Here is a 115,343-nt window from a genome sequence, read left to right as displayed (position 1 = left end):
GATGGATACCAAATTGCGTAAATTAGTAGATCCCGTTCCGGAAATAGCTGTTAATGCGTTACAGAGTATCCCAAAAAGCGAAGATTTTATAACATCTTAAGTATTGGTAGAATTCAATAATAATGGTAATAACAACAGACTTTCAACCTCAAACTGTAAACCATAAACAGCAAAATGAAAACTAAAATTGGGATTGTATTTTCAGGTGGTGGCGCCCGAGGCATAGCGCACTTAGGATTACTAAAAGCCTTAGAAGAATTAGGTATCCAAGCCACACATGTTTCTGGAACAAGTGCAGGCGCTATTGCAGGTGCTTTTTATGCTGCGGGTTATTCGGCAACAGAAATCTTAAACATTTTAAAAAAAGGCCATATTTTTAGCTTCTCCAATCTTTTAATAAAAAGACAAGGCTTATTTGCTATGAAAGGATTTCATGATATTTATATCGAATGTTTCCCTAATAACTCCTTCGAAGATTTACAAATTCCATTATACATTACCGCTACTGATATTTTAAGAGGTGAATTGGTCTATTTTTCCTCTGGTAATTTATCTCAAGCCATTATGGCTTCCTCTTGCCTCCCCTTGTTGTTCCAACCCATAAATTATAACGGTACGCTGTATGTAGATGGAGGTGTTATGAATAATTTTCCCATTGAACCGCTTATGGGGCAATGTGATCTAATTATTGGTAGTTATGTCAACTCAATCAAAAAAGAAGTCAACAAAGTCAATATGAACAACATTCTGGACCGTTGTTTCCATTTGGCTATGAAAAGTTCTGTAGAACAAAAAACCCATAGCTGCAATTTCTATTTTGAACCACCAAACATGAGTCAATTTAGCCTTTACAATCTTAAAAATGCAGATGAAATTTTTGAATATAGCTATCAGTATGCCCTAACCCTAGAAGACCAAATCAAAGCGCTCGATATTCAGTTTTGAGTTTATAGTTGTTAGTTTATGGAAGCTAAGTAATACACATTGCTATTAACTTTCTAAATTCTATATCTTTATTCTCTGCCTCCTAAAGTATAACTCATAACTTCCATCTCCCAACTTCTTTTCCTATCTTTGCAAGCAATAAAAAAGAACCTTTTTAATGACTACTGCTACCCATTGGAACATTTTATTATCCAATCAAATCAATAAAAAAGAATTTATAGAAACCATCCTTTCTGGAAATGCTACTGCCGAATTAGCTCCTTTTAATACTTTGAAAGGAATACTTTATTCTGATTTAGCCATTGATCATTTTATCCAAAAAGAATTTCAATACCTTGAATTGACCGCAGTAGATACTAACCGAAAACTCAGTACCTTTTCTTCAGGCCAACGCAAAAAAAAATTCTTGCAATATTGTATCGATCAAAAACCGGATTTCATCATTTTTGACAATCCGATGGACCATCTCGACCAAGCTTCCCGTGTGGAACTATCAAAATCATTGGAAGAAATGGCCACTCATATTACAATCATCCAACTTATCAACCGTGCTGCCGATTTGTTGCCCTTTATCTCGAATAACCGCCAAATCAATTCGGATGATTTTGTGTTAGAAACAATTTCACCTGAAGCACATCAAACCAAAATTATCAGTCAATCTGGAATTCCACAGCCGGCGCATACAATTGAAAACCAGCAAAACATTTTGGTTCAAATGAACAATGTTTCGGTAAGTTATCAGGAACGCCCAATTGTAAAAAACATCAACTGGACCATTCAACAGGGTGAGTTTTGGCAATTGATTGGCCCTAATGGTTCCGGAAAAAGTACTCTTTTATCCTTAATCAATGGCGACAGTCCTAAAGGTTATGGTCAGGATTTACATCTTTTTGGGCATAAAAAAGGAAGTGGTGAAAGCGTGTGGGACATCAAAAAAAACATCGGTTATTTTGCCACCAATATGACTAGTTTATTTACTAGAAATCATACCCTAGAACAAATGATTCTTTCTGGATTTTTTGATTCTATTGGCTTGTATGACCTACCTACCACCCTACAAAAAAACATTGCCGACCAATGGCTTGACTTAATAGGAATGAAACACCTTAAAAGTAAAATGTTCAAACGCCTATCTGTTGGGCAACAACGCCTAGCTATGATTGTGCGTTCGGTACTCAAACATCCACCTTTAGTGATTCTAGACGAACCCGTAGAAGGTTTAGACGATGAAAATGTAGCTCTGGTGTGCCAATTGATTAATTTACTCAAACAAGAATCCAATATGACCATTGTGTATGTTTCACACCGCATTGAACCCAGCCTAGCTCCTAATGCTATTTTTGAATTGATTCCTTCCGAGGAAGGTTCAATTGGAATTATTAAATAAAAAAACAGTCCAAATAACAGAAATATTGATATTGATATATTTAATTAAAAAAGTTATTCATCTATCCACAATACAGCATTGCCATTGGCTTCCAGATTGATTTTACTTTCTATTGCTTTTACACTCACACGATGTGCTCCCGGGAGCAAATCAAGAGGTTTTTCAATTCGCCATAAATGCTGGCTAATGACTGTAGGTTTAGGAAACTTAGCCATAGACTCATTATCAAATTTCCCTAGTGATTGCAAATGATATAATTTTTGTATTGCTGGAGCAATGCCTTCATATTTACGCATTGCAATCCAGTTTCCATTATCAAAACGGATATAAACCTGAGTTGTTTCATCGGCTGCAAAAACATTGGCATAAATAAAATTATCATTAAAAATATTCAAACTCTTATCCCATTCTTTGGTATTAGCAACAGTAATATTCATTTGTTTATCCGGAGCTGCTCCTGAAACCTTGTATTTGAAATCATATTGCTGATTATCAAAAGCAAGCTGCCAATAGCCTTTAGGTGTGCCATCATACATCATTGCAAAGGGAATTTGATCGATATCATGCGGTCCCTGCCACCAGGAACCACAAACTGCGCCCGCCACGAGTTGGTGTATTGGCTTTTGATTTTCCCTTTCAAAATATTTGTGGTATTGCGTATGCGTATGCCCTGCAGCTACAAAAACATTTTCGAATGGTTGTACTAAAGTGATCAATTCCTCTTTATCTTTCATTTCTTCCAAAGGAATATGCATGTATACAGCAACCGATTCAAACTTCTCTTTCTCTAATGCAATTAGATTTTTTACAAATGCTACTTGCATCGCATCTAATCTTCCCTCATAACCTTTTCCTTCTAAAGGATAAATATTATTCAGAACAATATTTAGTTGTTTTCCATATTCAAAAGCATAATAGGAAGGTCCAAATATGGCTTCAAAGCTTTTATCCCTGTCGATAAAAGCTTTTTCTTTAAAATTTAAATCGTGATTACCTATCGTATAAAATACAGGCGCACCAATGAGTCCCAAGGTTTGCGACAAAGGATCAAAAATGGATAAATTATCAAACGAAAGGTCTCCCAGAGGAACTATAAAATCAATCTCTTTATCCATTAATTCTTCCGTAACTAATTTCCCTACATGATGCACATCGTCTATGACATCCACCTGTGTATCGCCTAACAGAACAATCTTAGTAGGTTTGTTTTCCTGATGTGGATACAAAGCAAAATCATATTTTTCGACCGCCTGAATCGTATCAAAAGGAACAAAAAACTGAACCGTATTTTGTTTATTCAGCCTGAACATATACGATTCCGGTTTGATAACAAAAACCGTATTCCCTTCTATCTTAGCTATTTTGTAATGCCCTTTTGCATCTGTTTTAACAATATCTTTTCCGTTAGAAACCATGATATTAGCTAGACCAACCTCATCAGTATCTTTATTATTATTTTGATTAATATCAATATAAATGGTACCCGAAATTGTTTTTGACGATTGACTAAAAGCGATCAACGTACAAAATGAAACGGCAATGATTAAAACTGTTTTTTGCATTTTATTTTCTCTGATTTAAAACTTCCAGCATTTTATGAAACAACATATTGTTTTCATAAACTCCTGTAAATTTATTCGATTGTGGACCATAAGCAAAAACCGGAATCATAGTTCCCGTATGGTCGTGTGTGATAAAATCACCTTCTATTTCATGTTTTTTTACATTTCCCTGAGGAATGGCAAATCCGGAAGTTTCATGATCGGCTGTGATGATAACCAAAGTTCCTTCGTTATTATCTGCAAAAACTAAGGCTTCGGTAATGGCTTTATCAAAATCTAAAGTTTCAGCCACAATTCCGGCCACATTATTGGCATGACCAAAACTGTCTATCTGAGCACCTTCAACCATTAGAAAAAAGGGGGTGTTTTTCTTTTTCAGAAAGGCCAAACTATTTCTGGTAGCATCAGCTAAGAAATCGTCACGACCATCTAAAACGGATGGCACTCCTTTTTCGGAAACTAAAACACCAATTGCAGGACTTGTTGTTTGAGCGATTTCAGAGATGGAGGACAGCATAGAAAATTGGGAATCAATATTTTTATTTTTAAAGTAAGAAGCTCCCCCTCCTACAAATAAATTCAATTTACTCTTTACTAAATCTGCCGAAATTCCTGCTACATCTCCCCTGTCATTTCTATGCGCAAAAAAAGCCGCTGGTGTGGCACCGGTAATCTCATCGGTTGTAATACATGCTGTTGCGAAGTTTTTCTTTTGCAATATTTCCAAAATATTCTCAATAGGTTTTCCCAGACTGTCTACTCCTATTGCTCTGTTATTGGTTTTTTCTCCTGTTGCTAAAGCAGTTCCTGCAGCTGCAGAATCTGTTGTAAAATCATCCGCCGATTGTGTTTTCAATAAACCAATACTTTTTAATTGGGTCAGAGTCAAAGCACCGTTATTGGCTAAAACTGCCGAAGAAATCTGCGACAAACCATTACCATCACCAATAAGTAAAATGATATTTTTTACTGGCATTTGTTTTTGATCTGTTTTAAATGTAGGGGTATAAACTTTTGAAAAATTAGAAGCAGTAATATATCTTTTTGGTAATGAGCCAACATACTTCACACAATCATAAGGCGTATCCGTATTGATGATATCTACTCCTAAATCCAATAAAGCTTTCCAGGAACTATTGGTATCAGGTGAAGCCCAAAAACGAAATGGCTTATGAAATGATTTTCCCTGAGCAATCACATTTTTGACACGGTTATAATCCTCGTGGGTAAACCTTCCTTTTCCATTCCAAACCGAAAATTTTTTAAAATCGGCACTCACCATTGCTACTCTTTCCAAGTTTTCGGCTGATAGTGGTATATCTAATTCCTGATGATCAAAATAAATATAATCCGGATATTTAGAATAAGTTGCCGAATTGGGTCTATTTCCTGAAATAATGATTTTGATATGCTTATCAGTAATTAAAGTTTGATAATTGTCTAAAATCTTTATCAGACGATTAAGAGTTGATACTGCTTCAGTCTTTAAGTCTATCAGTAAAAAAAGTTCTTTGTCTTTTTTGAATCCTAATTCCAAAGCTTTTGTCAATGGTTTCAGGTATAAATCTTCGAGAGTTCGCTTTGGGTCAATATCTGCCTGATTATGCGCCACGAACAACTTATTGTCTTTTAAAAAAATATCTGCTTCGATTGAAGTCGCTCCATTTGCGTAAGCATCCCAAAAAGGAACAACCTGATTGTAATCGTTATGAGAATGTACTTTAATAGAATTTTGAGCGTAAAGTATAAAGTTTGCTCCTCCAAAAAGAAAAAACAAGATGTAAATAAAGTTGAAAAAATATTTCATTGAAAATAGTTGATGTATTATTTAAGCCTATAAAATTGTATTAAATCCCTAAGCTAATTAAAAAGTCTAAAAAATTAAAGGCTGAAATTAGTATTCGCTTTTGCAAAAACTAGCCAGCCTTTAACCAAAAAATAAAAATCAAATTATACTAGTATCCTTTATTTTGATTTAAATATCCGGGAGTATTAGAAGCCCCATCGATAGCTACCTGTGGTATTGGAAATAATCTGTGATTTACATCAGTATCCGTTTTCTCTGTCCAGGCATCTTCATAATGACCAAAACGAATTTGATTGGTTCTTCTTAAACCTTCCCAGTAAAATTCAAAACCTAATTCTCTATATAAAATATCCAAAGTAATAGTAGGCAAAGCAGCAGGAATTGGAGCACGGGCTGTTCTGGAAGTTCTTACTTTATTCATATCGGCCAAAGCTCCGGCTGTATCACCACTTCTCAATTTTGCTTCAGCACGCATCAAATAAATTTCAGCATATCTCAGTAACACAATATCAACGCTACTGTAATTATTACCGTCTGGTGAAGTATGGCTAAACTGATATTTAGACACTCTGTAACCTGCATGATGCAATCGGCCTTCATTAGAAAAATCAACCTGTAAAGTCAAATCTACATAACCTACATTTTTATCCGGTCCATTACCTTTAATTTGTTTAACCGGATAAATCCTGTACCCATTATCACATTTGTAAAAGGCACCATTCGCATCTTTTCTGGCTGCCCATGGAATTCCTCTTAAAATCCCTCTGTCAATTTCAAATTCTTCCGCTTTAACACAATAATAATGGTTTTCATCATTTAATGGTGATAATCCTGTCAAATCTTTTAAATTCTCAGGGACATGTGCATTATCCTGATAAAATCTGGAATCAGCTTTTGCAGGATCTACACTACCATAAGCATCCACCCATGTTTGATAAAAATCAGATGTAATAGCAGGACCATCCGTTCCATCGGCTTCAATTTTCTCAGGTCTTGGGAACATGGAACCTGGAATTGACCAATAAGCCCAGCGGTTATTTTCATTTTTCAAAACACCTCTCTGATCCAGAGCAAATATTAATTCTTTATTAGAATTATTATCATCATTGAACAAATCAAAATATTCCGGTGAAAGTACAAATTTGCCCGAATTAATGATTTTATCCGTATACTGAATTACTTTATTCATGTCTTCTGTGGTAAACTGAGGCGTTCCATACGGATCTCTGTACACTGCCGCATTCAGGTTTAATCTGGCTAAAAATCCCCAAACAGCTGCCTGCGTCATTCTACCCGGACCTTTATCTGTATTAATGACATCAACAACTGATAATAATTCACTTTCGATATAATCAATAGCGTCCTGACCTCTAAGGACTTCAGAAGTAGCAGCCGATGATTCTTTTTTGAACACCAATCCCCAGCTGTCTAAAGACAACATATTCAAATAAGCTCTCAAAGCTTTCATTTCATAAAGTGCCCCTTCAGCTTCTTTATTTCCACTTTCTGCCAAAGGAGTCAGTACTTCAATAGCTGATAATGTTCTCGAGATATTTTTAGTCAATTCGTTCCAGGAACTAGTAACCAAATCATTTGTAGATGTAATCATGTGCGTATGTGTTGCCAGAAACTTTCCACCATCATACCAGTCTGTACCTCCACGATAAGGCAAAATAGCTTCATCACTCGCAATTAACTGTAATCCAAAATAATTGGTATGCAACCAGGTGGATGAAATTTGACCATAAGCCGGAGCAATTGCTCCACTAATTGCTTCAGCCTGACCACTTCCGGTTAACGATTCATCTAATACTTCTTCATTTAAATTGGTACAACTCCAGTTGAATAATAAACTCGCTGAAAGAGCTGCTAATAATATTTTATTTTTCATTTTGATCCTTTTTTTATTAAAATGCTACATTTAATCCAAATAAAACAGTTCTGCTTTTTGGATAACTGAAATAATCAATTCCAAACGTTTGAATACCTCCAACAGGACTTCCGGTATTGATTTCAGGGTCATAACCACTGTATTTGGTCAACACAAACAAATTTTGTCCAGTAACTGATAAACGAATGTTTTGCATTACATTATCCAATCCTATCCATTTAGGATTTAAGTTGTAGCCTAATGTTGCATTGTTTAATCTCAGGTAACTTCCATTTTCTAAATATCTGGTAGAAACTAAGTTTGAATTAGTTGCCGCTTCATTAGAAAATTCAGAAGCTCTGGCTGTAGTATTAAAAGAGTTAACTAAGTTTCCTTTGTTGAAAGAAGTCATAGCCACGTGATTGTAAATCTTATTTCCTCCTGCTCCATTAAAATTCAATCCTAAATCAAAACTTTTATAATTAAAATTAAAGTGGAAAGCATAAATGTAATCAGGCGTAGCACTTCCGGCTACAATTCGATCATTATCAAGGATTTCTCCATCGTTATTTTGATCCGCAAATTGATTCAAACCATCAGTTCCAATTCCTGTAAACTCCAGTAAATAAAACGATCCTATCGATTCTCCATTAAGTACTCCATTGATAGTAGCCCCTGTTTGACCTGAACCCTGAGCTCCTCCTGTAGTCAAAATTTTATAAGGAGAGTTCACCACTTTATTTTTAGTCAAAGAAATATTTCCTCCGATATTATAACTAAAATCAACCTTTTTATCACTGTTATAATCTAAAGCAAGCTCGATACCATTGTTTTTAATTTCCATATTTGGAATATTAGTCCAATATTTATCTGTAGGCTGGATAGGATCTACCGGTGCAACTTCCAATAAGATATTACTTGAAACTTTATTAAAATAATCAATCGTTCCAGTTAAACGATTATTGAATAAACCAAAATCCAAACCTACATTCGTTTGTGTAGAAACTTCCCATTGAATATTAGGATTCGCTAAACGGGTATAGATGGAACCATAAGGATAACCACTCAAATCAGTCGCTGAAGCATCTAACGGATAGGTATCATTTCCTGTATTACTTTCAGTATAACTAGCTTTAGTTATTTTAGATGGGATTTCCTGGCTACCTGTTTGTCCCCAGCTTGCTCTTAGTTTTAGATTATTAATAACTTCTGAATCCTGTAAAAAGTCTTCTTTACTCAAATTCCATCCTAAAGCTACCGAAGGGAAATATCCGTATTTATTATTCTTTCCAAATTTAGAAGAACCATCGGCTCTCATTGTTCCGGTAAACAAATATTTGTTGTCATAAGCATAATTAACTCTACCAAAGAAAGACTGCAATTCATTTTTAGTTGCATAAGCCGATTGTGTAGTTGGCTCACTGGCTGTTTCAATTTGGTGTCTAGGCTCTACTCCATTATCAGGAAAACCAGATAAGCTAAAACTCTTTTGACTTACAAATGTTTTTTGATACGTATGACCTACCAAAAAGGTAAAATTGTTCACTCCTTGATTTAAATTATAAGTCAATGTATTCTCAAACAATGAGTTATTGTTAGTTGTAAATGTTGAATTCAATGACCCTAAAGAAGTGTTAGTTTCAGTTGTATAAGGTCTATTTTGAATATCTCTGTCTGTCAAAGAATAATCAACACCTAAATTCAACTTATACGTTAATCCTTTTATGATTTCGTAAGAAGGTGAAATATTAGCTAAAATTCGATTGTTATTGGTAAAATCACCATATATTTTTTCACTAATCAAAGGATTAAGTACATCATTGCTCAACCCGGTTGTAGGAACTCCGTTAGTATAAGCAGAATCAGTAGGATTCATCGTAAGCATGTTACCAACAATTGATCGGGCATCCGGACGGGTATTATCCAGTTTAGTAGCCGTCATGTTGAACGTAACATTAAACTTATCATTAAGTGCCTTCTGGCTTAAATTCAAACGTCCTGAATATCGTTTTAAATTACTGTTTCGCAAAATCCCTTCCTGATCGTCATAACCAACAGAAGCTGCATACGATGAAGTTTCTGTTCCACCACTCATAGAAAAGTTAACATTTTTGGAAATTCCAGTTCTGGTTAACACATCCTGCCAATCTGTATTAGCACCTCCATCATTTAAAGTTCCTCCTACAGCAACAACCTGCTTTCTGAATTCATCTGCTCCAAAAACATCCACTTTATTTGCCAAATTTGAAAAGGCAGTAGACATTGATAAATTAATCTGAGTCTTTCCTTTCTTTCCTTTTTTGGTAGTAATAACAATTACCCCATTAGCAGCTCTGGAACCATAAATTGCTGTAGCCGAAGCATCTTTTAAAACTTCAATACTCTCAATATCCTGAGGATTGATAAAGTTTAAAGGATTACTTGCAACTCCATTGGAAGTATTATCTAAGGCAAATCCATCTACTACATAAAGTGGTGTAGTCCCGGAACGTAAACTTCCTACTCCACGAATTATAATGTCCTGTGAAGCACCTGGTTCACCACTGGCAGTTGTAATATTTACACCTGCTACTTTTCCTTGCAACAATTGTCCAGCATTAGCAACAACTCCTTTATTAAAGTTCTCACTTTTTACAGAAGCAATAGAACCTGTTACATCGGATCTTTTTTGAGAACCGTAACCAATTACCACAACTTCATTCAAAGAACTCGTTTCCTCGCTTAAGGAAACCTTTAAAGTTTGATTTCCTGAAAAAGAAACTTCCTTTGTTTGATAACCTATATAAGAAAAAACAAGGACACCGCTTTTTTCTTTGAATTGAATTTTGAAATTCCCATCAAAATCAGTGGAAGTTCCTACTGACGATTGTCCTTTTAAATAAACTGAAACTCCGGGTATGGGAGCTTTTTCAGGGTTAGAAACCACATTACCTGTTACTGTAACCTGCGCATAGGAAAAAGACACAAAGCCTAAAGCAAGTAGTAACATTACATACATTTTTTTCATTTAATTAGTATTTTAGTTTCGCCAAAAGTATTTTAAGACTCAGGTAAAAAGGATGATTTTTGTATCTGAAAAGTGGACAAATCATTCAAATTAGCATCATTTAAGCTCCAAAAAAGAGTGATTTTGCACACTAACATTAAGCTAACACTAAGCAAATACAGGGTTAACCACTCTTTTATACGGATTGGGACTTAAATGCTTTGGGACTTTTACCAAAATACTTCTTAAAAGAGCGTCCAAAGTATTTAGGATCATTATAACCGCATTCAAAACTAACTTCTGAAATATTCAGATTTCTTGTTTTCAACAATAATTCGGCTTTTTGGAGTCGCAAAGATGTCAGTATATCTGAAGGCGATTGTTTTAAGCTTTCTTTAAAAAGGCGGTAGCATTTTACTCTGGATATCCCCAATCGGTTTGCTAAAATTTCGACATTAAAATCAGGTTCCGGAAGTTCTTCTTTGATAATTTCCAGTGCTTTTTTTAATAATTTATCATTAGGAGTTTCGATCGTTTCTTCTGCGGTTAAAATCTGGAAAATCTTCTTTTGAATGTTATTCTCTCCTGCATTTTTTTGTTTTTGATCAACTAATGATTTTATCTTTTTTTGAACAAAAGAAGTACTGGCAGGCAACTGAATTAAAGTATCAATACCGTATTCCAGCAACTGTTCGTTCAATTCATAATTGATATCTTCGGATATATAGAGAATCGGAATATTGAAATGATCCGAATCTTTATTAGAATTTAAAAAATGGATTAACTCCTTAGTAAAAGTCGTTTGGTACAATACAATAACTGCAACATTAATTTGTTTTAAAATCGCATTCAAATGAGTTTCTGAACTTTCAAAAATCAAATGACAATCCGGATGTTCCAGCACTTGGTGAGCAACCGAAAAATTAGATGGATCGCCAAAAACCAAGATTGGCGTATCCTCTAAAGAAAGTTTGTCATCGCTATTGAAATGTTTCCAGGAAATCGTCTCTTTCATTTGCATTTCCTGATGGACATGCTCTAACGGAATTTGTAAAACTGCTTTAAAAACATCTTCCGATTCATTCAGAAAATTTCCTTTTAAATCCTGTAATAAAACCTGAACTGCTTTGAAATACGGACTGTAATGCAGTATGTTATTCCAATTATTTTTTAAAATTTCACTCGTAGAAATAACAACTATTTTCAACGATTGATTTTCATGCTCAATTTTGATATCCAAACTACTTTCGGCATCCGAATATTTACTGATATCATTAAAGAAATATTGGAGTAATAATTTTAAACGAAGCTCATCGATTTCTACAAAACAATCCGAATTAATCATTTCGCAATTAAAACTGACCTGATTGTGCTGTAATTCCTTTTCTATTTTTAGCATACCGTTTTTTAAAACCGGAAATAAATCAATCACTGATTTTTTAACTGCACCAAGTTCTTTAACATGATCCAGATAATTCCAACCGGAAATAAGATTGACTAATTGATTGGACTGATTAATTAATTCCCGATGTTCGGGTGTATTCTTTTTTAAAGTCGCAACATTCTTGATTATCTTAGAAATAGGCTCCTGAAATTCGGATAACATAAAAGATTTGAACTTTTCTATTTCAAAATTTTCTCTTTTAAGATTAGTGTGCAACATCAAAAGTTTTTCTTTTTGAGCCAGGATTTTTTTATTCTTTTTGTCTAATTTTTCATTGATATTTTGTAAATCTCTTTTTTGATTTTCAATCACTTTTGTTCGTTCCTGAATCTGTTGTTCTAAATATTTTTGTTGGGCAATTACTTTTTTATCCATAAAATAAAAGAATAATACCGAAGCAACTAAAATGAAAATGATAATCAGAATGTAAAACAAAATGGTTTCATAAAAAGCTTTGGTGATATGCAAAGAAAAATATACAGGTTTGACTGTTCCTTTTTCACCAACTTTGACTAAAAACTGATAGTTTCCGGAACTCAAATTAGTATACTTTATCTTGCTGTTATTTTCAAGTAAAATCCAGTTGTCCTCTCTGCCTTCCAATTTATAATACACTTTAAGCTTATCATTTACCGGAAACTGAATAGGAATCAGCTCAATTTCTAATTGATTATCGCTGAAACTTTTTTCTATTTCAGCAGTATAATTCTCGTTCCCGTCAACAATTAATTTAATTTTAGGACTTACTTTATTTTCCCGAAGCATATTGGGGTTGAAATAATTCAGGCCGTTCACTCCTCCAAAAAACAATATTCCTTTTTTATCCTGAAAATAAGCACCTTCCGAAAATTCAGCTCCCTGCCAGCCTTCGTTAGGATTAAAGCTTCTTACGCTATAGCTGTTTCTGTCTATAGCTGCTATTCCTTTGGTAGTACTAATCCAAAAAGTATTATTGTTAAGGAGTAAACCATACACCATATGACTGGGTAAACCTTCTTTTTCAGTACAATTTTTTACAATTTTATTTTTTGTTAAGTCGTAAATACTTAAACCTCCTAAGGAAGCAATCCATAAATAATTAGTTTTAGCATCTTTATACAACGAATAAATACTGTTGCCTAAAATACCGTTAGCCGTGGTAATTGTTTTTACTTTTCCGGTTTTTAAATCCAATTGTACTACACCATGATGTTCAGTTCCGGCAAAAAGTTGATTTTTGTAAACCTCAACTTTTCGAACATGTAATTTATTGAACTTCGACTGACCTATAAACGGTTCAAAAGTATTCTTCTTCAAATTAAACTTAGCTACTCCTCCCCAACAGCCAATCCACAATTGGGCATTAGTATCTTCGAAAATAGAATAGTTTCTGCCTGCGGGTAAATTTTCAGTTTTTTGAGGTTCATACAAATCGTATTTTCCATTTTTAATTCGGATTAAACCGGCATAAGTTCCTACCCACACGGAGCCATCCGAAGCAGTAAACAAACTTCTTACTCTCTTCCAGTCAGGATTAGTATTACTTTCGGCGATGGTAAATTTCTGAAACTTATTATTATTTGAATAATAAATTCCCTGATTGTAATAGCCTAACCACATGGTGTTAGTGACATCTAAATTAATTGCACGAATAGTTTCGTTAGGTAAATTCGGATTTTGAACCGGATGCGGAATGATACTTTTTATCTGATCCGAACCCGTATAAGCCATGCTTAAACCACCGTCTTTATGTCCAAGCCATACATTTCCAAAATCATCCTGAAAAAGTTTCTCTATCTCATTACTGTTAAAACTATAAGGCGCATACAAATCATAAGTATAATGCTCGATGTAATTGTTGTTAAAATTAGAAGTCGTATTCGAAATCCGATACAAACCATTACGTCGGGTAGCAAACCAAATCGATCCTTCACGGTCTTTTAAAACATCATTAATGATGACATGAGGATGTTTTGAAAGCAACAAACTCTTAAGATTATCATTCGGATTAACAGGAGCCAACGTTTTTTTAGTCTGGTAAAATTTTCCTTCTTTAAAAACGTAAAACGCTTTTTGAATCTGAATGACAATTTCACCTTGTTCCGATAAGAATAAAGCCGAAGGTGTAGTTTTAAAAAAATAATTTTTAAAATTATGATTGCCCAAATAGACATTCACTGCCCTATCCGTTAAAATCCAAATATGGTTTTGCCTGTCCTTTACAAGTTTGGAAATCATATTCCCTTTCAGGGAATTATTATTATTTAATTCTTCTTTATAAACCGTAAATTGATGTCCGTCATAATAATTTAGCCCATCCCAGCTGGCAATCCATAAACCGCCAGTTGAATCACTCACGATATCCGAAACAGAATTATTAGACAATCCATCAGCAGTAGTTAAGGTTCGGAACTTAATATGCTGACCGGAAACCATACAAGAAATAAGAAAAACGAGAACGTAATACATTCGATACATATACAAAAATTGATACCAAAATTAACTTGACTGTATTAAGCCAGTATCAATCGTATATTACGGTTCTATTAATAAGAATACTAAAGTTTTGTATTTGTGAATTATTTCCTTTCTCATGTAAGAAATAGTTTTATTTTTGTAAATAGAAACATGCGTACAATATGCCAATTAAGCTTAAAACTAGTTTAATTTATGCGCTTATAAACTAGTTAGAGGTCAGGCTAAATCAAAATCGTAAACAAAATTCTAAATTATGGATATAATTCTACCAAAAAAGGCTGGTTTAAACGAATTAATTACTCTCAAAAATGAAAAATCCATTGTTATAATTGGTGCAAATGGTGCGGGAAAAACTAGATTTGGAACTAATATAGAATTAAAATATCCTAATAAAACTCATCGAATTTCAGCTCAAAAATCTTTGACCATGCCGGAACAAGTAAGCCCTACTTCAAAAGAAAAATCAGAAACTGATTTTTTTTATGGTGATGCTAAACATGGAAAAACAAATAAAACTGGATATAGATGGGGAGGAAAACCAAATACATTCTTATTGAATGATTATCAGAAACTCATGGTTTTACTTCATACTGAAGAATACGAAGAATCAATAAAGTTTAAAGAAACTTATAATCCTGGTCAGTCAATTGAAAAACCAATCACTAAACTTGATAGAATTCAGAATATTTGGGAATATGTCTTACCTCACAGAAAATTAGTTAAAAAGGCTGGAATTATTGAAGCTTATCCGACTGGTGACATTTCTAAAATTTATAATGCTTCCGAAATGAGTGATGGCGAAAGAATTGTATTTTATCTTATTGGAGAAATATTATCTGCACCAGAAAACTCAATTATTATCATTGATGAGCCAGAAATGCATATTCATAAATCAATAACAAAAAAACTATGGGATGCGATTGAACAAGAACGACCTGATAGTTTAATAATATATTTAACTCATGATGTTGATTTTGCATCAACAAGACATGATGCCACCAAAATCTGGTTGAAATCATTTGAAAACAATCAAACTTGGGATTATGAAATTCTTGATGAAAACAATCCAATTCCAGAGCAAGTTTTACTAGAGATTCTTGGGAGCAGAAAACCTATATTATTCATAGAAGGAGATAATTCTAGCATAGATTATTATCTATTCCAACATGTTTTTACAGAGTTCACAATTGAACCTTTAGGAAATTGTAATAAAGTTTTCGAAACCACTAAAGCATTTAATGATCAAAATACATTTCATCATTTAACCGCAAAAGGTATAATTGATAGAGACAGGAGAACTATTTCAGATATTGATGCAATTAGAAAACATAACATTTTTGTCCCTGAAGTAGCTGAAGTTGAAAATCTTTTACTGATTGAAAATGTAGTGAAAGTTGTTGCAAAAAGAATGTTTAAAGACCCTGAAGATGTTTTTGAACAATTAAAAAAGAATGTTATTGAACTTTTTAAATCTGAATTGAAATTTCAGGCTATTCAACATACAATTTTTAGTATAAAAAAAATTATAGAAAGAGATTTAAATCCAAAAGTCAATGAGTTCAAACAATTAGATGAAGCAATGACCGATTTCATTAAAGGATTAGATTATTCTAAAATTTATACCGAAATAGAAAATGAATTTATAGTATTTGTTGAAAACAATGACTACTTAAGCATTTTAAAAGTTTTTAATAATAAAGGTATTATTCATACATCTGGATTAGCTCAACTATGTGGACTAGCAAATAAAAACAAAGAATATATGAATTTTGTGATTGCAGTGATGAAAGAAAAATCTAATGATAGTGATGAAATTATTAATAATATGCGTAAAATGATAGAAGTATAAAGTACGAACCGCTAACACACGTATTGCGCCATTTGCGAATTTAGTGGAATTAACGTTTTTTAATCGTATTTTCGTTCAGCCTAAAATACTCGTCTTCGTAAGTCCCAAACTGCTTGTAGCACGGGAACATTAAAATAAAACCTCCAATAATCCCAAAAAAATCAAATCTTCTTCTCCATCACATAATCTTCCATCAGATAGCCCAAACCAATTTCAATATCGATTTCCTGAATGATTTGGAAACCCATTTTTTGATAAAAACCAATGGCTTTATTGAAGCGATTCACATTTAATAAAAGACTATTATAACCTTTGTCCAGAGTCATTTTTTCAATGGTATCAATCAACAACTTGCCTACTCCTTTTCCCTGAGATTCAGGCAGCATATATATTTTATGAATTTTGGTGCTGTTTGTTCTTTGATACTGATGTTCAAAAGAAGCAAAACCTAAGGCTACGGTATTTTCAATAGCTAAAATAAATTCGTGTCCATTATCCATATTTGCCTGCAAACTTTCCTTTGAATAAAAAGCTTTCAGCATATAATCTAATTGTGCCGGAGATAAAATTTCGCCATAGGCTACTGGCCAGGTCTTAAATGCGATTTCAGCGATGGTTTGCAAATCTTGAGTTGTAGCTTTAACAATTTGTATTTTATTCATTGGTAAAAATTCGGTTTTCCTGTTCGCTTACACGAATAAAAGTGGTTCTCTTAGTTAATTCTTTCAATCTCGAAGCGCCCACATAGGTACAGCTACTTCTTAATCCGCCGAGAATATCCCAAACCGTATTGACCACATCGCCTTTAAAAGGAATCTTAACGGTTTTGCCTTCACTGGCTCTGTATTCGGCTACACCGCCAACATGTTTATTCATTGCTGTGGTAGAACTCATACCGTAAAATTGCTTGAATTTTTTGCCATTAACTTCCAATAGTTCCCCTCCGCTTTCGGTATGTCCGGCGAGCATTCCGCCCAACATTACAAAATCAGATCCGGCTCCAAAAGCTTTGGCCACATCTCCGGGTGTCGTACATCCGCCATCACTGATGATATGTCCGCCAAGACCATGTGCTGCATCGGCACATTCGATTATGGCTGATAATTGCGGATAGCCTACTCCGGTTTTAATACGGGTAGTACAAACGGAACCCGGTCCTATACCCACTTTGATGATATCGGCACCTGCCAAAAGTAATTCTTCCACCATTTCACCAGTAACCACATTCCCTGCAATGATTACCTTATCCGGAAATTGCTTGCGGGTTTGTTTTAAAAAATTGACAAAATGTTCTGAATAACCATTGGCAACATCAATACAAATAAATTTCAATTCCGGATTTGCAGTAATAATTTCGATTACTTTTTTGAAATCATTTTTTCCGGTTCCGGTGCTAACGGCTATATAGTTGTAAAAATCGGGCGAAACATTTTCAAGAAATGCATTCCATTCTGAAACCGAATAGTGTTTATGTATGGCAGTAAACAACTTGTGTTTGGCTAATTCGGCTGCCATTTCAAAGGTTCCCACCGTATCCATATTAGCTGCCATAATAGGGACACCACTCCAAGTTGCAGTACTGTGTAAAAACTTAAATTCTCTTTCTAAAGAAACTTGCGACCTGCTTTTTAACGTAGAACGTTTAGGTCTGATCATTACATCTTTAAAGCCTAATTTGAGATCGGTTTCTATTCGCATAATTATCACTTTTTAGTGGGTTATCGAAAAATATCTTTTACTTTTCTTAAAAGTAATGAATTTTATGCGAGAATTATGCAATAAAAAAAGAGACTTATCAACGATATATTAACCGTGAATAGTTTCACCTTTTCCATAATTAGCAATTACCGATTCTTCAAATGCTAACCATTCTCTCCAGCGCTTTTCAACATCAATTCCTTCACCATATTTACGTGCATAAGTAATAAAAGTGGTGTAATGTCCTGCTTCGCTTTCCATTAATTCTCTATAAAAAACAGCCAGTTCTTCATCCTGAATATTTTCAGAAAGTACTTTGAAACGCTCGCAGCTTCTGGCCTCAATCATCGCCGAAAAAAGCAAACGTTCTACCAAACCAGAAACACGACTACCATCAGCACTTCTTTTCATGTATTGGTACAATTCGTTTACATAATCATCTTTGCGTTCGCGACCTAATTTTAATCCGCGCTTGATGATTAAATTGTGTACTTGTTCAAAATGATCGATTTCTTCTTTGGCTAAAGCCAATAAATCTTTAACCAAATCCTGATGTTCCGAATTGTTGGTGATAATTGTAATAGCATTGGTAGCTGCTTTTTGCTCGCACCAAGCATGATCTGTCAAAATTTCTTCTATGTTTTTCTCTACAATATTCACCCATCTTGGGTCTGTTGGCAATTGTAATCGTAATACACCCATTTTATTAGTCTTAAGGTTAGAAATTCAAAAAGTATTAAAAAACAAAAGTCGAAAGTCAAAATTATGCTTTCGACTTTCGACTTTAAAAATTTGGTAACTTATTTAGTTAGAAAACGAAAATAGCTCTTTCGCTCATCATTTCGTTAACTTCTTCAGCTACTTCTTCGATAACATCTTCGTTAGTATGATTCATCAATACTTTATCAATCATAGCAACAATAGTTTCCATATCTTCTTCTACTAAACCACGAGTTGTGATTGCAGCAGTTCCAACACGAATACCAGAAGTTACAAATGGAGATTTGTCATCAAATGGAACCATATTTTTATTTACAGTGATTTCTGCTTTTACCAATGCATTTTCAGCATCTTTTCCAGAAATACCTTTATTTCTTAAGTCAATTAACATCATGTGGTTATCCGTACCACCTGAGATAATATCGTATCCTCTTTTTACAAAAGCATCTGCCATTGCATTAGCATTCTTTTGCAATTGACGTGCGTATGTAAAGAATTCATCCTGTAAAGCTTCACCAAAAGCTACCGCTTTAGCAGCAATAATATGCATTAATGGTCCACCTTGATTTCCAGGGAAAACCGCTAAGTCTAATAAAGAAGACATCATTCTGATTTCACCTTTTGGAGTAGTTAATCCCCATGGATTTTCAAAATCTTTCCCCATCAAAATCAAACCTCCTCTTGGTCCACGTAACGTTTTGTGAGTTGTAGTAGTTACGATATGACAGTGAGGAATTGGGTCACTTAATAAACCTTTAGCAATTAAACCTGCTGGGTGAGAAATATCAGCCATTAAAATTGCACCTACACTATCAGCAATTACTCTAAAACGCTCAAAATCCATATCACGAGAATAAGCCGAAGCTCCTGCGATGATTAATTTTGGTTGCTCTTTAGTAGCAATTTCCTGAATTTTATCGTAGTTCAAACGACCAGTTTCTTTGTCAACTCCGTAAAAAACCGGGTTATAAACACGTCCTGAGAAATTTACAGGAGAACCGTGAGTCAAGTGACCTCCATGAGATAAATCAAAACCTAAAATTTTATCACCTGGTTTCAAACAAGCGTGAAATACAGATGCATTAGCTTGAGAACCTGAGTGAGGCTGTACGTTAGCATACGCAGCTCCAAACAATTCTTTTGCTCTGTCAATAGCAATTTGCTCAACAATATCTACTACTTCACATCCTCCATAATATCTTTTACCTGGATATCCTTCAGCGTATTTGTTTGTTAAAACTGAACCAGCAGCTTCCATTACTTCATCACTTACAAAGTTCTCAGAAGCAATAAGTTCCAAGCCGTGTATTTGTCTATCTTGTTCTTCAAGAATAAGTTCAAAAATTTGTTTGTCGCGTTGCATTTTTTAGATTTTAAATAATTTAGCGCAAAAATACAAAAAAACGTTTGTTAAACTGATAGATTATGATATATTTGATATATAATTTTCAACAAAACATTAACACAATATGCCAATATCAGCCAACGACACTAAAAGAAAATCCTGGATTGAAGTTCCTGAAAATAGTGATTTCCCAATCCAGAATATTCCTTTTGGAGTTTTCTTAACAAAAGAAAATGTAGTGACGGTAGGAACTCGCATTGGGGATTCGGCAATTGACTTAGGAGCATTACAACAATTAGGATATTTTTCTGGAATAGAATTAACCGATGATATGTTCATTCAAGACACCCTGAATGATTTTATCTCTGACGGAAAAAAAACCTGGCGATTAGTACGCAATCGCATTGCTGATATTTTTGACGAAAACAATCCAAAATTGCGTGATAATGCTGCCCATAAAGACATTATTATTTTTAATATTGACGAAGTAGAAATGCAATTGCCGGTCTTAATAGGCGATTATACTGATTTTTATTCCAGTAAAATTCATGCTTCTAATGTTGGAAAAATGATCCGTAACGAAGAAAATGCCTTGTTACCTAACTGGCCTCAAATGCCGATAGGTTATCACGGCAGAAGTTCTACGATAGTTCCTTCAGGCATTCCAGTACATAGACCTATTGGGCAATCTTTGCCTTACGAAGAATCGACACCTGTTTTTGGAGCTTCGCGTTCCATAGATTTCGAATTAGAAACTGCCTTTATCACTACTGATGCAAATGTAATGGGTGAAATGATTCCTATTAACGAAGCCGAAGATTATATTTTCGGAATGGTATTACTAAACGACTGGACAGCCCGTGATATTCAAAAATGGGAATACATGCCTTTAGGACCTTTGTTATCAAAAAACTTTGCTACTTCTATTTCCCCTTGGATTGTAACTATGGATGCCTTAGAACCTTTTAGAGTTGCTAGTCCAAAGCAAAATCCCAGTCCGCTTCCTTATTTACAACAAAAAGGAAAACATTCTTTTGACATCAATCTGGAAGTGAGTATTGAACCTGAAAATGCTGAACCTACTATTGTTTCTAAATCTAATTTCAAACACATGTACTGGACAATGAATCAGCAACTAACACATCACACCTCTAATGGTTGTCGGGTAAATTCCGGTGATATGATGGGATCCGGAGCCATCTCAGGGCCTACAGAAGACAGTTACGGTTCTATGTTAGAATTGACCTGGGGAGGAGAAAAACCATTGAAACTAAATGATGGCAGTGAACGTAAATTTATCAATGATAACGATACTGTAACCATTAAAGGTTTTTGCGAAAATAGCCAAGTACGAATTGGTTTTGGAGAAGTTTCCAGTAAATTGCTTCCCCCATTTGTGAGAAAATAAAAAGAACATATTAAACCAAAAAGTCCCATTTGAAAAATATACAAAAGGGACTTTTTTTATTGGTGAAAAAAATAACTAATTATTTATTTCCTTTTTCAAAATCAGCAATAAACTGAGCTAATCCAATATCAGTTAATGGGTGTTTCAATAAACCGTAAATTGCAGACAATGGTCCTGTCATTACATCAGCACCAATTTTAGCACAGTTTACAACATGCATAGTATGACGTACAGAAGCAGCAAGAATTTGAGTTTCGTAACCGTAGTTATCATAGATATCTCTAATTTCTTGAATTAAGTTCAATCCATCAGTTGAAACATCATCTAATCTTCCTAAGAATGGAGAAACATAAGTAGCACCAGCTTTAGCAGCTAATAAAGCTTGTCCAGCAGAGAATACTAAAGTAACATTCGTTTTAATTCCTTTGTCAGAAAAATATTTAGCAGCCTGAACACCTTCTTTAGTCATAGGTAATTTCACAACAATTTGCTCATGTAATTCCGCTAACTCCTCACCTTCTCTAACCATTCCTTCAAAGTCCAAAGCGTTTACTTCAGCACTTACATCACCATCAACAAGATTACAAATGTCAACATAATGTTTTAAGATGTTATCTTTTCCAGTGATTCCTTCTTTAGCCATCAAAGATGGGTTTGTAGTTACACCATCTAAAACACCTAATGATTGTGCTTCTTTAATTTGAGCTAAATTAGCTGTGTCAATAAAAAATTTCATAATTTATATATTTAATTGTTTTTAGATTTTCTTTAAAAAGTGTTTATTTAACACTTAAAATTTATTTAATGCTCGCAAATTTACAATTTATATTACTTAGTTGAATTATTTTTATTCAATTCTTTTAATTCATCACGTATTTCTTCCAAAACGTTTAATAAATCATCTCAAAATAATTCTGCCTTATTACAATTTATAATGATTCATCAGCATTTTTTCATATACCTTATCTGGCAATACACGTTTTAATACAATGGAGAATTTTTGCAAAAATGCACCTACTTTATAATGTACTTTAGGATTTTCGGTTTGAATAATGTTATAAACCGCAACGGCCATATCATCTGGATTACTCCCACTGTCCACGTGTTCGTCCATCATTTTTAATGTAGTTCCATAAGGAATCTCATAAGCAGATCCTTTAATCAAAGGCGCATGAAAACGTCCCGACGCAATATTCGTGGCAAAATCTCCCGGAGCCACGTTTGTAATATGAATCCCGAAAGACTTTACCTCCATTCGCAAAGCTTCAGTTATTAATTCTAAAGCTCCTTTGGATGCAGAATATACACTTCGATAAGGCAACCCCATATAAGCAGCAATCGAAGTAACATTAATTATTAATCCTGATTTTTGCTCACGCATTTGTGGCAACACCGCTTTCATCATTTCAATAGGACCAAAAAAATTGGTTTCAAAATTATTCTTGATTTCTGCCGTTGGAATTTCTTCTAACGGACCTGTTATCCCTACACCTGCATTATTTATTACCACATCAATCCTTCCTGATGTAGCAATTATTTTAGCAACAGCCCCTTGAATACTTTCAACATTTCTAACATCCAGAGCTACTAAAGGAAAAACAGAATTCAAAACCTTTTCAGGATTTCTACTTGTACCATAAACCACAAAGCCTTTATGATGTAAAAATTCACCAATAGATTTTCCTATTCCCGAAGAACCTCCTGTAATCAATACGACTTTGCTCATTTTCTTAAGTTAAAAAATTATGGGTTATGAGTTAATCAATTATGGGTTATGTGCACACACCTAACTTCTAAGTTCCAACTCTTAACACTTCCCAAAAGGGTAAAAATAAAAAAATCCTCCCGAAGGAAGACTACTTTTGTTCTATTTCTGAAAAAAATCCGACTTGCATTAACAAACAGATTAAATAAAAAATGGCAAGCGACCTACATCGCACCGCTCAACCGCTTACCCTTGCTATGTTCCCATCCTGGGGGAGTCAGCAGGAGCTGGTCGTGTAGGACTTGCCGGTGCAAATATACAATCTTTTTATATTTTTGCAAGCCCTTTTGTATGCTTAAAATAACATTGTATATTAGACTTTTTAAAATTCACATCATGAAAAAACATAACTTACTATCTTTCATTTTATTAGGAACAGTACTTTCTAATTGTGGAGATACAAAAAATAGAGCAAATACTTTATTTAATTTTGATTCTTCTAAAATTTCAGCACAATATCAGCCTCAAGAGACCGCTGAATTGACTATTTTAAACCCAAAATCAAAAGCGGTTGACAGTATAGTGTACTATGTTAATGACACAAAAATTAAAACTGTAAAAGGACTTGAACCGCTTTCATTTGAATTAAAAAACCAAAAATTAGGATATCAAAACATTAAAGCCTTAGTCTATTTTGAAGGCGAAAATACCGAAACTACTACGCGAATTGAAGTCGTTTCGAATGTTACTCCTAAATTATTAAAGTACACTATTGTAAATACCTATCCGCATGATATCAAATCTTTTACTGAAGGATTCGAATTCTATAAAGATACTTTATACGAAAGCACAGGACAAAAAGGAAATTCCTATTTAAGAAAATACGATTACAAAACAGGCAAAGTATTCAAACAAATTGATTTAGATACCGCATATTTTGGAGAAGGAATCACTTTTATCAACGGAAAATTATTTCAATTGACTTGGCAGGAGAAAACAGGTTTTATCTATAATGCCAATACCTTAAAACTAGAAAAAACTTTCACTTATACCAAAGAAATTGAAGGCTGGGGAATGACAAATGATGGAAAATTCATCTACCAATCAGACGGGACAGAGAAAATTTGGAAAATGGATCCTGAAACACAAAAAATGGTCGATTACATCAATGTTTATTCCGGTAATTCTAAAATAAAATCGGTAAATGAATTGGAACTCATCAATGGTAAATTCTATGCTAATATTTGGCAAAAAGATGCTCTTGCAGTTGTTAATCCAGAAACCGGTGCGGTAGAAGGAATTATCGATTTGTCTGGTTTAAGAAAACTAATTAAAGCTTCTCCTGATGATGTGTTAAACGGAATTGCCTACAATCCAAAAAACAAAACCATTTTTGTAACAGGTAAAAATTGGGACAAAATGTTTGAAATTAAAGTTTCTGAGTAATACAGAATCAAACCTTTACATTAAAATTTACATATAAAAAAAGAGGAGCAATTGCTCCTCTTTTTTATACTATACTATATTATCTCATTGCATTATTTCAAAGAAAAACTTGATTTAGAAACCAATTCTCCTTTATCAAAAATATTGATGAAATAAGTTCCTTTTTCAAAATCTTTACCTGGTAAATTTTCAGAAACCTGAACCGTTTTATTTTCATATTTTACAGTACTTGTAAAACTATAAGTTAAACTCATATCTTCAAAACTGATTGTTTTCTTTTCACCTAAAACATTGTTTTTACTATCTATTACTTGTACATAATAGGTTTTATCACCAGATTGAGCAATCTGATTTCCTGCAATAGTAAAACTAATTTTAAGCATATTAGTTCTTCTTGCTTTTTCAGTTTCAATTTCTTTTCCTGAACTTCTTACCTTATAAGCTGAACTTTGAATATTTAAAACCGTTAGTTTTGCTCCTTTTTCAACCACTTTTGCCAATTCATCGTTTTGACCAACTAAAGCTTCGTTGTATTTTTTAGACTCTGTCAATACCACAGCTGTACTATCACGTTGTGTTTTCAAAACCACGTTTTGATTTCTCAACCCTTCATTTTCAGCCATTAAAGCTTTCATTTTGTTTTGTAAAAGATTCATTTTGGTTTTAAAAGCAGAAAGATCTCCTTTGGATTTTTTTACTTCTTCCATTAATCCAACTACTTTGTCTCTCTCTTGAATCAATTCGTCAGACATCGATGTATTTTCAGCAATTGCAGCATCGTAAGTCGTTTTTAACTCCTCTAAATCTTTCAAAACTGATTCTTTTTCACTTACAGTTGTAGTTAATACTGTTTGTACTTTCTCTGTATCTGAAGATAATTTGAAAATATAAACTAAACTCCCCACTAATAAGACTGCCAATACAGCAATAACTGCCTTTAGACTTGAACTACTTTGCTTGTTTTCCATTTTTTTAACGTTTTTTCAATTTTAATAATATCAAATTTAACAATATAATTTTAACATATAACGTCTGTAAAGAATTTATATTATTTTTGTAGAAAAAATTTTCTTCGCCCATGGACAAATTTCTACCTTTTACAATCAATGATCTTGCTAAAGTAACGAATCATCGAAGTGGCGAAATAAAATTTGGAGAAAAAATGCTAACGGTCCCTCTTGGCGCCAATCCTATATCTTACATAAAAAATACAGATGCGAAATATGTCTTATTTGGAATCCCTGAGGACATTGGTATTAGAGCTAATTTTGGAAGACCTGGAGCAGCATCAGCTTGGAATGAAGCCATAAAAAGTATTGCTAACATTCAACACAATCGTTTTTGTAAAGGAAACCAAATTATTGTTTTAGGACAAATCAATGTTTCGGAAGAAATGGCTGAAGTGGAAAATTTAGATTTTCACAATATTGATGACCGCGTAAAACTAAGCCAATTAGTAAAAAAAATTGACAAGGATGTTTCACACATTGTTTTTAGCATTATCAAATTAGGAAAAATTCCAATTATTATTGGTGGCGGACACAACAATGCCTACGGAAACATAAAAGGTACGGCACTAGCCAAAGGGAAACCAATTAACGCCATCAACTTTGATGCACATTCTGATTTTAGAATTTTAGAAGGTCGTCACAGCGGAAATGGTTTTTCTTATGCTTATGAAGAAGGTTTCCTGAAAAAATATTTTGTTTTTGGTTTACACGAAAATTACACCTCCAAAAGTGTTTTGGATATCATCAAAAAAACCGAAGACCGAGTGCGTTTTAACACCTATGACAGTATTAATATTAGAAAAGAAAAAAACTTCTCACAAGAATTAATTGAAGCACTCGAATTCATTAAAAATGATTCTTTTGGTATTGAAGTCGACTTAGATGCAATTCCTAACATTGCCAGTAGCGCCATGACTTTAAGTGGTTTTTCAGTAGAAGAATTACGTCAATTTGTTTCTTTTTTTGCAAAAAATAAAAACACAAGCTACTTGCACATTTGCGAAGGCGCACCCGATTTAGACGTAGACAAAAATAACCACTTAATAGGAAAACTAATTGGGTATCTCGTTACTGATTTTATTAAATCAAATTCGAATAAAACCATTCTATAAACAAATTTTATTGGTACTAATTCTCATTTTTCTTCACTGAATACAAGCAATAAACGAGCATCCAGAATAATAATACTATCTTTGCATCACTTATCGCTGTAAACTATTACAGGATAATTAATATCAAACTTATGTTATTCGAAGATTTATCACTTTCAAAAAGTATTCAAAAAGCCGTATTTGAAGAAGGCTATACAAACCCCACTCCTATTCAAGAACAAGCTATTCCGCTTATCCTAGCTGGAAATGACTTAATAGGTTGTGCACAAACAGGAACTGGAAAAACAGCTGCTTTTGCTATTCCAATTATTCATCAGTTGCACCGCATTGTTGGTTCATCTAAGAAACCAAAACAAATTCGCGCCCTTGTAGTTACTCCTACCAGAGAATTAGCTGTACAAATAGGACAGAGTTTTGATACGTATGCTAAATATACTAATCTTACTCAGCTTACTATTTTTGGCGGAGTATCTCAAAACCCTCAAGTTGATACCTTAAAAAATGGTGTTGACATTTTAATTGCTACCCCCGGGAGACTTTTAGACTTACACAAACAAGGATTCATTAATCTGGATCATTTGCACACTTTGGTTTTAGACGAAGCTGATCAAATGTTAGATATGGGATTTGTAAATGATGTAAAGAAAATTGTAAAGTTGACCCCTAAAAATAGGCAAACTTTATTTTTCTCGGCAACTATGCCAATTGCCATTAGAGAATTAGCCGAAATGTTCTTGACTGATCCGGAAACGGTAACTGTTTCTCCTGTATCATCAACAGCTGAAAAGGTAGAACAACGCATTTATTTTGTAGAAAAAGGCGAAAAAAGAAATTTACTTTACAGTTTGCTTCAAAATGAAAATCTTAGCGATGTATTAGTTTTTTCCAGAACCAAACATGGGGCTGACAATGTAGTGAAGGCTTTGCGTAAAAAAGGGATTGTTGCTGAGGCAATTCATGGAGATAAATCGCAAAATGCAAGACAACGGGTTTTAGATGCTTTTAAAAATAAAGAAGTTGGTGTACTTGTTGCAACAGATATTGCTGCTCGTGGTATTGATATTGACCAATTACCTTATGTTATCAATTTTGATTTACCTAATATTCCTGAAACCTATGTACACCGAATAGGAAGAACAGGACGAGCTGGAAACGGCGGTATTGCCATCTCTTTTTGTAGTAAAGACGAACATGGTTATTGGAAAGATATCCAAAAATTAATTAAGGTTGATGTAAAAACCATCTCCGACCATCCTTACCCTTGGCATGCTGGAAGTCCCGAAAAAGCAGCCGAAAAACCTAAAAATTCAAATAGAAGTGGTGGCGCTCATAAATCAAGAAAATCAAGTGCTTCTAAGCAAAATAAAAAACGTTGGTATTAATATCAAACTATTTTAAAATTATAAAAAAACGTAAACTAGTTTTGTAGAACTAGTTTACGTTTTTTTATACTAAATCAGAGTCTCTTATTACAACCTCATTTATTATTCGATGCAGTTGCCTCGAATCAAAAGGTTTGCTAAGAATATCATCAAAACCTGCTGCAATAGCTTCTTCAGTAACTTCTTCTTTATCAAAAGCCGTTAAAGCAATTATAGGACTCGTAATTCCTTTTGCACGAATAGCTCTGGTTGCTTCAAAACCATTCATATCAGGCATATTAATATCCATCAAAATCACATCAAATTTATCCGAATCAAGTATTTCAAGTGCCTCTTGTCCAGACAAAGCAACACTGCATTGATAATTAAATTTCTCAATAGTTTTTTGAGTAATTAAAAGATTTATTTTATTATCATCTACAACCAAAATTTTAAAAATTTGACTCGATGACAAATCAACATTAATGTTATTAATTATAGAATTGGTTTTTTCGATATCATTTTCAAAAGCAATTGTAAAATTAAAAGTGGTCCCCTTACCTAATTCGCTTTTTAAATAAATTGTACTATTAAACAATTGTAAAAGCTGTTTTACAATAGATAATCCAAGCCCTGTTCCCTGATAATCAATTTCTTTTCGACTAACTTGTACAAACTTATCAAAGATTTTTTCCTGATCTTCTTTAGCAATACCAGCTCCAGTATCTTCTATATTAAATTCGATAAAATGAAGTTTGTTTTTAACGTCTACTAATCTAGCCAAAATAGTTATTTCGCCGTCATGTGTAAACTTCAAAGCATTACTGACTAAGTTGATAATAATTTGAGAAAAACGTAATTTATCTCCAATTAAATATTCTGGAATTTCAGGATCAATCACAACATTAATAGTGTTATTATGTTTTTGAGCCAAATATGACATTGAATTTTTAATAAAATCTATTTCATCAGTAATATTGAAAGTCATTTTTTCCAAAACAACTCTATTTTCTTCAATTTTATTGATTTGTAAAACATCATTTACTAAAGACAATAGATATTTTGCCGAAAACTTAAGTGATTTTAAATGAGGGCTATCTGATAATTCTTTGTGTTCATCCAATATCATATTTGTAATCCCAATAACACCATACAAAGGAGTACGCAACTCATGAGTAATTGTAGATACAAATTGTGATTTTAGTTTAGATGCAACTTCGGCTTTTTCTTTTGCAACTACTAGTTCTTTATTTTTAAGAACTAGTTCAAAATTTTTCTCTTTTTTATAATTATAATTTTGATAAAGCGAATAAATTAAAAGCAATACTATTATCAAACTAATAATCAATAATACCGAAATTATTTTTGTTTTTTCTAAAACCTGACTTTGATAATCCTTTTCCAACTCAAACTGATCAATTTTTCTTTTATATTCATCAATTTCTAAATTGATACCGGCAATATTGGCTTTACTTATTTTGGCTTTATTTTCTACACCTTCTCTAATTTTGTGATATAAAGCTACATTTTCATACGCCTTTTTATAATCTTCTTTGTGAAATAAATATTGAGAATAAGCTTCAATTACGTATGAGTAATCCGATTTATTGGTTTCTAATTTCCCTAAAAGTAAGGCTTTTGAAAAATAGGATTCCGCTTTTTTAAAATCACCTAAATAATCAGAATACATTCCGTTAAGCATATTTAAAATCACCAAATTAGGTTCATTATCTAAGCCTTTTTCCTTTTCATTAATATAATCTAAATGAATTTTCCCTTTTTCAAAATCTTTAGCATCAAAATAGGCCCAAGTCATATTGAGATGTGTCATATAAATTTGCTTAAGATCTATTTGCTTCTGACTGTATATTAATGACTTTTGGTAACACGCCATTCCTCGTTTAAATTGATTGTCTTCAAAACAATATACATTAGCTAAATTGTTATACAACCAATATTTTATAGTGTCATTCTGCGTTTTGTTAGCATAAACCAATCCTTTATTATAATAAAATATTGCTTTTTTAAACTCATAAAGTTCTTCATAATTTCCTGCAATAATATTATAGGATTTGGCTACTAAAACATAATCTTCTACATTAAAAGCTTGATGCAAGGCAATACGTGCCTTGTCTAAAGAAAGTTCGTATTTACATTCACGCAAATATTGAGATGCCTGCTTGCTTAAAAGCAGTATCTCTTTAGAAGTAGCTTGTCTCTTTCCAATCGATGGTTGACTAAAAAGCGATAAGGATAATAGTAATAAAACAAACCGCATAAAACACATAGCCATAAAATTCCTACCAAAGATATAAAAACCAATTGATTATATATTATTTTGTAAGTTAAATTACAACAAAAAAATCGAATTATTTTTATTTTTTTATACAAAACAACCCAATTACTCCATAGAAGCGGTATTTAATTTCCCAACCGATTTAGCAACAATTGTTGCTACAGTAGCATCACTGGTAATATTTACAACCGTTCTACACATATCCAAAGGTCTATCAATTGCAAAAATAAGAGCCAATCCTGCTTCGGGAATTCCAGCTTGCCCAAGCACTATTACCAACATTACCATTCCGGCACTAGGAACAGCTGCTGAGCCTATAGAGGCCAATGTAGCGGTAACTACTATCATTACCTGAGTAGAAAAATCTAAGGGATAAGGAAGCATAGCCTGAGCAATAAAAATAGCGGCTACTGCCTGATACAAACTGGTACCATCCATATTCACAGTAGCACCTAATGGCAAAACAAAACTAGAAACCTCTTCGTCTACTCCAATTCCATCCGTAACACATTCCATAGTAACAGGAAGAGTAGCAGCACTGGAACTTGTAGAAAAAGCTAATAATTGGGCAGGTGCCAATGCTTTAAAAAACGGAACTGGTTTTACCTTAGCAAACAACATCAATAAAGTAGGGTAAAATAAAAAAGTCATCATTAACAACCCCAATAACACTGTTAACCCATAAATACCTAGAGCTCCCAAGGTTGAAAAACCTGGTATTTCAACCATTAAGGCTGCCATTAAAGCAAACACACCATAAGGCGAAAACAACATAATAATATCAATAATTTTCAAAATCACATCATTCATTCCCTTGAAAAAATCAACTACGGGCTTTGCTTTTTCTTCTTCAATTAAAATCAATCCAATTCCAATAAGAACCACAAAAAATATTACTTGTAACATGCTGGCATTATCACCCAATGCACTAAAAATATTATCCGGAACAATATCTATAAAAGGCTGAAGCGGTCCACTTTCTTTGGCTTTTTGAGCCAATTCTATTTTCTGAGAAGCATCTCCAGCAAAATTATTCAACAGACTCTCTCGAGCTTCCTGATTGATATAACTTCCTGGTTTTATCACATTGGCCAATATTAAACCTAAAGAAACTGCAAAAAAAGTTGTTCCCAGATAAAACAAAACGGTCCTTCCGCCCAATCTTGATAATTTAGAAATATCTTTTAAATCAGCTAGGCCTACAATTAAAGAAACCACAATTAAAGGTACTGCAATCATTTTTAGTAAATTGATAAAAACAGTTCCAAAAGGTTTTACCCAATCTACCACAATTCCTTTTTGCTCTAAATTTTTCATTACTAAACCAAAAAGCAATCCAAAAACGATTCCTAATAAAATTTTCCAATGTAAAGCCAACTTTTTTTTCATATAAATTAATTCGTTTGATGTATGGGAATAAAAAACTCCTCTAAAATTAGAGGAGTTCTAAAAAAAATTGCGTTTTTATTATCTTTAAACTATTATAAGTCTTTTAGTGAAATTCAAAAGAAATATGCAACATTTTTACCTCTATCGGGTAAAAATAACAAAAAATCATTAGAATTACTTCGTATACGTTTTATTTATCAAATAAAAATCGGCCAAAACAATCGCTGCCATTGCCTCAACAATTGGCACGGCTCTTGGTACCACACAAGGATCATGACGTCCTTTACCAGTCATCTCGGTAATATTCCCTTTATTATCTAATGAATCTTGCTTTTGCATTATAGTTGCAACAGGTTTAAAAGCCACTTTGAAATAAATATCCATTCCGTTGCTTATTCCTCCCTGAATTCCTCCTGAAAGGTTGGTTTTAGTGGTTCCATCAGGATTGTACAAATCATTGTGTGCACTTCCTTTCATTTTAGAACCTTCAAAACCGCTTCCAAATTCAAAACCTTTTACTGCATTGATAGAAAGCATTGCTTTTCCTAATTCGGCATGTAATTTGTCAAAAACAGGTTCTCCAAGTCCAATTGGTACATTTTGAATTACACAGCTAACCACACCACCTACAGTATCTCCTTCTTTACGAATTTGTTTGATATAATCTTCCATTGTGGCAGCCATCGCTTCATCTGGACAACGAACCGGATTGCTTTCTATTTTAGAAAAATCTAAATCTTGATAAGGAGTCTCTACAGTTAATGGCCCTACGGATGAAACATACGCGTTTATTTTAATATCCGATAACATTTGCTTAGCAATGGCACCTGCAACTACTCTACTTGCTGTTTCACGTGCTGAACTTCTTCCGCCACCGCGATAATCTCTAAAACCATATTTTTGATCATACACATAATCGGCATGACTAGGTCGGTAATTATCTTTTATATGTGAATAATCATCTGATTTTTGATTGGTATTTGGAATGATGAAACCAATAGGAGTTCCCGTTGTTTTTCCTTCAAAAATACCAGATAAAAATTGTACTGCATCTGGTTCTTTACGTTGGGTAACTATAGCCGATTGTCCTGGTTTTCTTCTTGACATTTCTAATTCAATTGCATCAAAATCCAATGCAATACCTGATGGACATCCATCAATTATCCCTCCTAAAGCTTCTCCGTGTGATTCTCCAAAAGTGGTTATTCTAAATAGTGTTCCGTAGCTATTTCCTGCCATTATATTTAATTTTGAACAAATGTAATATTTTAGTTTTAGCTTTAAAAATTAAAGGTTTAAAGATTTTTAATCTTAGCCTAAAAACCAAAGCTTTGGTTTGGCAATAAAAACCATTTTATTAACCTTATCTTTAAGTTAAATTTATACTGAAGGAGTTAATTTGCAAAACAACAAATTAATAAATCAATTGAAAAAAAGAAAAGTTGAAGTAGTTGTAATCTCAGATGTTCACCTTGGAACTTACGGAAGTCACGCCAAGGAACTATACAACTACCTATCGTCTGTAAAACCAGAAATATTGGTACTCAACGGCGATATAATTGATATTTGGCAATTTAGAAAATCTTATTTTCCAAAATCCCATTTAAAAGTAATTCAAAAAATAATAAGCTTTGCTTCCAAAGGAACAAAAGTTTATTACATCACTGGTAACCATGACGAAATGCTTCGCAAATTTACCGAAATGAATATGGGAAATCTAATCCTTGCTGATAAAGTGGTCTTAGAAATGGACGATAAAAAAGCTTGGATTTTTCATGGAGATGTTTTTGATGCTTCAGTAAATCATGCAAAATGGATTGCTAAATTAGGTGGTTTGGGTTACGATTATTTAATATTAATGAATCGTTTTTTTAATTGGTGTTTAAAAAAAATTGGCCAAGAGCCCTATTCTTTTTCTAAAAAAATCAAAGCCAGTGTAAAAAAAGCCGTTAAACACATTTCGGATTTTGAAGAAACGGCTACCGAATTGGCCATCGAAAACCAATATGATTATGTGATATGTGGTCATATACACGAACCAAAAGTACTTAAAAAGACCAACAAAAATGGTTCTACGCTCTATTTGAATTCGGGAGATTGGGTTGAAAACCTAACCGCATTGGAATACAACCGGAAAAAATGGAAATTATTTCGCTACGAAGAATCAAAATATTCTGAAGCTGAAAACAATATTGAAAAAGAAGAACTCACTGGAGAACAACTCATTGCCTCTATTATTCTTTCCAAATAATGATTTTTACATAATTTCCAGAATAAAAATATGGAAATTATATAAGAATATATAATTATATGATAAAGCTTTCGTTCAATATTAATTGTAGATTTGCAAGTAACAAAACATTAATTATGAAAAAAATCATTTTATCAGCTTTTATGCTAATGGGATTAGCATTTAGCACACAAGCACAAGAGATTTCAAAAAATGCTTTAGGTTTACGTTTAGGAGACAATGACGGTTTTGGGGGTGAGATATCTTACCAAAGAGGATTGTCTGACAACAATCGTTTAGAATTGGATTTAGGATGGAGAAACAACAACAATGTTGATGCCTTTAAATTAACTGGTGTTTACCAATGGGTTTGGAACATTGATGGAAACTTTAACTGGTACGCCGGTGTTGGTGGTGGTTTAGGTAACTGGAATGCTAAAAATGCTGATTACAACAAAACTTTTGTATTTGCTGCCGGAGATTTGGGTATTGAATATAGTTTTGATGAAGCACCCATTCAGCTTTCACTAGATATCAGACCTGAATTGTACTTTTCAGACAATTACAGTGGTGACAACTTTGGTCCAGACATCGCTTTAGGAATCAGATACCAATTCTAATTCTAAAAAAAATATACAAAAATGCCACTTTTCAAGTGGCATTTTTTATTGAACTAAAATCGGTTTTTTCGAATTAATTTTCACTACCGTATATGGATATGTAATTTGTTGTATCAACATCGCTCCTTCTTCGGGATTATTTTCTTTTACTTTTATTACAATGTTTTTATCAGTTTCTGTAGCACTATCCACCGTAATCGAATAACCTCCTGTAGGCTTTTCACCCATATTCAAGATGATAAAATTAGACTGTTGCACATCTGAAGCAATTATTTTTCCTTTTAACTTATCATCATTCAACAACATTTTTATTTCTTTGGATTCCGTTAAAATTTCATAGAAATTAATATTTCCACCACCATCTTGTTGCTGCAATAAAACTTCATACAAAGGTTTTTTTATTGGAATATTCACTGCTGTTTTACAGGAAACCACCGCTAAAACAAATACTAATAAGCCAATCCTTTTTTTCATTTTAAATAGGTGTTCCAAATATTAATCTTCCTGTGTTTTACTCGAATACTTACTCTTTTTAGAGTATTTTTTTATCGCTTTTTCGTAAATATCAATGTATATTGGCAATATATGTTTAATATCAAACTTCATTGCAACTTCTAAAGCATTTTTTTTGAACTCCGCCAAAGTTGTCTCGTTTTTTAAAATTTTCAAAGCATTTGTAGCCATTTCATCAACATTCCCTACCTGACTCAAATAACCGGAAACTCCTTCAAAATTAACCTCTGGCAAACCGCCGGAGTTACTGGAAATTACTGGAACTCCCCAAGCCATAGCTTCCAGAGCAGCCAATCCAAAACTTTCGGTTTCTGAAGGCAATAAAAATAAATCAGAATTACTTAAAATTTTATCAATCTCATTACTGTTTCCAAAAAAGATTACCTTATCTAATATGCCTAATTCCTGGCATAACAATTCGGCTTTTTCTTTTTCAGGTCCATCACCTACCATTAATAATTTGGCAGGAATCTGTTCTTGGATTTTGTAAAAAATTCGAATAATATCTGGGATTCGTTTTACTTTTCTAAAATTAGAAATATGCGTTATAATGCGTTCTTCTTTTTTTGCAATAAGCGAACGCTGACAAGGACCTATAAATTCTCTATTCTTATCTAATTCTATAAAATTAGGAATCACATGAATGTCTCTCTTAATATTAAATAACTTATAGGTGTCATCTTTTAAGCTTTGAGACACCGAAGTTACTACATCTGATTTATTGATACTAAAACTTACTGCTGGTTTATAATGTGGATGATTTCCCACCAGTGTAATGTCAGTTCCGTGTAGGGTAGTTATCATAGGAATTTCGATTCCTTCATTTTTTAACATTTGCTTTGCCATATACCCCGCATACGCATGAGGAATGGCATAATGTACGTGCAAAACATCAATTTTATAGAGTTTTACCATGTCCACTAATTTACTAGACAAGGCTAATTCATAAGGTTGATAATGAAATAAAGGATATTCTGGAACATTTACTTCGTGATAGTGAACATTAGGATTCAATAATGCCAAACGCACCGGTTGACTATAGGTTATAAAATGAACTTCATGACCTAAACGAGCTAACTCTAAACCTAATTCGGTAGCTACAACACCACTTCCTCCAAAGGTAGGATAACAAACTATTGCTATTTTCATCTGTAATTTTTAATACGACTAAATTAATAAAAATTAGCGTTCTATTTCTTAAAAGAAGACTAAAACTGGTTTTGTAGTAGTTGTGTTTTAGAACTATTTTTCAATTGCCTGATAAATAACCGATTGAATATCTTCTCGAATATTTTCTTTAGAAAGTTTATTTATCGATTCATTAGGATAAGTTCGGTTGGAAAGAAAAACATAAACTATTTCTTCGGTAGGATCAGCCCAAGCCATAGTTCCTGTAAAACCAGTGTGTCCAAAACTAGTCATCGATACACAACCACAGGTAGGCCCTGAATCGTCTAATTGTGGCTTATCAAAACCAATTCCTCTTCTATTTCCTTGTGGGCAATAGTAACAGCTGTTAAAATCATCAAAAGTTTTTTCTGAGAAATAACGTTTTCCGCCATAACTTCCTTTTTGCAAATATAGTTGCATCATTTTAGCCACATCCATACTATTTGAAAACAAACCTGCATGTCCACCTACTCCTCCTTGCATTGCCGCTCCCATATCATGAACGTAACCTTGAATAGTTTGATGTCTAAAATACGTATCTACTTCAGTAGGAACAATGTTATTTTTAGAAATTTTAGTTATAGGATTATACATTGTGCTACTTAAACCCAGCGGTTGAAAGAAATTTTCAGTACTCAGAACATCTAATTTCTTCCCCGTAAGATGTTCTAAATATTCTTTTAAAATCATAAATGTAAAATCACTGTATTTGTATTCTTTTTTGGGCAATAATTTACTTTTCACAATAATATTCAAAATGGTATCCTCATAATCAGATCTTAAATACAAACTATCAGCAACTTTTATCGAAAAATTAGCTTCCTTTTGTTTTCTGTAATATTGAAATAAAGGATTTCCTTTTTTATCAACGGTGTTTTTATAAAAAGGATACCAAGCTTGCAAACGGGCATAATGTGACAATAATTCTTTGAACGTGATGTCCTTTTTATTTGAATTTTCAAAAACGGGCAGCATCTTGTCCAGAGTTGTTTCCATATTCAATTTTCCAAGATCGTATTGCTGCATTACATTGGGTAAAGTCCCAATTATTTTAGTTAACGAAGCTAAATCATAAATATCAGCATTAGATACTTTTATATCTTTATTATAGGTATGATATCCAAAAGCTTTTTGATAAATCACCTTTCCTTTTCGAGCCACCAAAATTTGCATTCCGGGAGTCATTTTTCCATTGATGGCTTTTTGAGCCAGCACATCTATTTTGGACAAAACAGCAGTATTCATCCCAACATTTTCGGGTGTGGAAAAACCAAGAACTGGAACTTTTTCAGTTGTCAGACCAAAGTTTGTTTCAAAATTATTACTTATAGCAGTCGGTAATTTCCCTTTCGCATTAATAGCTCCAAAAAGTAATTCGGCCGAAACAATTTGTGCTATGTCGTTATTCTGATATGAAACCACCAAACCTTCAATAGCATTTAAATCCGAAATTGACTGTAGTATTATTGGCGAAGCAAAAACATCCAAAATCACAGTATTATTTTTGGCAATAGCCTCAATTTTAGCCAACTCCTCTTTGCTAAATGTATTTTTGGTCACAGAAGATTCAGAAGAATGATAGCCAATAATTACAGTTGTAAAAGCTTTTAATTGGAGTTGTAAACTATCCAAATTAGTTGCAGCAATTTCAGTAATAGTGGTATACTTTTTTATGGTTTCTACAAAAGCAGTACTCGATGCATTCCCCATTTTTACATAAGCAATCCTTTGATTTTCAAAATTTTTAATTGGCAAAATCGAAGTCGCATTTTTTAAAACTGTAACATAATTTTCAAAAACTGAATATTGCAAAGCTGGAGTTTTGGCTTCATTCAGCATTTGGTAAAATGATTGCAATTTTACCGAGTCTAATTCAAAACTGGAAGCATGCTGAATTTCTTTAGACAAAATTGTATTGTCTGATAAGGCTATTGCAGACTTATTCTTTTTTGGCGAACTGCATGAAGCTGCTACAAAAAAAAATAAGACATAAAGAATTAAAATCTTGATGTCTTTATTTTTCATAATATCTCTGTTATTTTTTAAAAGAAACGGCTATGCCAGCTATCTATTGCAGGCACTTCCCATACTTCATTGTATTCCTGAATGGTATTAATCAAATTATTGAAAACTACCGTGTTTTGAGTAACAGCTTTATCCTTTACCATTTTTTTAAATTCAATAAGTGGCTTATGAGCAATATGTTCTCCTAATTTAAAAGTAACATTCATTTTATCCAACAAATCAACACCGTATTTTTGTTCTAATTTTTGAATAAAAACAACGGAAGCATCTATAGAACAACCTGTTGCTGCCTGAACCTCCTGATTGACTGCAATAATAATAAATCGATTGTATTTTAATTGAAAAGAAGCTTCTAAACTGGTACCATGAGCTGACCAGCCGTTTAAAAACACTTCCAAGTCACTTGCAATTTCAGAAATTTCGGCATCCGAAAATTTTCTATTGGATTGATAGACCCAAATTCTGGAATCTTCAGGTAAATTTTCAAATGGAACGTACATAATATTTTTTTTTATTTATTTAATTTAAAAAGTAGACACAACACCAAAACCTAATTGTTTTCCATTATAATAAGGTAAAAATGCTGCTTTTCTATTTTGATGTTTTTTAGATGACAACAATTTATTTACTGAAGGATACAACCAATAAGCGGCTTTGGTACTTAAAATTCCAATACCTGCTCCTGCCAACACATCAGTAAGCCAATGACGATTATTATACATTCTAAAAGCCCCTGTTCCCGCAGCAACCACATATCCCGAAATACCATACCAAGGCGAAACCTCTTTGTATTCCTGATACATTAATTCAGCTCCCATAAAAGCAGTAGCTGTATGTCCGGATGGAAAAGAATTAAAACTAGAACCATCAGGTCTTTCAACGTGAGTAATCTTTTTTAAACTTTCAACCGTTGCCCCCATAATCAAATAAGAAGTAGCCAGAATAATTGTTTGATCTCTAAGATTATTTTTTCCGTTAATTCCCAATGCCCTTAATGCATAAATTGAAGCCGCAGGTGCATATTGTGAAAAATCGTCAATTGTAAGCTTGTGATCAATATTTTCAGTAACTTCCTCTTTTACTTCGGCATTTATTCCTTTTAAAAAATCACTTTCTAATCCTACTATTCCATAGGTAATAAGAGCTGCTGGAATAATTAGCTGTTTTTTATTGAATTTTAATTGTGAACTCGTTTTGAATGCTAAAGAATCTATTTCTTTTTCATTGCTAAGTTGAGCTTGTAAAGCAAAACTCATCAACATTAATATAAAAAAAAATGCTTTTTTTAAAATCATCTCAAAGCTACTTCAACTTAATTAAAATCACTATAAATCCTGCGCATTGGCAATCAATTCGGCAATATCCATCACCTTCACTTCTGCTTCTTTTTCTTTATGCTTTATACCATCTGTCATCATGGTATTACAAAATGGACAAGCAGTAGCTATTATTTCAGAATGACTTTCTAAAGCATCTTCTGTTCTTTCGATATTAATTTCTTTATTGCCTTTTTCGGCATCTTTAAACATCTGAGCACCTCCTGCTCCGCAACACAAACCATTCGCTTTTGAACGTTTCATTTCAACCAATTCGGCATCCAATTTTTCAATCAAATCACGCGGTGCTTCATATATTTTATTAGCTCTCCCTAAATAACAAGGATCATGAAAAGTAATTTTTTTACCTTTAAACTGACCGCCTTCAATAGATAATCTTCCATCGTTCAACAATGACTTCAGGTATTCAGTATGATGAATTACTTCAAATTTTCCACCCAATTCAGGATATTCATTTTTCAAAGTATTGAAACAATGCGGACAGGCTGTAACGATTTTTTTAGTTTCATAGCCTTTTAATACTTCGATATTCATCATCGCCTGCATTTGAAACAAAAATTCGTTACCTGCTCTTTTTGCAGGATCTCCTGTACAGCTTTCTTCTGTACCAAGAACAGCAAAAGAAACATTGGCATTATTTAAAATACGTACAAATGCTTTGGTAATTTTTTTAGCTCTATCGTCAAAACTTCCTGCACAACCTACCCAAAACAACACTTCTGGTTGCTTTCCTTGTGCCAGCATTTCTGCCATTGTAGGTACTATCAAATTTTCTGACATTTTCTATATGTTTATTGTTTGTAGTTGGTAGTTTATTGTTACTTAATTTTTACTCTCAAAATTTAATCTTCAATTCTAAATGTTTTAAGTATATCCCAACAATAAACCATTAACAATTAACCACAAACCAATTATATTTCGTTTTTCCAATTCAATCTATCTTGTTGATTGTAAGGCCAAGGAGCTCCGTTATTCTCTACATTAGTCATCATTGAATTCAACGCAGCCGGAGCAGCACTTTGCTCCATAACTAAATAACGACGCATATCCATAATAATTGATAACGGACTAATATTTACCGGACATTCTTCTACACAAGCATTACAAGAAGTACAAGCCCAAAGTTCTTCAGGAGTAATATAATCATTTAACAGTGATTTATTATCCGGAACAAAAACACCTTTATTGGCATCTATATTTCTTCCTACTTCTTCCATTCTGTCTCGTGTATCCATCATAATTTTACGGGGCGATAATTTTTTACCCGTAGTATTAGCAGGACAAACTGATGTACAACGACCACATTCGGTACAAGTGTAAGCATTCAATAACTGAACCCAATTTAAATCCTGAATATCGCTTGCTCCAAATTTTGCAGGAGTTTCTTCCTCGGCTGGAGCGGGAACTGCAAATGGATCAGCATTAGGATCCATCATTAATTTCACCTCATTGGTTACTGCTTCTAAATTATCAAATTCTCCCAGCGGATTTAAATTAGCAAAATAAGTATTTGGGAAAGCCAATAAAATATGAAGATGTTTAGAAAAATACAAGTAATTCATGAACAGCAAAATACCAACAATATGCAACCACCAAAATACTTCAGAAAGCATCGCAACCACATCATTATTCATTCCGTCAAATAAGGGTGCTACAAACTGACTGACAGGAAATGAACCTGCCTTGATAAAATGAGAATATCCTCCGGGAACATTTTGTAAATGCAAATCGGAAGCATTCATAAACAAAAACAAGAACATCAAAATAGTTTCAAAATACAAAATGTAGTTGGCATCATTTTTTGGAAAACCTTTCAATTCTGGATTGATAAACCGTTTGAGTTTAATAACATTTCTTCTAATCCAAAAAACTGTTACTGAGACAATAACTAAAAATGCTAAGATTTCGAAAGAAGCAATTAACACATTATAAAAAGAACCTAAACCAGCAAAAATTCGATGTGTTCCAAACAATCCATCAATAATGATTTCTAACAATTCTATATTGATGATAATAAATCCCGCATAAACGATTATGTGTAATATTCCGGCTACTGGTCTTTTGACCATTTTAGACTGCCCCAAAGCAATCATTGCCATATTCTTCCATCTTTCTTTAGGATTGTCTTTACGGTTTACATCAATTCCTAAATTAATATTTCTACGAATTTTTTTGATATTGGAAATAAAATAACCAAAGCCAATAATTAAAACGATAGCAAATAATATATTATCCAAATAATTCATTTTTATTAATTTTTTGCTTTAGAAATAGTATCATTTGGTCCTTTGTAAGGCTTGTTTTTCTTTCCAAAAAGAGAGACATTTATATATCGAGTTGGATACAAACGAACATCCTGCAGTAATAATTCTAACTCTTTAGAAGTCTTAGATAAATTGGAATAAAAAGTATCGTCTTTTAATAATTTCCCCATAGTTCCATCACCGGCTTCTAAACTGGCCATAATTCCATTCACTTTAGCCAAAGTACTGTTTAGGCTTTTAACAGTTTTACCCAAATCGGCTTTATTTAAAGAATCTGATATTTTAGAAAAATCACCTGAAATTTTATTAAAATTAGTAACCATCCCATTTATTTGAGCTTTATTATCGGCTACTAAAGAATTAACTCCTGCAGAAGCCTGATGAAACTGCTCCATCGTTTTACTTAACTCGGCCAAACTTTTCTTTAAATTTTCTTGGGTATTTTTATCCAATACATTATTAATTCCTGCAATTAATTTATCGGCATTCACCAATAATTTTTCAATTTTATCCTGAAGCGGAACTAACTTTTTACTTAGAGATTCTGTCATTCCCAAACGGACATTTCCTTTTAAGGTATTACCGTTTTCTATTTCAACTTTATTCGAAAAATCAGGTTCTATAGCTATTTGTTTGCCTCCAATAAATCCTGGTTCGTAAATAGTAGCTAAACTTGTATTAGAAATTGGAAAATCAGTCTTAATTTGCATCTCCACTAATAATTTTCCGTTAGTAGGATTAATGGTAATTTGCTCTATCTTACCAATAACCAAACCGTTTATTGTTACAGACGCAGAAGGAGCTAAACCTTCCACACTGTCATATTCGGCATATAATGTAGTATAAGTATTAAAAAGATCTCTACCCTTTAAAAAGCTATAACCCCAAATAAATATTAAAATAGCTGCAATTACTAAAATTGCTGTTTTGATTTCTCTTGTTAATTTCAAAATATAAGTATTTAGTGCAAATTTAATATAAATATTAAAACCAGCTGTTATTTAATTGCTTCTTGAATATCGATTTTAGTACCATTCTTGTAAGCTACTAAAAAAGCGGATTCATAACCTTTTGTTTTGGCTTCATCTAAAAGCTTTCTGGAAGCCTCATAATCAGTTGTTTCCCCATACATATATCTATAATTATCACCTACACGTTCCATAGAAATATTATTTAATCCTTTGAAATTTTTAGGTGCTAAACTCAATTTTTTACTAATAAATGCAATTTGAACTTTAAAAACAACATCTGATTTTACTTGAGTAGCAACAGGGATTTTTGACTCAGTATCATCAGAAACTGGTTTTGGTTTATCTGATGCAACGGTTTCAACCGTTGTTTCAGCCATTCTTTGAGAAGGTTGTACCGCCACATCTGATTCTTCTCCTCCAAAATATTCATTTTTATAACTAATAATAGCATTTGCAATGGCTTTTGCAATATCATTTTGTCCTTCTTCTGAATCTAAAACATTTCCTTCAACATAATTAGATACAAATCCAGTTTCAATTAAAATTCTTGGCATATAAGCTTTATGTAATACCATAAAAGGAGCTTGTTTTACTCCACCTGCTCTAATTTTTTTACCTAAAGCGGCAAAACCATTTTGTATTTTACTTGCTAAAGAAATACTATTATCCAAATATTCTTCTTGCATCAATGTAAAACCAATCATGGTTTCTGGAGAATTAGGATCAAAACCTTCGTATTTTCTTTTATAATCCTTCTCCAAAGTAATTACCGAGTTCTCCTTTTTTGCAGCCTCTAAGTTGGAAGCAATTTTACTCATCCCCATTACATAGGTCTCTGTACCATCTGCAGCTGTATTTCTATTTGCATTACAGTGAATAGATACAAAAATATTTGCATTAGCTCTATTAGCAATATTGGCTCTTTCTACTAAATCGATGAAAACATCCGTTTTTCTAGTATAAATAACTTCAATTTTAGGATGCTGTTCTAATATCTTCCCTACTTTTAGTACAATGGCTAAATTGATATTTTTTTCTACGTGTCCATTATAAGAAGCGCCAAAATCATGAGCACCATGTCCAGCATCAAGTGTCACTTTAAAAACACCCGATTGGCAATAAACAGTGCTACACGCTAATATTATTAATAATGATAATACAAAATTAGCCTTTCTAATTCTAGTTCTAAATTTCAAAATATGATTATTTTTTACTCGTTTAATTATTTAACAACCTTCAATATTACTCTTTCAGAGTTACAATATACGCCTTTAAATATCCTGCTTTTCTAGCTTCAGATTGCATTTTTTTTGCTTCTTCCATAGTGGTACATGATCCATACATATATTTATAAAGATTATTTAAAAACAGATAAGTTACATCTTTTAATCCTTTAAAATTGCTTGGTACTAATTCCAGTTTTTTTGAACTTGCTAAAAGCTGTACCTTATACGTTACCGCTGTCAAAGCATTTGTTTTCGCTGATTTTTCATCAAGCTTATTTTTATCCGAATCTTTTTCCTCTACAGCTGAATAACCGTCACCAAAATACGTTTGTTTATAATCTAAAATAGCATTGGCTATTTGTTTAGCCATTTTGGTTTGCCCTTCATCTGAATTCAAGAACCGACCTTCATTTTTATTAGATAAAAAACCTAATTCAATCAAAACACTCGGCATATAAGCAGCATCTAAAACCCATAAAGGTTGTTGTTTTACTCCTCTTGAATTTCTTTTTAAGTTTTTTGTAAAGTTACTCTGAATTCCTGAAGCCAAAGTAATACTATTATTTAGATTTTCTTCCTGAATCATCGTTAAACCTATCAATGTTTCTGGCTTTTTAGGATCAAAACCTTGATACTTTCTTTTATAATCTTTTTCCAGTAGGATAACTGAATTTTCGTTTTTAGCTACTTCCAAATTCATATCATGCCTAGACAATCCCATCACAAAAGTTTCTGTACCTTGCGGCCCTTCATTTTTAACCGAATTACAATGTATCGACACAAATAAATTTGCATTCGCTTTGTTTGCCACTTTTGGTCTATCGGCTAGTTCTATAAAAACATCCGAAGTACGCGTATAAATTACTTTTACACCATGTTCTTGTTCTAGAAATTCTCCCACTTTCAAGGTCGTTTTAAGTGCAATTTCTTTTTCTACAAAACCATGATAAGAATTCCCCGGATCTTTACCTCCGTGTCCTGCATCAAGTATAATTGTAAATTTGTTATTCTTTTGTGAAAAAACGGAACTAAATCCAAACAACATCAAAATTGCAGTTAAAATAAAGTTCTTATAATTGAATTTCATTTTTAAAAGTTAATTTAATTAAAAACACTACAGCTATAATTTGATTATTTGACTATTTTTGACGAAAAATAATCTGTAAGTTTGACACTTCAAAAAACAAGCCATAATTTTACAAAAATAGCATTTATACCTTTGCATACAAACTTATTTCATATCGTTTTATTATCATTTTTCCTAACATTTGGGGCTTCTGACATATATTCACAAGATATCTCTAAAAAAACGAAATCAATCAGCCCAAAACAACAAAAGAAAGAAAACAAAACCAATAAAGAAGTTAAAATAACTGTTAATGATACTATTAAAAAAGAAAATGACAGTATTAAAAAAGACAGTATCAAACCCAAAAAAGCTTTTTTGGAAGGAAAAGTAAAATACAAAGCTGATCAATATGCAAAAATTGATCAAAAAAATAAACTTATCACTTTGTATGATAATGCCGAACTTTACTACCAAGATATTGAATTAAAATCGGGTAAAATCATCATGGATTACGAAAAAAATGAGGTTTACGCGGGTAGAATTAAAGATTCAACTGGTAAATACACACAATACCCTAACTTTAAACAAGGGACAAATGTTATAGAACCCGACTCGATTCGTTTCAATTTCAAAACAAAAAAAGCCTTAATTTGGAATTCCCGAACCGATCAAGGAGAATTCAACGTTAAAGCTGCCATTACTAAAAAAGAAAATGATTCGGTTTACTTTTTAAAAGGCGCACGTTTTACAACTTCTACCAATAAAGAAAATCCTGAATATTATTTTAGAACATCCAAAGTAAAATTTATACCTGGAAAAAAAGTAATTACAGGATTGACAAACTTGGTTATTGCCGATGTACCTACACCTATTGCTTTGCCATTTGCTTATTTTCCAATGAGCAAAGAAACCAGTGTTTCCGGATTGATTTTACCAAGTTATAACGATTCAAACACGCGTGGATTTTCATTACAAAATGGAGGGTATTATTTTGCATTGAGCGATCATTACGATTTAACCGTATTAGGAGATTATTATACCAACGGTAGTTATGGGATGCGATTTGAATCGTCTTACGCCAAACGATACAAATTTAGAGGAAATATTAATTTCCGTTTTGAAAACCTAATTAATAGTGAAAGAGGATATCCGGACTACTCCAAACAAAATATATACAACATTCAATGGTCTCATTCCAGAGACACAAAGGCGAATCCAAACTCTAGTTTTTCGGCATCGGTAAACTTAGGTAGTAGCAAGTATTTCCAGCAATCTATCAATCAATCGAATGCGGGTTCAACATTGAACAACACCTTGAGTTCGTCTATTTCTTACTCTAAAACATTTAATATTATTCCTCAGGCACGATTATCATTAACAGCAACACATTCACAAAACACCCAATCGGAAGTTATCAATATGACGTTGCCTACTTTGCAGTTTAGCTTAGACAGAATGTATCCTTTTGTTGGAAAAGACGGGGTTAAAAAAGGTTTCTTTAAAAACATCAACTTGCAATACAACTTAAACGGACGAAACTATATTACTACAACTGATTCTTTGTTTTTCAAACCACAGATGTTTAAAGATGCTAAAGTAGGTTTTCAACATAGTATTCCTTTGAGTACTAATTTTAAATTATTTAAATACTTTAGTGCAACCACCTCTGTAAATTACGAAGAAATTTGGTACACAAAAACCATCCGAAAAGCATACGACACCGAACAAAGTACTGTTGTTACAAATACGGTAAATGGTTTTGATGCTTTTAGAACCTATAACTTTTCTGCCAGCTTAGGAACTACCGTTTACGGAACTTTTAAATTTGGAGATAACAAAAGAATTCAAGCAATAAGGCACGTTATCAGACCTTCTTTTTCTTATTCTTACACACCTAGCTTTGAAAAATACTATGACACTTATGCTTCTGATGCCAGCGGAAGAATGGATAACAAATACACCCGATTTGAAGGCGGTATCTTTGGAGCACCAGGATTAAGTAATTCAAACATCTTAGGAATTAGTATTAGCAATACATTTGAAGCAAAAGTAACCGACAGAGATTCAACCAAAACAGAACCTAAGAAAGTCATGTTGTTAAACAACTTAAACTTTTCTACCAGCTATAATTTAGATGCTGATGGTGTTACAGCTTTAGCCTGGTCTCCAGTTCGTGTAAGTACTGGAGCTCAATTTTTCCAAAACAAACTAAATGCTAACTTTGGTGCTACTCTAGACCCTTATGCCATTGACAACTCTGGACAAAGAATCAATAAATACAATATTGATAATGGAGGAAGCTTGTTTAGAATGACCAGTGCCAATATCACTTTAAACTATGCTTTATCCAGTAAAGACAAAGACGACAAGAAAAACAAAACCAAAGACAGTCAAACCACCAGAAATGGAGGCCGTGAAGACGACCTTTTTGGAACTGCAAATGACTTGAACGACAATAGAAAAAGCATGTTTGATGGTAGCGAAGAAGAAGGTGAAGATACGATTTCGGAATTCTTTAATTCAAAAATTCCATGGGACATGACCTTTGCTTATTCTTTTACTTACAGCAATAACAATCGTGAAAACAAAATCTCCGGAAACTCTTTAATGATTTCAGCCAACACCGACTTGACACCTAAATGGAAAGTAGGAGTTTCTACAGGATACGATTTTGTTCAAAAAGGAGTAACTTATACACAATTACGCTTTGAACGTGATTTATCAAGTTGGAGAATGAGTTTTAACTGGACTCCTTTTGGAACTAATGCTAACTGGAATTTCTTCATCGGAATTAAATCAGGTATCTTAAGTGATATTAAATGGGAAAAACGTAGCTATCCTAACCGTTAGTATTTCATTTTCAGAATTACTATTTATTCATTTTAAAAAAATAATATTATCATGAAAAAAATAATTTTTACAGAGAAAGCTCCTGCACCAATTGGCCCTTATAACCAAGCTGTACTAACAGGAAACACTCTTTATACCTCAGGACAAATTGCTATAAATCCTGCCGATGGAACTTTAGTAACTACTACTATAGAAGCTGAAACAATTCAGGTGATGGAAAACCTAAAAGCAGTATTAGAAGCTGCTGGAATGACTTTTGAAAACGTAGTTAAATCTACTATATTCATCATGAATATGAATGATTTTGGCGTAATAAACACGGTTTACGGTTCTTATTTTAACGAAAAAACCGCTCCAGCTCGTGAAACGGTTCAAGTGGCTTGTTTGCCAAAAAATGTAAATATTGAAATTTCAGTAATTGCTACAATCTAGTAGCAATAGCATCTAATAACAATTGTGCTGTGGCTTCATTAGTTGCCAAAGGCACATTGTGAACATCACATACACGAACTAGCATATTTACATCTGGTTCGTGTGGGTGACTTGCCAAAGGATCCTTGAAAAAGAAAACCATATTTGTTTTTCCCTCGGCAACTCTAGCCGCAATTTGCGCATCGCCACCTATTGGTCCAGAAAGCATTTTCATGACTTTGAATCCAGCTTTTTCAGCCCTTCCGCCTGTTGTACCAGTAGCAATAAGCTGAATGCTATCTTTTAATAAAATATCCTTATTTTTATTTAAAAATTGAACCATGTCAACTTTTTTTCCATCATGTGAAATAATAGCCAGTTCCATAGTTCTTATTTATTAGCAATATGATATGAAATTAAACCATCAATAGGTCTTCTCAATACATTACCCAATTGAAGGTTGTATTTATCAAATGTTTTTTGCAATTCGTCTCTTAAATAATAAGCAATCGAACCTACAAAATGTACTGGAACTTCATGGCAATTATCATATTGCATCACGTAATTTTTTACAAAAGATTTCATGCCTTTGCGAATGATTTTTTGACAAAATTCAGTATCCTTATGTTGAATTAGGAATTTAGCAAAAGTGGCTAAATAAGCATTCGGATTGGCTTCTTTATATAATTTATTTTTAATAAAATCAGGATCAACATTGAATTCTTTTTCAAATTCAACAGCTAAATCTTTAGGCATTTTATTAAAATAGTACTTTCTGATTAACTCTTTTCCATAAACATTTCCACTAGAATCATCCATGACAATATATCCTAATGATTGCACTTTTTGATGCAATTGTGTTCCATCAAAATAACTGCAATTAGAACCCGTTCCTAAAATACAAACAATTGCACTTTGCTCTTTAGGTGTAGTTGCATAAACAGCCGCATAAGTATCTTCTTCAACCACAATTTGTGCATTTGGAAAATAATCCTGAAAAACTTCTTTCAAAGCAATTTTCATTCTATCAGTTCCACATCCTGCTCCGTAAAAAAACAAATGAGTTGCTTCTTTTTTACTTTGTTGAATATCAAACCGGTCGTCTAAACGAGCTATAATTTGATCTCCTTCTAGAATTTCCGGATTCAAACCCAGAGTTTGAGTCGTAAACAATATTTTCCCCTGATCGTCTATCGCAATCCAATCGGCTTTGGTAGAACCACTATCAACTATTAATTTCATTTATTTCAGTTTTTGGATTAGTTTTTAATTAATTTAAAAATGTGTTTTTTACATTAATTAATGGTATAAAATAAGAAAATCCCGTTACTTTAAAATAACGGGATTTTCTAAAATTGTAAAATATTATTTTAATCCAGCGATATGAACTGATAAATCAATTAATTTACTAGAGTAACCATATTCGTTATCGTACCAAGATACTAATTTAAAGAAAGTAGAGTTCAAACCAATTCCGGCAGTAGCATCAACGATAGAAGTTCTTTTGTCAGAAATGAAATCTTGAGAAACAACAGCATCTTCAGTATATCCTAAGATTCCTTTCATGTTAGTTTCTGAAGCATTTTTCAATACAGACATGATTTCTTCGTAAGAAGTTTCTTTAGCTAATTTTACAGTTAAATCTACTGTAGAAACGTCAGCAGTAGGAACACGGAAAGCCATACCTGTTAATTTTCCATTCAAAGAAGGAATTACTTTTCCAACAGCTTTAGCAGCACCTGTAGAAGATGGAATGATGTTGATAGCAGCAGCACGTCCACCTCTCCAGTCTTTTCTTGAAGGACCATCAGCAGTCATTTGAGTTGAAGTTGTAGCATGAACTGTAGTCATTAAACCTTCAACAATTCCAAAATTATCATTGATAACTTTAGCTAAAGGAGCTAAACAGTTTGTAGTACAAGATGCATTAGAAACAACTAAATCAGAAGCTTTTGCAGTTTCATGGTTTACTCCCATTACAAACATTGGAGCATCAGCAGAAGGAGCAGAAATGATTACTTTTTTAGCACCACCTTTGATGTGCTCATTAGCAGTTTCAACTGTAGTAAAGATACCTGTACATTCAGCAACTACATCAACATCAACTTCGTTCCATTTCAAATCAGCTGGATTTCTTTCAGCAGTGATACGAATGTTTCTTCCGTTTACATATAATTTTCCTTCTTTTACTTCTACATCTCCATCAAAACGACCGTGAACAGAATCATATTTTAATAAGTAAGCTAAGTGATCTACATCTAATAAGTCGTTGATTGCAACTACTTCTACGTTGTCTCTGTTGAAAGACTCTCTAAAAACAATTCTTCCGATTCTTCCAAAACCGTTTATTCCTAATTTTACTTTTGACATTTCTATTTTTATTTATTGTTTATTATTCGAATGAAAAAATTTGCGCAAATTTAATAATTAATTTTGCTACAAATTTTATTAAGTTGTTATAATATCAGAAACCCTCAATAATTCTCTATCTATTTCTGATTTTCCTTTTATTGCTAATGATAAAGGAGTAAGGTTTACAGTGTCATTTTTTAATCCCACCATAAAATTAGATACACCATCTAATAATGACTCTACAGCTTTCACCCCTAAACGACTAGCAAGAACCCTATCAAAACAAGAAGGTGCTCCACCACGTTGCATGTGCCCTAACACCGATACACGAACATCATATTCAGGTAAATTAGTTTCTACATAATCTTTTAATTCGAAAACGTTTTTACCAATTTTATCCCCTTCGGCAATAACCACAATACTGGATGACTTTCCAGAAGCCTTACTTTTTTGAAGTGATTCTAACAAACGATCTAATCCTAAATCTTCTTCAGGAATCAAAATTTCTTCTGCTCCTGCTCCAATTCCGGCATTCAATGCAATATGTCCTGCATCTCTACCCATTACCTCTACAAAGAATAAACGATTGTGTGAACTGGCAGTATCTCTAATTTTATCAATACAATCCACAACTGTGTTTAGAGCAGTATCATACCCTAATGTATGACTTGTTCCATAAATATCATTATCGATAGTTCCTGGAATTCCCATTACTGGAAAATTATATTCCGAATTAAAAATTAAAGCTCCGGTAAACGTACCATCTCCACCAATAACTACTAAGGCTTCAATTCCTTCGTTTACTAAGTTATCGTATGCTTTCTTTCTTCCTTCTGGAGTTCTAAATTCAGATGAACGAGCCGATTTTAAAATTGTACCTCCTTTATTAATGATATTATTTACACTACGAGGGCCCATTTCTTTGAAGTCTCCTTCAATCATTCCTTGATATCCTCGGTAAATACCAACACATTCTATATTATGATAAGCACAAGTTCGAACAACGGATCGTATTGCGGCGTTCATTCCCGGTGAATCACCACCAGAGGTTAGAACCCCTATTTTTTTAATTGTTTTTAGCATAGTTTTAGTTTTGAAACGTAAAATTAAGAAACATAAATTACTTTAATAGCTTCTCTATTATTATTTTAACTATTCCTGATCAATTCAAACGTTTTCGTTAATAAGTTTTAAAAAAAACAAAAAAAGCTTGTTTTTTTTTAACAGAAATCGATTTTTAAAGAATTAAACTAAGAATAACTTATTAATGACGTTTTTTTAACACCCTTAAGGTTTAGAATTTCAAAAAGCAAATGCTTACAGAAAGTAAACAATAAAAAAAATAGCACAAATAAAACAATATTAATCTTCATCAGTCTTTACTGCTTCAGAATTGTTTTTTATATCTTCTTTTTGGGGAGTTTTATTCGTGTTGAAGTTAATATATTCTGGAGCAACATTCGAATCGTCAAAGTATTCATTTGTAGTTTTTACTTTTTGAATACGATACTTTTTAAATATTTTACTAACTAGCTCTCTAAAAGTATCAAAATCCACTTCGTAAGTCAATCCTAATCCTTGCGTATAACCAATTCCTTGCCCAATGTAATTAATATCGTTTTCTCTATTAAACAATCTTAGATTCATAGTTCCATCTTGATTTACCCTATACTGTACTTCTAAATCTCCAACAACAGCAGACTCATTAATACCTCCAAAAGGAACCCCTACTTTTCCATTAATTGAGATACGTTCATTAATCTTAGAAGAAATGGTCGCCACTACTCTACCATCAGTTTCTTTACCAATACGTTTATCTGGAGACACATAATTAAGCCCTACCTTAAATTTATCATTATCAGTTTTTAAAATATCACCCAATAAACTTGAAGCTGTTTCAAACAAACTTCCAGAGAAATCGGATTGATTTACTCCTTCCGGACTCAAAAACCCTCCCGAAGAAAGCAAATATAAAGCCTGTGTTTGACGAACATCTTTATCATACAATTTATATTGAATCTCCGATTTTAAAACATTACTAACGGTTGGGAACTCAATATTAAAATCAGGGTCCGGACTCGCTAAATCTCCCTGAATACCAATCACCACATTTACTGGAACTTTTCTATTAAATGATGAATTATCCAATAAAACAGCAGGATTAGCAATAGTTTTGTAAACCGCCTGCAAATTCAACTGCGCACGCATTGGGTTCCCTTCCCAAATAATAGAACCTCCTTTTTTAACATCGAATTTTTTATCAATTAATCCACCATATTTAAAATTATACGTTCCTTCATAAGCCTGAAAATCTCCCCACATTTGAAACTTTCCTAAAGTATTAATTTTAAACAACAAGGAACCAAAACCTTTTCCTCTCATTCCATGTCCCGAATTACGATCTAAAATAACCTCAATATCTGCATCGGGAGTAATGTCCAAATCAAATTCCAATTCGAGCCCGTTGTATTTATGACTATTCTCAACAATACCCATTTTATTATTGTACTTTTCTTTTGGAGTCAAAAAGTGAATAAATGAGTTTTCGCCAACACTTTCCGCATAATTAATTGGTATTTTAACATCAGAACCTTTCTCAGATTTAGCTGCAATTTTAATAAACAAAGCATCGACAGGCCCTTTTATAGAAGCATTCCCGTTAATAAAAGCCGTTCCGTAATAAGCCGCATCTTCGGAATCTTTAGTATCCAGAACCACTAATCTTTTTGAATTGATATCAAAATCTAATTTCCAATCGGAAAAATTATTGTGCTCTATAGTACCATTCAACAATCCTTTAGTATTGAATTTTGAATCTGTAATAGTATTATTTCTAAACAGAAATTTCTCGTCAATTAAGTCCACAATAGAACGATCATTCAATTTGTAATCTACATTTAGATACGGAATTGTCATCCCGGCATTGTCTACAAACAAACGACCACTTATTTTTGGCTTATTAACATCTCCATTCACCACAGCATTGCCCGTTACAAAACCCCTAATATTTGACAAGACATCTCCTCCTAAAGAACTTAAAATTCCTAAATTAAATTTGTCCAACTTAAGTTTTAAATTTAAAAGCGTTTTATTATTGACAACTTCAAAACTTCCATTAGCATTAAACGACTCCAAATTATTATTATTCAAATAAGAATCAATGTTAAATTTCTCCAAACTTTGATCTCCTTCAATATTCAATTTCAGAACTCCCAAATCGGTTTTATTAATATTCAATTGATCAACAACTAAAGAAGCCGTTGGCTTATATACTTGATTGTTTTGTTTAAAATGAATGGCACCATTCAAGTTTCCGTTAAATACAAACTTACTACTTAAAGGTGTTATCTTATACAAATCGACATCTTTGAAAGCCAACTCTAAATCCTTGTGAAAATTATCTTTTATTGTACCTTTTAAAGAAATAAACTGTTTTTCATGTGATAGTATAATATCATCAAAAACAAAATTCTTAAACGATTTATCAAAAACAATTTTATTATTTGGGTCGTCTTTTTTATTTAAATACCAGAGATTTTCTTTAAACTTCATCTCCGATTTACTGATTCCTACCACATTATTATTCTCTTTGTCTATGGTATGATACAAGTTTAGGTTAAAATAATCTTCGCCTTTTTCTCCTCCTTTAAATTCTGAACGAAATAGCAAAGTATCCTTGGTAGTGATATTAATTAAACTAAAATCACGCATTTTATAATAGGGTGTTTTTATACTGTCTAACTCGATATAAGCATTATACAAAGGGTTTTTATTATCAATTGCCACTCGAATATTATCAAAACTATTTTTGGCGTAGGTAATTTTAGGAGAATTAAAATTCATCTTAAACTCCTGACTATCCGATTTGATATTTCCTCTCAAAACAGTATTGGTTGCCAATGAAATTTCGGGATACAAAATCTCGACAATCTTATTGTAAACCGTAAAATTAAATCGTAAAAATTGTCCTTTATTGACTTTTTCAGGTTTAAAATTTGTGTACAAACTTCCCAAAGAATTCCGAGTTAACTTACCCAATTGAGCAAACTGAAAACGCCCAACTAATTTTCCTTCTACAATATCCGGAGAATCAATAGTTAGTGTACGTATTCCTTTTTCGTCAAAAGTAGAATTAACATTAAAATCATCAAAAACATAGGTATCTTTCGTGTTTTGATAAGAAGTTTGCTTGATATAAACATTTCCTTGTAAATTTTCGATGGTGTTTCCGGTAAGTTGCACTACCACATCTCCTTTAAAATTAGAGACGCTGTCTTTTACAAATTTCAATTTGCTCAAATTAGCATGATCGACATTGATATGAAAATCATATTTGTTTTCCTGTGAACTCAAATCCACCAAACCATCAAAATCCATATCCAAATTAGGATCTGCAACTGAAATCTGCCCTTTATAATAAGGTAATTTGAAATTTCCGTTTACATCAATATTACTATATGTATAATTTTTATAATCAATTGTTTGTACAGTTCCTTTTACTTGAGTATTCAAATACTTCTCAGTAAAACCTTTTCCATCAGCATTGACATCCATCGTAACTCGGCCTAAATCCTCTCGATTTAAAAAAGCACCAATATCAAAGTTTTCAAAAACCACATTTCCATTATACGCGGCTTTATCTATAAAATCAATATCTTTCATAGAAAATACAGATTGTACCCTTCCTATTACTGACTTTAGATTCAAAGCGGCGTCAATAGTCGAAGCAGTAAGCTGTATATTTCCTTCCAACCAACATGCTCCTAAGGTTTGTATTTCCGGAGGCAATTTTGCACCAAGAACTTCGGGCATCAAATGCACCAAATAATCGTATTTAGTCTCAACCCGACTAAAATCGCCATCCATAAAAAATCGTTGGTGTTCTTTGCCAAAAATATTTTTAAAACGGATACCCCCATCCATTCGGGAACCATTCGAATCCACTAATCGCAAACGACTAATATATAAATCATTCAGCGTCCCTTTCATATCAGCTTGATTGATATAAAAAAACTGATTTTTTCCCATACCTCCGTAAAAACATCTCACATCATTTGTTCCCACAGTTGCCGAATGAATTTTTACATTCCATTTTACCAAATCATTAAAACGGACAAAATCTTCAATTTTATAATTTAATGCTACCTCAGCTTTAATCTTAGATTCAGTTGTTTTTAAATCTAAATCACGAAGCTGAATTTTTTTCTTGGTATAACTAAAAACGGTACTTAACTCTTTCACAAACAAACCCCGATCATCCAAAAAAGATAAATTATCAATTTTCATATCAACATCAGGACCATAAAGTTTAAAGTTGGTCAACTCCGCATTGACCTTTGTAAAATCAACATCTTTAGGATTGGTTCTATTATAATCATACAACCTAAAATGAGCATGAGTAATGTAAGCTTTATCCGAAATAAAAAGTGTGTGCTTGCCTGATGATGGTTTACCAGAATCAAAAGATTCAATAAAAACATCCATATTGGTTTTCTTCTCGTTTTTATAAGTTTTCATATCAAACAAAACCCCATCGAGACGAATTGTTCTAAAAATCAAATCGCCTTCTAAAACCGCATGAATATCTAAAAGATTTGTTTTTAAATTTTTAGAATAAATAAGCGTATCTTTATGATGATCTAAAATCAGGACATTCTGAATTTTAACTCCACCTAAAATAGACACCTTAACTTTATCAATACTAATATGTGTACCAAAATCATTATTAATACGATCCATTAAATACTTCCCCACTTGGGTTTGAACCGATGGTAAGGTTAATGCAATACCAAGCATCAGCAAGAAGATGATGAGCCCAAGAATTATACTCGAAGTTATTTTAATCGCTTTTTTGATATGCTTTGCTATTATATTGATGAAATATTATTTTGCCCAAGGAAAGAGCGAAACCTTTAATAAAAATTCTTTAATTTTGGCTGCGCCGTAAAATTAAAAAAAATAAAATCGGTTTCTAAAGATAATTCAAAATTTGTGCCTTTTTATGCTAAATTCCGAGGTTTTCATTCTTGCTATAGAAAGTTCGTGTGACGATACTGCTGCAGCTGTTTTATGTAACGACAAAGTACTATCAAATGTTGTAGCTAATCAGCTCATTCATACTCAATACGGAGGGGTTGTTCCTGAACTAGCTTCAAGAGCACACCAACAAAATATTGTACCTGTAATTGATGCCGCTTTGAAAAAAGCCAACATCAAAAAAGAACAATTGTCAGCCATTGCTTTTACCCAAGGTCCTGGACTTATGGGATCCTTACTGGTAGGAAGCTCTTTTGCCAAATCTATGGCGCTGGCTTTAGGTATTCCACTCATCGCGGTCAATCACATGCATGCCCATATTTTGGCGCATTTTATAGACGAAGAAGGTTATAATAAACCTGAATTCCCTTTTCTAGCTTTAACTATTAGTGGCGGACATACACAGATTGTAAAAGTCAACGACTTTTTTGACATGACCATTATTGGTGAAACTACGGATGATGCTGTTGGAGAAGCTTTTGATAAAAGTGCTAAAATCCTAGGACTTCCTTATCCAGGCGGCCCTTTAGTTGATAAATATGCTCAGTTAGGAAATCCAAAAGCATTTCCATTTACCAAACCTAAGGTTCCAGGATTAGATTTTAGTTTTTCAGGATTAAAAACAGCTATTTTGTATTTTATCCAAAAAGAAAAGGCTAAGAATCCAAATTTCATCGAAGAAAACACCAATGATATTTGCGCTTCTATCCAGCATACCATTATTCAAATTTTGATGGATAAATTAAAATTAGCCGTAAAAGAAACAGGTATTAACCAAATTGCAATAGGCGGAGGTGTTTCGGCCAATTCAGGAATTAGAAACACACTAAAAGAAGCCGAACAAAAATACGGATGGAAAACCTTTGTTCCAAAATTTGAATACACCACCGATAATGCTGCAATGATTGGAATTGTAGGTTATCAAAAATTCTTATCACAACATTTCGAAAATGCTTCAGTAGTTTCTAAAGCGCGAATTCAATTCTAAACTATGCAATTATTTTACAATCCATCGATTGACGAACAAACCGTTTCTTTCTCTTTTGACAAAGAAGAAAGCAAACACATTATTAAAGTATTACGTAAAAAAGATGGCGATATTTTATTTGTAACCAACGGATTGGGTTTTTTATTTGAATGCGAAATCACGCTAGCTTCTGATAACAAATGTACGGTACAGATTAACTCATTCGAAAAGAAAGAAGCATCTAAATTTCATTTGCATTTGGCTGTTGCTCCTACTAAAATGAACGACCGTTTTGAATGGTTTTTAGAAAAAGCTACTGAAATTGGTATACAGGAAATCACACCTATAATCTGTGATCGCTCCGAAAGAAAAGTCATCAACAAAGAACGATTTGACAAAATCATCTTATCCGCATTAAAACAATCTAACGAATTGTATTTGCCTAAATTAAACGAAGTGGTTTCTTTTAAAGAATTTATCCAACAACAAAACAAAGGTTTACAATTGATTGCCCACTGTGAAGAAACAGATAAAAAAACATTAAAATCCGTTTTAAAAGCTAACGAAGATATTACTTTGTTAATTGGTCCTGAAGGCGATTTTTCGGTTAAAGAAATTGCTCTGGCATTAGACAATAATTACATTCCTGTTTCTTTAGGAAATACTAGATTAAGAACCGAAACTGCTGCGGTAGTAGCCTGCCATAGTGTAGTGTTTTTTAATGAAGAATAATAATTAGTTTTTGAGTCCTTAGTAAACAAATCCCTTCAACTAAGAACTAAGCACTCAAAAATCTAGCGACTGAGGACTAATCACTAAGGACTAAAACAATGAAAAGACTTTATCTTATTTTAATCTTAATTTCTTGCACTTCTTTTTCCCAGGAAATTGCATTGGTAAAATACAGTGGTGGTGGCGATTGGTATGCTAATCCAACTTCACTTCCTAATTTAATTCGTTTTTGCAACAGCAACATCAATACTACCATCAATCCAAAAGTGGCCACTGTAGAACCCAGCAGTCCTGATTTATTTTCCTATCCTTTTGTACACATGACAGGGCATGGAAATGTGGTTTTTAGCCCTTCAGATGTTACAAATTTTCAGAAATACTTGAAAGGCGGTGGTTTTTTACACATTGATGACAATTATGGAATGGACGAATACATTAGAAAAGAAATCAAAAAAATATTTCCTGATAAAGCCTTAGTAGAAATTCCAGCCAACCATACTATTTTTCAAAAACCATTTCTATTTGCTAATGGATTACCTAAAATCCACGAACACGACGGCAAACGTCCACAGGCTTTTGGAATTTTCATTGACAATCGACTAGTGTTACTTTATACTTTTGAATGCGATTTAGGAGATGGCTGGGAAGATCCAGAAGTACACAACGACCCAATTGCAGTCCGCGAAAAAGCATTAAAAATGGGAGCTAATATTATTAATTACATTTTTAACAATTAGTACAAATGCAATTATCACACGAAGAAAACCAGTTTCAACAAAACCAATTTCCTATTACATTGGTTTGCGACAACATTTATTTTCAGCAAAATATTGGTTCTCTTTTTAGAATTGGAGAAGCTTTTGGAATTGAAAAAATCATTTTTATTGGAAAAGATATTCCGCTGACACCCAGAAAAATAAACAAGACTTCCAGAAGTACTCATTTACATGTTCCGCATACTGTTTTTGAAGCAAATAAAAACTTAATTAACTATTTGCAACAGCACAATTATGAAATTATTGCTCTGGAAATCACTTCCAACAGCAAAGCTTTAAAAGAAGTTTTTTTACCAAAAAATAAAAAAACAGCATTAATCATTGGAAGTGAAATTAACGGCATAAATGAAAGTCTTTTAGCAATTTCGAATCAAATAGTACACATCAACATGTTTGGCAAAAACAGCAGTATGAATGTCGTTCAAGCCGCCAGTATTGCTTTATATGAAATCACCTCAAAAATGATTTGATATTTTTTATCTTTATAAACTAATTTGAATCCAAATGATTACATCAAGAACTATTTCCAGAGGAATTTTAAGAGCAATTGCTAACATTGTTTTACTGTGTTTAGTATTGTTTTTTATCTATAAAATTCAAACTGTAATCTTATATATAGCTATTTCATTAATATTGTGCTTGATTGCAAATCCCTTTATAAAATTCTTAAAGAAAAAATTGAAGTTTAGCAACTTATTTGCTACAATTATAACACTTTTGCTTTTTGTATTAACCATTGTGGGATTTGTTATGCTTTTTGTTCCTTTGATTATTTCACAAGCCGAAAACCTATCCTTATTGGATACTAATTTACTTCAAAATCAATTTAGCATTCTTGAAAACAACATTATAAATTATTTTAATTTACACCAAATTGATGTGCAAAAAATGGTGGACGATTCAAAACTATCTTCAAAAGTAGATTTTAATTATTTTACTGATTTTTTGAATTCTGTACTCAACACTATTGCTAATTTTGGAATGGGAATTGCCTCTGTTTTCTTTATTACTTTCTTTTTCTTAAAAGACCAACGCATTTTTAAAGAAAAAGCAAAAATGATTTTACCAGACAATAACGAAGATAAAATTCTAAATTCTGTTGCAAAAATCAACGAGCTTTTAGCACGCTATATCATCGGATTAGTGGTTCAATTACTGGTGGTTTTTATCATGTATTTTATAGTACTGATTGTTTTTGGTAGTAAAAACGCTTTGATTATTGCGTTTTTATGTGCCTTACTCAATGTTATTCCATATATTGGTCCTATAATTGCCACGATATTAGCGGCAGCACTTACACTTATTAGCGCTATTGGTACTAATTTTAAAACCGAAATGTTACCTACAACTATTTATGTGGTGATTGGTTTTTTAATTGTTCAAGTCATTGATAATAACATCAGTCAGCCTATAATTTTTTCCAAAAGTGTCAAATCACATCCTTTGGAAATCTTTTTGATTACACTTATTAGTGGTATCACTTTTGGTATTTTTGGAATGGTTGTAGCAATTCCTATCTACACCAGTTTAAAAGTAATAGCCAAAGAATTTTTTCCAAACAATAAGATTGTCGCTGTTCTAACCGAAAACATTTAACATTGCAAAATTTACTTTTACATCCAGACATCCAAATATTTATCAACAACAATTGTAATGTTCCGATTTCAAAATTAGCTTTGCAAAAAAATCCCTTTCCAGAAGTAGATTGGATATTGATTTTGAATCAAATTGAAGCCAAGGCAAAATCCAAAGACAAATTACCCACTTGGTTTGAAACTGAAAACATCCTTTTTCCGACGAAAATTTCGATCGAACAAACCTCTTCCGAAGCTACCGCTTTATACAAGAGCAATTTGGTTTCCGGCGAAAGTCTCATTGATTTGACAGGCGGTTTTGGAGTAGATGATTATTATTTTGCAAAAAAAATAAAATCGGTCACACATTGTGAAATCAACCCTGAACTTTCAGCTATTGTACAACACAATTTCAAACAATTAAATGCCAATACAATTGCATGTTATACAGGCGATAGCTTAGAAATATTAAAAAAACTTACTGGTAGTTGGGATTGGATTTACATTGATCCTTCTAGACGTAATGATGCCAAAGGCAAAGTTTTTATGCTAAAAGATTGCTTACCTAATGTTCCAGAGAATCTGGATTTTTATTTCAAAAAAACGAAAGCTATTTTAATTAAAACAGCTCCATTACTGGATATTTCAGCAGGACTATCCGAATTAAAAAACGTTAAAAATATTCACATCATTGCCTTAGAAAATGAGGTAAAAGAACTGTTATGGGAATTGCATAAGGACTATTCAGGCAACATTACTATTAAAACGGCTAATATTTCTAAAGGACAAACCGATACTTTTGAATTTGTTATGGAAGCAAATCAAGTTATTCCAAACTATGATTTACCTAAAAAATACTTATACGAACCCAATAGTGCCATTATGAAATCGGGAGCATTTGACGAAGTAGCACTACAATTCCATCTGGATAAACTACACAAACATTCGCATTTGTACACTTCGGATGAATTAGTGGATTTCCCTGGAAGAATTTTCGAAATCAAAGCAGTTTTTGCATACAATAAAACCGACATAAAAAAACACCTCAGCGGCAAACAATGCAATATTACCACCCGAAATTTTCCAGAAACGGTAGAAAATATTCGAAAAAAATGGAAAATTAAAGACGGTGGCAATCACTATTCTTTTTTTACCACCGATGTGAATACTAATAAAATAATAGTATTTTGCGCCAAAATAAAATAACAACAAAAAAATATAATGAAACAACTACTACTTACCGCCTTATTTTTCATTTCCGTAAATGCTTTGGCTCAAACAGCCTGTGATTATTCCAGTCAGGTAACTGATTCTATAGGCACCTACAAACAAACCCGTGAATACCTGATGTCCGAAAAAAACTTTGCCGGAACGTCCAGTTATATTTTCTATACACTGACTTCGACAGACGGTTTGCCAACATTAAACGTACAAATGATTCAAAAAAGTAAAGCATTTATCAAAGCCAATTGTTTTGACAAAAATTCCAAATTGTATCTTCAACTCAACAACGGAAAAGTGATTACGCTGGTACATATCAATATGGAATATTGCGGTAGTATGCTTCGCGACGAAAAAGGTTTTGATAACCGTGTTATTGTGGGCACTTTTATGTTTATGAAAGGTTCTATGGAAGATCTAAAATCTTCTCCTGTTTCTTTGATGCGTATCAAATATTTAACTGATACTGAAGACTATATTATAAAAAAAGAACTGGTTTCTGAACTCGATGGAAAAACCTACCAACCCGAAACTTATTTTATCAAAAACTTACATTGTATCGAAAATTAAAAAAGGATTATTGTTATTACAATTTAATTCTCTCTTTTTAAAATCTTAGTAATCAATATGACAGAAATAAAAATAGCAGATACAGACCCAACAATAGACAGTTGCTGGGAGGCAATGAGTCTTTTGAGACCTCATTTAAAAAAAGAACAATTTGTATTGCAAATAAAAGCAATGCAAGATGAAGGCTATAATTTAATCTACCTTTCTGAAAATAACAAAACAGTTAGTGTGGCAGGATATAGGATTTTTTCAATGCTATATTGTGGAAAACAATTATATATTGACGACTTATCTACAATAGAAAATTACAGAGGCAAAGGATATGCTTCCAAACTATTAAATTATCTTTATGAAATTGCAAAAAATAAAAATTGCATTTCAGTTCAACTAGACAGCGGACCAACTAGAAAAACAGCACACAAACTCTATTTTAAAGAAAATTTTTCAATTAGTGCGTTTCATTTTAATAAAGAGTTATAAAAATTATCGAATATTTTTTTTTACAAATAGCAATAAGTTTAGGACTTTTATCTGATGGGTATGGGTATCTTGATAAAAAAAGAATCTCTTAAGATAACAGAAAAGACACAATAGACTAAAAATGAACATCAATGCAAAATACAGCCACAAGCTGGACTGCATGTCCCGAATGCAAAGGTCATGGCAAAAAAAGTCGGGGACTAACTAATAAAGCGCGACTACGCTACCAGAGAGAACTGGAAGAATTTGAAAATTCAGATGGTACAGGAAATGCTCCTGTTAAACCAAAAGGACACCTTTATGACTGTTCAACCTGTAATGGTTCTGGTATCATTGCGACCGTCTCTCCTCCTATTGCAGATGCCAAAAACTACCCTCATATAGCTATTATTGGTGCAGGTATTGGCGGAGTAGCATTAGCTGTGGCCTGTATGCACCGTGGTATTCCTTTTACACTTTATGAACGGGACAATAACTTTGAGGCTCGCGCTCAGGGCTACGGACTCACTTTACAACAAGCCAGTAAAGCCATTGAAGCCTTGGGAATTTTTTCTTTAAAAGAAGGAGTGGTTTCAACAAGACATCTGGTACATACTACTGATGGAAAAATTATTGGTGAATGGGGTGTTAGAAAATGGCTTCAAGAAGAGACTAAACAGTTTTCTAAACGAACAAACATTCACATTGCCAGACAATTATTACGCTCAACACTTATAGAGCAATTAGGTGGAAAAGATAAAGTGCAATGGGGGCATCAGTTAGTTGATTTCAAAGAAATAGAAGGAGATGGTATACATCTAAACTTCATGGTTAATAATACAATCCAATCCGCCAAAGCTGATCTTGTTGTTGGTGCCGATGGAATAAGGAGCTCTGTACGCAAGCAACTCATTGGTGACGATATTACCCCTTTACGTTACTTAGATTGTATTGTGATTTTAGGAATTTGTCCATTAGAAACTCTTCAGGAAGTTAATAGTCCGCTACTAGACTCTGCAACGGTTTTTCAAACAGCCAATGGTAACGAAAGAATTTACATCATGCCTTTTACTTCAAACTCGATAATGTGGCAATTGAGCTTTCCTTTGAGTGAGGAAGAAGCAATAAATCTAAGTGCTCAAGGAGTTCAGGCACTCAAGGAAGAAGCTTATAGAAGAACCCAATGGCATTCTCCAATTCCTCAAATTATAGCAGCAACTCAAGCAGCTCAAATTTCTGGATATCCTGTTTATGACAGAGAAATTCTTACTCCTAAATTACTTAAAAAAGCAAACTCAGCAACATTAATAGGTGATTCGGCACATCCGATGAGTCCTTTTAAAGGACAAGGTGCCAATCAAGCCCTATTAGATGCACTTTCATTAGCTAGAACAATTTCTAAAGGGTGTAGGCCTAATTCTGAATGGCGAAAAACAGGAATACGTAAAAACGTTTTAACTGATTTTGAATCAGAAATGATAGCCCGTTCTACTACTAAAGTAAATGATTCTGCAGCTGCAGCTCAGTTTCTACATTCTAAAATTGTACTTCATGAGGGCGATGAACCCAGAGGGCGAGTTTTAAAGAGAAAAAATACTGAAGAGTAACTCTAAAAATTGTTTCTTCTTTAATCTAGTTAATACTCTTTTCAACCTCTTTCATTAAGACGCCTCCTTTTCACTATCTTTTTAAGAAAATACTTATCACCGAAATTTTGATTTATTCTTATTTTTGCAGCTCTTTTTTAAGAAAAATAGTAATTACGCTTAAAATATCACCAAAAAACAACTTTTTTTCATAAAAATTAATCACCCAAAATCACGTCCATTTTTTTCAAAACTTAAGCTTTCAAATTAAAAAATGTGACAATTGCGGGAGCTACTATAAAAACTATGGTTAAGCGGCTTTTTTAACTACATATTTCTTGCTAAAAAAAGATTAAAATCCTGTACACAAAACAATTAAAAAATCAACAAAAAAACCAATTTCATACAGGATACTACAGGACACTGCCAAGGTTTGTAATAAATAAATTTAAAATCACACCTCTTTATATTGTTACGATTCTAATTAAAAGTATCTTAAAGAGGTATCAAAACCATAACTAACTAAAATTTATTAACCAAACCAAATTATTATGAAGTTTAAAAACAATTATGCAGTGAAACTAATGTTATTAACTATACTTTTCACTGTTTTATCCTGTAATGAAGATTATACACTAGATTCATCGAATGATTCAAATGTAGTAGCAGAAGTATCCGCATTAGAAATACGACCGGGAATCAATATGGTTTCGATTGAAGGTAAGATTGATGATGCAAATATGTCTAAAGTAAAAATATACTGGAATAATAAATCTCAATCTGTTACAGTTCCCATAGACCATGATGGGGAAGAAAATTCATTTGCTACAGAAATTAATGATTTGGATGAAAAACTAACTATATTCGAAGTTCAGGCTCTAGATGAAGAAGGCAATAGTACTGAAATAGTCAGCGGTGGGGCTAAAGTTTATGGAGATATCTATCTTAATTCTATAGAAAATCGAGAAATTATTGCTTCAAACTTAAAATTCAGTGAATTAAATTTTGAGTTTAATCAAATTCCAATTACTACAGGAATTTTAGGCACCGAAATCATCTATACCAATGACCAAGATGAAGAAGTAGCACTTTTTAATAAAACGAATAATACTAAAATTACTATACGCGATTTTAAAAGTGGTTCCACTTTAAAATATCGTACTGCATTTAAATATTCACCTCTTGCCCTTGATACCATTTATACTGATTACAGCAATCATAAACCATTTGTATTACCAATATTAGAAAATGCAGCAGTTCCTTATATAGCAGAAGCAGCTGGTTCTAGATGGGGAACATTAGCAGCACCTTGGATTACCAATGATGCAGCAAAAAACCATGCCGGATATGGTGGTTGGGATCAAAAAAACGGAAATATCTTTAATCTAGAATCTGGCTGGGGTGCTCCAGAAATTACAAATGGAAAGATCTATCAAACCATAAATTTGGATGCAGCAACTTACCAACTAAAAGTTACTGTAACCGCAACAAATCTTAATGATACTGACGATGGAGGTTCTTATTTTGTCATTGCTAAAGGAAGTGGTATTCCAGATGTTGAAGCCCTTACTACCGCTAGCGAAACTCTGGGCTACGAAAGAATTACTGGTGTTAGAGAGTATTATGTTGAATTTACGGTAACGGAAACTTCTGACATTTCATTTGGAGAACTTACAACACAATCGAGTGCAGGACGTTATTGTAATATAAAATCTTGGGAATTGTTACATGTTCAAAAATAATTCTAACCATACTTAATTTCTAAATCAAAAGGCAGTACTTTAAATGTGCTGCCTTTTTGTTTTATAATAGCTTTGGACAATTATATGCTATTTTGTTTCAAAAAAACTTTACCCCCAGCTAGAAGAAACTACTTAGAATACTAAAACTATCCTAATAGCATTCTGAATAAGATTAAACATCCATTTTTAATTGTATTTTCGTTTTTTAAAAGCTGCAAATCAAAAAACTAAAGTCAATGAATTCAACTGTCTTTTTAGAAAAAAGAATTATCCTCTTTCTCATTATCATTTGCTTTGTACAATGCAGTACCATAAAAAAAGACAATGCTCATTTGCAGAAATTAATCCCAGTAGAACAGCTTAAAAAAGACGTTGATTTTACTCAAAAAAAACTAAAAAAACTCCACCCTAAACTAAACTATTATATCAATCCAGTAAGTTTAGATTATAAATTTGATAGTCTTAAAACCACTATCAAAAATCCTCTTACTCCACTGGATTTTTATAAAAAAATCAGTCCTATTGTTGCAGCAATAAGGCAAGGTCATAGTTATGTAATTCCTCCAGAAAAAACTTATTCTAAAAAAGAAACTAAAGCAATTCTCAAAAAAGGTATTGGTCCATTTTCGCAATTTGATTTTACTTTTTATAATAACAAATTATACGTCATTAAAAATAAATCAGCTAACAAATCTATTTTTCCTGGAACAGAAGTTCTTTCAGTAAACGGGACACAACCAGCAAATCTAATCAATGAATACAATCAATATTACAGTTCAGATGGATACAATACTACTTTCAAAAAACAGATAGCATCAAAACGTTTTACGCATTTTTTTACCATCGAAAACGGAATAAAAGACAGCTTACAATACGTATTTAAACTAAATGACAGTATTCAATCCATTACGATTAAAAGATTCAATACTGACAGTATTACCAAAAAAGATAAAAAAACTCTTCAAAAAAAAGCAGCACTAAACAGCACTAAACAACATGTTATAAAGAGAAAAAAAAGAATTAACGGTTTTGATAAATCATCCAAAACATTCTTAAGAGAACTGAATTTTGTTTCCAATGACAGCAACATAGCAGTACTTAAAATTAGAGGATTTAAAAAAGGACATTTTCGAAAATTTTACAGCGAGAGTTTTGCTGAAATCAAAAAAAGAAATTCTAAAATCTTAATTCTCGATTTAAGAAACAACGGCGGCGGACGATTAAACGAAATTATACAACTCTACAACTATCTTACCGACTCGACTTTTGTATTCTTGCAAAAATCGGAAGTAGTTTCGAAAGCCAGTTTATTTGAAGGCGCTTACTTTAACAAAGGTAATTTCCCTGTAAAAGTCATAAAAACACTTTTTTCTCCCTTTGTCTATGCCTATTTATTGTTTACGGTTCATAAAGACAAAAATGGCATCAATTATTTTGCTACAGACACAAAGCCGTATCCAATCCATAAAAATGCTTTTGGCGGAAAACTTTATGTTCTAATTAATGGTGGAAGCTTTTCAGCTTCCAGTATTATTTCATCCAATTTAAAAGGTTCACAAAGAGCCATTTTTGTTGGTGAAGAAACTGGAGGTGATTACAATGGAACTGTTGCCGGATTTATGCCCATTGTAAAAATGCCTTATTCAGAACTAAAAGTCAGAATTGGTGTTATGAATATAAAGCCCTACTACCAAACCAATGTTTTAGGACATGGAATTTTTCCTGATGTACCTCTTAGCCCAACTCTAGAAGACCAAATAAATAAAAATGATCTTGAGCTCAACTGGATACTTGAACAGGTAAAATAAAATAGCCACCTATTTCTTTAAGATTTAAGGCTTTTATGAATATTTACAACTTTATTTTAACAGCCTAATTCTACGCTATTGTTTTAAAAATCACTACCTTAGTAGTACCAATTTTAATCATACAGCACTATGAACAATGTAAATCAATTAAATAAATGGGCCAATGCGCACAGTTATTTTACCTTAGATTTGTTACGAATTGCACTGGGAGTGTTTCTATTCGTAAAAGGAGTCAAATTCATTACAAACATTCAATACCTGCAGGATTTGATTTCTCCTATTGACCAAATTGGAGGAGGCATGTTCCTCGTTCATTACATTACTCCTGCCCACATGATAGGCGGAATAATGATTGCTTTTGGATTGCTTACCCGCTGGGCCATTATTGCACAACTACCTATTTTAATGGGAGCTATTTTTGTGAACTTTGCTGGTGAAATGCATTCTGAAAATTTATTTTTAGCCTTAGGTATTTTGGCTATTTGTTTATTCTTCTTAGTATATGGAAGCGGGAAACATTCTGCTGACTATTATTTTAAAATGCATCAATAAATAATAATCCGTAAATGGGTTACTCTATTAAACCCAAATTAATTTCGCTTCTATTCTTATTCATTTTATAAAAAACTAAAGCTCGATAACCATCGGGCTTTTTTATGTTTTATTATTAAAAAACTACGTAAACAGTCTGTTTTTTTTCTAAAAACTAAGTGATATACGTAATATTTTATATCTTTTTATACTATTTTCAAAGACTACTTAGCCTATTAAGTATATTTATAAACAACTGTATTTCAATTAATTAAATAAAAAAAATGTTTTTACACCTGTTTTTAATTGTGTTATTCAATAAATAAATCTGGTTTAAAAAACTAGTTTTTGTTGCGCAAGACATTGTTAGTAAGTAAAATTACGTAAGTATGTTTGCAATGTAATAATTAACAAAAACAAATTTTTAAATCAACTTATTATGAAACTACTCAAAACACTTTCTTTATCAGTACTAGGCCTAATGGGTACTGCAGCAATGGCACAGGAATTTAGTTCTGACATTCAACTTAGACCAAGATACGAATACACAAATGGTTTTGGAACATTATTAACACCCACTACAGCACATACTTCATTTGTGGGACAACGCTCTAGAATCAATTTGAATTACGGGGATACCAAACTAAAAGTAAAAGTTGCTTTGCAAAATGTACGTACTTGGGGAAATGTTAGTACACTAGGAAATATTGCTACTGATAAAAACGGATTTGCTTTATACGAAGGATGGGCACAATACAGTTTTACAGATAAATGGAGTACAAAAGTAGGACGCCAAATGATTTCTTATGATAACCAAAGAGTTTTTGGAGGATTAGATTGGGCTAATCAAGGACGTAGTTTTGATGCTGCAGTATTCAAATTCAAAGGTGAAAAAAGCCTATTGGATTTAGGATTTGCTCTAAATGCTGATTCAGAAGGAAAAGTTGCCCCATCAACTCCATATACTACTGATTTTAAAGACATGCAATATGCCTGGTACCACACTAACATCAGCAAATTAAATGTTAGCTTTCTTGCTTTAAACTTAGGAAAAGAATACCAAAAAACAGTTTCAGATATTGAAACAAACTATTCCCAAACACTTGGAACTTATGCAAATTATTCCGGTAAAAAATTAAGTCTTGACTTTAGTTTCTACGGACAAACAGGAAAAATTGGAGCCAATCAAGTTTCAGCTTATGAAACTGCAGCTAACTTAGGATATGCATTTTCTCCAAAATTCAAAGCTACTTTAGGATATGAATATCTTTCCGGAAAAGACCAAACTTCAACTTCTACCATTGTAAAATCATTCAATCCAGTATTTGGTACTAACCACGCTTTCAATGGTTTTATGGATTATTTCTACGTAGGAAATCATGCCGGATCAGTTGGTCTTCAAGATGCTACTTTAAAATTAGACTTCCCTATCAAAAAAGTAAACCTATCTGTTGCTCCTCACGTTTTCTACGCTGCTAACGAATTGGCTGCAACCACTGACAAATATTTGGGAACAGAGGTAGATTTAACAGCTGTATACAAAGCCAGTAAGGATATTACAGTAGTAGCAGGATATTCACAAATGTTTGCTTCTGACTCAATGGTTGCCTTAAAAGGTGGAACAGGATTGAACGACAGTACAAACAACTGGGCTTACCTAATGGTAAACATCAACCCACAAATTTTCTCTATAAAAAAATAATTGAACCAGTAATCAAAGAAACATTCTCATGAAAAAAACAGTATTACGATTATCGATGATCCTGTTAACAACCCTAAGTGTTGTTAGCTGTAAAAAAGAAGCAAAAAAAGAAGTGGAAGCTGGAGCTGAAACCGCAAGCGCTTCTAAAACTGAAAAATTAGCTTTAGAAAAACCTCAGGTAACTTTGGGTTTCATTAAACTAACAGATATGGCTCCTCTTGCCATTGCAAAAGAAAAAGGATTCTTTGAAGACGAAGGTTTATTTGTAACCTTGGAAGCACAATCTAACTGGAAAAACGTATTAGACCGAGTTATTGACGAACAAATTGATGGTTCGCATATGCTTGCCGGACAACCTATCGCAGCAGCAGTTGGTTTTGGTAGACAAGCTAAATTAGTTACGACTTTTTCCATGGACTTGAACGGAAATGGTATTACAGTTTCTAATGATGTATGGTCAAAAATGAAACCTGGAATTCCTTTGAAAGACGGAAAACCAGTTCACCCAATCAGCGCGAGTGCTTTGTTACCGGTAATCAAAGAATACAAAACAGCTAACAAACCATTCAAAATGGGTATGGTATTCCCGGTATCGACACATAACTACCAATTGAGATATTGGCTGGCTGCAGGAGGAATCAACCCAGGTCAATATACTAAAGACAACGTGCAAGGAAATATCAACTCAGATGTATTACTTTCTGTAACGCCTCCACCACAAATGCCCGCTACACTTGAAGCAGGAACCATCAACGGATACTGTGTAGGTGAACCATGGAACCAACAAGCAGTTGCCAAAGGAATTGGAGTTCCGGTAATCACTTCAAGTGACATCTGGAAAAATCACCCTGAAAAAGTATTCGTAATGACAGAAGCTTTTATCAAGAAAAATCCAAATACTGCTATTGCTATTACTAAAGCTTTAATCAGAGCAGGAAAATGGTTAGATGATCCAAAAAACAGAGCTGAAGCTGTTAAAATCTTATCGAGTCCGGCTTATGTAGGTGCTGATGAAAATGTGTTGAAAAACTCAATGACAGGAACATTCGAATATGAAAAAGGAGACAAACGTGATGAGCCAGACTTTAACGTATTCTTCAAATACAATGCTACTTACCCATTCTACTCTGACGGTATTTGGTATATGACTCAAATGAGACGTTGGGGACAAATTACAGAGCCACAATCAGATGAATGGTATGCTTCAAAAATCAAAGAAGTTTACAAACCTGAAATTTGGACTAAAGCTGCTGAATTATTGGTTAAAGAAGGAAACTTAGACCAAGCTGATATCCCAACTACTGACGGTTATAAACCAGCTACTAACGAATTTATTGACGGTATTACTTATGATGGTAAAAAACCATTGGAATACTTAAAAGGCCTAAAAATAGGTAATAAAAACTAATTAAAAATCATAATGTGGGGGCTGTTTCTAGGACAGTCTCTGCATTATTTAAAACCAAAAAAGAACCTTTTGAGTTTCAAATACACAAAAACTCAATTTTATATTTCTTAATTAAAAAGTTTAAAAAGGATTTTACGAAATCATACTTTTTTAAACGCTTTTAAACCAACATTATTAAATACAAGCATTATGAAAACAATAACAATAAAAACGGTGAAATTTATAGGATTAGGTTATTTAGAACCACTTATTCGATTGATTGCAGGTGAAGAGGTGAAAAAAAATGCAAAAGAAGCATTCAAGAAAATTATGATTCCTTTACTTTCGGTTTTCTTTTTTATTCTGTTATGGCAAACATTCTCAGATTATTTAAATAATGTGGAATCAGAAATGAAAATTGAAAAAGCATTACAGGATCAGGGGCCTGAAGCGGCCAAAAAATTGGAAGAATGTATTGCTTCCGGAGATATAAGCTGCCGCCCAAATTCTTTACCTTCTCCACTAATGGTAGTAGGTGCTTTGGGGAAATTATGGGATGATCACCTGCTGTTATCAGCTAAAAAATCAGATTTTATCCAACAATATGCTGCTATGAACGAAGAGCGTTTGGCAAAAGGAGAAACCGAAATTAAATATACCGGAAGACCTTCATTTGTAGATCAGATCTTCACCAGTTTAAAAACCGTATTTGCCGGATTTTTATTGTCCATCATTATTGCTATCCCAATGGGAATCTTGTTAGGATTAAGTGAAACATTAAGAACGTCTTTCAACTGGATTGTTCAAATTTTCAAACCGGTATCACCAGTAGTTTGGTTGTTATTAGTTTCGATGATTGTAAAAACCATTTTAGCAAATGTAGATGTTGAAAAATCATTTGTAATCTCCTTTATTAGTGTAGGATTGTGTTCTATGTGGGCTACCTTAGTAAATACCAGCGCCGGAGTTTCCTCAGTAGATAAAGACTACATCAACGTGGCTAAAGTATTGCAACTGGGAACTTTCCAAAAAATATTTAAAATCATTTTACCTTCTTCTTTCCCTATGATTTTCACAGGATTAAGAATTACGCTTTCTGTAGCCTGGATGGTTTTGATTGCTATCGAATTATTGGCACAAAGCCCTGGATTAGGTTCTTTTGTTTGGGAAGAATTCCAAAATGGCTCCAGTGATTCCAATTCGAAAATTATTGTTGCCATGTTTGTAATTGGTTTAATCGGATTTATGCTGGATCGCATCATGATGATTTTCCAAAAATTATTAACCTTCAATAATTAAAGTAACTAATACGCTAAGTTACTGAGACACTAAGAATCTCAGCAACTTAGAACCTATGAACCTAAAAACTAAAAGAAATGGCTTATTTAGAACTTAAAAACGTTTGTAAATCATACGGTGAAGGAAAAAACAAAACAGAAGTTTTAAGAAATATCAATTTGAAAATTGAAGAAGGAGAGTTTGTTGCCATCGTTGGATTTACAGGAAGTGGAAAAACCACGCTGATTAATTTAATTGCCGGATTAATAGAACCAGATTCAGGAGAAGTTTTATTCAAAGGAAAACCTATTCAGGGAACCAGTCACGAAAGAGGAATTATTTTTCAAAACTACTCTTTACTTCCTTGGTTAACGGTTTACGACAATGTAGCGATGGCGGTTAAAACCGTTTTCCCAAGTTGGAAACCAAAAGAAGTCGAAGAGCATGTCAATAGTTTTATTGCCAAAGTAAACCTTTCACATGCTGCTCATAAAAAACCAAAAGAACTTTCCGGAGGGATGCGTCAGCGTGTAGCGGTAGCCAGAACCTTGGCTATGAAACCGGAGTTGATTTTGATGGACGAGCCACTGGGTGCTTTAGATGCTTTGACCAGAGGAAATTTGCAGGAAGAAATTCTGAATATCTGGAGCGAAGACAAACGTACTGCCTTACTGATTACAAATGATGTTGACGAAGGTGTTTTTATGGCCGACAAAGTAATTCCGCTTCGTCCGGGACCAAAAGCCACTCTGGGACCGGAATTTGACATTAAAATTGAACGACCAAGAAATAAAATCGATTTGAACCACAATGACAATTTTAAAAAATTAAGAAACGGAATTATCGAATACCTGATGGAAATAGGCGCTGAAAGAACCGCCGGACAGCAAGTGAACACTTACGAATTACCGGATTTAGTTCCGATGCAATTCAGCTAAATTTTTAAACATAGAAGTCAGTCAAGTAAAACTGCTTTGACTTATATGCTCTTAAAAATCACTTTAACTTAAAGTCTTAAGTCAAAAACTTATATGACTTATATGTTTTTAAAAATTTTAAAGAAAGAACATCATGACAGAAACGATATTAAATACACAAAGAGTTCCACTCGATCCGGCAGGTTTTGAAAAATACATGTTGGAAATAAACAATCTGAAAAAAGTCTATCCTACTCCAACTGGTGATTTTGTAGTATTGGAAAACTTAAATTTAAAAATCAAAGAGGGCGAATTTATTTCCATCATCGGACATTCAGGTTGTGGAAAAACCACCTTACTTTCGATGATTGCCGGTTTAAACCCAATTTCAGGAGGCCAAATCGTTCTGAACGGCTCTCCTATTACCGGACCAGGACCAGACAGAGGGATTATTTTCCAGTCCCCAAGTTTACTGCCTTGGATGACTGCATTAGAAAATGTAGCCTTGGGAGTAGATAAAGTTTTTGCTTATGCGACCAAAAAACAACGTATAGATATTTGCAAATACTATTTGAGCAAAGTGGGTCTGGACGGTGCTTTTGACAAAAAAGCCAAAGATCTTTCACAAGGAATGAAACAAAGGGTGGGTATCGCGCGAGCTCTGGCTTTAAAACCACAAATTTTATTACTGGACGAACCTTTTGGAATGTTGGATTCTTTGACCCGAGGCGAATTGCAGGACGTTCTTTTGGAAGTCTTAAACAAAGAAAAAACAACCGGAATTATGATTACCCACGATGTGGACGAATCCATTTTCCTTGCCGACAGAGTTATTATGATGACTTCAGGTCCACGAGCACAAATTGGTGACATCTTAGACATCAATTACGAAAGACCCCGAAATAGAAAAGCCATTCTCGAACATCCTACTTATTATGACAACAGAGAACATCTGATTAATTTTCTGGAACATTAATTCCACCATAATAATGCCCCGGAATCTTACTTTAATTATTTTTACTCTAAAATCGAAGCCTGAAAACTTCGATTTTTTTTTTTATGTCTTTTCCAAATGAAATGAGTATTCTTGCACGAAATAAACAACCAAAGATTGCTTTGCCTGTTCGCTATTGCTAGGGTCGCAAATTGGTTTAGTTTAAAATGCCACGAATTCACGAATTTAATTTGTTTAATTTGTGAATTCGTGGCAAGTCTTTATTTTATAACTCTAACTATTGTTAACTAAAAAATGAACATCGAAGAACTCGTAGGCAAATTCCAAATTACAGGTAGCAATCAGGATGCCGAAGACCACCAATACAAAGGAATACTTACTTTAAGTTTAGACCACAACAAAAGAATCAAAGCCCAATGGTTCATTAACAACGAACAAGTTCAAAGCGGCAGCGGATTTTTTAGAGATAATATCCTGGTGATTAATTTTAAATACCTGGGGGAAAATGACAAAATTTTCAAAGGTGTAGTCGTGTATCGTTGTATTTCCAAAGATTTATTAGATGGTTTTTGGTCCGAAAAACACGGAGACCCACTCTATTTGGGAACAGAACGTTGTTTTAGAATTACTGACATCCTAAATTAAAACCGAAATTGCTTTTGTGTGTAAGAAATATTTTTATTTTTGTGTTGCGCATGAAAATATTATACGCAAAAATATATACAAAAATAAGCGTATAACATGCCAAAATAGAATTTAACTAGTTTGATTTATGCGTATATATGCTAGTTATGCCTCAGTTTAGAAAACCGAAAATCAGAAAACAATGTATAAAATAAAATATTTAGTTTTTAGTCTTTGTATTTTAATATTTTCTGCGTGTAAAAACGACAAAACTGGAAATATTGAAAAAGTCAACGACACGGAATTTACGTTGAATAGTTTTAAAAAGTTGCCGAAAGAAATCGATGGTTGCTCGTGCATATTTTCAAAAAACGAAAAAGAATATGCAGAAAACAACTTTGTTTTTGCGTCAAACTTTGACAGTATTGCTTTTGTGTCTGTAAATAATAAGATTGTAAAACTGAAACTAACAAGCAGAATTTACAAACCAAATACAGTTGAAAATGAAGATTACACTTGTAAATATGAAGCAGAAGAATACAAAGTAACTATTGAAATTAAAGCAGATAAAACCAAAAAAGACGCTGAAGAAAGTTGGTGGAATAAAGGTTTGATATTAATTGAAAATAAAAATGGTGAAAAAATAACACAAAATTTCATCGGTGAAAGTGGATGCTAAATAAAAAACCGAAGGCATAACAGCTGTTTTGAGCTAGCTGGAATTTAGTGGAATTACCGTTTCGCATCAAGTTTTCGTTAAGCCGAAAATTGAGCGATTACGATTTTCCAGCCATCTCAAAGCAGCAAAACGTTACCAGATATGTTGACAAAAACAGGAGAAAATAATGACCGAAAACCAAACTAAAATTAAGACAATTGACATTGCAACAGCATTAACTATTGGTGGAATATTATTATATGTTTTAGGTTGGATGTATTGGACAAAATATTACTCTACTTTAAATATAAATTCTTCATATATAAACCTTTCTTTTGAAAAGATTATCGCTACAACTTGGCTTTTAATATTAAATGTAATTGGAGGATTTATAATTTCAATTCACCATCTCTTTGAAAGAAAAGATAGTGACTTAGATGTTATTAGTTCAATATATGTTATTATCTGTTCAATTTTTATTCTTATTGGTTATGCTACGAACGATAATTTTTGGTACCTTCTTTTGTTAGCATTTTTTCTTTTATATGCTATATTGATAAAAATACTTACTAAGATTGGAATCAAATTTGGCAGAATGTCAAAAAATATTTTTATTAATGTTTCTATTATTTTAATCTTTTTTGCTTCAAGTATGTATTACAATTATAAAGGGGAAAAGGACGCTAAAAAATTATTAGATGAATACGAGGAGAATGTAAAAATTCGGTTGAATATAAATAATGAAATAATATCGGGAAAATTCATAACTTTTATGAACGACAAATATTTCTTAATCGTTGAGAATTATAAATGTGATAAGGAGTTAATAGTAATTAATAATGAACAAGTTTTCATCGCAAAATTTACTGGTAAAAAATAAAAACCCCATGCTAGCGCAAGCGTCACGCTTGTGCCCATAACAAAAAATCAAGTTAAGATCAACAACCTTTTAATTTGAAAAACATGAGAAAAGTAATTGCAGCCATAAACATGACTCTAGACGGGATTTGCGATCATACCGCAGGGATTCCTAATGAAGCTTTACACGATCATTACAAAGCGCTCTTAGACCAGTCAGGTCTAATCTTATATGGTCGTATTACTTACCAACTGATGCAATACTGGCAAACACTGCTAAAAAAACCTTCTGGTGAAAAATCAATGAACGACTTTGCCATAGCCATTGACAAAATACCCAAAATTGTTTTTTCAAATACCTTGAAAAATACTGAATGGGAAACGGCACAACTGGCCAGAAACGAAATTGAAAAAGAAGTTTTAAAGCTCAAACAACAATCGGGTAAAGACATTTTAGTGGGCAGTAGAAGTTTGATTATTCAGTTGTTCAACATTAATTTGATTGATGAGTTTCAAATTTGCATTCATCCGATGTTACAAGGAAAAGGATTGCCTTTGTTTGACAAAATAAAAGTCAGGCAATTTTTTAAACTTTTAAAAACTAAAACCTTTGCATCAGGAGCCATCATTCTGTATTACGAGCCGATAAAACAGTAAAACACCTGTAACTCTTTTATTCACAAGCAGAATCATTACCTAGGCTGAACTATTTTTTTTAACATTACTAAAATAATTCTCCTTCTCCATAACATAATCCTACATCAATTATCCTAATTCAAATTTGATATCTATTTCCTAAATGAATTCGATATAAAAAACAAGAAGATTATACTTTATCATCTACTTTACAATGGTAACCAAAGAGAACTTCCCTATTTTATTATATTAGAATTCAGAAAGCATTAAAACTTATGATTTTTAGCTACAACTACTAATAAAAAAACCTCAAAATCATAAGATTTTGAGGTTTTTGATGACTTTTGTAAGTCATGAAGCGGAGAAAGAGGGATTCGAACCCCCGGACCTGTTACAGTCAACAGTTTTCAAGACTGCCGCATTCGACCGCTCTGCCATTTCTCCAATATGTCGCTATCATTTTGTGATTGCGAGTGCAAATTTAATCTTTTTTTTGATTCTACAAACAGAAAATCATTTTTTTTGTTTTTAAAAATCAAAATACTACAAAATAATTACTATTTAGGTTTTGGTAACTCCTAAAATACAAAAAACCCCTTGAATTTCAAGGGGTTTTAATGTGTGATCGCAGAAGGATTCGAACCTTCGACCGCCTGCTTAGAAGGCAGGTGCTCTATCCAGCTGAGCTATGCGACCATTTTCTTTTAAAACTCATAGTAAAGTTTTGTCGGGGTGGCAGGATTCGAACCTGCGGCCTCCTGCTCCCAAAGCAGGCGCGATAACCGGGCTACGCTACACCCCGAAGGAAAAATATAAAGCGGAGAGACAGGGACTCGAACCCTGGCGACGATTACTCGTCGACAGATTAGCAATCTGCTCCATTACCGCTCTGGCACCTCTCCAAGCTCAAAGAACGTGTCTTGTTTTGCGGTTGCAAATGTAACACATCATCCCATTTCTCACAACTATTTTAAAGCTTTTTTTTATTATTTTTTTATCTTTTTTCTAAAAACACTAACAATCAATTACATAGATTTAAATAAATTTCAAAACTATTTTTGAAAAAGAGAATCAACGACCTAAAATATAAATTTTATACAAAAAAGAGTAAATTTGCTACAACTATACATTCAAACCATTTCAAAACATGAACAAAAGAGTAGTTATCGTTTCTTCCGCCAGAACTCCTATTGGGAGTTTCATGGGAGGATTAGCCAATATCACGGCACCTCAACTTGGTGCTACAGCCATAAAAGGCGCTTTAGATAAAATTAAACTAGATCCTACTCTGGTTGATGAAGTTTTAATGGGAAATGTAATTCAAGCTGGTGTAGGTCAGGCACCGGCACGTCAGGCAGCTCTATTTGCCGGAATAAAAAACAGTGTTCCTTGTACTACTATTAATAAAGTTTGCGCCTCTGGCATGAAAGCAGTTATGATGGCTGCTCAAGCCATTCAATCTGGTGATGCCGAAATTGTAGTGGCTGGTGGTATGGAAAACATGAGTTTGATTCCACATTATACACATTTACGAAATGGTGTCAAATTTGGTCCTACTACATTGATTGACGGCATGCAAAAAGACGGTTTAGTAGATGCTTATGACAATCAAGCTATGGGCGTTTACGCCGATTTATGTGCTACGGAATACCATATTAGTCGCGAAGAACAAGACAATTATGCCATTGAATCCTACCGTCGATCAGCAAAAGCATGGGAAGCAGGTAAATTTGATGCAGAAGTAGTTCCAGTTGAAGTACCTCAAAGACGCGGAGAAGCTATTAGCATTAGTAAAGACGAAGAATTTACTAATGTAAAGTTAGACAAAATCCCTACTTTAAATGCTGTTTTTACAAAAGGAGGAACGGTAACTGCTGCAAATGCTTCTACTATAAATGATGGAGCTGCCGCTTTAATATTGATGAGTGAAGAAAAAGCAGCCGAATTACAACTAAAACCATTGGCTTACATAAAAAGCTATGCCGATGCTGCGCAAGAACCCAAATGGTTTACAACAAGCCCTGCCAAGGCCTTACCAAAAGCCTTAGACAAAGCAGGAATAACAATAGACGATGTCGATTTTTTTGAATTCAACGAAGCTTTTTCTGTTGTTGGTTTAGCCAATATCAAAATCCTAGGCTTAGATAGTGAAAAAGTAAATGTAAACGGAGGTGCTGTTTCTCTGGGACATCCACTAGGTTGTTCTGGTGCCAGAATCTTAGTAAGTTTGCTTCATATTTTAGAACAAAATAATGCCAAAATAGGAGCTGCTGCCATTTGTAACGGTGGCGGAGGTGCATCAGCAATTGTTATTGAAAGAATCTAAAAAAAGAATTAATGTTCGGAATTTGTAATTTAGCCATCATCCCGCTTCGATTTGAACCAAGTGACAAAAGTGAAATTGTTTCTCAGGTTCTATTTGGTGAACACTTTAAAATACTGGAAAAACGCAACCAATGGTCTCGTATAAAACTACAATACGACGACTACGAAGGTTGGGTAGATGCTAAACAATACCAAATAATTACTGAGGCTAATTTCGAACAATTATCAAAAGAAACTATTATTCTTAATGCTGATTTAATCGAATATATTACGGCTTCTTCCAATACACTAATCCCTATTCCGCTAGGTTCTTCGTTGTCTTTTTTAAACAATAACGAAATCAATACTCAAAATTTTGAATTTGAAGGAACTAAGGTAAATGGCGTAAAAAACAAGAGAAACATTATCAATACCGCTTATTTGTATTTGAATGCTCCTTATCTCTGGGGCGGAAAAACTCCTTTTGGAATAGACTGTTCGGGGTTTACACAAATGGTTTATAAACTTAATGGATACAAACTATTAAGAGATGCCTCGCAACAAGCCACTCAAGGAGAAGCACTAAGTTTTATTGAAGAAAGCGAACCGGGTGACTTAGCTTTTTTTGACAATGAAGAAGGTAATATTATTCATGTGGGCATCATCATGGAAAACAACTATATTATTCATTCTAGCGGAAAAGTGAGAATTGATCGTATTGATCATCTAGGAATCTTCAATCCTGAAACCAACAAACACACGCACAAACTTAGAGTGATTAAAAAGATTATTTAATGGATTGACAATCCCATTTTTCATTGGCAACCTTATCCTTTAATGCCGATTGTAGATTATAATGCCACCATTCAGAAGGCAATGCATTAAAACCATTCTCAGTCATAATACTTTTTAATAAAAGACGATTTTTTTTAACTTTATCTGACAGTTTATCATAATTATGACTGGCTTTTATTCCAAAAAAATCAAAAGGAGTTCCCATATCCAATTCTTTTCCATTTTTATCTACCAAAGTAATATCAACCGCTCCTCCCCGATTATGAATCGAACCTTTAGCTGGATCAGCAACATATTCTGGGTTAGAAACAATTTTCCACATTCTTTTTTGAATATCTAATGGTCGATAACAATCAAACAATTTGATTCGGTATCCTTTTTTTATAAAAACTTTGTTAGCTGCAACCAATGCTTGAACTGTTTTCAAACGCAGCATACATTCCGCGCAATCATAGACTTTAGCTTTCAAGAAATTATCTTCGGTAGCATACTTCATGTCGTAAATAAAATCAGCACTGTAGTCTTTTAGATTCACAAAAGTGGTATCATCAAGTATTACAACTGTTTCATTTACGGCTTTTACTACTGTAGTTTGCGACTTACATGAAAATACACTCAATATAAAAAAACTACCTAAAATTGTTTTAAAGAAAAAATCCATACCTGCTTTTTTGATAAAATTAGAACATTAGAATGATTTTATAAATGAAAGACAAAAAAAATCCGCCAAAAAAAATTTTGACGGATTCTATAATTTAATCTCGTATAGCCTATTGTTCAATATAACCAAAGTTTTACTTGAAATCTTTTGTAACGTCTAATATTTTGTAGTAGCAAAATCTTATCTTTCCAATAACATAAAACAGTATTAAAAAATTATTAGATTAAGATAACATTTACATTACGATATCTTCTTTTGAAACTATAGTAAACTTAAGTTTACAATTATAATTTTGTAAAAATCAATTATTCTTACCCCAAATTAATGAAACCCTATAATTTTAATCATTCGAAATTAAAAAACATGAAATTATCTTCTCTACTAACTGTTATTGCTTGCACAGCAGTGTTTTATCAGGCATCTGCTCAAAATGACCAATTGAAATTAAACAAAATACAAGTTATTGGTTCGCATAACAGTTATAAAAAAGCCATCGAACCTAAGTTATTTCAATATCTAGAAAGTAAAGATTCTTTGCACCAATTAAAAGGCATCCAATACGAGCATATTCCTATTGTAGACCAATTGAATATGGGATTACGCAATCTGGAAATTGATATTTATGCCGATAGTAAAGGAGGTAAATATGCACATCCTAAAGGCTTAGATCTTGTTACGCCAAAAGAACCTTATGATGTTGAGGGTAAAATGAACAAGCCTGGATTTAAAATATTACACATCCCCGATATTGATTTCAGAACTTCTTATTTAACATTTGAAGATTGTTTAAAACAATTAAAAACTTGGTCTGATGCGCATCCAGAACACATTCCTGTATTTATCACATTAGAACCTAAAGATGGGAAAATGAATCAATTTGGTACAGAACCAGAAGCCTTTACATCTGAATTATTTGATCAGGTTGATCAGGTTATTAAAACTAATCTTGGAGTAGATAAGTTAATCACTCCTGATATGGTAAGAGGAAATTATGCTACTCTTGAAGAAGCAGTACTTCATGAGAACTGGCCAACATTGGCTGAAGCCAAAGGCAAATTTTTATTCATTTTAGATGATAATGGTAAAAAACGTGATTTGTATATACTCAATCATCCTTCGCTTAAAGGCCGAATGGTATTTGCAAATGCAAATCCAGGAACAGCTGAAGCAGCCACATTATTTAGAAACAATGCTGAAGATAAAACCATAACCGACTTAGTAAAAAAAGGATACATCATCAGAACTCGCGCTGATAGCAATACAACAGAAGCTCGTAATAACGATTATACTCACTTTAATGATGCCAGTAAATCTGGAGCTCAAATCATCACAACCGATTATTATAAACCAAGTACCTTTTTTAATTCTACCTACCAAATCAAATTCCAAAATGGCGGTTATGTAAGAGTAAATCCTGTAACAGCAACTGCTGACAAAAAATAATTAAATCAATATTTTAATCTAATAAAGAGGAGTAATTACCATAGCTTACTCCTCTTTTTCATTCCTTTTAAATCTATTTTATACTTCAAAAAGTAATTATCAGAATGAATATGCTACTTTTCTATTATTTTCAATCTACTATTAAATTTAAAAATGTATTTTTATTTTTTATTCCTAAAAAAGGATTTTTCAATTACCTATAAAATAAAAAAACAACTTAAAAATGATTGTAGATTCATTAAACAGTGCATCGAAATACTATGGTTTACATCCTGCTTTCGAAAAAGCATTCCAATTTTTAAAAGAAAATGACTTGGCTAATCTAGCTGATGGCGTTACCCAATACACCGATGATTTAAAAATCATTGTAAATTCTGGAAACGGAAATTCAAAAGAACAAAGTTTGGTTCACTTTGAATGCCATGACCAAAATATTGATATTCAGGTTTGCGTAACCGGTCCAGAAACCTATGCATGGAAACCTAGAGAAAAATGTGTGAGCCCAAATGGCGATTACAGTGACGAAAAAGACGTTCGTTTTTTCTTTGACCAACCCGATATGTTTTTTGAATTAAATCCAGGACAATTTACCATCCTATTTCCAGAAGATGTTCATGCTGCCATGATTAGTAATGGAAAAATTAAAAAAATTGTTATCAAGGTTAAAATTTAAAAATCTTCTCATTATAAAAAAACTACTTCTTGAAGTAGTTTTTTTCTTTTACAAAGCATTGATTTTTAATTTATTTTATATAAAATCCACTTTTTTTGATGCAAGAAAATTCTCGGTACATTTTTTGCTAGACTTTACATCTCAAAAAACATTCTAATATTCTAGAAAACTTGAATGATTTTATTACAAATAAATAATTATTACATTTGAATTTATTGCTATTAAAACCAACAAAAATGCTCAAAAATAGAACCTTTTTTATTTTTATATCCCTTTTGTTTTTCCAAATAACAACAGCCCAAAAACCACAAAAACAAAACGCTGTTGAAATTTACAACCAAATTCAGAAATTAAACTTCTTAGGAAGCGTTCTCTATATTGCGGCGCATCCTGATGACGAAAACACGCGACTCATTTCCTACTTAGCTAACGAAAAAAAAGCAAGAACTGCTTATCTTTCCTTAACTCGTGGCGATGGGGGGCAAAATCTAATTGGGCCTGAACTAAGAGAATTATTGGGGGTTATTAGAACCCAAGAATTAATTGAAGCTCGTAAAATAGATGGAGGTGAACAATTTTTTAGTCGTGCTAATGATTTTGGTTTTTCCAAAAACCCAGACGAAACTTTTGAAATTTGGGATCGTGAAAAAGTACTGGCAGATGTAGTTTGGACCATTAGAAAATTCCAACCCGATGTAATCATCAACCGTTTTGATCATCGCTCACCGGGAACTACTCACGGACATCATACTGCTTCGGCCATTTTAAGTGTCGAAAGTTATGATTTATCTAACAACCCAAATCGTTTTCCAGAACAATTACAGTGGTATGCTCCATGGCAGGCTAAACGTATTTTCTTTAATCCTTCGGTATGGTTTTATGGCAGTCAGGAAAAATTTGATGCTGCCAATAAATCTAATTTCATCAGTTTAGAAACAGGAGTTTACTATCCTGAATTAGGAAAATCTAATCAAGAAATTGCGGCTTTAAGCAGAAGTTCCCACAAATCGCAAGGTTTTGGCAGTACTGGTAGTCGTGGTAAAGACCATGAATATTTAGAACTTATTAATGGAAAAGCGCTAAAGGACAAAACCAATATTTTTGATGGAATTGATACCAGCTGGAATCGTGTAAAAGGAGGAAAAGCGATTGGTCAACTTATTAATCAAATAGAAAAGCAATTTAATTTTTCTAATCCTTCAGCTTCAATTCCTGATTTGGTCAAAGCTTATCAAATGATTAATGCCTTGGATGAAAACCATTGGAAACCAATTAAATTAAATGAATTAAAAAATATAATTTCCAGTTGTGCTGGTTTGTATCTGGAAGCTGCTGCTACCGAAGAACAAGTAACTCCTGGAAGTAGTGTAAATATTAAAGTTGAAGCTATTAACCGAAGTGCTGTTCCAATGGAACTAAAAAGCATCACTAGCTTTCCTGACCAAAACAATACTGTTTTAAATCATGCATTAGACAACAACATTCCTCAAAATCTATTGATTACTATTCAGCTAGCTGAAGATATTGAGTACAGCCAACCCAACTGGCTTAAAGAAAAGCCAACTACAGGTATGTATCAAGTTTCCAATCAAGAAAACATAGGTATTCCTGATATCATTCGCCAAGTTAAACTTGAATTCAACATTGCAATTGATGGAACAAATATTCCATTTGAACGTGTAGTTGTATACAAATTCAACGATAAAGTAAAAGGAGAACTGTACAATTATCTGGATGTTGTTCCTGAGGTAAGTTCTAGAATTATAGACCAAATTTCGTTTTTCAATGATGGAAACACTAAGAAAATGGCTGTTATGGTTAGAGCAGGAAAAGACAACATTAAAGGAGAACTACAATTAGAAGTTGGCGAAAACTGGAATGTTTATCCTCCCTATATTCCTTTTAGCTTGGACAAAAAAGACAACGAAAAAACTTTCTATTTTGATGTAACACCACCTAAAGAAGCCTCTGAAATAACTGCAAAAAGTTGGGTTCTTTTAGACGGAAATAAAAAACAAGACAAGGAACAAATTATGATTAATTACGATCATATTAGTAAACAACAAGTTCTTCTTCCATCGGAAGCAAAATTTAAAAAATTAGATTTAATAACCACCAATGAAAGAATTGGTTACATCATGGGAGCTGGAGATAATGTACCTGATTGCTTAACCCAAATGGGCTATAAGGTTACATTTATTACTCCTGAAGAGATTAACAGCCGTTACTTGAACAATTTTGATGTTATTATTACCGGAATTCGTGCTTACAATACCCTTCCGTTTTTAAAAACCAGACAACATTTATTATTGGAATTCGTTAAAAGAGGTAAAACCTTAATTGTGCAATACAACACACCTGACAAATCCATTCCGGCAAATATTGCTCCTTATCCATTAACGCTTTCTACGGATAGAGTAACCGATGAAAATGCAGCCGTGGAGTTTTTAGCTCCTAATCATCCCGTATTAAATTATCCAAACAAAATCACTGAAAAAGATTTTAAAGGTTGGACTCAGGAACAAGGTTTGTACTATCCAAACGTATTTGACGCCTCCTTTACTCCTATTATTGCTTCGCATGACAAGGGCGAAACTCCTAAAAAAGGAGCATTATTAGTAGCAACTTATGGTACTGGACAATATATCTATACAGGATTAAGTTTGTTTAGAGAATTACCCATGGGGGTTTCAGGAGCCTATCGTTTATTGGCTAATATGATTGCTTTAAAAACAACAGAAACTGTACAAACAGTAAAATAAAACACAAAGAGCATGGGACTAAAAAAAGAGAAAAAATGGAAAACAGATTATACTTGGGTACTCATTGCCAATGCAATCTACATCTTGGTATTTTATTTAATAATGAAATTATATTCTTAAGCCATGCAGTTATTTGATTGGATTGTATTAATTATCACCCTACTATTTATAGTTGTTTATGGTGCTTGGAAAACTAAAGGAAGTAAAAATGTTGAAGATTTTATCCTTGGCAGCAATGAAACGCCATGGCATACCGTAGGCCTTTCGGTTATGGCTACACAGGCCAGCGCCATCACTTTTCTTTCTACTCCAGGACAAGCCTATCATGACGGAATGGGATTTGTACAATTTTATTTTGGACTCCCCATTGCCATGATTGTTATTTGCTTGACTTTTATCCCCATATACCACAAATACAAAGTCTTTACCGCTTATGAATATCTTGAAAAACGCTTTGATTTAAAAACACGTTCCTTAGCTGCCATTTTGTTTTTATTCCAAAGAGGTTTGGGAACTGGTTTGACTATTTACGCTCCTGCCATCATTTTATCGGCATTATTGGGTTGGAATCTGACCTATATGAATATTGTAATTGGAATCTTGGTGATTATCTACACCGTTTCTGGTGGAACTAAAGCAGTAAACGTCACCCAAAAACAACAAATGTTTGTAATTATGTCGGGGATGTTTATTACCTTTTTTCTCATTCTGCATTTCCTACCCAATGATATGACTTTTACTAATGCTTTGCATATTGCAGGTGCCAATGGAAAAATGAACATTGTAGATTTCTCGACTGATCCTGAAGAAAAATATACCATTTGGAGTGGAATAACAGGAGGTTTCTTTCTGGCATTGGCATATTTTGGAACTGACCAATCGCAGGTAGGACGTTATTTATCAGGTAAATCTGTTCGCGAAAGCCAAATGGGATTAATCATGAATGGTTTGCTTAAAGTTCCTATGCAGTTTTTTATTCTGCTAACGGGAGTCATGGTTTTTGTGTTTTTCCAATTCAATCCTGTTCCGTTAAATTTCAATCCTAACAACAAGTTGATGATTGAAAAATCAAAGTATAAAAACGAATATCATCTTTTAGAAAAAAACCTAGAAACACTTTCCGAAGACAAAAAAGTAATCAACCTTTTATACATTGATCAATTGAATCAAGACTATGACAATCCTATTCTAAGAAAAGAATTGGTAGCCATTTCTACCAAAGAAAAAGATTTAAGGGATCATGCCAAAGAAATTATTCACAAAGCCGATAGCGGTAGCGAAACCAATGATAAAGATTATGTTTTCTTTCATTTTATCTTGCACTATTTACCCAAAGGATTAATCGGATTATTGCTCGCTGTAATCATATCAGCAGCTATGTCTTCTACAGCTTCAGGACTTAATGCCTTGGCTTCTACGACCGCTATTGATATTTACAAACGAAATTTAAAAGAACCCAAAACCGAAAAGCATTATTTGAATGCAACTAAATTCTTCACTTTATTCTGGGGAATTGTAGCCATTCTTTTTGCTTGTATTGGAACACTTTTCGAAAACTTAATCCAATTGGTAAACATCATTGGTTCTATCTTTTACGGTACTGTATTAGGAATTTTTTTAGTGGGTTTTTATATCAAATTTGTTAAAGCCCAAGCCATATTCTACGCTGCCTTTATTAGCCAATTGACCATCTTAATAATTTATTATTTTGCCATATTTATTTATCCAAGTGGCGAAGAAAAACTAGGCTATCTATGGCTGAATTTTATTGGAGCCATGATGACGATTGTGCTTTCTGCTTTGTTACAAGCTACTCTTTTTAAAAAAGTAAAAATTATTGAATAAACAAAAAATCCCATTTACATCTAACTGCAAATGGGATTTTAAATTTTATATAAAAAGAGTTTTATCTACTCCACTCTTCAATACTTGCTTTATTCATTTCTACATATTCTTTATTTCCTGCTGCTTCCGAAGCTGAAATAGACCATTTAGCAGTTTCTATAGCGCCTTTTTTATCTCCTTGTTTCGCTTGAATTAAAGATTTCAATCTCAAGTAATAAAATGGAACATTCTTAGACATTTCGACCGCTTTATCAATATACGATCTTGCTTTAGCAATATCTCCATTAGACTGATAATAATATTGAGCCGCTGTATAAAATTGTTCTGGTGTTGGTCCAGCCAAAGTTTTATCGATACTTGCAATAGCCAGTTTATTAGTAGGAACTTCAAATTTCAAAGAAACATAGGAGTTCTCCCAGGAAATATCCAATGTAGCCGAATTGGTTGTTAAATTGTTAATGGCCAAAGTAAACGTTTCTACGGGTTTAGTTAAAGCTTCCTCATTAACATTCACTTTCAAAGCTACTTTTGCCTCATCAAATTCTTTAGGTGTTCCCCAATTGTCAGTTGCCGTATAAAAAATGACATCCCAAGATTGAACATTAGGAATCGTATACAAAGCATACTTTCCTTTTTTTAATGTCTTTCCGTTAATCACTACATCATCACCAAAAGTAATTATTGAATTTTCATTAGCTCCCGTGCGCCACAATTGACCAAAAGGAACTAAATTTCCTAAAACCGATCTCCCTCTTGCCGAAGGTCTTGAATAGACAATTTCAACATCAGTCAAACCAACTACTTGTTTAACAACAGCTTTTGGACTCATTTCTGGAATTCTAACCTGAGCTTCAATACTTAAATGAGAAACAATAAGGAATAAAACAATACATACTCTTTTCATAATTCTGTAACTTTTTTAATATTCAAATTTACAACATCTGCATTACAGCAGCTGTTAATTATTGCATAATTTAGAATCTATTTCTTTAACAACTGCATAATTTAATTCGTTAAAATGATTCACCACAAAATCAGCCTGAGATAAATCCTGATTTTTTGAATGTTCACTATTGTAACCTATACACAAAATTCCTGCCGCTTTTCCGGCAATAATTCCATTTGTGCTATCTTCTATGATAATACAATTTTCTTTAGGAGCAATCGATAAACTTGCTGCATGTTCAAAAATAGCAGGATGTGGTTTGGATTTTGGAAAATCTTCTCCACTGACTTTATGTGTGAAATAATCATGCAATTTAAATCGGTTAAAGATGCGTTCGATTGTCACCTTTGATGCCGAAGAAGCTAAAATCATTTGCACACCATTTTGATGTAAATCTTCTATCAAACTACGAACACCAGCCAATAATTCTAAATCCTCTTTGGTATCGAAAGCATCATTAAAAATACTGCGTTTTCTTAGAATCAAATCTTCAACATCTTGTTCCAGTTGAAAAATATCTTTTAACTTTTGGAAAATATTTCGGGTAGAATTACCAGTAAACGAAGTATATAACTCTTCACTTACTTCGATATTTAATTCTTTAAATTGTTTATAATAAGCATAACGATGTACGGGTTCTGTATCCACTATTACGCCGTCCATGTCAAAAATTACAGTTTGTATCATATTTTTTTTTTAGATTTTTAGTTCTTAGTACTTAGTAAAATGTTTAAAGTTCGTATCTAAGAACGAGTTACGAGTTACTCTTTTTTAATAATATAACGAATTACAGTTTCGGCAGCATGTAAACCAAATAAACCCGGCATATAACTGTTAGTTCCATAAAACGATTTTTTATAATTAGAACCATCTGTTCTTTTTACACTACCTTCATCTGGTTTTTCCAACGAAAATACAGCTTTAACTCCCCTGCTAACTCCCATTTTTTTCAAGCGTTTTCGAACTACTTTTGCCAGTGGACAAACATCAGTTTTGCTAATATCTTTTACAACCACTTTACTGGCCTGCATCTTTCCACCAGCACCCATATTAGAAATAATTTTCACCCCTTTTTTCTTAGCTCCTACAATCAAATTCAATTTTGGAGTAATACTATCAATGCAATCTAAAACATAATCAAAGTCGGTACTTACAATTTCGAAAGCACGTTCCGGAGAAAGAAATTCCTGTACACGAGTCAATTGCAACTCTGGGTTAATATCCATCAATCTGTCTCCTACGATGCTAATTTTAGGTTCGCCCACAGTAGAATGCAAAGCCGGTAATTGTCGGTTAATATTAGTTATATCCACCACATCGCCATCAACAATGGTCATTTTTCCCACTCCTGCTCTGGCTAAAAATTCAGCCGCAAAAGAGCCCACACCACCTAATCCTACTACAAGTATGTGTGCCTTTTGTAATTTTTCTAATCCTTCTTTTCTAAATAATAATTCAGCTCTTTCGGTCCACTCAGCCATAATTAAAAAATCTATTCGTTTATTGGTTTATTTGTTGTTTTTAAAAACAGTATCAAAATTATTCGAAATAATCTGCTGTAATTCCGCTACTGTTATCTGTTTATATTTTGCTGCCAAAGCATAGACTTCTTCAATAGTATAATCTGAAGTATCGGTTTCCAGAAAAAAACGATTCTCAGCAACACTATTAAAAACCAATTCTAATTCGGGATTAGTCAATAAATACCTTCCAAAAGAAAGATAAAATCCATTATTCAGAAGTTGTTTGGCCAACTGTTCTTTTTTTGAAAATCCATGAATCACGATAGGAGTTGTTAGCTTCAATTTGTTCTTTAATTCTATCAATTCCTGAAAAGCATGTACACAATGAATTACAATAGCTTTCTGATGTTTTTCTGCCAATACAAATTGTCTTTCTAAAACCTGTAGCTGTATTTCAAAAGCAGTCTCACTGCATTTATCCAAACCACATTCGCCTATTGCCAAACATTCGGGCAAAACGATTTTTTGTTCCAAAATATCAAAATCGCTTTCCAGTCGGTTTTCATCAATGTACAAAGGATGAATCCCAATAGAGTAATTCGAAATTGTCTGATCAAACTCCTGCGGATATTGATTGACTAATTCTAAAATTTTAGCATCATTCGTAAATTGATGGGTATGTAAATTAAAGTACTGCATTAGTCGTGAAATTTTTTAACACCGGCTCGAATAGCCACTTTTAAATCGTTATCTAGGGGTACTCTTGGGCAGGAATAGCGATGACTATAAGCACAATACGGATTATAAGAAGTATTAAAATCAATAGCAATGGTATTTCCTTTTGGTACTTTTAAATCAATATATTTACCTCCTATGTAACTTTCTTTACCCGAAGTTTCATCAAAGAAAGGCAAAAATAAATCGTTTTTATACTTAGGATTTTTTGAGAATTCAACATCTTGGTAGACATTCAGTTTGCATTTTTTTCCATCGATTTCAAAATGCACTTCTCCATATTTTTTAAAAAGAGGTTGTCTATCTGTCGATGTTGCCATTTTAAATGGCTTTTCTTTAGGCGTTCGCACTAATTTAGCCACTACAAAATATTTTTCACTAACAGGATAAAAATCTAGGGTTTTAAAAGTAGCCAAATCTTCCGCTTCTAACGGACTGGTTTTAGGATTAGCATATTCTTTATTTAATTCTTCCTGATATTTTTTGGCCTCAGTCCTATCAAATTTTTCTTGGTTAAAGCCAAAAATACTTTGCAACAAAATAAATGCCATTAGAATACACCTCATCTTCAAATTTTTATGCAAAAATAGCTTAAAAGTTAGAAAGCCACAAAGTCTGAAACAGATAAAATGAAATATACAACAAGCTTTAAAAACTAAAATTTTAGTTAAATAACTATAAAAATAGTTGTTAAACTAAAAATATAGTTATATAATTGTATTCAAATTAAATCACTATGGAAAAGCTAACTAACAAAGAAGAAGAAATCATGCAAATATTATGGAAGCTGGAAAAAGCTTTTGTGAAAGAAGTCATGACCGAAATTAAAGACGAAAAGCCGCACTATAACACGCTTTCTACTATTATTAGAAATCTGGAAGAAAAAGGATATGTGTCTTATAATGCTTTTGGCAAAACGCATCAGTACTACCCTATTGTAAAAATGGAAGACTATCGCAAAAAGTTTATGAACACTGCTATCGAAACTTATTTTAATAGTTCGTATAAAAACATGGTTTCCTTTTTTGCCAAAGAAGAAAAAATATCTGCTGATGAATTAAGAGAAATTTTAGCCATGATTGAGAAAAAAGAATAACTATGGAAAATGTATTTATTTACTTCATCAAAGCAAGTGGCTTAATTGGAATTTTCTATCTGGCTTATGTGTTGCTCTTAAGAAAAGAAACTTTCTTCAATGGAAATAGATGGTTTTTATTGTCGGGATTAATTACTGCAGCAATATTACCATTGGTTGTTTTTACTTAAATTGTTTGGATAGAACCAACAACAGATTCATTCGATTGGTCTAATATTCCTTTGACCGCAAATACAACTGCTATCCAAAATACAACTATAACTGCTATCCAAAAGAACACTTTTGAAATGAATTGGCAAATTATTTTTGGAATTGTTTATTCGATTGGAATTCTGGTTTTCTTGATAAAATTCATCTTTGACTTTTATAGTTTATCTAAAATTTTGAAAGGAAAAAGCATCCAACATCATAACGATTTTAAATTCATTGATGTAACCGAAAATATTGCTCCTTTCTCCTACTTTAAATCTATTGTTTACAATTCCGATTTATACACCCCAATAGAATTAGAAAACATTTTAGAACATGAAAAAGTACACAGCAGTCAGCATCACAGTGTAGATGTATTAGTAGCGCGATTGTTTTGTATAGCTTTTTGGTTCAATCCCTTGATTTGGTTGTATAAAAAAGTGATGATTCAAAACCTGGAGTTTATAGCTGATAGTGAAGCGTCTAAAAACATATCCGACAAAAAAGCCTACCAATTAACGCTGTTAAAAATAACCACACAAGACAATTGTGTAGCCATTAGCAATCATTTCTATCAATCCTTAATCAAAAAAAGAATTATTATGTTGAACAAAAACCAATCAAAAAAATGGAATTCCTGGAAGTACATTACTGTATTTCCCGCGCTAATTGCCTTTGTGTTTTTATTACAAATTGAAGTTGTGGCGCAGGAGAAAGAATCAAAATTAATTAAACAAGAAACACTCAAAGACCAATCAACCGAAATAATTGTCACAAAAAATACAACAGAAGAAGAACTCAAAAAATATTGTGAAGAACTCAAAGAAACATATAATATTGATTTAACTTTTTTTAATATTAATAGAAATTCAAATGGTGAAATAATCAATATTGAAAGTGAAAACAAAAACAAAAATGGTAGTGGAACTTGTAAAGCATCTGAAAATCCAATAAAACCTTTTAAATTCTTTTACAATCATACGAAAGAAGAGATGGGATATATCATGAATTTAAAAACTTTATCTGAAGATAAAGAAATATCAAATTCAAATAAAAACAACAGTATCAAAATTAATTTAAATAATGAAAAAGTTGAAATACCAAACAATACCGTTGCTCAATTAGACGATAAAACTACCATTCGTTCGTTATCAAAACAAGATTTAAATAGTAAACCGCTTATAATTATTGATGGTGTAAAACAAGCATCCAACTTTAAAATCGAAGAAATACCAACAGAAAAAATTGCCAAAATAGATGTACTAAAAGGAATTAGTGCAATTGAAAAATATGGTGAAAGCGGAAAGAATGGTGTAATTGAAATCACCTCTAAAGAAAGCACTGCTTTAAATAAATTTAAACCTATCCAAAGAAAAAATGTAATAGGGTTTCCAATAATAAAACTTGAAGAAACCAAAAATAAAAACAACACTGACTATTTTCCAATATACGGCCCCGTAACACTTCCTCCAATCATAATTATAAATGGAATAAAAACAAACAGTATTTCAAATATAAATGAGATTAACCCCGACGCAATTGAAAGCATGAATGTACTGAAAGGTAAAAATGCTACTGAAAAATATGGCGATGCTGGAAAATATGGTGTCATTGAAATTACCCCTAAAACAGATGACCCAAGTAAATTATTAAAGATTCCTAAAGACAATAATAATGATTGGATAATAACATATGATACTTTTAATGAAAGTAATATTAAAAACAAGATAATTGAAAACAAGTCTGTAAATTACAAAAAAGCAGAAATTATTATTAACGGAAAACAAAGTGGTTATCAAACTTTAGAAAAATTAGATACTAATGAAATAGAATTTGCAATGCAAGCCGACATTAAGAAAGCATCTGAAGAAAATCAAAACAAAGCAATTCAATTATATGGCAAAAAAGTTCTAAACGGTTTTATCCAAATTAGAACAAAAAAACCTTAAAAGATTATGACAAAAAAGACGGTACTTCACAAATACCGCCTTTTTTGTATCTTTAAAAGAAAAAATGTTCAAAATTTTAGCCAAAATCAACAAACTCCTTTTACCGAGTTTTAGCAAACAGGGACTGGATTTATCAAAAGCCAAGAAATGGCAATTGGCTATTATTGCGTACCGCTATTATGTAACTTCCAGATCTTTATACTAATAGGTTAACGCAGCAAAAATATCATAACCGTTTAATTTTTCTCTACCTTTTAGGAAAGTCAGCTCCATCAGAAAATTCAACTGTATAATTTCGCCGCCCAATTTTTCTACTAATTCGCAAACCGCCTTAGCTGTTCCTCCTGTTGCTAACACATCATCGTGAATCAAGACCTTATCCCCTTTTTGAATAGCATCTTTATGAATTTCTAAAATATCCGTTCCGTATTCTAAGTCGTAAGAAGCCGAAATGGTTTCATAAGGTAATTTATTAGGTTTTCGAACCGGTACAAAACCAGCATTTAATTCTTGCGCTAATAACATTCCAAACAAAAAACCTCTGCTTTCCGCACCAACTACCTTATTTATTTTGTGTCCGTTTAAAGATTTTACCAAAATTTCCAGACATTCCTGAGTTGCCTTGGCATCATTTAACAAAGGAGTAATATCTTTAAACAAAATTCCTTCTTTTGGAAAACCCTGAATATCACGGATATAATTTTCTAACTTCATTTTTTTTAGTATTTATTGAAATTTATGCTTGCAAGTTACACATTTATCCCTATATTTGCACCCGCAATCACGCTTTACAAAGCTACTGCAAAAGGCCTCGTGGCGCAACTGAATAGCGCATCTGATTACGGCTCAGAAGGTTACTGGTTTGAATCCAGTCGAGGTCACTCTACGGGACAAAGAAGAAAAATCTTCTTTTGTCCCTTTTTTTTTATCCAATAACCCCTTGTTAATCAAGTAGATACGCTCCACAACTTCATTGACTCGGGTGGTTTGAAATTGATTATTTCTAAATGTAAAATTTTCGGGATAAATTAAACCAATCAAATCTCTGGCTTCTGATAAAGTTGCATTAGTATATGTGAAATTAAGCTGCATCAACCTATCTATTCCCGCTTTTAATAACCCTTCCACACTTTGACTATCATCTGAAATATCATTTAACTTAATCTCTAATCGATTTATAATGGGACCGTATTCACTTTTTATTTTTTGATAATCATCTGAATCTATTTGTTGAGTAACAAGCAACTCCCTAGCGTTAGACAATCTCTTTTCATAATTTGCTATCTCAGTTAACAATTGTTTTTTTTCACTCTGAACAACACTTGTATTAAGATTATATGATTCTAAAATTAAGGATGTATATAATTTTTTTATGGACTGATGGGGTGAAAATAAACTTAAATTAGATATAAATATTTCATTTGCCTTATCTGAATTAATTCTATACTTACAATAACTGTCACAATGATAATAGTAATAGTATTTACTTCGTCCCTTACATTTACTGGCTGTAAGTTTTTTGGAGCATTTTGGACATAAAAGAAAGCCTCTTAAAGGAAATTCTACTACGGTGTCTATTTTAGGGCGATAAAGTCGTGATCTACCATTTAAAACATCCTGAACAAGATAGAACAATGCTTCAGAAATTATTGCTTCATGTTGTCCTGTTACCAATTGAGTATCCTCTTCTTTATATTTAGGCACAATAATTTTTCCACAGTACAAAGGATTTTTTATCATTACCCAAAACCCACTTTTAGTCAAAGTAAGACCCTTCTTTTTTGCCAGATAATAGACTGATTCTGTGTTAAAAGTTTCCTTAGCTATTTCATTAAAAGCCCATCTGACAATACTTGCTTGCTCCTCATTGACCATTATATATTTACGTCCATCTTCTTTGGTCCTATTCATGTATCCAAAAGGAGCAGTCCCCATATACCTTCCCTCTTTCCTTGCTCTTCTCATACCATGCATTGTGTTTAACGCTCTACGGTCGTTCTCTACCTCTGGAGCCGCAAGGTAAAAAGCTAACATCATTTTATTTTCAGGAATCGACAAATCAAGTGGTTGCTCAATGGTCTGTGGTTCAACACCCAATTTCCGAAGTAAATTAATCATCTGGTAGGCATCACCGGCATTCCTGCTAAATCGATCCCACTTAGTGAATAAAATCAAATCAGTTTTATTCTTATATCTTTTTAAATTTACTAGAATTTTTCTCCAACGCGGTCTATTAAAAGTTTTTGCTGAAAAAAACCAAGGAGCAGAAACCAAGCCTATCCCAAATGAGGCCTTTGCTTTACTGGGTAAGAGAAGAGATAAAAACGAGAAGGTTTTCAATAATCTTAAAAAATGGGATATAGATCGCGTTCACCTGTTTGGGTAGCAAAATCAGGCATACATAACACCTGAAGAATTGGCGAGGTAGCTCAGTTGGTTAGAGCGCAGGATTCATAACCCTGAGGTCACGGGTTCAACTCCCGTCTTCGCTACAGACTTAACGTTTTGATAATCACGGATTAGTGCAAACTAATCCGTTTTTTTATGCCTAAACTTTTAGTACTTTTACAAAACGTACACGATATCGTACACGATTTGCCTATGAAATCTAACTACTCAGGACCATATATTTACACTGGAAATGTTGATATAAAAGCTTGGTCTAAACTTTCAAAATCAGAACAAGAAAAAGCATTATCTAAAGAATGGTATATTTATTATTCTTTTAGAAATCCTGATACTGGAAAACTAGTTCGTCAATCCAATATCAAGAGAGGTATCAATAGCCTAAAGACTAAGCAGGAGCGATATGCTAAATTGGAAGATATAAGGGACAGCCTTCTTTTGTTATTGAAAAAAGGTTTTAACCCTTATGATGACAATAGCTTTATGGGACAAAAAACACTTCAAAAATTAGATGATAAAATAAATAGTTTCACAATACCTTCTCTTCCCATTGAAAAGCAGCCTAAAAATATTCCCGTAGTAAAAGCAACGAAAAAACAAGTCGTAGCTGACAACGAAAAATCTATTAAAGAAGCTTTTCAATTTGGATTAAAAATCAAGCAAAATGTATTAAGTACTACTTCCTATAGTGGTTATCAAGGAAGAATCAATCGTTTCTTGACTTGGCTTGATGAAAACGGAAGTAGTACTGATAAAATTTCAACTTTAGAGAAAAAAACCTTTATCAACTATTTGAATTATGTTTTAGAAAATACTAGTGCGAGTAATCGAAACAATACCAGAACCGATTTAAGTTCCCTTGTCCAAACATTAGTCGATAATGAGATTATGAAAGACAATTATCTTAAGAGTATCAATGTACTTAAATCAGCACCCGAAAGAAACAAAACTTATTCTGTCACACAAGAAAAAGACATTCTAGAATATATTGAAGAGCATGATGCTGTCTTACTTTTATACATTCAATTCATAACTTATAATTTCCTCAGACCAGTTGAAGTCAACCGACTTAAAATAGGCGATTTGGACTTAGAAGGAAAAAAACTTTTTGTTCGAGCCAAAAACAAGGCGGTAAAAGTTAAAATTATCCCTCAAAAAATTATTGACCTTCTACCCGATTTATCCAATATGAATCCTAATCATTATTTATTTACTCCTACAACTATTGGAGCAGCATGGGATGCCGAGGAAAATAACAGAAGAGACAACTTCTCGAAAAAATTCAAATTAGTTAAAGACCATTTTAAATTGAATAAAGATTATGGCTTGTACAGTTTTAGACATACTGCCATAACTAACCTTTACCGAGAAATTCGAAAAACAAAAACATCTCACGAAGCCAAGAGTACTTTAATGGAAATCACAGGACATCAAACTATTGAAGCCTTAGAAAAATACCTTCGTGATATTGATGCGGAATTACCAGATGATTATTCTCATTTGTTGCGATAAAATTTATTGTTGTTACTATTGAAATCTACAACAAAACATATAAAACTAAACCCCCATTTTTTAGTGTACTCAAATAATCCGCTAAAATTTATCTTACATTTTAAGATTCTATTTTATTTATTGTTATTTTTGGTAACAATGAAATGACAACTTACCCATATGATTACAACTCCTCTAGAACCACGTAAGGCACTAAACAAGGCTTTTCTTAAAATAAAACCCAGCCGTTCTCATATCGAAAGTTTCAAAACAAATTTGATTCAGCTTTTAGACCATTGTAACGAAAAGGAAACCGAAGAATTTCATAAGAATTTGGTTATAGATTTTTTAAAGAAAACCTATTACGACCCTAATTATTATGTAAATACAAAGGGTCGAAATGATTTAGTAATTCACAATGGCAAAGATGCCAAAACCAATGTAGGTGTTATTATTGAAGCCAAAAGCCCAACCAACAAATCTGAAATGATTTCAGCCCAAAACCTGAATGGCAAAGCTTTGCAGGAATTGGTTTTGTATTATATGCGTGAACGCATTACACATAAAAATACCGAATTAAAACATCTGGTAGTTACCAATATTTACGAATGGTTTGTTTTTGATGCGCAGCTCTTCAACAAGATCTTTGCAGAAAACAAATCGTTTACCAAAAATTTTATTGATTTTGAAGAGGGGCGACTGTCTGGAAATAAAACGGAATATTTTTATGCCGAAATTGCAAAACCATTTATCGAAGCACTGAAAAGTGAGATTACATTTGCCTATTTTGATATTAGAAAGTATGACAAACAACTGAGAAATGCAGATAAAGAAGATGATAAATCGCTTGTAGCACTATTCAAATTAATTTCTCCCGAACATTTATTAAAATTGTCTTTTGCCAATGACAGCAATACATTAGACAAAAACTTTTATAGTGAACTCTTGCATATTATTGGGTTAACCGAAATAAAAGAAGGCGGTAAAAAATTGATCCAGCGACATAAAAAAGAAGACAGAAACCCTGGTTCTTTGCTCGAAAATGCCATTGTACAACTAGATAGTCTTGATAAAATTTCACGGTTGCAAAATGCAAAGCAATATGGAGATACAAATGAAGAACGTTTATTTACCATAGCACTGGAACTCACAATTACTTGGGTCAATCGTATTTTGTTTCTTAAATTACTTGAAGCACAAATTATTACCTATCACAAAGGAGATAAAAGCTATTCATTCCTGAATGCAGAATTAATTTCTGATTATGACAGTTTAAATAGTTTGTTTTTTCAAGTTTTAGCACGAAAACCAGACGAACGTATAGAGCGAGTAAAAACGCCTTTTGCAAAAGTTCCTTACTTAAATAGTTCGCTTTTTGAACCGACAGATTTAGAGCACGACACATTGTTTATTTCTCAACTCGAAGACCATTTGCCTTTAAAACTATTATCGGGAACGGTAATTAAAGATGCTGTTGGCAAAAAAGAAGCAGGAACAAAGGATTCCTTAAACTATTTTTTCTCATTTCTAGATGCTTACGATTTTGCCAGTGAAGGAAGTGAAGACATACAGGAAGATAACAAAACCCTGATTAATGCCTCGGTTTTGGGATTGATTTTCGAAAAAATTAATGGTTACAAAGATGGTTCTTTCTTTACTCCTAGTTTCATTACTATGTATATGTGTAAAGAAACGATTCGCAGAGCAGTGGTACAAAAATTCAATGAAACAAAAAATTGGGATTGTATTGAATTTGAGCAACTTTATGATAAAATCGAAGATAGAAAAGAAGCCAATAATATTATTAATTCCTTAAAAATTTGTGATCCTGCTGTAGGTTCTGGACATTTCTTGGTTTCTGCTTTAAATGAAATCATTGCCATAAAAAATGATTTGCGAGTTTTACAAGATCATAACGGTAACCGACTTAAAGAATACCAATTTGAAGTTGTGAATGACGAATTGATTGTAACTGATGAAGATGGAATTCCTTTTACATACAATCCTAAAAACAAAGAAAGCCAGCGTATTCAGGAAACTTTGTTTCACGAAAAGCAAATCCTAATTGAAAACTGTTTGTTTGGTGTAGACTTAAACCCGAACTCGGTAAAAATATGTCGTTTGCGTTTGTGGATTGAATTATTAAAAAATGCTTATTACAGACTTAATAGTAATGAATTAGAAACTTTACCTAACATTGATATTAACATAAAATGTGGTAACTCCTTAATCTCTCGTTTTGCTCTAGATACAGATTTAAAAAAAGCCTTGAAGCAAAGCAAATGGAACATAGAAAGTTACAAACTAGCGGTGGATACCTATCGTAATGCGGAAAGCAAGGAGCAAAAGCGTGAAATGGAACGTTTAATTTCTGATATAAAAGGAAATTTCAGAAGTGAAATAGGCATTAATGACCCCAAGAAAATTAAACTCGAAAAACTAAAAGGAGAACTTTTCAACCTAACTCAACAAACAGGTTTATTCGAAAGAAGTAAAAAAGAACAAACAGCTTGGAACAAAAGAGTAAACGAACTGGCAATCGATACCAAAAAACTAGATAACGAAATTGAGGAAATAAAAAGCAACAAGATCTATGAGAATGCTTTTGAATGGCGTTTTGAGTTTCCTGATGTGTTGAATGATAATGGGGATTTTGTTGGGTTTGACGCCATCATTGGTAACCCACCCTATGTACAACTCCAAAAAATGGGACTTGATAGTATCAGTTTAGAAAAAATGAATTTTGAAACTTATGCTAAAACGGGAGATATTTATAGTCTTTTTTATGAATTAGGATTTAATATCCTTTGTAAAAATGGTTTATTAACTTTTATTACTTCAAATAAATGGATGCGTGCTGCTTATGGAGAAAGTTTACGGAATTATTTTGTAGAAAAAACAAACCCTATATTACTTATCGATTTCGGAGGCATACAAGTATTTGATTCAGCTACAGTTGACACAAATATACTTATGGGTACGAAAACAAAATATAAAGAAATAACAAACGCTTGTTTATTAAATAAAGATTTCAATTCTGATTTATTAGAAGACTTTATCAAAAATAATTCTACTCCTACTCATTTTAAAAATAACAGTTGGGTAGTATCTTCTCCAATCGAAAAAAGGATAAAAGAAAAAATAGAAAAAATCGGAACACCTTTAAAAGACTGGGATATCAAAATATATAGAGGAGTTCTAACAGGGTACAATGAGGCATTTATCATTGACGGAAAGAAAAGAGATGAGTTAATCAAAGAAGATCCAAAAAGTGTCGAAATTATTAGACCGATTTTACGTGGCAGGGATATTAAACGCTATTCACATGAATTTGCTGATTTGTGGTTAATTAATACTCATAATGGCATAAAAGAAAAAGGCATAAAACCTGTAGACATTGATGATTATCCAATTATCAAAAAGCATTTAGACAAGTTTTATCCTCAATTAGAAAAACGTACTGATAAAGGAGATTCTCCGTATAACTTGAGAAACTGTGCTTATATGGAGGATTTTTCTAAACAGAAAATTTTATGGGCTGAAACAATGAGAATACATAAAAATACTGAAGAAAAATTTCCTAGATTTGGACTCGATATAAGCGGGAATCTCCTAACAGATAAAACATGTTTTTTTGCTTCTGGTAAAGATATTACATTCATTTTAGCAGTTTTAAATTCTTCAATAGGTAAATATTTGTGTTCCCAATATGTATCAATATTAGATGATGGAGGATATTTGATGCAGAAAATTTATATTGAAAAAATACCAATTCCAAAACCTAATACATCAACTAGAGAACAAATTGAAGAAAATTTAAATTCATTTGAAGCAGAAGAAAGCTATATTGATGATATTTTATTTAAATTATTCGATTTAACAATTGATGAAATAGAATTTATTCAATCTCGATAAAACCTACCTCATTTTTTTCATCTTCAGACAAAGAGTATAATTCAAAAATTTTTTGATCGATTTCAATTTCAATTTTTTGTGTTGATTGTTGATTCATTATTAATCTTTGAATTTCTTCAATTAAATTTTTGAAATATAAATTTATTTCATCTGAAACATGTAATACTGGAATTTTATCAAGAAAAATTTTCCTTATTTCTCTAGTTCCACCTTGAAGTTCTGGAAAATTATTAATAAAACAATACTTAAAGATAGATGAATTTAAAAAAGCATTTAAAAAATATAAATTTTCTCCAGTAATCATAAACGATTTATCATTTTGTATAAACCCTTCGTTATCTAGGTGAAATGGTAAAAACTTTGTCATGTTTGGATATATTATTTTCTGTTTAGAAAAATCCTCCCAATAACTTATACTATCTTGAGTTTCATACCATTTATTATTAGTTTTTTTTCTTGCTCCTTTATCACCTGTTTGCCTTAATCGATCATGACCAAAACCTAAAAGATGGTTTTTTACAGCAGGAAATTCGTCAATATCTATTTTTAAGCTAGGGAATGTTGCAATCAAATATAAATCAGCAAATTCATGCGAATAGCGTTTAATATCTCGTCCTCTCAAAATCGGTCTTTTAAAATACCCTATTTTTACCAATAAAAATGGTATACGGATACATCAGAGTTAGTACGGATAAACAAACAGTCGAAAACCAGAGATTTGAAATCAATCACTTTGCCTTGAAAAATAATTTGGTTATTGAGAAATGGATTGAAGAAACAATTTCAGGGACAAAAGAAGTAGATAAAAGAACGTTAGGAAAGCTCCTAAAAAAAACCAAAAAGGATGATATTTTAATTTGTTCAGAATTATCAAGACTTGGACGCTCCCTTTTTATGATAATGGAAGTTTTAAATTTTTGCATGAAAAGAGAAGTTAAAATCTGGACTATAAAAGATAATTATAGATTGGGGGAAGACATTCAATCTAAAGTTTTGGCTTTTGCTTTTGGTCTTTCAGCTGAAATTGAAAGAAATCTAATTTCTCAAAGAACAAAAGAAGCACTAGCTAGAAAAAAAGCTGAAGGGGTTATTTTAGGGCGACCTGTTGGTAGTAAGTCTTCAAAACTAAAATTATCAGGTAAAGAACTTCAGGTGCAGAAACTATTGAATAAAAATGTTTCTTATAGTGCAATTGGTAGAATTTTAGGTGTTAACAGAATTACTGTAACAAAATTTGCCAAAGAAAGAATCTTAATAAATTAAATCACTAAAAATTAATGTAGCTAATTATACTAAGGTTTGAATAAAAAATAAGAGCATATATCTTTATCTAGAAAAAAAAGGTGCTATTTGAGTAAGACATATTTGTAAACAAATACTTGATTTATAAGACTCGCGGGAAAAGAAAATGAAATCATAAAATTATTGAAAAATAAAATTTCACACAGTGCAATTTGATTTTTTTTTGCATGCATAGTTTGACTAAAATATCTTTTATAAAAACAAGACCCTTTGTATTTAATTACCTACTTTTAGAGATTTGTATTACTCCGTAAAAAATTAATGAATAGAATTACAAAGTTTGATTAAGGTGGAAATAAAGATTATTGAGGATAATTAAAAAATATTGGGCTTTAAAAAATAAAAATATGGCTTGGGTAAAAATAATTGAAGAAGTAAAATTAAATGAATCAGGAGATTGGCAACTTTGTTTTCATTGGTGTGAATATCATTACGATGATACTCCAAAAACAGAATTTGGATATCGTTTTATTTGGAGACGACCAAATGGAAACTTACAAGCAGCTAGAGGTCAAGCAAGAATACCTAGTTGGAACGAAATGAATCTGTTATTTGAATTAGCTAGAGAAGCTGGTTGGTTAGAAACTATTGAAAATGATTAGTTATAAAGATATTATATCAAAATTTCAAAATGAAATTGATTTACATTCTGGCGTAGAAATAGAGGCGTTTTCTTTTCATTCTTATGAATTACCAGATTATCTAGATTATAAAATGGATATAAGAGTAGTTGAGAAATTCATTAATCATTTTAAAAAACTAAATAGTTTCAAAGGACATTGTCTATATTGGTTTGAGCTTAGCACCAGTGAAGATGCTAACAAATTAATGAATTTATTAAATGACAAAAGAAATTTATTATGGGAAAGAGAATTAGACAAAAGAAAAGTTCCAGTTGACAATATAAATTTAAATAGTACTATTTTATATGTTGGCGTGCGACAAGGAGGCAAACCAAGACTTAAAGATGGGTTAACGAATATATCGGGGAGAATTATACAGCATTTAGGATATTATGACAAAGGTTCTACTCAAGGCTTACAACTGATTCATTGGGCAAAAGAAGCAAATGTTGATATAAAAATTAATGTCATCCATTTTGGAAGTATTCAAAAGGAATATCTATATATATTAGAAAAATTATTTGCACTCGAATTAAAACCTTTATGTGGAAAACATTAAAAAAATATTGATTTTGAAAAAAATGAACAAAAAAAAATTCGATAAAAATTAGAAAGAGCTTATCATTTAAGAGATTTTGAAATAGAAATGTATTGGAAAAGAGCTCATTATTTTTGGGATTTCTGGTTGTTATATATGCTGGATATTTTTTATTAGTCACTTACCAAGGAGAAATAAAATTACCAATAGAATATGAACTAATAACTTGGTCAATTGGTTGCGTAATGTCATTTGCATGGTACTTAGTAAATAGAGGTAGTAAAAGATGGCAAGAACATTGAAAAAAAATGATTAATAAATATGAAGAAACAAAAGTAGATCAAGGGTTTCTCAAAGCTGGTAAATTTTTGGTATCCAGAGTAAATATTTTTATGAGTTTTATAATTTTTATCTCATGGATACTTTTGTTTTTTTACTTTAAAAAGAGACTTTAATGACAACTGCAATTCAATAATAACTAACTTAACTGTGTTGTTTGTTTTAGTAATAATTTTATTTTTTTATGTATTCTAGTAACAAAAGTTAATTAAATAAAATTGTCAAACGACATAAAAATGATTGAATAACATTTTTAAAAATAATAAACGAATAAATAATGAAAAAAATAAAATCTTTAGAAATTAAAAATTCACCTTTTTTTGAGGACATAACAATCAAATTTGATGAAAAGATGAATTGTATTATGGGTGGAAGAGGTACCGGAAAGTCAACTCTACTCTATTTTTTAAAGTCAGCATTAAGTTTAGATTCTCAGAAAGGAAAAACTGATGGTATATTGAAAAGCAATTTAGGTACAGGAGAAATAAACGTAGAAATCGAATCTTTAGATGGATCAATGTACAGAATCATTAAAACATTTAATGAAGACCCACAACCCTTCAAACATCCTAATTCAGATTTCATTGCATTGCCTAGAATTATTAATGAAATTGAATGTGATTTTTATGAAACAAATATGATTGAAGAAATAGGAAGAACGCCTATTCAGAGATTAGAATTAATTGATAAAAAAATAAACATTGATATTAAAGATTTAAAAAAACAAATTTTAACTTCTCAAATTGAACTTGATGCAAATGCACAGGATATTAAAACAAAAAACAATCAAATAAAACAACTTCATAACTCTATTATACAATATGAAAATATCGACATTGATATTGAAGAATTACAAAAGAACGAACCAATCAATATTAAACCTGATGAAAAAATAGAATTTGAAAATGCAGACATAAACGAAAAAAAGAGAACAGATGAAAAAAGATTTTTTCAGAAAACAGCTGGTTTGTATAACGATTTACAAAATAGAATTTCTTTAATAGATAATGATTTAAATGAAATTTATAAAAATTCAATTTTAGACAAAGACAACTTTTTAAATAAAGAAATACTAGATGAAATAATAGATATTACGAGTATTAAAAATCATGAATTAAAGTTGAAATTTAGTGAGATTATCAAAATTGCAAATCAAAACAAAGAATTAATAATAGATAAGTACAGACTAATATCTGTTAAACATGAGAGTCAACAGGCAGAATTCGTCCAATTAAAACAAAAATTCGAAAGTAACAGAGATTATTTTAATCGTCTAAACATTCTTACTAATAGGAAAAAGGAAAAAGAACTTTTGAGTAAAGACATTATTGAAATTGATCAAAAGAAAAATCGTTTAATTGAGGAACGTAGAATGTTAATTGATAAATTAAACGATTTAAAAAATAAAATATATACACTTAGGCTTTCTGCAATAAAAGACATTAACAATATACTTAATGGTGACGTGAAAATTACATTGAAATTTTCAGGGATAATTAATGAATTCGAAAATAAATTAAGAGACGCAATGAAAGGCTCTGGATTAAGATACAACGAATTAGTTACTAAAATTGTAGAAACTTTTAAACCGGATCAATTTGCAAAGGTAATTCAAAATAAAGACATAAAAACTTTAAAACTAATATCTGGAATTGATGAAATACGTTCTGAAACGATAATAGAATCCCTGTATGACACTCAAGATATATACCAAATCGAAAGTATATATTGTGAAGATTTACCAGATTTTAAATTAAGAATAGAAGGTGATTTGGTATTGATGGATAATTATAAAAATTCGGATGAACTATCAATGGGACAAAGATGCACTACAGTTTTGCCCATAATATTTGCAGTATCTAATAACCCATTAATTATTGATCAGCCAGAAGATAATTTAGACAATAAATATATTAGTTCGAAAATACACGAAATAATAAGAACTCAAAAAAACGAAAGACAATTAATATTCATAACTCATAATCCAAATATTCCTGTTTTATCTAATTCAGAATATAATTTATTTTTAAACTATGAAAATAAAAAATCAGATCGTTTAATTGAAGGAACTATTGAAATTGTTAAAGATGAAATTATAACTATTCTTGAAGGTGGTAAAAATGCATTTAATAAAAGAAAAGAAATTTATGACATCTAATAACATCAATAGTTATCGTGATAAGCTTGAGTCTTTGAATTTATTAAAAAACGAAGCCTTCGCAAGTAAACCTATAGACAATACAAAAATTCAAAAAATTGAGTTAGAGCTAAAACAAATTCCTAATGAAGATAAACATTCATATCAAGAATTTGTAAATCAATATGTCCATTTATGTTTTATAAATGATATATCATGTGACATTGATTTAAATAACTTCACAATTGTTAGCTCCGAAAAGGAAAAGGAAAAAATTATAGAAGAGATTAAAACGGACAAAATAGACCTTAGTCATTCTATTACAAATTTTAATCAAATACTAAATAAGTTAATAAATAATTTAAAAGACTATTTTGAGTCATATAAAGGGTATTATATTACTAAACTAGAAAACAATCCTGTAGGTGAATTTAAAGTTATTTTTATTTATGATGGAACTTTTTTCATTAGACCATTAATGAATAAAGTCAACAGCCTTTTTGATGATTCTATATTTGTTGAGCTAAATAAGTTTGATATAAACCAAATTACGGATAATGAAAATTATTTATGTGTATTCCTTTTATTAACAAGAATGAATGATGATGCAAAATTAGAAACAGACATAAACCTAATAAAAAGCATTATAGATAATTTTCAAACTTTTGAAAACTATTCCTTAATAATTAAAAATGAAGATATTACATTTAAAAAAAGTAATGTAAGAGAAGATTTCATAGATGATTTAAGAATAGTTTTATCTAAATATATTTCAAATTTAAAACTCTCTTTTGAAGAAGAAAAAATCATTAAAAAGCTATGTTCATCCGTTGTAGAAACACCTTTGTATTTTTACAATATTTTATCTGGGGGATTCAGTGGCTCCAAAGTTTTAGAAGTACGACCAAAAAAATCAATTAATTATAGTGACGAAAAAAAATATATCATAAAATTTGGATTAAGAGAAAAAGGAAAATTAAAAGAAGAAATTGCAAACTTTAGGAAATTTGTCAGTGGTTATAGAGGATATCAAGGCATTAGGGATTATGAGGCTCATCATATGTCAACACTTGTATATGAGGGTATAATCTATAATTTTGCTATTTCAGACACTAGTCAAAAATCATTCTCATATTGCGATATTATTAGTGAAAAATGTGATGGTTTGATTTTTAAAAATGAAGATATAATAAAAAATCTATTTGAATTAGAAATATATGGTTTGTGGAGAACTAATCATAAACAAAATTCCGAAAAAAATGTAGAATATTATTATCAAGATTATTTAAACCCAATTAATATTTTTAGCAAGTTGGAATGTATTCTTAATAAATCAAGCCTTGAAATTGAGGAGGAAACGCTATATAAAAATTTTAATAAAATATGGAAATACAGTTTAAAATGCTATGAAAAAGTTTGTCATGGAGATTTACATACCGAAAATTTTTTTGTTGATGATTTAAATAATATTACATTAATAGACTTTGGCTATACAAATTTAAGACATGCTGTAATTGATTTCACATCTTTGGAATGTTCAATTAAATTTAAACATATACCAAAATATATTCCAATTGAAGAACTAATAAAAATTGAGGAAGAATTATTATCCAATAATTCCTTTCAATTAAGCTATAAGTTTTCTAATAACAGAAAAGACATTCGTGATGCTCTTGAAACCATTAATAATATCAGATTTCATTCATGTAACGATTTTTTAAATCCAAATAACTTTATCGAATATTATATTTCCTTATTTCTAATGACTTTTAGACAAATTCAATATAAAGATATGAATCAATTATATGCTTATTATTCTGCATGTTTATTGGGAGACAAAATTGTAAATGAATTAGGAATATAAACGAACAATCAATGCAAAAATATTCAGTCAACCAACATTTAATAGAAACCCTTTTAACTTGGGTTAAATCAGGAGAAATCGCCATACCCGAAATACAAAGACCCTTTGTCTGGGATAGTTCGAAAGTGCGGGATTTAATGGATAGTTTGTATCAAGGTTTTCCTATTGGTTATGTTATCGCTTGGCGGAATCCCAATGTCCGTTTGAAAGACGGCAGTATGAGTGAGGGCAAGAAAATTCTAATAGATGGCCAGCAAAGAGTTACGGCATTAACCGCTGCCATTCTTGGCGAATACGTGATTGACAAAACCTATAAAAGAGTAAAAATAAAAATTGCTTTCAATCCCTTATTAGAAAAATTTGAAGTCCAAAACCCTGCTATCTTAAAAGATGTGAGTTGGTTACCCAATGTTTCAGAAGCTATTAATGGTGAAGTTAGTATATTAAAATTAGTACGTCAATATTTGGCACAAAATCCAGAAGCAGACGAAGATGTCGTTGAAAAATCATTTACCAACTTAATTAACATTACTAAAAAACAAATTGGGATTATTGAACTGGCTCACGATTTGGATATTGAAACGGTAACGGAAATATTTATCCGAATCAACTCCAAAGGTGTAGTTTTGAGTCAGGCAGATTTTGCCATGAGTAAAATTGCTTCTAATACCGATTATAATGGAAATCAATTAAGAAAAGCAATTGATTACTTCTGTCATTTGGCAATATCTCCAGAGTTTTACAAACATATTGAAGACAATGACAAAGAGTTTGCTAAAACCGAGTTCTTTCAAAAAATGAAATGGTTAAAATCTGAAAGTGAGGATTTATATGACCCTACTTATACCGATATGATTCGTGTTGCTTTTACATCACAGTTTAACAGAGGGAAACTTTCAGATTTGGTAAGTTTACTTTCGGGAAGAAATTTCGAAACTCGCTCTTTTGAAGATGAAATTGCAGAACAATCCTTTGCAAAGTTTAAAACAGGAGTCATGAACTTTATGACTGAAACTAACTTTAAACGATTTTTGATGATAATCAAGTCGGCAGGTTTTATTTCTCCAAAATTGATACGTTCTCAAAATGCTTTAAACTTCGCGTATATCCTTTATTTGAAACTAAAGGAGTTGAATGTAAATTCCGTTGCTATAGAAAGCTATGTAAGAAGGTGGTTTGTTTATTCAGTATTAACTGGAAGGTATTCTGGTTCAGCTGAATCCTTTTTTGATTTTGACATTAAACAAATGAGCAATAGACCATTTGATGAATACTTAAAAGAAAAAGAAGAAGGAGAGCTGTCAGATGCTTTTTGGAATGCTTCCTTACCTCAAAGTTTGGACACTTCTGTAGCAAGTAGTCCTTATTTCAATGTTTTCTTAGCTTCGCAAGTAAAAGCAAACGACAAAGGTTTTCTATCCAAAGATGTTTTGGTTGGCGATTTAATATCTTTGAGAGGAGATATTCACCATTTATTCCCTAAAGATTATTTGAGGAAAAACGGACTCGAAAGAGGAAAGTACAATCAAATTGCTAACTATGTTTATATGCAATCTGAAATCAACATTAAAGTGGGTAATAAACCACCTAAGGATTATTTTGAATTAATCAACAAGCAAATTGAAGACAATAACACATTGGTAAGTGGTATTTATAATCAAATTGAACTTTTCGAAAACTTAAAAGCCAATTGTGTTCCAACTGAAATTATGACTATGAACATAGATGATTATTCAGAATTTCTTGTTTTAAGACGAAAACTAATGGCTCAAAAAATCAAACAATACTATTTTAAATTATAATAATGGCAGAATTTTTAACAGACACAAAGTTAGACGACAAACTAACTGATATCATTTGGAACGCTAAGAAGGAACTTATTATTCTTTCCCCGTTTATTAGACTTGACGATTATTGCAAAAACGTCGTTTTCAAAAAATTAAAAAACAACCCTGAACTTGAAATTATAATTGTTTTCGGTAAAAATGAAGGCGAAACGCAAAGAAGTTTAACTCCTCCTGATTTAGATATTTTCAAAGAATACTGCAATATTACCATAATATATTGCAATAATTTACATGCGAAATATTATGCAAATGAAGACGAAGCCCTTCTAACTTCATTAAATCTTCTTGGAAAGTCAATGACGGAAAATGTTGAATACGGTATCTATTTTCAAAATTCCAAACTTGGTTTAGACAAACTATATTCAGATTCGATAAGTTATACTAATAAAGTCATTATAGAAAATCCATGTGTTTACATAAAAAGACCTGTATTTAAGAAAACAAATTTAGGTTTGACAAAAAAATATGTTGAGTCAAAAGTTCTTTATGATGTTACTGATGCTCTATATAGAAACAGCCATTTTGAAAAAAAATATTATAATGATTTTGAGTATGATATATTAGATTCAAATATCAAACCAACAAGAGATGAATACATCCCTGAAACTAAAAATATTCCAAGACAGCAATCCTATAGATCCAATAATAGATTTCAACAAAGGGAATATACTCTCCAAGAAAACCAGCATCAAAATGAGGAGTTTGGATATTGCATAAGGACAGGTATTAAAATTCCATTTGATCCCCAAAGACCTTTTTCTTTGGATGCTTATCGCTCATGGGCAACATTTGAAAACTGGAATTATAGAGAAAAATATTGTCATAGAACAGGAAGAGAGTCTAATGGTAGAACTTCTATGGCTAATCCTATTATTTATTAACGTACGTAAAAAATGAGCTACTTTGGAATAATAAATAAGGAAGAGATTGAGGACTTATCTATAGAAGAGATTAGATATCTACTTTTAGAAAAAGACATCTACTATAATACTTTAACCGAAGACACTTTTGAAAAACTACATGAAGTTGATTTCAAATTTGATTTGGTTGAAATAAAAACAGAACCCACACCCCCTATAGAGTTAATACACGAATTCAACGAATTCATTTACAAAACTTATCGCCAAAATGTAATAAGCTCAAAATTTAATTATTTCGCTGATTTCAATGAAACCTTTTATGGATTGGAGTACTCAGATTTAAGAAAAATTGCTTTGTCTGATTTTAATGAAATATATAAAAACTTAAATATTACGCATGTAACAATAGTTGACGAACGAATATCTATAAACGGAACAAACAAAACACATACAACAGGAAAGATTTTTAAACTATATTACTTTCAACAAGAAATAAAAAAATCGATGGCTTCTACTGAAAATCTAATTAATTATTTAACTGGAAATTTGGAATTTTATAACCAAGAATTTTATACAGAAACTATCGAAATACAAGATGGAGTACATTTAGAATCAATAAAACAAATTTTAGTTGAAATAAATGATAAATTCAACTTTGAAGAAGATATTTATTATTCAAAAAAAGTAAGTAATGCGTTTAAATTTAACGATTATAACCATATTTTCAAAACACTAAAAGCTTATCAATTTACTGATAAAATGATAAATAGTTTTACAATACTCAGAAGAGCTTATTTTGAAAGTCTATATCAAGTTCTTTTAGAGTTCAATTTAATTGAAAACCATAAAGAAAACTTCATTGCATTCATAAAAGATGAATATAAATTTATAATACCTAAAATTACAACTTTCACACCTAAACAGAATCTCCAAAATGACAAAAGAGTTGAACTTTTAACTCAGAAGTGGCATAAGCATGATGTTCCAAAAACTGATTTGGACATGTTTTTGAACTTCTGACATAATTTTGCCGTTTTCTGACACTTTTTTATTTTGCTGATTTTTAAAACATTGAATTAATTGCAATAAATTAATTTTAATGAAATTCAACATGAATCAGCAACAATTTTTATCCGCATTTGAGAACCTACAAACAGAGGTTCAAGAAATCAAAACACTCCAGCAAAGAGTTCTTCTCTATTTAGAAAACAGCGATGGCACGTTAACTGGAAACTCACCTATTATAGAGGAAAGAATTTCGGTTAAGGAAACCTGTCAAATTTTAAAATGCTCCGAAGTGAGCCTTTGGAAACTACGAAAGGACGGAACCCTCCCCTACACCCAACACAAACGAACCATTCGATTCAAGAAAATTGATATTATAAATTATCTAAACCAAAAACGATAATTATGAAATCAGTTATTCTAAACGTGCGTATTTCTCAAAAATTGAGAGATAGGCTAATCGAAGATTCAAATCACAAAGAAATATCATTATCAGATAATACAAGAGAGATTCTAAATTCTTATTGTGAAGAACAAAGTATAGAAGAAATTGACAATCAAACAGTACATGACATCAATTTTTATAATAGTAGTGAATTCATTTATCTAATCTTTTGGATGATTGAAAAAATCAGATCCCCAAAGCATTACGGTACTAAAAATGAATTGGAGGATATCAAAAAAATTGTATTAGAAGTAATAACAAATAAGTTCTTCCCAACTGACATAAAACAGGAATTTGAAAAAGTACTTATTGATATTCAACGATACCTTAATGAATTTGACTTACCTAATAACCAATTTAAGTTTTGTCAACTCTATACCGAAGAAGTTTTTGACTACACCATCTTAGCAGAATTCATTAGAAACAAGGCATTTGAGAACAGAATCTATTTGTAATACACATTATATGACAGTTTGTGTTACAATTTGTATGACAAAGTGTAACACGAACTGTAATACATTAAAACAGAAAACATGATTCCAAAAATCATCCCTATATCCGAGCATACGGAGGCGTTTAAAAAAGAACTTGAAGTTGATCTAAATAATTCTGAAACGAAAACAACGAATCCTTCCAATTGTTTCAACATCAAGCCAATTAACGATTGGATAGATGAGGCTAAAAACCGTCCCATTCCTAAAATGTTATTTAATGAATTGTGGTACGAAAATGAAATTTGCATTTTGTTTGCAGATACCAATTTGGGGAAATCAATTTTAGCGTTACAAGTTTCAAATTCTTTAAGTAAAGGATTTTGTATTGAAGGTTTTAAAATGGAAATAACAGCTCAAAAGGTTCTGTATTTTGATTTTGAGCTATCCGATAAACAAATTGAAAACAGATATTCAGACCAGTACTCAGGGCACTATATTTTTAGTCCAAATCTATTTCGTGTTGAAATAAATCCTGAGCAAGAAATTCCTTCTGAATTTAAAGACTTTGACGATTTTTTATGTCATTCATTAGAACTAGCGACTGTTGAATATGATGCAAAAATTATCGTCATTGATAATTTAACCTATTTAAAAACAGATACCGAAAAAGCAAAAGATGCTTTACCTCTAATGAAGTTTTTAAATAGCATAAAGAAAAAATACAATCTATCCATTTTAGTCTTAGCGCATACACCTAAACGAGATGCATCAAAACCATTAACAAAAAATGATCTATCAGGTAGTAAAATGTTAATGAACTTTTGTGATAGTTGTTTTGCTATTGGCGAAAGTGCCCAAGAAACAGGATTGCGGTACATCAAACAAATAAAACAACGCAATACAGAATTATTATACGACACTCAAAATATTATTGTGTGTAAGATCGAGAAGGAAATTAATTTTCTAGAATTTGTATTTGTTGGTTTTGAAAATGAATTAGACCATTTAAAACCAAGAAACAATGAAGAGCAATTGAGTGAAATTTTGCTATTGAAAAAACAAGGTTTACCAAACACTCAAATTGCTGAAAAACTAGGAATAAGTGAAGGTACAGTTCGAAACAAAATAAAAAAAGCTGAAAACCAATAATGACTGGATTTGAAATGGTATATCAAATGGCTAAAATGCTCCCAGAAGAGGAGCGTAAATTGCTATATGACAAACTAGGTCAAGATTTCAAAAAGTTCAACATAGATGAATTAATTTCAGACGAACTTCAAAAACTAATCGAAAAGAGAGATATGATTGCCTATTTAATCGAAACTCAATTTAGCAAAATAAAGAAGTTGGATATGCAAACAAAAACTGGAGAAAAAGTTAAGCTACATTTTTGTAATTAATTTGATTGTTAAATTCTTCAATAG

Annotated in this window: 97 protein-coding genes, 6 tRNA genes and 1 other RNA gene (1 of these 104 running past the window's edge); 60 read left to right on the top strand and 44 right to left on the bottom strand. The window is 32.3% G+C overall.

Annotated elements, in window-relative coordinates:
• The 3 genes from AC4FRF_RS09410 to AC4FRF_RS09400 all read left to right on the top strand — a co-directional run.
• Positions 1-100, top strand: the final stretch of a protein-coding gene (locus AC4FRF_RS09410) for an acyl-CoA thioesterase (RefSeq protein ID WP_491159242.1). It extends 338 nt beyond the left edge of the window; the window shows 100 of its 438 coding nt (coding positions 339-438); its start codon lies off the left edge, out of view; the stop codon is at positions 98-100.
• A 74-nt stretch (positions 101-174) separates the two neighbouring features.
• The gene (locus tag AC4FRF_RS09405; protein ID WP_491159240.1) at positions 175-945 is read left to right on the top strand and encodes a patatin-like phospholipase family protein; all 771 of its coding nucleotides are present in this window, start codon (positions 175-177) and stop codon (positions 943-945) included.
• 157 nt (positions 946-1,102) lie between these two features.
• Positions 1,103-2,332, top strand: a complete 1,230-nt coding sequence (locus tag AC4FRF_RS09400) for an ATP-binding cassette domain-containing protein (protein ID WP_491159239.1) — start codon at positions 1,103-1,105, stop codon at positions 2,330-2,332.
• 53 nt (positions 2,333-2,385) lie between these two features.
• Here AC4FRF_RS09400 and AC4FRF_RS09395 read toward each other — a convergent pair whose 3' ends face one another.
• The 5 genes from AC4FRF_RS09395 to AC4FRF_RS09375 all read right to left on the bottom strand — a co-directional run bounded on the left by AC4FRF_RS09395 (position 2,386) and on the right by AC4FRF_RS09375 (position 14,449).
• Positions 2,386-3,894: a calcineurin-like phosphoesterase C-terminal domain-containing protein gene (locus AC4FRF_RS09395; protein WP_491159238.1), complete on the bottom strand. Its 1,509-nt coding sequence runs from the start codon at positions 3,892-3,894 to the stop codon at positions 2,386-2,388.
• Position 3,895: 1 nt separating this feature from the next.
• Positions 3,896-5,701 carry an alkaline phosphatase gene (locus tag AC4FRF_RS09390; RefSeq protein WP_491159237.1) on the bottom strand — a complete coding sequence of 602 codons (1,806 nt, stop codon included), beginning with the start codon at positions 5,699-5,701 and terminating at the stop codon, positions 3,896-3,898.
• 148 nt (positions 5,702-5,849) lie between these two features.
• Positions 5,850-7,592 (bottom strand): RagB/SusD family nutrient uptake outer membrane protein, encoded by a 1,743-nt coding sequence (locus AC4FRF_RS09385; protein WP_491159236.1) that lies wholly within the window; start codon positions 7,590-7,592, stop codon positions 5,850-5,852.
• A gap of 16 nt (positions 7,593-7,608) precedes the next feature.
• A complete protein-coding gene (locus tag AC4FRF_RS09380; RefSeq protein WP_491159235.1) occupies positions 7,609-10,578 on the bottom strand; it encodes a SusC/RagA family TonB-linked outer membrane protein in 2,970 nt (989 codons plus the stop codon).
• Between the two features lie 175 nt (positions 10,579-10,753).
• Positions 10,754-14,449 carry a two-component regulator propeller domain-containing protein gene (locus AC4FRF_RS09375; RefSeq protein WP_491159234.1) on the bottom strand — a complete coding sequence of 1,232 codons (3,696 nt, stop codon included), beginning with the start codon at positions 14,447-14,449 and terminating at the stop codon, positions 10,754-10,756.
• A 262-nt stretch (positions 14,450-14,711) separates the two neighbouring features.
• On the opposite strand from AC4FRF_RS09375, the gene AC4FRF_RS09370 reads away from it, so the two are divergent.
• The gene (locus AC4FRF_RS09370) at positions 14,712-16,307 is read left to right on the top strand and encodes a DUF4435 domain-containing protein (protein WP_491159233.1); all 1,596 of its coding nucleotides are present in this window, start codon (positions 14,712-14,714) and stop codon (positions 16,305-16,307) included.
• Positions 16,308-16,468: 161 nt separating this feature from the next.
• On the opposite strand, the gene AC4FRF_RS09365 is transcribed toward AC4FRF_RS09370, so the two are convergent.
• The 4 genes from AC4FRF_RS09365 to glyA all read right to left on the bottom strand — a co-directional run bounded on the left by AC4FRF_RS09365 (position 16,469) and on the right by glyA (position 20,088).
• The gene (locus AC4FRF_RS09365) at positions 16,469-16,969 is read right to left on the bottom strand and encodes a GNAT family N-acetyltransferase (protein ID WP_491159232.1); all 501 of its coding nucleotides are present in this window, start codon (positions 16,967-16,969) and stop codon (positions 16,469-16,471) included.
• Positions 16,962-18,005 carry a GMP reductase gene (gene guaC, locus AC4FRF_RS09360; RefSeq protein ID WP_491159231.1) on the bottom strand — a complete coding sequence of 348 codons (1,044 nt, stop codon included), beginning with the start codon at positions 18,003-18,005 and terminating at the stop codon, positions 16,962-16,964. The genes AC4FRF_RS09365 and guaC overlap by 8 nt, the downstream gene beginning before the upstream one ends.
• Before the next feature lie 108 nt (positions 18,006-18,113).
• On the bottom strand, positions 18,114-18,707 hold the full coding sequence (locus AC4FRF_RS09355; protein ID WP_408082646.1) for a MiaE family protein: 594 nt from the start codon (positions 18,705-18,707) through the stop codon (positions 18,114-18,116).
• A 106-nt stretch (positions 18,708-18,813) separates the two neighbouring features.
• The gene (gene glyA, locus AC4FRF_RS09350) at positions 18,814-20,088 is read right to left on the bottom strand and encodes a serine hydroxymethyltransferase (RefSeq protein ID WP_491159230.1); all 1,275 of its coding nucleotides are present in this window, start codon (positions 20,086-20,088) and stop codon (positions 18,814-18,816) included.
• 106 nt (positions 20,089-20,194) lie between these two features.
• Here glyA and fahA point away from each other — a divergent pair, with 106 nt between their 5' ends.
• Positions 20,195-21,478, top strand: a complete 1,284-nt coding sequence (gene fahA, locus AC4FRF_RS09345; RefSeq protein WP_491159229.1) for a fumarylacetoacetase — start codon at positions 20,195-20,197, stop codon at positions 21,476-21,478.
• Positions 21,479-21,557: 79 nt separating this feature from the next.
• Here the strand turns inward: fahA and fsa are convergent, their stop codons facing one another.
• From fsa to ffs, 3 genes are all read right to left on the bottom strand, one after another.
• Positions 21,558-22,214, bottom strand: coding sequence for a fructose-6-phosphate aldolase (gene fsa / locus AC4FRF_RS09340; protein ID WP_491159228.1), 657 nt, complete (start codon positions 22,212-22,214; stop codon positions 21,558-21,560).
• A gap of 186 nt (positions 22,215-22,400) precedes the next feature.
• Entirely contained in the window at positions 22,401-23,204 is an 804-nt protein-coding gene (locus tag AC4FRF_RS09335; protein ID WP_491159227.1) for an SDR family oxidoreductase, read from the bottom strand.
• A gap of 189 nt (positions 23,205-23,393) precedes the next feature.
• Positions 23,394-23,491, bottom strand: an RNA gene (ffs, locus tag AC4FRF_RS09330) — signal recognition particle sRNA small type.
• 88 nt (positions 23,492-23,579) lie between these two features.
• On the opposite strand from ffs, the gene AC4FRF_RS09325 reads away from it, so the two are divergent.
• Positions 23,580-24,629, top strand: a complete 1,050-nt coding sequence (locus AC4FRF_RS09325) for a glutaminyl-peptide cyclotransferase (protein ID WP_491159226.1) — start codon at positions 23,580-23,582, stop codon at positions 24,627-24,629.
• Positions 24,630-24,721: 92 nt separating this feature from the next.
• Here AC4FRF_RS09325 and AC4FRF_RS09320 read toward each other — a convergent pair whose 3' ends face one another.
• Entirely contained in the window at positions 24,722-25,597 is an 876-nt protein-coding gene (locus tag AC4FRF_RS09320; protein ID WP_491159225.1) for a DUF8428 domain-containing protein, read from the bottom strand.
• A 110-nt stretch (positions 25,598-25,707) separates the two neighbouring features.
• On the opposite strand from AC4FRF_RS09320, the gene AC4FRF_RS09315 reads away from it, so the two are divergent.
• Both AC4FRF_RS09315 and AC4FRF_RS09310 read left to right on the top strand, forming a co-directional pair.
• Positions 25,708-26,751, top strand: coding sequence for a formimidoylglutamase (locus AC4FRF_RS09315; protein WP_491159224.1), 1,044 nt, complete (start codon positions 25,708-25,710; stop codon positions 26,749-26,751).
• Positions 26,752-26,882: 131 nt separating this feature from the next.
• Entirely contained in the window at positions 26,883-28,133 is a 1,251-nt protein-coding gene (locus AC4FRF_RS09310; protein ID WP_491159223.1) for a DEAD/DEAH box helicase, read from the top strand.
• Positions 28,134-28,197: 64 nt separating this feature from the next.
• On the opposite strand, the gene AC4FRF_RS09305 is transcribed toward AC4FRF_RS09310, so the two are convergent.
• From AC4FRF_RS09305 to aroC, 3 genes are all read right to left on the bottom strand, one after another.
• Positions 28,198-30,390, bottom strand: a complete 2,193-nt coding sequence (locus tag AC4FRF_RS09305; protein WP_491159222.1) for a response regulator — start codon at positions 30,388-30,390, stop codon at positions 28,198-28,200.
• A gap of 123 nt (positions 30,391-30,513) precedes the next feature.
• Complete coding sequence (locus AC4FRF_RS09300; protein ID WP_491159221.1) at positions 30,514-31,797, bottom strand: dicarboxylate/amino acid:cation symporter; 1,284 nt, start codon at positions 31,795-31,797, stop codon at positions 30,514-30,516.
• 174 nt (positions 31,798-31,971) lie between these two features.
• Complete coding sequence (aroC, locus tag AC4FRF_RS09295) at positions 31,972-33,036, bottom strand: chorismate synthase (protein WP_491159220.1); 1,065 nt, start codon at positions 33,034-33,036, stop codon at positions 31,972-31,974.
• A gap of 187 nt (positions 33,037-33,223) precedes the next feature.
• Between aroC and AC4FRF_RS09290 the strand changes: the two genes are divergently transcribed.
• Both AC4FRF_RS09290 and AC4FRF_RS09285 read left to right on the top strand, forming a co-directional pair.
• The gene (locus AC4FRF_RS09290; protein ID WP_491159219.1) at positions 33,224-34,048 is read left to right on the top strand and encodes a UDP-2,3-diacylglucosamine diphosphatase; all 825 of its coding nucleotides are present in this window, start codon (positions 33,224-33,226) and stop codon (positions 34,046-34,048) included.
• Positions 34,049-34,164: 116 nt separating this feature from the next.
• Positions 34,165-34,647, top strand: a complete 483-nt coding sequence (locus AC4FRF_RS09285) for a hypothetical protein (protein WP_491159218.1) — start codon at positions 34,165-34,167, stop codon at positions 34,645-34,647.
• A 45-nt stretch (positions 34,648-34,692) separates the two neighbouring features.
• Here the strand turns inward: AC4FRF_RS09285 and AC4FRF_RS09280 are convergent, their stop codons facing one another.
• The 10 genes from AC4FRF_RS09280 to AC4FRF_RS09235 all read right to left on the bottom strand — a co-directional run bounded on the left by AC4FRF_RS09280 (position 34,693) and on the right by AC4FRF_RS09235 (position 45,240).
• Positions 34,693-35,121, bottom strand: coding sequence for a protease complex subunit PrcB family protein (locus tag AC4FRF_RS09280; RefSeq protein ID WP_491159217.1), 429 nt, complete (start codon positions 35,119-35,121; stop codon positions 34,693-34,695).
• A 21-nt stretch (positions 35,122-35,142) separates the two neighbouring features.
• Positions 35,143-36,309 carry an N-acetyl-alpha-D-glucosaminyl L-malate synthase BshA gene (bshA, locus tag AC4FRF_RS09275; protein ID WP_491159216.1) on the bottom strand — a complete coding sequence of 389 codons (1,167 nt, stop codon included), beginning with the start codon at positions 36,307-36,309 and terminating at the stop codon, positions 35,143-35,145.
• A 93-nt stretch (positions 36,310-36,402) separates the two neighbouring features.
• Positions 36,403-38,355: a serine hydrolase domain-containing protein gene (locus AC4FRF_RS09270; protein ID WP_491159215.1), complete on the bottom strand. Its 1,953-nt coding sequence runs from the start codon at positions 38,353-38,355 to the stop codon at positions 36,403-36,405.
• Between the two features lie 17 nt (positions 38,356-38,372).
• The gene (locus tag AC4FRF_RS09265) at positions 38,373-38,855 is read right to left on the bottom strand and encodes an ABC transporter ATPase (RefSeq protein WP_491159214.1); all 483 of its coding nucleotides are present in this window, start codon (positions 38,853-38,855) and stop codon (positions 38,373-38,375) included.
• Between the two features lie 24 nt (positions 38,856-38,879).
• Positions 38,880-39,611 carry a phosphatase PAP2 family protein gene (locus AC4FRF_RS09260; protein ID WP_491159213.1) on the bottom strand — a complete coding sequence of 244 codons (732 nt, stop codon included), beginning with the start codon at positions 39,609-39,611 and terminating at the stop codon, positions 38,880-38,882.
• Between the two features lie 69 nt (positions 39,612-39,680).
• A complete protein-coding gene (locus AC4FRF_RS09255; protein WP_491159212.1) occupies positions 39,681-40,472 on the bottom strand; it encodes a (Fe-S)-binding protein in 792 nt (263 codons plus the stop codon).
• 131 nt (positions 40,473-40,603) lie between these two features.
• Positions 40,604-41,938, bottom strand: a complete 1,335-nt coding sequence (locus AC4FRF_RS09250; RefSeq protein ID WP_491159211.1) for a 4Fe-4S dicluster domain-containing protein — start codon at positions 41,936-41,938, stop codon at positions 40,604-40,606.
• 5 nt (positions 41,939-41,943) lie between these two features.
• Positions 41,944-42,906: an MlaD family protein gene (locus AC4FRF_RS09245; RefSeq protein WP_491159210.1), complete on the bottom strand. Its 963-nt coding sequence runs from the start codon at positions 42,904-42,906 to the stop codon at positions 41,944-41,946.
• 47 nt (positions 42,907-42,953) lie between these two features.
• Positions 42,954-44,072: an N-acetylmuramoyl-L-alanine amidase family protein gene (locus AC4FRF_RS09240; protein ID WP_491159391.1), complete on the bottom strand. Its 1,119-nt coding sequence runs from the start codon at positions 44,070-44,072 to the stop codon at positions 42,954-42,956.
• A 97-nt stretch (positions 44,073-44,169) separates the two neighbouring features.
• The gene (locus AC4FRF_RS09235) at positions 44,170-45,240 is read right to left on the bottom strand and encodes an N-acetylmuramoyl-L-alanine amidase family protein (RefSeq protein WP_491159209.1); all 1,071 of its coding nucleotides are present in this window, start codon (positions 45,238-45,240) and stop codon (positions 44,170-44,172) included.
• Positions 45,241-45,321: 81 nt separating this feature from the next.
• Here AC4FRF_RS09235 and AC4FRF_RS09230 point away from each other — a divergent pair, with 81 nt between their 5' ends.
• The gene (locus tag AC4FRF_RS09230; RefSeq protein WP_491159208.1) at positions 45,322-48,072 is read left to right on the top strand and encodes a putative LPS assembly protein LptD; all 2,751 of its coding nucleotides are present in this window, start codon (positions 45,322-45,324) and stop codon (positions 48,070-48,072) included.
• Between the two features lie 51 nt (positions 48,073-48,123).
• A complete protein-coding gene (locus AC4FRF_RS09225; protein ID WP_491159207.1) occupies positions 48,124-48,504 on the top strand; it encodes a RidA family protein in 381 nt (126 codons plus the stop codon).
• On the opposite strand, the gene AC4FRF_RS09220 is transcribed toward AC4FRF_RS09225, so the two are convergent.
• From AC4FRF_RS09220 to AC4FRF_RS09200, 5 genes are all read right to left on the bottom strand, one after another.
• Positions 48,494-48,868, bottom strand: a complete 375-nt coding sequence (locus AC4FRF_RS09220) for a methylglyoxal synthase (protein ID WP_491159206.1) — start codon at positions 48,866-48,868, stop codon at positions 48,494-48,496. The two genes, AC4FRF_RS09225 and AC4FRF_RS09220, sit on opposite strands and share 11 nt — an antisense overlap.
• 5 nt (positions 48,869-48,873) lie before the next feature.
• Positions 48,874-49,725 carry an N-acetylglucosamine kinase gene (locus tag AC4FRF_RS09215; protein ID WP_491159205.1) on the bottom strand — a complete coding sequence of 284 codons (852 nt, stop codon included), beginning with the start codon at positions 49,723-49,725 and terminating at the stop codon, positions 48,874-48,876.
• A 123-nt stretch (positions 49,726-49,848) separates the two neighbouring features.
• Entirely contained in the window at positions 49,849-50,853 is a 1,005-nt protein-coding gene (gap, locus tag AC4FRF_RS09210) for a type I glyceraldehyde-3-phosphate dehydrogenase (protein WP_491159204.1), read from the bottom strand.
• Positions 50,854-50,931: 78 nt separating this feature from the next.
• On the bottom strand, positions 50,932-51,918 hold the full coding sequence (pfkA, locus tag AC4FRF_RS09205; protein ID WP_491159203.1) for a 6-phosphofructokinase: 987 nt from the start codon (positions 51,916-51,918) through the stop codon (positions 50,932-50,934).
• Between the two features lie 279 nt (positions 51,919-52,197).
• On the bottom strand, positions 52,198-56,631 hold the full coding sequence (locus AC4FRF_RS09200) for a translocation/assembly module TamB domain-containing protein (protein ID WP_491159202.1): 4,434 nt from the start codon (positions 56,629-56,631) through the stop codon (positions 52,198-52,200).
• A gap of 205 nt (positions 56,632-56,836) precedes the next feature.
• Here AC4FRF_RS09200 and tsaD point away from each other — a divergent pair, with 205 nt between their 5' ends.
• From tsaD to AC4FRF_RS09095, 21 genes are all read left to right on the top strand, one after another.
• Positions 56,837-57,859, top strand: coding sequence for a tRNA (adenosine(37)-N6)-threonylcarbamoyltransferase complex transferase subunit TsaD (gene tsaD / locus AC4FRF_RS09195; RefSeq protein WP_491159201.1), 1,023 nt, complete (start codon positions 56,837-56,839; stop codon positions 57,857-57,859).
• A 3-nt stretch (positions 57,860-57,862) separates the two neighbouring features.
• The gene (locus AC4FRF_RS09190) at positions 57,863-58,570 is read left to right on the top strand and encodes a 16S rRNA (uracil(1498)-N(3))-methyltransferase (RefSeq protein WP_491159200.1); all 708 of its coding nucleotides are present in this window, start codon (positions 57,863-57,865) and stop codon (positions 58,568-58,570) included.
• Between the two features lie 98 nt (positions 58,571-58,668).
• Positions 58,669-59,307: a DUF4159 domain-containing protein gene (locus AC4FRF_RS09185; protein ID WP_491159199.1), complete on the top strand. Its 639-nt coding sequence runs from the start codon at positions 58,669-58,671 to the stop codon at positions 59,305-59,307.
• Positions 59,308-59,312: 5 nt separating this feature from the next.
• The gene (locus AC4FRF_RS09180) at positions 59,313-59,816 is read left to right on the top strand and encodes a TrmH family RNA methyltransferase (RefSeq protein ID WP_491159198.1); all 504 of its coding nucleotides are present in this window, start codon (positions 59,313-59,315) and stop codon (positions 59,814-59,816) included.
• 34 nt (positions 59,817-59,850) lie between these two features.
• Positions 59,851-60,942 carry an AI-2E family transporter gene (locus AC4FRF_RS09175; protein ID WP_491159197.1) on the top strand — a complete coding sequence of 364 codons (1,092 nt, stop codon included), beginning with the start codon at positions 59,851-59,853 and terminating at the stop codon, positions 60,940-60,942.
• Positions 60,943-60,944: 2 nt separating this feature from the next.
• On the top strand, positions 60,945-62,126 hold the full coding sequence (locus AC4FRF_RS09170) for a THUMP-like domain-containing protein (RefSeq protein ID WP_491159196.1): 1,182 nt from the start codon (positions 60,945-60,947) through the stop codon (positions 62,124-62,126).
• Positions 62,127-62,141: 15 nt separating this feature from the next.
• The gene (locus AC4FRF_RS09165; protein ID WP_491159195.1) at positions 62,142-62,711 is read left to right on the top strand and encodes a hypothetical protein; all 570 of its coding nucleotides are present in this window, start codon (positions 62,142-62,144) and stop codon (positions 62,709-62,711) included.
• A gap of 57 nt (positions 62,712-62,768) precedes the next feature.
• Positions 62,769-63,191 carry a GNAT family N-acetyltransferase gene (locus tag AC4FRF_RS09160; protein WP_491159194.1) on the top strand — a complete coding sequence of 141 codons (423 nt, stop codon included), beginning with the start codon at positions 62,769-62,771 and terminating at the stop codon, positions 63,189-63,191.
• Between the two features lie 131 nt (positions 63,192-63,322).
• Positions 63,323-64,777 carry an FAD-dependent oxidoreductase gene (locus tag AC4FRF_RS09155; protein ID WP_491159193.1) on the top strand — a complete coding sequence of 485 codons (1,455 nt, stop codon included), beginning with the start codon at positions 63,323-63,325 and terminating at the stop codon, positions 64,775-64,777.
• A gap of 530 nt (positions 64,778-65,307) precedes the next feature.
• Positions 65,308-66,498: a DUF4998 domain-containing protein gene (locus tag AC4FRF_RS09150; RefSeq protein ID WP_491159192.1), complete on the top strand. Its 1,191-nt coding sequence runs from the start codon at positions 65,308-65,310 to the stop codon at positions 66,496-66,498.
• Between the two features lie 236 nt (positions 66,499-66,734).
• On the top strand, positions 66,735-68,306 hold the full coding sequence (locus AC4FRF_RS09145; RefSeq protein ID WP_491159191.1) for a S41 family peptidase: 1,572 nt from the start codon (positions 66,735-66,737) through the stop codon (positions 68,304-68,306).
• Between the two features lie 129 nt (positions 68,307-68,435).
• Positions 68,436-68,858 carry a DoxX family protein gene (locus tag AC4FRF_RS09140; RefSeq protein ID WP_491159190.1) on the top strand — a complete coding sequence of 141 codons (423 nt, stop codon included), beginning with the start codon at positions 68,436-68,438 and terminating at the stop codon, positions 68,856-68,858.
• A 418-nt stretch (positions 68,859-69,276) separates the two neighbouring features.
• Positions 69,277-70,539, top strand: coding sequence for an alginate export family protein (locus AC4FRF_RS09135; RefSeq protein ID WP_491159189.1), 1,263 nt, complete (start codon positions 69,277-69,279; stop codon positions 70,537-70,539).
• Positions 70,540-70,567: 28 nt separating this feature from the next.
• Entirely contained in the window at positions 70,568-71,947 is a 1,380-nt protein-coding gene (locus AC4FRF_RS09130) for a CmpA/NrtA family ABC transporter substrate-binding protein (protein WP_491159188.1), read from the top strand.
• 189 nt (positions 71,948-72,136) lie between these two features.
• On the top strand, positions 72,137-73,225 hold the full coding sequence (locus AC4FRF_RS09125; protein WP_491159187.1) for an ABC transporter permease: 1,089 nt from the start codon (positions 72,137-72,139) through the stop codon (positions 73,223-73,225).
• Between the two features lie 77 nt (positions 73,226-73,302).
• Complete coding sequence (locus tag AC4FRF_RS09120) at positions 73,303-74,142, top strand: ABC transporter ATP-binding protein (RefSeq protein WP_491159186.1); 840 nt, start codon at positions 73,303-73,305, stop codon at positions 74,140-74,142.
• 133 nt (positions 74,143-74,275) lie between these two features.
• Positions 74,276-75,097 carry an ABC transporter ATP-binding protein gene (locus AC4FRF_RS09115; protein ID WP_491159185.1) on the top strand — a complete coding sequence of 274 codons (822 nt, stop codon included), beginning with the start codon at positions 74,276-74,278 and terminating at the stop codon, positions 75,095-75,097.
• Between the two features lie 273 nt (positions 75,098-75,370).
• Entirely contained in the window at positions 75,371-75,721 is a 351-nt protein-coding gene (locus AC4FRF_RS09110) for a hypothetical protein (protein WP_491159184.1), read from the top strand.
• A 181-nt stretch (positions 75,722-75,902) separates the two neighbouring features.
• The gene (locus AC4FRF_RS09105) at positions 75,903-76,379 is read left to right on the top strand and encodes a hypothetical protein (RefSeq protein ID WP_491159183.1); all 477 of its coding nucleotides are present in this window, start codon (positions 75,903-75,905) and stop codon (positions 76,377-76,379) included.
• A gap of 166 nt (positions 76,380-76,545) precedes the next feature.
• Positions 76,546-77,238 carry a hypothetical protein gene (locus AC4FRF_RS09100; RefSeq protein WP_491159182.1) on the top strand — a complete coding sequence of 231 codons (693 nt, stop codon included), beginning with the start codon at positions 76,546-76,548 and terminating at the stop codon, positions 77,236-77,238.
• A gap of 83 nt (positions 77,239-77,321) precedes the next feature.
• On the top strand, positions 77,322-77,873 hold the full coding sequence (locus AC4FRF_RS09095; protein ID WP_491159181.1) for a dihydrofolate reductase family protein: 552 nt from the start codon (positions 77,322-77,324) through the stop codon (positions 77,871-77,873).
• A gap of 338 nt (positions 77,874-78,211) precedes the next feature.
• On the opposite strand, the gene AC4FRF_RS09090 is transcribed toward AC4FRF_RS09095, so the two are convergent.
• The 4 genes from AC4FRF_RS09090 to AC4FRF_RS09075 form a co-directional block, all read right to left on the bottom strand.
• Positions 78,212-78,296, bottom strand: a tRNA-Ser gene (locus tag AC4FRF_RS09090).
• Positions 78,297-78,474: 178 nt separating this feature from the next.
• Positions 78,475-78,548 (bottom strand) — tRNA-Arg (locus AC4FRF_RS09085).
• Positions 78,549-78,579: 31 nt separating this feature from the next.
• Positions 78,580-78,654: transfer RNA gene (locus AC4FRF_RS09080), tRNA-Pro, on the bottom strand.
• A gap of 16 nt (positions 78,655-78,670) precedes the next feature.
• A tRNA-Ser gene (locus AC4FRF_RS09075) sits at positions 78,671-78,754 on the bottom strand.
• Positions 78,755-78,999: 245 nt separating this feature from the next.
• Here AC4FRF_RS09075 and AC4FRF_RS09070 point away from each other — a divergent pair.
• Positions 79,000-80,178 (top strand): acetyl-CoA C-acyltransferase, encoded by a 1,179-nt coding sequence (locus AC4FRF_RS09070; RefSeq protein WP_491159180.1) that lies wholly within the window; start codon positions 79,000-79,002, stop codon positions 80,176-80,178.
• 11 nt (positions 80,179-80,189) lie between these two features.
• Positions 80,190-80,951, top strand: coding sequence for a C40 family peptidase (locus AC4FRF_RS09065; protein WP_491159179.1), 762 nt, complete (start codon positions 80,190-80,192; stop codon positions 80,949-80,951).
• On the opposite strand, the gene ddpX is transcribed toward AC4FRF_RS09065, so the two are convergent.
• Positions 80,944-81,612: a D-alanyl-D-alanine dipeptidase gene (gene ddpX / locus AC4FRF_RS09060; RefSeq protein ID WP_491159178.1), complete on the bottom strand. Its 669-nt coding sequence runs from the start codon at positions 81,610-81,612 to the stop codon at positions 80,944-80,946. The genes AC4FRF_RS09065 and ddpX overlap by 8 nt on opposite strands.
• A gap of 363 nt (positions 81,613-81,975) precedes the next feature.
• Here ddpX and AC4FRF_RS09055 point away from each other — a divergent pair, with 363 nt between their 5' ends.
• From AC4FRF_RS09055 to AC4FRF_RS09040, 4 genes are all read left to right on the top strand, one after another.
• Positions 81,976-83,055, top strand: coding sequence for a phosphatidylinositol-specific phospholipase C1-like protein (locus tag AC4FRF_RS09055; RefSeq protein WP_491159177.1), 1,080 nt, complete (start codon positions 81,976-81,978; stop codon positions 83,053-83,055).
• Between the two features lie 223 nt (positions 83,056-83,278).
• On the top strand, positions 83,279-83,728 hold the full coding sequence (locus AC4FRF_RS09050) for a NanQ anomerase/TabA/YiaL family protein (RefSeq protein WP_491159176.1): 450 nt from the start codon (positions 83,279-83,281) through the stop codon (positions 83,726-83,728).
• A 236-nt stretch (positions 83,729-83,964) separates the two neighbouring features.
• The gene (locus AC4FRF_RS09045; protein ID WP_491159175.1) at positions 83,965-86,490 is read left to right on the top strand and encodes a PIG-L family deacetylase; all 2,526 of its coding nucleotides are present in this window, start codon (positions 83,965-83,967) and stop codon (positions 86,488-86,490) included.
• A 123-nt stretch (positions 86,491-86,613) separates the two neighbouring features.
• Positions 86,614-88,335, top strand: a complete 1,722-nt coding sequence (locus tag AC4FRF_RS09040) for a sodium:solute symporter family transporter (protein WP_491159174.1) — start codon at positions 86,614-86,616, stop codon at positions 88,333-88,335.
• Positions 88,336-88,396: 61 nt separating this feature from the next.
• Here the strand turns inward: AC4FRF_RS09040 and AC4FRF_RS09035 are convergent, their stop codons facing one another.
• The 5 genes from AC4FRF_RS09035 to AC4FRF_RS09015 all read right to left on the bottom strand — a co-directional run bounded on the left by AC4FRF_RS09035 (position 88,397) and on the right by AC4FRF_RS09015 (position 92,045).
• Positions 88,397-89,239: a DUF2911 domain-containing protein gene (locus AC4FRF_RS09035; RefSeq protein ID WP_491159173.1), complete on the bottom strand. Its 843-nt coding sequence runs from the start codon at positions 89,237-89,239 to the stop codon at positions 88,397-88,399.
• Between the two features lie 54 nt (positions 89,240-89,293).
• Complete coding sequence (locus AC4FRF_RS09030) at positions 89,294-89,968, bottom strand: HAD family hydrolase (protein ID WP_491159172.1); 675 nt, start codon at positions 89,966-89,968, stop codon at positions 89,294-89,296.
• 74 nt (positions 89,969-90,042) lie between these two features.
• Complete coding sequence (locus AC4FRF_RS09025; RefSeq protein ID WP_491159171.1) at positions 90,043-90,762, bottom strand: tRNA threonylcarbamoyladenosine dehydratase; 720 nt, start codon at positions 90,760-90,762, stop codon at positions 90,043-90,045.
• Between the two features lie 27 nt (positions 90,763-90,789).
• Positions 90,790-91,443, bottom strand: coding sequence for a TatD family hydrolase (locus AC4FRF_RS09020; protein ID WP_491159170.1), 654 nt, complete (start codon positions 91,441-91,443; stop codon positions 90,790-90,792).
• A complete protein-coding gene (locus tag AC4FRF_RS09015; protein WP_491159169.1) occupies positions 91,443-92,045 on the bottom strand; it encodes a DUF1684 domain-containing protein in 603 nt (200 codons plus the stop codon). Before AC4FRF_RS09015 ends, AC4FRF_RS09020 begins: the two co-directional genes overlap by 1 nt.
• A 170-nt stretch (positions 92,046-92,215) precedes the next feature.
• Between AC4FRF_RS09015 and AC4FRF_RS09010 the strand changes: the two genes are divergently transcribed.
• The 4 genes from AC4FRF_RS09010 (at position 92,216) to AC4FRF_RS08995 (ending at position 94,918) form a co-directional block, all read left to right on the top strand.
• Positions 92,216-92,575 (top strand): BlaI/MecI/CopY family transcriptional regulator, encoded by a 360-nt coding sequence (locus AC4FRF_RS09010; protein WP_491159168.1) that lies wholly within the window; start codon positions 92,216-92,218, stop codon positions 92,573-92,575.
• 2 nt (positions 92,576-92,577) lie between these two features.
• On the top strand, positions 92,578-92,745 hold the full coding sequence (locus tag AC4FRF_RS09005; protein ID WP_491159166.1) for a hypothetical protein: 168 nt from the start codon (positions 92,578-92,580) through the stop codon (positions 92,743-92,745).
• Between the two features lie 117 nt (positions 92,746-92,862).
• Positions 92,863-94,713 (top strand): M56 family metallopeptidase, encoded by a 1,851-nt coding sequence (locus AC4FRF_RS09000; RefSeq protein ID WP_491159165.1) that lies wholly within the window; start codon positions 92,863-92,865, stop codon positions 94,711-94,713.
• A gap of 64 nt (positions 94,714-94,777) precedes the next feature.
• The gene (locus AC4FRF_RS08995; RefSeq protein ID WP_491159164.1) at positions 94,778-94,918 is read left to right on the top strand and encodes an SsrA-binding protein; all 141 of its coding nucleotides are present in this window, start codon (positions 94,778-94,780) and stop codon (positions 94,916-94,918) included.
• Here the strand turns inward: AC4FRF_RS08995 and AC4FRF_RS08990 are convergent.
• A complete protein-coding gene (locus tag AC4FRF_RS08990; protein ID WP_491159163.1) occupies positions 94,915-95,427 on the bottom strand; it encodes an adenine phosphoribosyltransferase in 513 nt (170 codons plus the stop codon). The genes AC4FRF_RS08995 and AC4FRF_RS08990 overlap by 4 nt on opposite strands.
• A gap of 93 nt (positions 95,428-95,520) precedes the next feature.
• Between AC4FRF_RS08990 and AC4FRF_RS08985 the strand changes: the two genes are divergently transcribed.
• Positions 95,521-95,594 (top strand) — tRNA-Arg (locus tag AC4FRF_RS08985).
• Here AC4FRF_RS08985 and AC4FRF_RS08980 read toward each other — a convergent pair.
• Positions 95,560-97,053 carry a recombinase family protein gene (locus AC4FRF_RS08980; RefSeq protein WP_491159162.1) on the bottom strand — a complete coding sequence of 498 codons (1,494 nt, stop codon included), beginning with the start codon at positions 97,051-97,053 and terminating at the stop codon, positions 95,560-95,562. The genes AC4FRF_RS08985 and AC4FRF_RS08980 overlap by 35 nt on opposite strands.
• Before the next feature lie 78 nt (positions 97,054-97,131).
• Between AC4FRF_RS08980 and AC4FRF_RS08975 the strand changes: the two genes are divergently transcribed.
• The 3 genes from AC4FRF_RS08975 to AC4FRF_RS08965 all read left to right on the top strand — a co-directional run bounded on the left by AC4FRF_RS08975 (position 97,132) and on the right by AC4FRF_RS08965 (position 102,525).
• Positions 97,132-97,205 (top strand) — tRNA-Met (locus tag AC4FRF_RS08975).
• 52 nt (positions 97,206-97,257) lie between these two features.
• A complete protein-coding gene (locus tag AC4FRF_RS08970; RefSeq protein ID WP_491159160.1) occupies positions 97,258-98,631 on the top strand; it encodes a tyrosine-type recombinase/integrase in 1,374 nt (457 codons plus the stop codon).
• A 159-nt stretch (positions 98,632-98,790) separates the two neighbouring features.
• Positions 98,791-102,525, top strand: coding sequence for a DUF7149 domain-containing protein (locus AC4FRF_RS08965; protein WP_491159159.1), 3,735 nt, complete (start codon positions 98,791-98,793; stop codon positions 102,523-102,525).
• Here AC4FRF_RS08965 and AC4FRF_RS08960 read toward each other — a convergent pair.
• Entirely contained in the window at positions 102,509-103,147 is a 639-nt protein-coding gene (locus AC4FRF_RS08960; RefSeq protein ID WP_491159158.1) for a TaqI-like C-terminal specificity domain-containing protein, read from the bottom strand. The two genes, AC4FRF_RS08965 and AC4FRF_RS08960, sit on opposite strands and share 17 nt — an antisense overlap.
• A 38-nt stretch (positions 103,148-103,185) precedes the next feature.
• Between AC4FRF_RS08960 and AC4FRF_RS08955 the strand changes: the two genes are divergently transcribed.
• The 13 genes from AC4FRF_RS08955 (at position 103,186) to AC4FRF_RS08895 (ending at position 115,319) form a co-directional block, all read left to right on the top strand.
• A complete protein-coding gene (locus AC4FRF_RS08955; protein WP_491159157.1) occupies positions 103,186-103,788 on the top strand; it encodes a master DNA invertase Mpi family serine-type recombinase in 603 nt (200 codons plus the stop codon).
• Between the two features lie 386 nt (positions 103,789-104,174).
• A complete protein-coding gene (locus AC4FRF_RS08950) occupies positions 104,175-104,429 on the top strand; it encodes a hypothetical protein (protein ID WP_491159156.1) in 255 nt (84 codons plus the stop codon).
• A complete protein-coding gene (locus AC4FRF_RS08945) occupies positions 104,422-105,009 on the top strand; it encodes a hypothetical protein (protein WP_491159155.1) in 588 nt (195 codons plus the stop codon). The genes AC4FRF_RS08950 and AC4FRF_RS08945 overlap by 8 nt, the downstream gene beginning before the upstream one ends.
• Positions 105,010-105,101: 92 nt before the next feature.
• Positions 105,102-105,290, top strand: a complete 189-nt coding sequence (locus AC4FRF_RS08940; protein ID WP_491159154.1) for a RipA family octameric membrane protein — start codon at positions 105,102-105,104, stop codon at positions 105,288-105,290.
• A 314-nt stretch (positions 105,291-105,604) separates the two neighbouring features.
• Positions 105,605-107,485, top strand: coding sequence for an AAA family ATPase (locus AC4FRF_RS08935; RefSeq protein WP_491159153.1), 1,881 nt, complete (start codon positions 105,605-105,607; stop codon positions 107,483-107,485).
• Complete coding sequence (locus AC4FRF_RS08930; protein ID WP_491159152.1) at positions 107,475-109,328, top strand: phosphotransferase; 1,854 nt, start codon at positions 107,475-107,477, stop codon at positions 109,326-109,328. Before AC4FRF_RS08935 ends, AC4FRF_RS08930 begins: the two co-directional genes overlap by 11 nt.
• 11 nt (positions 109,329-109,339) lie before the next feature.
• The gene (locus AC4FRF_RS08925) at positions 109,340-111,130 is read left to right on the top strand and encodes a GmrSD restriction endonuclease domain-containing protein (RefSeq protein WP_491159151.1); all 1,791 of its coding nucleotides are present in this window, start codon (positions 109,340-109,342) and stop codon (positions 111,128-111,130) included.
• Between the two features lie 2 nt (positions 111,131-111,132).
• Positions 111,133-112,056 (top strand): phospholipase D family protein, encoded by a 924-nt coding sequence (locus AC4FRF_RS08920; protein WP_491159150.1) that lies wholly within the window; start codon positions 111,133-111,135, stop codon positions 112,054-112,056.
• A gap of 12 nt (positions 112,057-112,068) precedes the next feature.
• A complete protein-coding gene (locus tag AC4FRF_RS08915; RefSeq protein ID WP_491159149.1) occupies positions 112,069-113,055 on the top strand; it encodes a hypothetical protein in 987 nt (328 codons plus the stop codon).
• 79 nt (positions 113,056-113,134) lie between these two features.
• Positions 113,135-113,443 carry a helix-turn-helix domain-containing protein gene (locus tag AC4FRF_RS08910; RefSeq protein WP_491159148.1) on the top strand — a complete coding sequence of 103 codons (309 nt, stop codon included), beginning with the start codon at positions 113,135-113,137 and terminating at the stop codon, positions 113,441-113,443.
• 2 nt (positions 113,444-113,445) lie between these two features.
• A complete protein-coding gene (locus AC4FRF_RS08905; protein ID WP_491159147.1) occupies positions 113,446-113,940 on the top strand; it encodes a hypothetical protein in 495 nt (164 codons plus the stop codon).
• 78 nt (positions 113,941-114,018) lie between these two features.
• Complete coding sequence (locus AC4FRF_RS08900) at positions 114,019-115,068, top strand: AAA family ATPase (RefSeq protein WP_491159146.1); 1,050 nt, start codon at positions 114,019-114,021, stop codon at positions 115,066-115,068.
• Entirely contained in the window at positions 115,068-115,319 is a 252-nt protein-coding gene (locus AC4FRF_RS08895; RefSeq protein ID WP_491159145.1) for a hypothetical protein, read from the top strand. The genes AC4FRF_RS08900 and AC4FRF_RS08895 overlap by 1 nt, the downstream gene beginning before the upstream one ends.
• Positions 115,320-115,343 lie beyond the last annotated feature (24 nt).

It is taken from the genome of Flavobacterium sp. ST-158 (assembly GCF_058309975.1).
The sequence above is the reverse complement of the archived record's forward strand: the minus strand, read 5'-3'. Positions and strand labels throughout refer to the sequence as shown.

Coding starts and splice junctions, on each gene's coding strand:
- fahA (WP_491159229.1), top strand. CDS start 20,195: ATGCCAATATCAGCCAACGACACTAAAAGAAAATCCTGGATTGAAGTT.
- AC4FRF_RS09025 (WP_491159171.1), bottom strand. CDS start 90,762: ATGGCTGAGTGGACCGAAAGAGCTGAATTATTATTTAGAAAAGAAGGA.
- AC4FRF_RS09305 (WP_491159222.1), bottom strand. CDS start 30,390: ATGCGGTTTGTTTTATTACTATTATCCTTATCGCTTTTTAGTCAACCA.
- AC4FRF_RS09380 (WP_491159235.1), bottom strand. CDS start 10,578: ATGAAAAAAATGTATGTAATGTTACTACTTGCTTTAGGCTTTGTGTCT.
- AC4FRF_RS09370 (WP_491159233.1), top strand. CDS start 14,712: ATGGATATAATTCTACCAAAAAAGGCTGGTTTAAACGAATTAATTACT.
- glyA (WP_491159230.1), bottom strand. CDS start 20,088: ATGCAACGCGACAAACAAATTTTTGAACTTATTCTTGAAGAACAAGAT.
- AC4FRF_RS09175 (WP_491159197.1), top strand. CDS start 59,851: ATGATTACATCAAGAACTATTTCCAGAGGAATTTTAAGAGCAATTGCT.
- AC4FRF_RS08950 (WP_491159156.1), top strand. CDS start 104,175: ATGGCTTGGGTAAAAATAATTGAAGAAGTAAAATTAAATGAATCAGGA.
- AC4FRF_RS09220 (WP_491159206.1), bottom strand. CDS start 48,868: ATGGAACTGGCTATTATTTCACATGATGGAAAAAAAGTTGACATGGTT.
- AC4FRF_RS09405 (WP_491159240.1), top strand. CDS start 175: ATGAAAACTAAAATTGGGATTGTATTTTCAGGTGGTGGCGCCCGAGGC.
- AC4FRF_RS09045 (WP_491159175.1), top strand. CDS start 83,965: ATGCTCAAAAATAGAACCTTTTTTATTTTTATATCCCTTTTGTTTTTC.
- AC4FRF_RS08905 (WP_491159147.1), top strand. CDS start 113,446: ATGAAATCAGTTATTCTAAACGTGCGTATTTCTCAAAAATTGAGAGAT.
- AC4FRF_RS09255 (WP_491159212.1), bottom strand. CDS start 40,472: ATGTCAGAAAATTTGATAGTACCTACAATGGCAGAAATGCTGGCACAA.
- AC4FRF_RS08935 (WP_491159153.1), top strand. CDS start 105,605: ATGAAAAAAATAAAATCTTTAGAAATTAAAAATTCACCTTTTTTTGAG.
- AC4FRF_RS09105 (WP_491159183.1), top strand. CDS start 75,903: ATGTATAAAATAAAATATTTAGTTTTTAGTCTTTGTATTTTAATATTT.
- tsaD (WP_491159201.1), top strand. CDS start 56,837: ATGCTAAATTCCGAGGTTTTCATTCTTGCTATAGAAAGTTCGTGTGAC.
- AC4FRF_RS09285 (WP_491159218.1), top strand. CDS start 34,165: ATGAAAAAAATCATTTTATCAGCTTTTATGCTAATGGGATTAGCATTT.
- AC4FRF_RS09335 (WP_491159227.1), bottom strand. CDS start 23,204: ATGAGCAAAGTCGTATTGATTACAGGAGGTTCTTCGGGAATAGGAAAA.
- bshA (WP_491159216.1), bottom strand. CDS start 36,309: ATGAAAATAGCAATAGTTTGTTATCCTACCTTTGGAGGAAGTGGTGTT.
- guaC (WP_491159231.1), bottom strand. CDS start 18,005: ATGCGAATAGAAACCGATCTCAAATTAGGCTTTAAAGATGTAATGATC.
- AC4FRF_RS09395 (WP_491159238.1), bottom strand. CDS start 3,894: ATGCAAAAAACAGTTTTAATCATTGCCGTTTCATTTTGTACGTTGATC.
- AC4FRF_RS09185 (WP_491159199.1), top strand. CDS start 58,669: ATGAAAAGACTTTATCTTATTTTAATCTTAATTTCTTGCACTTCTTTT.
- aroC (WP_491159220.1), bottom strand. CDS start 33,036: ATGGCAGGAAATAGCTACGGAACACTATTTAGAATAACCACTTTTGGA.
- AC4FRF_RS09310 (WP_491159223.1), top strand. CDS start 26,883: ATGTTATTCGAAGATTTATCACTTTCAAAAAGTATTCAAAAAGCCGTA.
- AC4FRF_RS09020 (WP_491159170.1), bottom strand. CDS start 91,443: ATGCAGTACTTTAATTTACATACCCATCAATTTACGAATGATGCTAAA.
- AC4FRF_RS09000 (WP_491159165.1), top strand. CDS start 92,863: ATGAATTGGCAAATTATTTTTGGAATTGTTTATTCGATTGGAATTCTG.
- AC4FRF_RS09030 (WP_491159172.1), bottom strand. CDS start 89,968: ATGATACAAACTGTAATTTTTGACATGGACGGCGTAATAGTGGATACA.
- AC4FRF_RS08995 (WP_491159164.1), top strand. CDS start 94,778: ATGTTCAAAATTTTAGCCAAAATCAACAAACTCCTTTTACCGAGTTTT.
- fsa (WP_491159228.1), bottom strand. CDS start 22,214: ATGAAATTTTTTATTGACACAGCTAATTTAGCTCAAATTAAAGAAGCA.
- AC4FRF_RS09120 (WP_491159186.1), top strand. CDS start 73,303: ATGGCTTATTTAGAACTTAAAAACGTTTGTAAATCATACGGTGAAGGA.
- AC4FRF_RS08955 (WP_491159157.1), top strand. CDS start 103,186: ATGGTATACGGATACATCAGAGTTAGTACGGATAAACAAACAGTCGAA.
- AC4FRF_RS09010 (WP_491159168.1), top strand. CDS start 92,216: ATGGAAAAGCTAACTAACAAAGAAGAAGAAATCATGCAAATATTATGG.
- AC4FRF_RS09115 (WP_491159185.1), top strand. CDS start 74,276: ATGACAGAAACGATATTAAATACACAAAGAGTTCCACTCGATCCGGCA.
- AC4FRF_RS08965 (WP_491159159.1), top strand. CDS start 98,791: ATGATTACAACTCCTCTAGAACCACGTAAGGCACTAAACAAGGCTTTT.
- AC4FRF_RS08895 (WP_491159145.1), top strand. CDS start 115,068: ATGACTGGATTTGAAATGGTATATCAAATGGCTAAAATGCTCCCAGAA.
- AC4FRF_RS09390 (WP_491159237.1), bottom strand. CDS start 5,701: ATGAAATATTTTTTCAACTTTATTTACATCTTGTTTTTTCTTTTTGGA.
- AC4FRF_RS08915 (WP_491159149.1), top strand. CDS start 112,069: ATGAGCTACTTTGGAATAATAAATAAGGAAGAGATTGAGGACTTATCT.
- AC4FRF_RS09095 (WP_491159181.1), top strand. CDS start 77,322: ATGAGAAAAGTAATTGCAGCCATAAACATGACTCTAGACGGGATTTGC.
- AC4FRF_RS09385 (WP_491159236.1), bottom strand. CDS start 7,592: ATGAAAAATAAAATATTATTAGCAGCTCTTTCAGCGAGTTTATTATTC.
- pfkA (WP_491159203.1), bottom strand. CDS start 51,918: ATGCTAAAAACAATTAAAAAAATAGGGGTTCTAACCTCTGGTGGTGAT.
- AC4FRF_RS09005 (WP_491159166.1), top strand. CDS start 92,578: ATGGAAAATGTATTTATTTACTTCATCAAAGCAAGTGGCTTAATTGGA.
- AC4FRF_RS09155 (WP_491159193.1), top strand. CDS start 63,323: ATGCAAAATACAGCCACAAGCTGGACTGCATGTCCCGAATGCAAAGGT.
- AC4FRF_RS09070 (WP_491159180.1), top strand. CDS start 79,000: ATGAACAAAAGAGTAGTTATCGTTTCTTCCGCCAGAACTCCTATTGGG.
- AC4FRF_RS09040 (WP_491159174.1), top strand. CDS start 86,614: ATGCAGTTATTTGATTGGATTGTATTAATTATCACCCTACTATTTATA.
- AC4FRF_RS09100 (WP_491159182.1), top strand. CDS start 76,546: ATGACCGAAAACCAAACTAAAATTAAGACAATTGACATTGCAACAGCA.
- AC4FRF_RS08925 (WP_491159151.1), top strand. CDS start 109,340: ATGCAAAAATATTCAGTCAACCAACATTTAATAGAAACCCTTTTAACT.
- AC4FRF_RS09140 (WP_491159190.1), top strand. CDS start 68,436: ATGAACAATGTAAATCAATTAAATAAATGGGCCAATGCGCACAGTTAT.
- AC4FRF_RS09375 (WP_491159234.1), bottom strand. CDS start 14,449: ATGTATTACGTTCTCGTTTTTCTTATTTCTTGTATGGTTTCCGGTCAG.
- AC4FRF_RS08930 (WP_491159152.1), top strand. CDS start 107,475: ATGACATCTAATAACATCAATAGTTATCGTGATAAGCTTGAGTCTTTG.
- AC4FRF_RS09400 (WP_491159239.1), top strand. CDS start 1,103: ATGACTACTGCTACCCATTGGAACATTTTATTATCCAATCAAATCAAT.
- AC4FRF_RS09035 (WP_491159173.1), bottom strand. CDS start 89,239: ATGAAAAGAGTATGTATTGTTTTATTCCTTATTGTTTCTCATTTAAGT.
- AC4FRF_RS09325 (WP_491159226.1), top strand. CDS start 23,580: ATGAAAAAACATAACTTACTATCTTTCATTTTATTAGGAACAGTACTT.
- AC4FRF_RS09300 (WP_491159221.1), bottom strand. CDS start 31,797: ATGAAAAAAAAGTTGGCTTTACATTGGAAAATTTTATTAGGAATCGTT.
- AC4FRF_RS09235 (WP_491159209.1), bottom strand. CDS start 45,240: ATGAAATTCAATTATAAGAACTTTATTTTAACTGCAATTTTGATGTTG.
- AC4FRF_RS09365 (WP_491159232.1), bottom strand. CDS start 16,969: ATGAATAAAATACAAATTGTTAAAGCTACAACTCAAGATTTGCAAACC.
- ddpX (WP_491159178.1), bottom strand. CDS start 81,612: ATGGATTTTTTCTTTAAAACAATTTTAGGTAGTTTTTTTATATTGAGT.
- AC4FRF_RS09315 (WP_491159224.1), top strand. CDS start 25,708: ATGGACAAATTTCTACCTTTTACAATCAATGATCTTGCTAAAGTAACG.
- AC4FRF_RS09355 (WP_408082646.1), bottom strand. CDS start 18,707: ATGGGTGTATTACGATTACAATTGCCAACAGACCCAAGATGGGTGAAT.
- AC4FRF_RS09225 (WP_491159207.1), top strand. CDS start 48,124: ATGAAAAAAATAATTTTTACAGAGAAAGCTCCTGCACCAATTGGCCCT.
- AC4FRF_RS09135 (WP_491159189.1), top strand. CDS start 69,277: ATGAAACTACTCAAAACACTTTCTTTATCAGTACTAGGCCTAATGGGT.
- AC4FRF_RS08910 (WP_491159148.1), top strand. CDS start 113,135: ATGAAATTCAACATGAATCAGCAACAATTTTTATCCGCATTTGAGAAC.
- AC4FRF_RS09190 (WP_491159200.1), top strand. CDS start 57,863: ATGCAATTATTTTACAATCCATCGATTGACGAACAAACCGTTTCTTTC.
- AC4FRF_RS08990 (WP_491159163.1), bottom strand. CDS start 95,427: ATGAAGTTAGAAAATTATATCCGTGATATTCAGGGTTTTCCAAAAGAA.
- AC4FRF_RS09150 (WP_491159192.1), top strand. CDS start 65,308: ATGAAGTTTAAAAACAATTATGCAGTGAAACTAATGTTATTAACTATA.
- AC4FRF_RS09145 (WP_491159191.1), top strand. CDS start 66,735: ATGAATTCAACTGTCTTTTTAGAAAAAAGAATTATCCTCTTTCTCATT.
- AC4FRF_RS09055 (WP_491159177.1), top strand. CDS start 81,976: ATGAAATTATCTTCTCTACTAACTGTTATTGCTTGCACAGCAGTGTTT.
- AC4FRF_RS09125 (WP_491159187.1), top strand. CDS start 72,137: ATGAAAACAATAACAATAAAAACGGTGAAATTTATAGGATTAGGTTAT.
- AC4FRF_RS08920 (WP_491159150.1), top strand. CDS start 111,133: ATGGCAGAATTTTTAACAGACACAAAGTTAGACGACAAACTAACTGAT.
- gap (WP_491159204.1), bottom strand. CDS start 50,853: ATGTCAAAAGTAAAATTAGGAATAAACGGTTTTGGAAGAATCGGAAGA.
- AC4FRF_RS09180 (WP_491159198.1), top strand. CDS start 59,313: ATGCAATTATCACACGAAGAAAACCAGTTTCAACAAAACCAATTTCCT.
- AC4FRF_RS09015 (WP_491159169.1), bottom strand. CDS start 92,045: ATGAGGTGTATTCTAATGGCATTTATTTTGTTGCAAAGTATTTTTGGC.
- AC4FRF_RS09165 (WP_491159195.1), top strand. CDS start 62,142: ATGAAACAACTACTACTTACCGCCTTATTTTTCATTTCCGTAAATGCT.
- AC4FRF_RS09160 (WP_491159194.1), top strand. CDS start 62,769: ATGACAGAAATAAAAATAGCAGATACAGACCCAACAATAGACAGTTGC.
- AC4FRF_RS09050 (WP_491159176.1), top strand. CDS start 83,279: ATGATTGTAGATTCATTAAACAGTGCATCGAAATACTATGGTTTACAT.
- AC4FRF_RS09320 (WP_491159225.1), bottom strand. CDS start 25,597: ATGGAAAACAAGCAAAGTAGTTCAAGTCTAAAGGCAGTTATTGCTGTA.
- AC4FRF_RS08900 (WP_491159146.1), top strand. CDS start 114,019: ATGATTCCAAAAATCATCCCTATATCCGAGCATACGGAGGCGTTTAAA.
- AC4FRF_RS09250 (WP_491159211.1), bottom strand. CDS start 41,938: ATGAATTATTTGGATAATATATTATTTGCTATCGTTTTAATTATTGGC.
- AC4FRF_RS09065 (WP_491159179.1), top strand. CDS start 80,190: ATGTTCGGAATTTGTAATTTAGCCATCATCCCGCTTCGATTTGAACCA.
- AC4FRF_RS09280 (WP_491159217.1), bottom strand. CDS start 35,121: ATGAAAAAAAGGATTGGCTTATTAGTATTTGTTTTAGCGGTGGTTTCC.
- AC4FRF_RS09200 (WP_491159202.1), bottom strand. CDS start 56,631: ATGCTTGGTATTGCATTAACCTTACCATCGGTTCAAACCCAAGTGGGG.
- AC4FRF_RS09260 (WP_491159213.1), bottom strand. CDS start 39,611: ATGAGTTTTGCTTTACAAGCTCAACTTAGCAATGAAAAAGAAATAGAT.
- AC4FRF_RS09265 (WP_491159214.1), bottom strand. CDS start 38,855: ATGTACGTTCCATTTGAAAATTTACCTGAAGATTCCAGAATTTGGGTC.
- AC4FRF_RS09110 (WP_491159184.1), top strand. CDS start 75,371: ATGAACATCGAAGAACTCGTAGGCAAATTCCAAATTACAGGTAGCAAT.
- AC4FRF_RS09270 (WP_491159215.1), bottom strand. CDS start 38,355: ATGAAAAATAAAGACATCAAGATTTTAATTCTTTATGTCTTATTTTTT.
- AC4FRF_RS09130 (WP_491159188.1), top strand. CDS start 70,568: ATGAAAAAAACAGTATTACGATTATCGATGATCCTGTTAACAACCCTA.
- AC4FRF_RS08945 (WP_491159155.1), top strand. CDS start 104,422: ATGATTAGTTATAAAGATATTATATCAAAATTTCAAAATGAAATTGAT.
- AC4FRF_RS08970 (WP_491159160.1), top strand. CDS start 97,258: ATGCCTAAACTTTTAGTACTTTTACAAAACGTACACGATATCGTACAC.
- AC4FRF_RS09215 (WP_491159205.1), bottom strand. CDS start 49,725: ATGAAATTAATAGTTGATAGTGGTTCTACCAAAGCCGATTGGATTGCG.